The sequence below is a fragment of the Pseudomonas brassicacearum genome, from assembly GCF_003732175.1.
In the GTDB taxonomy this organism is placed as follows: Bacteria; Pseudomonadota; Gammaproteobacteria; order Pseudomonadales; family Pseudomonadaceae; genus Aquipseudomonas; species Aquipseudomonas brassicacearum_G.
On record NZ_MOBI01000016.1, the window covers coordinates 56093 to 171435 of the forward strand.

94 protein-coding genes, 5 tRNA genes and 3 pseudogenes (2 of these 102 running past the window's edge) are annotated in these 115343 nt (G+C 59.4%); 45 read left to right on the forward strand and 57 right to left on the reverse strand.

Annotated features, from left to right (window positions below):
- The 11 genes from BK658_RS14735 to BK658_RS14785 form a co-directional block, all read right to left on the reverse strand.
- On the reverse strand, positions 1 to 593 hold the 5' portion of the coding sequence (locus BK658_RS14735; protein ID WP_123582912.1) for a SurA N-terminal domain-containing protein. 1267 nt of this gene lie to the left of the window's left edge; 593 of the gene's 1860 nt are visible here — the first part of the coding sequence; it begins with the start codon at positions 591 to 593; its stop codon lies off the left edge, out of view.
- 101 nt (positions 594 to 694) lie between these two features.
- A tRNA-Asp gene (locus tag BK658_RS14740) sits at positions 695 to 771 on the reverse strand.
- 53 nt (positions 772 to 824) lie between these two features.
- Positions 825 to 1097: an HU family DNA-binding protein gene (locus BK658_RS14745; RefSeq protein WP_002552737.1), complete on the reverse strand. Its 273-nt coding sequence runs from the start codon at positions 1095 to 1097 to the stop codon at positions 825 to 827.
- A 147-nt stretch (positions 1098 to 1244) separates the two neighbouring features.
- The gene (gene lon, locus BK658_RS14750; RefSeq protein WP_019692756.1) at positions 1245 to 3641 is read right to left on the reverse strand and encodes an endopeptidase La; all 2397 of its coding nucleotides are present in this window, start codon (positions 3639 to 3641) and stop codon (positions 1245 to 1247) included.
- A gap of 198 nt (positions 3642 to 3839) precedes the next feature.
- Positions 3840 to 5123 carry an ATP-dependent Clp protease ATP-binding subunit ClpX gene (gene clpX, locus BK658_RS14755; RefSeq protein WP_054596541.1) on the reverse strand — a complete coding sequence of 428 codons (1284 nt, stop codon included), beginning with the start codon at positions 5121 to 5123 and terminating at the stop codon, positions 3840 to 3842.
- Positions 5124 to 5229: 106 nt separating this feature from the next.
- Positions 5230 to 5871: an ATP-dependent Clp endopeptidase proteolytic subunit ClpP gene (clpP, locus tag BK658_RS14760; protein WP_019692758.1), complete on the reverse strand. Its 642-nt coding sequence runs from the start codon at positions 5869 to 5871 to the stop codon at positions 5230 to 5232.
- A 92-nt stretch (positions 5872 to 5963) separates the two neighbouring features.
- Positions 5964 to 7274: a trigger factor gene (gene tig, locus BK658_RS14765; protein ID WP_103316154.1), complete on the reverse strand. Its 1311-nt coding sequence runs from the start codon at positions 7272 to 7274 to the stop codon at positions 5964 to 5966.
- Positions 7275 to 7674: 400 nt separating this feature from the next.
- Positions 7675 to 7750, reverse strand: a tRNA-His gene (locus BK658_RS14770).
- A 77-nt stretch (positions 7751 to 7827) separates the two neighbouring features.
- Positions 7828 to 7912: transfer RNA gene (locus BK658_RS14775), tRNA-Leu, on the reverse strand.
- A gap of 58 nt (positions 7913 to 7970) precedes the next feature.
- Positions 7971 to 8046, reverse strand: a tRNA-His gene (locus BK658_RS14780).
- 32 nt (positions 8047 to 8078) lie between these two features.
- A tRNA-Arg gene (locus BK658_RS14785) sits at positions 8079 to 8155 on the reverse strand.
- Between the two features lie 275 nt (positions 8156 to 8430).
- On the opposite strand from BK658_RS14785, the gene folD reads away from it, so the two are divergent.
- Entirely contained in the window at positions 8431 to 9285 is an 855-nt protein-coding gene (gene folD, locus BK658_RS14790) for a bifunctional methylenetetrahydrofolate dehydrogenase/methenyltetrahydrofolate cyclohydrolase FolD (protein ID WP_123582913.1), read from the forward strand.
- A gap of 296 nt (positions 9286 to 9581) precedes the next feature.
- Complete coding sequence (gene pbpG / locus BK658_RS14795) at positions 9582 to 10523, forward strand: D-alanyl-D-alanine endopeptidase (protein WP_123582914.1); 942 nt, start codon at positions 9582 to 9584, stop codon at positions 10521 to 10523.
- 81 nt (positions 10524 to 10604) lie between these two features.
- Here the strand turns inward: pbpG and BK658_RS14800 are convergent, their stop codons facing one another.
- Positions 10605 to 11279, reverse strand: coding sequence for a peptidase C39 family protein (locus tag BK658_RS14800; RefSeq protein ID WP_259740085.1), 675 nt, complete (start codon positions 11277 to 11279; stop codon positions 10605 to 10607).
- 213 nt (positions 11280 to 11492) lie between these two features.
- On the opposite strand from BK658_RS14800, the gene BK658_RS29980 reads away from it, so the two are divergent.
- On the forward strand, positions 11493 to 11663 hold the full coding sequence (locus BK658_RS29980; protein WP_185019833.1) for a hypothetical protein: 171 nt from the start codon (positions 11493 to 11495) through the stop codon (positions 11661 to 11663).
- Between the two features lie 86 nt (positions 11664 to 11749).
- On the opposite strand, the gene BK658_RS14805 is transcribed toward BK658_RS29980, so the two are convergent.
- Together BK658_RS14805 and BK658_RS14810 are read right to left on the reverse strand one after the other, a co-directional pair.
- Positions 11750 to 12499 (reverse strand): TerC family protein, encoded by a 750-nt coding sequence (locus BK658_RS14805; RefSeq protein WP_123582916.1) that lies wholly within the window; start codon positions 12497 to 12499, stop codon positions 11750 to 11752.
- A 29-nt stretch (positions 12500 to 12528) separates the two neighbouring features.
- Positions 12529 to 12780, reverse strand: coding sequence for a hypothetical protein (locus tag BK658_RS14810; protein WP_123582917.1), 252 nt, complete (start codon positions 12778 to 12780; stop codon positions 12529 to 12531).
- Between the two features lie 135 nt (positions 12781 to 12915).
- On the opposite strand from BK658_RS14810, the gene nhaR reads away from it, so the two are divergent.
- Positions 12916 to 13815, forward strand: coding sequence for a transcriptional activator NhaR (nhaR, locus tag BK658_RS14815; RefSeq protein ID WP_123582918.1), 900 nt, complete (start codon positions 12916 to 12918; stop codon positions 13813 to 13815).
- A 4-nt stretch (positions 13816 to 13819) separates the two neighbouring features.
- Here nhaR and BK658_RS14820 read toward each other — a convergent pair whose 3' ends face one another.
- On the reverse strand, positions 13820 to 14974 hold the full coding sequence (locus BK658_RS14820; protein WP_123582919.1) for an MFS transporter: 1155 nt from the start codon (positions 14972 to 14974) through the stop codon (positions 13820 to 13822).
- A 325-nt stretch (positions 14975 to 15299) separates the two neighbouring features.
- On the opposite strand from BK658_RS14820, the gene sstT reads away from it, so the two are divergent.
- Positions 15300 to 16532 (forward strand): serine/threonine transporter SstT, encoded by a 1233-nt coding sequence (sstT, locus tag BK658_RS14825; RefSeq protein WP_123582920.1) that lies wholly within the window; start codon positions 15300 to 15302, stop codon positions 16530 to 16532.
- Between the two features lie 66 nt (positions 16533 to 16598).
- On the opposite strand, the gene BK658_RS14830 is transcribed toward sstT, so the two are convergent.
- The 3 genes from BK658_RS14830 to BK658_RS14840 all read right to left on the reverse strand — a co-directional run bounded on the left by BK658_RS14830 (position 16599) and on the right by BK658_RS14840 (position 19230).
- Complete coding sequence (locus tag BK658_RS14830) at positions 16599 to 17108, reverse strand: DUF1993 domain-containing protein (RefSeq protein WP_123582921.1); 510 nt, start codon at positions 17106 to 17108, stop codon at positions 16599 to 16601.
- 134 nt (positions 17109 to 17242) lie between these two features.
- Positions 17243 to 18574: a sensor histidine kinase gene (locus BK658_RS14835; RefSeq protein WP_123582922.1), complete on the reverse strand. Its 1332-nt coding sequence runs from the start codon at positions 18572 to 18574 to the stop codon at positions 17243 to 17245.
- Entirely contained in the window at positions 18571 to 19230 is a 660-nt protein-coding gene (locus BK658_RS14840) for a response regulator transcription factor (protein ID WP_123582923.1), read from the reverse strand. Before BK658_RS14840 ends, BK658_RS14835 begins: the two co-directional genes overlap by 4 nt.
- Before the next feature lie 133 nt (positions 19231 to 19363).
- On the opposite strand from BK658_RS14840, the gene BK658_RS14845 reads away from it, so the two are divergent.
- The 8 genes from BK658_RS14845 (at position 19364) to BK658_RS14880 (ending at position 27321) form a co-directional block, all read left to right on the forward strand.
- Positions 19364 to 19834 (forward strand): DUF2271 domain-containing protein, encoded by a 471-nt coding sequence (locus tag BK658_RS14845; RefSeq protein ID WP_123582924.1) that lies wholly within the window; start codon positions 19364 to 19366, stop codon positions 19832 to 19834.
- 25 nt (positions 19835 to 19859) lie between these two features.
- Positions 19860 to 22082, forward strand: coding sequence for a PepSY domain-containing protein (locus tag BK658_RS14850; protein ID WP_123582925.1), 2223 nt, complete (start codon positions 19860 to 19862; stop codon positions 22080 to 22082).
- Positions 22072 to 23037: an FAD:protein FMN transferase gene (locus BK658_RS14855; RefSeq protein WP_123582926.1), complete on the forward strand. Its 966-nt coding sequence runs from the start codon at positions 22072 to 22074 to the stop codon at positions 23035 to 23037. Before BK658_RS14850 ends, BK658_RS14855 begins: the two co-directional genes overlap by 11 nt.
- Before the next feature lie 78 nt (positions 23038 to 23115).
- Positions 23116 to 23820 carry a VIT1/CCC1 transporter family protein gene (locus BK658_RS14860; RefSeq protein WP_123582927.1) on the forward strand — a complete coding sequence of 235 codons (705 nt, stop codon included), beginning with the start codon at positions 23116 to 23118 and terminating at the stop codon, positions 23818 to 23820.
- A gap of 161 nt (positions 23821 to 23981) precedes the next feature.
- Positions 23982 to 25475, forward strand: coding sequence for an arginine-ornithine antiporter (arcD, locus tag BK658_RS14865; RefSeq protein WP_123582928.1), 1494 nt, complete (start codon positions 23982 to 23984; stop codon positions 25473 to 25475).
- A gap of 95 nt (positions 25476 to 25570) precedes the next feature.
- Positions 25571 to 26116: an Hsp20/alpha crystallin family protein gene (locus BK658_RS14870; protein ID WP_123582929.1), complete on the forward strand. Its 546-nt coding sequence runs from the start codon at positions 25571 to 25573 to the stop codon at positions 26114 to 26116.
- A gap of 205 nt (positions 26117 to 26321) precedes the next feature.
- Positions 26322 to 26903, forward strand: a complete 582-nt coding sequence (locus BK658_RS14875; RefSeq protein ID WP_123582930.1) for a Spy/CpxP family protein refolding chaperone — start codon at positions 26322 to 26324, stop codon at positions 26901 to 26903.
- Between the two features lie 31 nt (positions 26904 to 26934).
- A complete protein-coding gene (locus tag BK658_RS14880; protein WP_123582931.1) occupies positions 26935 to 27321 on the forward strand; it encodes a hypothetical protein in 387 nt (128 codons plus the stop codon).
- Positions 27322 to 27630: 309 nt separating this feature from the next.
- Here BK658_RS14880 and BK658_RS14885 read toward each other — a convergent pair whose 3' ends face one another.
- Both BK658_RS14885 and BK658_RS14890 read right to left on the reverse strand, forming a co-directional pair.
- Positions 27631 to 28287 (reverse strand): c-type cytochrome, encoded by a 657-nt coding sequence (locus tag BK658_RS14885; protein WP_185019834.1) that lies wholly within the window; start codon positions 28285 to 28287, stop codon positions 27631 to 27633.
- A 25-nt stretch (positions 28288 to 28312) separates the two neighbouring features.
- Positions 28313 to 29731, reverse strand: coding sequence for a cytochrome C (locus tag BK658_RS14890; protein WP_123582933.1), 1419 nt, complete (start codon positions 29729 to 29731; stop codon positions 28313 to 28315).
- Positions 29732 to 30032: 301 nt separating this feature from the next.
- On the opposite strand from BK658_RS14890, the gene BK658_RS14895 reads away from it, so the two are divergent.
- Entirely contained in the window at positions 30033 to 31400 is a 1368-nt protein-coding gene (locus tag BK658_RS14895) for an erythromycin esterase family protein (RefSeq protein ID WP_123582934.1), read from the forward strand.
- 6 nt (positions 31401 to 31406) lie between these two features.
- Here the strand turns inward: BK658_RS14895 and BK658_RS14900 are convergent, their stop codons facing one another.
- Both BK658_RS14900 and BK658_RS14905 read right to left on the reverse strand, forming a co-directional pair.
- Positions 31407 to 32084 carry a dienelactone hydrolase family protein gene (locus BK658_RS14900; RefSeq protein WP_123582935.1) on the reverse strand — a complete coding sequence of 226 codons (678 nt, stop codon included), beginning with the start codon at positions 32082 to 32084 and terminating at the stop codon, positions 31407 to 31409.
- Positions 32077 to 32784 carry a phosphoribosyltransferase gene (locus BK658_RS14905; protein ID WP_123582936.1) on the reverse strand — a complete coding sequence of 236 codons (708 nt, stop codon included), beginning with the start codon at positions 32782 to 32784 and terminating at the stop codon, positions 32077 to 32079. Before BK658_RS14905 ends, BK658_RS14900 begins: the two co-directional genes overlap by 8 nt.
- A 370-nt stretch (positions 32785 to 33154) precedes the next feature.
- Here BK658_RS14905 and BK658_RS14910 point away from each other — a divergent pair, with 370 nt between their 5' ends.
- Positions 33155 to 34120, forward strand: coding sequence for a ribose-phosphate diphosphokinase (locus BK658_RS14910; protein ID WP_123582937.1), 966 nt, complete (start codon positions 33155 to 33157; stop codon positions 34118 to 34120).
- Positions 34121 to 34138: 18 nt separating this feature from the next.
- On the opposite strand, the gene BK658_RS30780 is transcribed toward BK658_RS14910, so the two are convergent.
- Positions 34139 to 34354, reverse strand: coding sequence for a nitroreductase family protein (locus tag BK658_RS30780; RefSeq protein WP_404943182.1), 216 nt, complete (start codon positions 34352 to 34354; stop codon positions 34139 to 34141).
- A gap of 75 nt (positions 34355 to 34429) precedes the next feature.
- On the opposite strand from BK658_RS30780, the gene BK658_RS14920 reads away from it, so the two are divergent.
- From BK658_RS14920 to BK658_RS14930, 3 genes are read left to right on the forward strand one after another with little or no spacing between them, the layout of a single operon-like run.
- A complete protein-coding gene (locus BK658_RS14920; RefSeq protein ID WP_123582938.1) occupies positions 34430 to 35248 on the forward strand; it encodes a polysaccharide deacetylase family protein in 819 nt (272 codons plus the stop codon).
- Entirely contained in the window at positions 35245 to 36516 is a 1272-nt protein-coding gene (locus BK658_RS14925) for a putative glycoside hydrolase (protein ID WP_123582939.1), read from the forward strand. The genes BK658_RS14920 and BK658_RS14925 overlap by 4 nt, the downstream gene beginning before the upstream one ends.
- Complete coding sequence (locus tag BK658_RS14930; protein WP_259740087.1) at positions 36468 to 38855, forward strand: serine hydrolase; 2388 nt, start codon at positions 36468 to 36470, stop codon at positions 38853 to 38855. Before BK658_RS14925 ends, BK658_RS14930 begins: the two co-directional genes overlap by 49 nt.
- 24 nt (positions 38856 to 38879) lie before the next feature.
- Here BK658_RS14930 and BK658_RS14935 read toward each other — a convergent pair whose 3' ends face one another.
- The 3 genes from BK658_RS14935 to BK658_RS14945 all read right to left on the reverse strand — a co-directional run bounded on the left by BK658_RS14935 (position 38880) and on the right by BK658_RS14945 (position 42676).
- On the reverse strand, positions 38880 to 39770 hold the full coding sequence (locus tag BK658_RS14935; RefSeq protein ID WP_123582940.1) for a universal stress protein: 891 nt from the start codon (positions 39768 to 39770) through the stop codon (positions 38880 to 38882).
- 173 nt (positions 39771 to 39943) lie between these two features.
- A complete protein-coding gene (groL, locus tag BK658_RS14940) occupies positions 39944 to 41560 on the reverse strand; it encodes a chaperonin GroEL (protein WP_123583099.1) in 1617 nt (538 codons plus the stop codon).
- 204 nt (positions 41561 to 41764) lie between these two features.
- Positions 41765 to 42676 carry a universal stress protein gene (locus tag BK658_RS14945; RefSeq protein ID WP_123582941.1) on the reverse strand — a complete coding sequence of 304 codons (912 nt, stop codon included), beginning with the start codon at positions 42674 to 42676 and terminating at the stop codon, positions 41765 to 41767.
- Positions 42677 to 42998: 322 nt separating this feature from the next.
- Between BK658_RS14945 and ftsH the strand changes: the two genes are divergently transcribed.
- The 4 genes and pseudogenes from ftsH to BK658_RS14965 form a co-directional block, all read left to right on the forward strand.
- Complete coding sequence (ftsH, locus tag BK658_RS14950) at positions 42999 to 44822, forward strand: ATP-dependent zinc metalloprotease FtsH (RefSeq protein WP_123582942.1); 1824 nt, start codon at positions 42999 to 43001, stop codon at positions 44820 to 44822.
- Positions 44819 to 45244, forward strand: coding sequence for a potassium channel family protein (locus tag BK658_RS14955; RefSeq protein ID WP_123582943.1), 426 nt, complete (start codon positions 44819 to 44821; stop codon positions 45242 to 45244). The genes ftsH and BK658_RS14955 overlap by 4 nt, the downstream gene beginning before the upstream one ends.
- A gap of 138 nt (positions 45245 to 45382) precedes the next feature.
- Positions 45383 to 46135 carry a fumarate/nitrate reduction transcriptional regulator Fnr gene (gene fnr, locus BK658_RS14960; RefSeq protein WP_123582944.1) on the forward strand — a complete coding sequence of 251 codons (753 nt, stop codon included), beginning with the start codon at positions 45383 to 45385 and terminating at the stop codon, positions 46133 to 46135.
- Between the two features lie 11 nt (positions 46136 to 46146).
- Positions 46147 to 46443, forward strand: a pseudogene (locus BK658_RS14965) (alcohol dehydrogenase); the annotation flags it as partial.
- On the opposite strand, the gene BK658_RS14970 reads toward BK658_RS14965, so the two are convergent.
- Entirely contained in the window at positions 46433 to 47353 is a 921-nt protein-coding gene (locus BK658_RS14970; RefSeq protein ID WP_123582945.1) for a universal stress protein, read from the reverse strand. The pseudogene BK658_RS14965 and the gene BK658_RS14970 overlap by 11 nt on opposite strands.
- 224 nt (positions 47354 to 47577) lie before the next feature.
- Between BK658_RS14970 and BK658_RS14975 the strand changes: the two genes are divergently transcribed.
- Complete coding sequence (locus BK658_RS14975) at positions 47578 to 48141, forward strand: GNAT family N-acetyltransferase (protein ID WP_123582946.1); 564 nt, start codon at positions 47578 to 47580, stop codon at positions 48139 to 48141.
- 53 nt (positions 48142 to 48194) lie between these two features.
- On the opposite strand, the gene BK658_RS14980 is transcribed toward BK658_RS14975, so the two are convergent.
- Positions 48195 to 49118, reverse strand: coding sequence for a universal stress protein (locus tag BK658_RS14980; RefSeq protein ID WP_123582947.1), 924 nt, complete (start codon positions 49116 to 49118; stop codon positions 48195 to 48197).
- A 138-nt stretch (positions 49119 to 49256) separates the two neighbouring features.
- Positions 49257 to 49523 (reverse strand): annotated as a pseudogene (locus tag BK658_RS14985) (hypothetical protein); the annotation flags it as partial.
- Positions 49524 to 50298: 775 nt separating this feature from the next.
- Between BK658_RS14985 and BK658_RS14995 the strand changes: the two are divergent.
- The gene (locus BK658_RS14995; RefSeq protein ID WP_123582949.1) at positions 50299 to 51225 is read left to right on the forward strand and encodes a universal stress protein; all 927 of its coding nucleotides are present in this window, start codon (positions 50299 to 50301) and stop codon (positions 51223 to 51225) included.
- 226 nt (positions 51226 to 51451) lie between these two features.
- Positions 51452 to 52099: a YceH family protein gene (locus BK658_RS15000; protein WP_123583100.1), complete on the forward strand. Its 648-nt coding sequence runs from the start codon at positions 51452 to 51454 to the stop codon at positions 52097 to 52099.
- Positions 52100 to 52127: 28 nt separating this feature from the next.
- Here BK658_RS15000 and BK658_RS15005 read toward each other — a convergent pair whose 3' ends face one another.
- Positions 52128 to 52946: a shikimate 5-dehydrogenase gene (locus tag BK658_RS15005; protein WP_123582950.1), complete on the reverse strand. Its 819-nt coding sequence runs from the start codon at positions 52944 to 52946 to the stop codon at positions 52128 to 52130.
- A gap of 247 nt (positions 52947 to 53193) precedes the next feature.
- Between BK658_RS15005 and BK658_RS15010 the strand changes: the two genes are divergently transcribed.
- The 3 genes from BK658_RS15010 to BK658_RS15020 all read left to right on the forward strand — a co-directional run bounded on the left by BK658_RS15010 (position 53194) and on the right by BK658_RS15020 (position 54251).
- Complete coding sequence (locus tag BK658_RS15010) at positions 53194 to 53508, forward strand: hypothetical protein (protein WP_123582951.1); 315 nt, start codon at positions 53194 to 53196, stop codon at positions 53506 to 53508.
- Between the two features lie 259 nt (positions 53509 to 53767).
- Complete coding sequence (locus BK658_RS15015; RefSeq protein ID WP_054596479.1) at positions 53768 to 53962, forward strand: hypothetical protein; 195 nt, start codon at positions 53768 to 53770, stop codon at positions 53960 to 53962.
- A gap of 106 nt (positions 53963 to 54068) precedes the next feature.
- Positions 54069 to 54251 (forward strand): hypothetical protein, encoded by a 183-nt coding sequence (locus BK658_RS15020; RefSeq protein WP_019692817.1) that lies wholly within the window; start codon positions 54069 to 54071, stop codon positions 54249 to 54251.
- On the opposite strand, the gene BK658_RS15025 is transcribed toward BK658_RS15020, so the two are convergent.
- Positions 54248 to 55309, reverse strand: coding sequence for an AI-2E family transporter (locus BK658_RS15025; RefSeq protein ID WP_123582952.1), 1062 nt, complete (start codon positions 55307 to 55309; stop codon positions 54248 to 54250). The two genes, BK658_RS15020 and BK658_RS15025, sit on opposite strands and share 4 nt — an antisense overlap.
- Before the next feature lie 156 nt (positions 55310 to 55465).
- On the opposite strand from BK658_RS15025, the gene trhP reads away from it, so the two are divergent.
- The gene (trhP, locus tag BK658_RS15030; protein ID WP_123582953.1) at positions 55466 to 56803 is read left to right on the forward strand and encodes a prephenate-dependent tRNA uridine(34) hydroxylase TrhP; all 1338 of its coding nucleotides are present in this window, start codon (positions 55466 to 55468) and stop codon (positions 56801 to 56803) included.
- Between the two features lie 135 nt (positions 56804 to 56938).
- On the opposite strand, the gene BK658_RS30785 is transcribed toward trhP, so the two are convergent.
- From BK658_RS30785 to BK658_RS15055, 6 genes and pseudogenes are all read right to left on the reverse strand, one after another.
- On the reverse strand, positions 56939 to 57760 hold the full coding sequence (locus BK658_RS30785) for a methyl-accepting chemotaxis protein (RefSeq protein ID WP_371917673.1): 822 nt from the start codon (positions 57758 to 57760) through the stop codon (positions 56939 to 56941).
- A 36-nt stretch (positions 57761 to 57796) separates the two neighbouring features.
- Positions 57797 to 58621 (reverse strand): annotated as a pseudogene (locus tag BK658_RS30790) (cache domain-containing protein); the annotation flags it as partial.
- A gap of 73 nt (positions 58622 to 58694) precedes the next feature.
- A complete protein-coding gene (locus BK658_RS15040; protein ID WP_185019837.1) occupies positions 58695 to 60011 on the reverse strand; it encodes a Na+/H+ antiporter family protein in 1317 nt (438 codons plus the stop codon).
- 248 nt (positions 60012 to 60259) lie between these two features.
- Positions 60260 to 61576: an ATP-binding protein gene (locus tag BK658_RS15045; RefSeq protein ID WP_123582956.1), complete on the reverse strand. Its 1317-nt coding sequence runs from the start codon at positions 61574 to 61576 to the stop codon at positions 60260 to 60262.
- On the reverse strand, positions 61573 to 62241 hold the full coding sequence (locus tag BK658_RS15050; protein WP_123582957.1) for a response regulator transcription factor: 669 nt from the start codon (positions 62239 to 62241) through the stop codon (positions 61573 to 61575). Before BK658_RS15050 ends, BK658_RS15045 begins: the two co-directional genes overlap by 4 nt.
- Positions 62241 to 62555 carry a PepSY domain-containing protein gene (locus BK658_RS15055; RefSeq protein ID WP_123582958.1) on the reverse strand — a complete coding sequence of 105 codons (315 nt, stop codon included), beginning with the start codon at positions 62553 to 62555 and terminating at the stop codon, positions 62241 to 62243. Before BK658_RS15055 ends, BK658_RS15050 begins: the two co-directional genes overlap by 1 nt.
- A 272-nt stretch (positions 62556 to 62827) precedes the next feature.
- On the opposite strand from BK658_RS15055, the gene BK658_RS15060 reads away from it, so the two are divergent.
- The 3 genes from BK658_RS15060 (at position 62828) to codA (ending at position 65694) form a co-directional block, all read left to right on the forward strand.
- Entirely contained in the window at positions 62828 to 63907 is a 1080-nt protein-coding gene (locus BK658_RS15060; protein WP_123582959.1) for a patatin-like phospholipase family protein, read from the forward strand.
- A gap of 94 nt (positions 63908 to 64001) precedes the next feature.
- The gene (gene queD / locus BK658_RS15065) at positions 64002 to 64358 is read left to right on the forward strand and encodes a 6-carboxytetrahydropterin synthase QueD (RefSeq protein WP_019692825.1); all 357 of its coding nucleotides are present in this window, start codon (positions 64002 to 64004) and stop codon (positions 64356 to 64358) included.
- A gap of 97 nt (positions 64359 to 64455) precedes the next feature.
- On the forward strand, positions 64456 to 65694 hold the full coding sequence (gene codA, locus BK658_RS15070; RefSeq protein ID WP_123582960.1) for a cytosine deaminase: 1239 nt from the start codon (positions 64456 to 64458) through the stop codon (positions 65692 to 65694).
- A 130-nt stretch (positions 65695 to 65824) separates the two neighbouring features.
- On the opposite strand, the gene BK658_RS15075 is transcribed toward codA, so the two are convergent.
- Positions 65825 to 66817, reverse strand: coding sequence for a diaminopimelate epimerase (locus tag BK658_RS15075; RefSeq protein ID WP_123582961.1), 993 nt, complete (start codon positions 66815 to 66817; stop codon positions 65825 to 65827).
- 151 nt (positions 66818 to 66968) lie between these two features.
- On the opposite strand from BK658_RS15075, the gene BK658_RS15080 reads away from it, so the two are divergent.
- Positions 66969 to 68120: an MFS transporter gene (locus tag BK658_RS15080; protein WP_123582962.1), complete on the forward strand. Its 1152-nt coding sequence runs from the start codon at positions 66969 to 66971 to the stop codon at positions 68118 to 68120.
- A gap of 102 nt (positions 68121 to 68222) precedes the next feature.
- Here the strand turns inward: BK658_RS15080 and BK658_RS15085 are convergent, their stop codons facing one another.
- The 5 genes from BK658_RS15085 to BK658_RS15100 form a co-directional block, all read right to left on the reverse strand.
- A complete protein-coding gene (locus BK658_RS15085; protein WP_123582963.1) occupies positions 68223 to 68930 on the reverse strand; it encodes a transporter in 708 nt (235 codons plus the stop codon).
- A 55-nt stretch (positions 68931 to 68985) separates the two neighbouring features.
- Positions 68986 to 69189 (reverse strand): hypothetical protein, encoded by a 204-nt coding sequence (locus BK658_RS29820; protein WP_148049722.1) that lies wholly within the window; start codon positions 69187 to 69189, stop codon positions 68986 to 68988.
- A 520-nt stretch (positions 69190 to 69709) separates the two neighbouring features.
- Complete coding sequence (locus BK658_RS15090) at positions 69710 to 74488, reverse strand: hemagglutinin repeat-containing protein (RefSeq protein ID WP_123582964.1); 4779 nt, start codon at positions 74486 to 74488, stop codon at positions 69710 to 69712.
- Positions 74489 to 74595: 107 nt separating this feature from the next.
- Complete coding sequence (locus tag BK658_RS15095; RefSeq protein WP_123582965.1) at positions 74596 to 76323, reverse strand: ShlB/FhaC/HecB family hemolysin secretion/activation protein; 1728 nt, start codon at positions 76321 to 76323, stop codon at positions 74596 to 74598.
- Between the two features lie 109 nt (positions 76324 to 76432).
- On the reverse strand, positions 76433 to 77590 hold the full coding sequence (locus BK658_RS15100; protein WP_123582966.1) for an MFS transporter: 1158 nt from the start codon (positions 77588 to 77590) through the stop codon (positions 76433 to 76435).
- A gap of 100 nt (positions 77591 to 77690) precedes the next feature.
- On the opposite strand from BK658_RS15100, the gene BK658_RS15105 reads away from it, so the two are divergent.
- From BK658_RS15105 to BK658_RS15115, 3 genes are all read left to right on the forward strand, one after another.
- A complete protein-coding gene (locus BK658_RS15105) occupies positions 77691 to 78455 on the forward strand; it encodes an AraC family transcriptional regulator (RefSeq protein ID WP_123583101.1) in 765 nt (254 codons plus the stop codon).
- 102 nt (positions 78456 to 78557) lie between these two features.
- Positions 78558 to 79685, forward strand: coding sequence for an HlyD family secretion protein (locus tag BK658_RS15110; RefSeq protein ID WP_123582967.1), 1128 nt, complete (start codon positions 78558 to 78560; stop codon positions 79683 to 79685).
- Positions 79682 to 81274, forward strand: a complete 1593-nt coding sequence (locus tag BK658_RS15115) for a DHA2 family efflux MFS transporter permease subunit (RefSeq protein ID WP_123582968.1) — start codon at positions 79682 to 79684, stop codon at positions 81272 to 81274. The genes BK658_RS15110 and BK658_RS15115 overlap by 4 nt, the downstream gene beginning before the upstream one ends.
- 7 nt (positions 81275 to 81281) lie before the next feature.
- Here BK658_RS15115 and BK658_RS15120 read toward each other — a convergent pair whose 3' ends face one another.
- Positions 81282 to 81722, reverse strand: a complete 441-nt coding sequence (locus BK658_RS15120; protein ID WP_123582969.1) for a carboxymuconolactone decarboxylase family protein — start codon at positions 81720 to 81722, stop codon at positions 81282 to 81284.
- Between the two features lie 449 nt (positions 81723 to 82171).
- On the opposite strand from BK658_RS15120, the gene BK658_RS15125 reads away from it, so the two are divergent.
- A complete protein-coding gene (locus tag BK658_RS15125; protein ID WP_123582970.1) occupies positions 82172 to 82546 on the forward strand; it encodes a DUF6124 family protein in 375 nt (124 codons plus the stop codon).
- A gap of 277 nt (positions 82547 to 82823) precedes the next feature.
- Here BK658_RS15125 and BK658_RS15130 read toward each other — a convergent pair whose 3' ends face one another.
- Positions 82824 to 84260, reverse strand: a complete 1437-nt coding sequence (locus BK658_RS15130) for a mechanosensitive ion channel family protein (RefSeq protein WP_123582971.1) — start codon at positions 84258 to 84260, stop codon at positions 82824 to 82826.
- A 438-nt stretch (positions 84261 to 84698) separates the two neighbouring features.
- Here BK658_RS15130 and dkgB point away from each other — a divergent pair, with 438 nt between their 5' ends.
- Positions 84699 to 85502, forward strand: a complete 804-nt coding sequence (dkgB, locus tag BK658_RS15135) for a 2,5-didehydrogluconate reductase DkgB (protein WP_123582972.1) — start codon at positions 84699 to 84701, stop codon at positions 85500 to 85502.
- Between the two features lie 10 nt (positions 85503 to 85512).
- Here the strand turns inward: dkgB and BK658_RS15140 are convergent, their stop codons facing one another.
- The 7 genes from BK658_RS15140 to BK658_RS15170 form a co-directional block, all read right to left on the reverse strand.
- Complete coding sequence (locus BK658_RS15140) at positions 85513 to 88758, reverse strand: transporter substrate-binding domain-containing protein (RefSeq protein WP_123582973.1); 3246 nt, start codon at positions 88756 to 88758, stop codon at positions 85513 to 85515.
- Positions 88759 to 89406 carry a response regulator transcription factor gene (locus BK658_RS15145; RefSeq protein WP_123582974.1) on the reverse strand — a complete coding sequence of 216 codons (648 nt, stop codon included), beginning with the start codon at positions 89404 to 89406 and terminating at the stop codon, positions 88759 to 88761.
- 149 nt (positions 89407 to 89555) lie between these two features.
- Positions 89556 to 89990 carry an ANTAR domain-containing protein gene (locus BK658_RS15150; protein ID WP_123582975.1) on the reverse strand — a complete coding sequence of 145 codons (435 nt, stop codon included), beginning with the start codon at positions 89988 to 89990 and terminating at the stop codon, positions 89556 to 89558.
- Between the two features lie 305 nt (positions 89991 to 90295).
- The gene (gene ligA / locus BK658_RS15155) at positions 90296 to 92653 is read right to left on the reverse strand and encodes an NAD-dependent DNA ligase LigA (protein ID WP_123582976.1); all 2358 of its coding nucleotides are present in this window, start codon (positions 92651 to 92653) and stop codon (positions 90296 to 90298) included.
- A 145-nt stretch (positions 92654 to 92798) separates the two neighbouring features.
- Complete coding sequence (gene zipA / locus BK658_RS15160; protein WP_054593228.1) at positions 92799 to 93647, reverse strand: cell division protein ZipA; 849 nt, start codon at positions 93645 to 93647, stop codon at positions 92799 to 92801.
- Between the two features lie 256 nt (positions 93648 to 93903).
- Positions 93904 to 97392: a chromosome segregation protein SMC gene (gene smc, locus BK658_RS15165; RefSeq protein WP_123582977.1), complete on the reverse strand. Its 3489-nt coding sequence runs from the start codon at positions 97390 to 97392 to the stop codon at positions 93904 to 93906.
- Between the two features lie 2 nt (positions 97393 to 97394).
- Entirely contained in the window at positions 97395 to 98054 is a 660-nt protein-coding gene (locus BK658_RS15170) for a GntR family transcriptional regulator (RefSeq protein WP_123582978.1), read from the reverse strand.
- A gap of 265 nt (positions 98055 to 98319) precedes the next feature.
- Here BK658_RS15170 and xdhA point away from each other — a divergent pair, with 265 nt between their 5' ends.
- The 4 genes from xdhA (at position 98320) to guaD (ending at position 104460) form a co-directional block, all read left to right on the forward strand.
- On the forward strand, positions 98320 to 99774 hold the full coding sequence (xdhA, locus tag BK658_RS15175; protein ID WP_123582979.1) for a xanthine dehydrogenase small subunit: 1455 nt from the start codon (positions 98320 to 98322) through the stop codon (positions 99772 to 99774).
- Positions 99767 to 102160, forward strand: coding sequence for a xanthine dehydrogenase molybdopterin binding subunit (gene xdhB, locus BK658_RS15180; RefSeq protein WP_123582980.1), 2394 nt, complete (start codon positions 99767 to 99769; stop codon positions 102158 to 102160). The genes xdhA and xdhB overlap by 8 nt, the downstream gene beginning before the upstream one ends.
- 128 nt (positions 102161 to 102288) lie before the next feature.
- Positions 102289 to 103131, forward strand: a complete 843-nt coding sequence (gene xdhC / locus BK658_RS15185; RefSeq protein ID WP_123582981.1) for a xanthine dehydrogenase accessory protein XdhC — start codon at positions 102289 to 102291, stop codon at positions 103129 to 103131.
- 24 nt (positions 103132 to 103155) lie between these two features.
- Positions 103156 to 104460 (forward strand): guanine deaminase, encoded by a 1305-nt coding sequence (gene guaD, locus BK658_RS15190; RefSeq protein WP_123582982.1) that lies wholly within the window; start codon positions 103156 to 103158, stop codon positions 104458 to 104460.
- An 82-nt stretch (positions 104461 to 104542) separates the two neighbouring features.
- Here guaD and BK658_RS15195 read toward each other — a convergent pair whose 3' ends face one another.
- Positions 104543 to 105307, reverse strand: coding sequence for a GntR family transcriptional regulator (locus BK658_RS15195; RefSeq protein ID WP_103315365.1), 765 nt, complete (start codon positions 105305 to 105307; stop codon positions 104543 to 104545).
- Between the two features lie 348 nt (positions 105308 to 105655).
- Between BK658_RS15195 and BK658_RS15200 the strand changes: the two genes are divergently transcribed.
- Positions 105656 to 106846 carry a benzoate/H(+) symporter BenE family transporter gene (locus tag BK658_RS15200; RefSeq protein WP_123582983.1) on the forward strand — a complete coding sequence of 397 codons (1191 nt, stop codon included), beginning with the start codon at positions 105656 to 105658 and terminating at the stop codon, positions 106844 to 106846.
- A gap of 86 nt (positions 106847 to 106932) precedes the next feature.
- Here the strand turns inward: BK658_RS15200 and BK658_RS15205 are convergent, their stop codons facing one another.
- Entirely contained in the window at positions 106933 to 107277 is a 345-nt protein-coding gene (locus tag BK658_RS15205; RefSeq protein WP_054593237.1) for a YggL family protein, read from the reverse strand.
- Between the two features lie 231 nt (positions 107278 to 107508).
- Between BK658_RS15205 and dacB the strand changes: the two genes are divergently transcribed.
- Positions 107509 to 108969, forward strand: a complete 1461-nt coding sequence (dacB, locus tag BK658_RS15210; RefSeq protein WP_123582984.1) for a D-alanyl-D-alanine carboxypeptidase/D-alanyl-D-alanine endopeptidase — start codon at positions 107509 to 107511, stop codon at positions 108967 to 108969.
- Positions 108970 to 109118: 149 nt separating this feature from the next.
- Here the strand turns inward: dacB and BK658_RS15215 are convergent, their stop codons facing one another.
- Both BK658_RS15215 and rlmKL read right to left on the reverse strand, forming a co-directional pair.
- Positions 109119 to 111518: a sensor domain-containing diguanylate cyclase gene (locus tag BK658_RS15215; RefSeq protein WP_123582985.1), complete on the reverse strand. Its 2400-nt coding sequence runs from the start codon at positions 111516 to 111518 to the stop codon at positions 109119 to 109121.
- 138 nt (positions 111519 to 111656) lie between these two features.
- Positions 111657 to 113927 carry a bifunctional 23S rRNA (guanine(2069)-N(7))-methyltransferase RlmK/23S rRNA (guanine(2445)-N(2))-methyltransferase RlmL gene (gene rlmKL, locus BK658_RS15220; RefSeq protein WP_123582986.1) on the reverse strand — a complete coding sequence of 757 codons (2271 nt, stop codon included), beginning with the start codon at positions 113925 to 113927 and terminating at the stop codon, positions 111657 to 111659.
- Between the two features lie 545 nt (positions 113928 to 114472).
- Here rlmKL and rmf point away from each other — a divergent pair.
- Positions 114473 to 114688 (forward strand): ribosome modulation factor, encoded by a 216-nt coding sequence (gene rmf / locus BK658_RS15225; RefSeq protein ID WP_003223300.1) that lies wholly within the window; start codon positions 114473 to 114475, stop codon positions 114686 to 114688.
- A 310-nt stretch (positions 114689 to 114998) separates the two neighbouring features.
- Here the strand turns inward: rmf and BK658_RS15230 are convergent, their stop codons facing one another.
- On the reverse strand, positions 114999 to 115343 hold the end of the coding sequence (locus BK658_RS15230) for a quinone-dependent dihydroorotate dehydrogenase (protein WP_123582987.1). The gene runs 675 nt beyond the window's last position; only the last 345 of its 1020 coding nucleotides appear in the window; the start codon falls outside the window, past its right edge; its stop codon occupies positions 114999 to 115001.

Below are 115343 nucleotides of genomic sequence, written 5' to 3' on the forward strand. Positions count from 1 at the left end.
GCCTTGACGTTCAGGGTCGCGAAATCGCGGGTCTGTTTTTCCAGACGAGCGAAAGCCTGCACCTGTGCATCGGTGACGAAACCGCTACCTGCCAGACCGGCGCGCAACTGGCCGATCAGCATTTCCTGAGCCAGCATCTGGCGGAACTGCATACGGCTGTAGCCCAGCTGACGGATCACCTGGTCGAAACGCTCAGAACTGAACTTGCCGTCGACCTGGAATTCAGGCGTTTGCAGGATCACTTGGTCCAGTGCAGCTTCGGAGAAAGCGAATTTCGATTTTTCTGCGCCTTGCAGCAACAGTTTGCGGTCGATCAGCCCTTTCAAAGCAGCTTCGCGCAGCATTTTTTCATCAAGCAAGGATGCATCGAAATCCTTGCCCAGCTGTTGCATGAGTTGACGGCGTTGCATATCAACCGCCTGACTCAGCTCGTTCTGGCTGATTTCTTCACCATTCACCTTGGCCGCATCATTACGGTGGGTAGTGGCCTTGAAGATGGCGTCGAAACCGGTCAAAGCCATCAGTGCAACGATGACCCCGATAATGGTCTTGGCAATCCAGCCTTGTGAATTGTCCCTGATATTCTGCAGCATGCGTCCCCCAGAAACGGTTGAACTTCAAATTAGGCAACCGTGGAGCGTGGGTAGAATCCGGATAGAAGAAAGGCGCATCCGAGGATGCGCCTTCTCGTAACTGGCGGAGCGGACGGGACTCGAACCCGCGACCCCCGGCGTGACAGGCCGGTATTCTAACCGACTGAACTACCGCTCCGCTGCCAAGTCAGGAATGACCCCGACCCGGATAGGCAAAAAACCGAGTGAGGCTTAGTTAACAGCTTCTTTCAGTGCTTTACCGGCTTTGAAACCTGGTTTTTTGGCTGCTGCGATTTCCAGCGTCTTACCGGTCTGTGGGTTACGACCAATGCGAGCTGGACGATCAGTAACGGAGAAAGTACCGAAACCAACCAGAACAACAGAGTCGCCAGCCTTGAGAGCGCCAGTGACGGATTCGATTACAGCGTCCAGCGCGCGGCCAGCAGCAGCTTTCGGGATATCAGCGGATGCAGCGATAGCATCAATCAGTTCCGACTTGTTCACTCTAAGTCCCCTTATATCTATTTGAGATGATTCTAAGTTTTTTGGTGAAAGCAAAAACGAGTGCTGAATGGCCTACAGACACTTAAGAGCCGCTTTATAACAAGGGCTCTAAAAAGCTGTCAAGAAAGCCCCCCAGGCTAATACGTACTAGTGCGTGCTAATTCTTTCCTTAGAGTCAGACTCGCGTTTCTCATCCTTTGCAACTATCTCGGGAGCCACATCCGGCAAGGGCTCCGGCGCGTATTGCAGCGCAATTTGCAGGACCTCGTCAATCCATTTAACCGGTTTGATCTGAAGATCTTGCTTGATATTGTCAGGAATTTCCTTCAAATCGCGAACATTCTCTTCAGGAATGATCACTGTCTTGATCCCGCCACGGTGTGCCGCCAGCAGTTTTTCCTTAAGTCCACCGATCGCCAGAACCTGGCCGCGCAAGGTAATTTCGCCGGTCATGGCAACATCAGCGCGTACAGGAATCCCGGTCAATGCCGACACCAGTGCCGTACACATGCCTACACCCGCACTAGGACCGTCTTTGGGCGTCGCCCCTTCCGGCATGTGGATATGGGTGTCGCGCTTCTCGTGGAAGTCCAGCGGGATCCCCAGGCTTTTCGCGCGGCTGCGAACTACCGTCAATGCAGCAGTGATCGATTCGACCATCACATCGCCCAGCGAACCGGTCTTGATCAGTTGCCCTTTACCCGGCACCACCGCAGCTTCGATGGTCAGCAATTCGCCGCCCACCTGAGTCCAGGCCAGGCCAGTCACCTGCCCCACCTGATCCTGCTGCTCCGCCAGGCCGTAGCGGAATTTGCGCACGCCAAGGAAGTGCTCCAGCATCTCGGCCGTGACTTTCACCGAGAAGCGTTTTTCCATCGCATGCTCTTTGACCGTCTTGCGGCAAACCTTGGCAATCTGGCGCTCAAGCCCACGCACACCGGCTTCCCGGGTGTAGTAACGAATGATGTCGCGGATCGCCTCGGCGTCGAATTCCAGCTCGCCTTTTTTCAGGCCATTAGCCTGAATCTGCTTGGGCGAAAGGTATTTGACAGCGATGTTGATCTTCTCGTCTTCGGTGTAGCCCGGCAAACGAATCACTTCCATCCGATCGAGCAGCGCCGGTGGAATGTTCATCGAGTTCGAGGTGCAAAGGAACATCACATCGGACAGGTCGTAGTCGACTTCCAGATAGTGATCGTTGAAATTGTGGTTTTGCTCAGGATCGAGCACTTCCAGCAAAGCCGATGCCGGATCGCCACGCATGTCGCTGCCCATCTTGTCGATTTCATCGAGCAGGAACAGCGGGTTGCGCACGCCCACCTTTGTCATCTTTTGTATCAATCTTCCTGGCATCGAACCGATATAAGTCCGGCGATGACCACGAATTTCCGCCTCATCGCGCACGCCGCCGAGGGCCATGCGTACAAATTTGCGGTTTGTCGCGTGAGCAATCGATTCCGCCAGAGAGGTTTTACCCACACCAGGAGGACCGACCAGGCACAACACCGGACCGCGGATTTTCTTCACGCGTTTTTGTACGGCGAGGTATTCGAGAATCCGCTCTTTGACTTCTTCCAGACCATAATGGTCGGCATCAAGAATGTCTTCTGCGCGCGCAAGATCCAGACGAACCTTGCTTTGCGCCTTCCACGGCACCTGAACCAGCCAGTCGAGGTAGGAGCGCACCACGGTCGCTTCAGCAGACATCGGTGACATTTGCTTGAGCTTGTTCAGCTCAGCCTGGGCCTTGATCAGCGCGTCCTTTGGCAAGCCTGCGGCATCGATGCGCTTTTTCAGCTCTTCGACTTCGTTATGGCCTTCTTCGCTATCGCCCAGTTCTTTCTGAATGGCCTTCATCTGCTCATTCAGGTAGTACTCGCGCTGGCTGCGCTCCATTTGCTTTTTGACGCGGCCACGAATGCGTTTTTCGACTTGCAGCAGATCGATCTCGGCGTCCAGCAATGCCAGAACGTGCTCGACCCGGGCCGACAAATCGATGATTTCGAGGATTTCCTGCTTCTGCTCGATCTTCAGCGCCATGTGCGCGGCCATGGTATCGACCAGGCGGCTTGGCTCATCGATGCTATTGAGCGACGACAGGACCTCAGCCGGGACCTTCTTGCCCAGCTGAACGTATTGTTCAAATTGAGACAGCAAGCTGCGAACAAACACTTCCGATTCGCGCTCGGGAGCGTCGACTTCGTCAATCAACGAAACCTCGGCACGGCAATGGCCGTCGACTTCGCTGAAACGCTCGACCGCGCCACGCTGCTCGCCCTCAACCAGCACTTTGACCGTGCCGTCAGGCAGCTTGAGCAGTTGCAGAACCGTTGCGATCGTACCGACACGATAAAGTGCGTCTTCACCGGGATCGTCGTCGGCAGGGTTTCTCTGGGCCAGCAGAAGGATCTGCTTGTCGCCCGTCATCGCCGCCTCGAGGGCTTCGATAGATTTCTCGCGCCCCACGAACAGCGGGATAACCATGTGCGGATAAACCACAACATCACGCAATGGCAGGAGAGGCAATTCGATGGTTGTCTTCATGATTTCGCCTCTACGGCGGCCATAAGGCCGGAAACAGATGGAAGTAAGCTTGAAACCAAGATGGGGGCTGCTTTCGAAAAAAACAAGCTGATTAAAAGACCGCGGTAAAGATCGTCCAAACGCGGCCCAAACCTTCGGCAGCTCCTGCAAAAGCAAAGGGGCCCGAAGGCCCCTTCTTTTAATCCGGCAGTGCGACGCTTACGCGTCTGGCGCTGCCTTGGCAGCCGGCTCACTGTTTTCATAGATATACAGTGGCTTGGACTTGCCTTCTATAACGCTTTCATCGATCACTACTTTACTCACCTCGGACTGCGAGGGGATTTCATACATAGTGTCGAGCAGCACACCTTCGAGAATCGAACGCAATCCACGAGCACCGGTTTTGCGTTCCAGTGCGCGCTTGGCGACCGATTTCAGTGCATCGGCCCGGAACTCCAGGTCTACGCCTTCCATCTCGAACAGCTTGGCATACTGTTTGGTCAGAGCATTTTTCGGCTCGGTGAGGATCTGCATCAGCGCAGCCTCGTCGAGCTCGTCCAGCGTTGCAAGAACCGGCAGACGACCGACGAATTCCGGGATCAGACCGAACTTGACCAGATCGTCAGGTTCGACTTCACGCAGGGACTCACCCACCTTCTTGCCTTCTTCCTTGCTGCGAACTTCTGCGTTGAAACCAATGCCGCCACGGGTGGAACGGTTTTGAATAACCTTTTCCAGACCGGAGAACGCACCGCCGCAGATGAACAGGATGTTACGGGTGTCGACCTGAAGGAATTCCTGCTGCGGGTGCTTGCGACCACCTTGAGGCGGAACGGAAGCGACCGTACCTTCGATCAGCTTGAGCAGGGCCTGCTGCACGCCTTCACCGGAAACGTCCCGGGTGATGGACGGATTGTCAGACTTGCGCGAAATCTTGTCGATTTCATCGATGTAGACAATGCCCATTTGAGCTTTTTCTACGTCGTAATCGCACTTCTGCAACAGTTTCTGAATGATGTTTTCAACGTCTTCACCCACGTAACCCGCCTCGGTGAGGGTGGTTGCGTCAGCGATAGTGAAAGGCACATTCAGCAAACGGGCCAGTGTTTCAGCAAGCAGGGTTTTACCCGAGCCTGTAGGGCCGATCAGCAAGATGTTGCTTTTGCCGAGTTCGACATCGTCATTCTTTTTGTCACGCTGGTTGAGGCGCTTGTAGTGGTTGTACACCGCTACGGCCAAAACCTTTTTCGCACGCTCCTGACCAATCACGTACTGATCAAGGATGCCGCTGATTTCTTTAGGCGAAGGCAATTTATGCGCGCTGCTTTCGGCCTGTGCTTCCTGCACCTCCTCGCGGATGATGTCGTTGCACAGGTCGACGCACTCGTCGCAGATAAAGACCGAGGGGCCGGCAATCAATTTGCGCACTTCATGCTGGCTTTTGCCACAGAAGGAGCAATAGAGCAGCTTGCCGTTGTCCTCGCCGTTGCGGGTGTCAGTCATTCGATCGATCCAAATCCGATAGGCTTGCAACACAAGATGAAGGCAATTGCGGGCTTTTTCAAGCCCGCTGGTGGCCAGTTAAACCAACCACCTGCATTTGAGCTGCTTAGGCGGGCATTTTACGCTTGTCGATCACCGAGTCGATCAGGCCGTATTCAGCCGCACGCTCTGCGCTCATGAAATTGTCACGCTCGGTGTCGCGCTCAATGGTTTCGAGGCTTTGACCGGTGTGATGAGCCAACAACGAGTTCAGGCGCGAACGAATATGGAGGATTTCCTTGGCATGGATGTCGATGTCCGACGCCTGACCCTGGAAACCGCCCAATGGCTGGTGAATCATCATGCGCGAATTCGGCAGGCAGTAACGCTTGCCCGCAGCACCACCGGCAAGCAGGAAAGCACCCATGCTGCAGGCCTGACCGATACAGGTGGTGGAAACGTCAGGTTTGATGAACTGCATGGTGTCGTAGATCGACATGCCCGCAGTCACCGAACCGCCTGGTGAGTTGATGTAAAGATGGATGTCCTTGTCCGGATTTTCCGCTTCAAGGAACAGCAGTTGCGCGGCGACCAGGTTGGCCATGTAGTCTTCTACCGGGCCGACAAGGAAGATCACTCGTTCCTTGAGGAGGCGCGAGTAGATGTCATAGGCACGTTCGCCACGGGCGGACTGCTCGATAACCATCGGGACCAGACCACCTGCGGCCTGGATGTCAGAGCTCTGCTGATAATAAGAATTGCGGGACATGTCTCGCAGTCACTCCCAAATAGTTATGTCTTGAATACGCATAAGCCAGCTCGAAAGCTGGCTTATGGTGTGTGCTTCTAACGCAAAAACAATCAGTCGGCTTGTGGAGCTTCTACCGGCTTGACCGCTTCTTCGTAAGAGACCGATTTATCGGTCACGCTAGCTTTCTGAAGAACAGTATCCACAACTTGCTCTTCCAGCACAACCGAACGGACTTCGTTCAGTTGCTGGTCGTTCTTGTAGTACCAGGACACGACTTGCTCAGGCTCCTGATAAGCCGAAGCCATTTCCTGAATCAGCTCGCGAACGCGGGTTTCGTCAGGCTTGAGGTCGTATTGCTTGACCACTTCAGCCACCACCAGACCCAACACTACGCGACGCTTGGCTTGCTCTTCGAACAGCTCCGCCGGCAGTTGGTCAGGCTTGATGTTGCCACCGAACTGCTGAACAGCCTGAACGCGCAGACGATCAACTTCGTTGGACAGCAGGGCCTTTGGCACTTCGATCGGGTTGGCGGCCAGCAGACCGTCCATTACCTGATTCTTGACCTTGGATTTGATCGCCTGACGCAGCTCGCGCTCCATGTTCTTACGAACTTCGGTGCGGAAACCGTCGATACCAGACTCTTTGATACCGAACTGAGCGAAGAATTCTTCGGTCAACTCAGGCAGTTTCGGCTCGGAAACAGTGTTCACGGTTACGGTGAACTCGGCTGCCTTGTTAGCCAGGTCGAGGTTCTGATAGTTCTCAGGGAAGGTCAGGTTCAGAACGCGCTCTTCGCCCGCTTTAGCACCAACCAGGCCTTCTTCGAAGCCAGGGATCATGCGGCCGGAACCCAGAACCAGCTGAGTACCCTTGGCGGAACCACCGGCGAACACTTCACCGTCAACCTTGCCAACGAAATCGATGTTCAGTTGGTCTTCGTTCTGAGCGGCACGATCGGCAATTTCAAAACGAACGTTCTGCTTGCGCAGGATTTCCAGCATTTTGTCCAGATCGGCGTCCGCCACGTCAGCGCTCAGGCGCTCGACAGCGATGGATTCGAAACCGGCAACGGTGAACTCGGGGAACACTTCGAACGTTGCAACGAATTCCAGATCCTTGCCCTTCTCCAGGACTTTAGGCTCTACCGAAGGAGCGCCAGCCGGGTTCAGCTTTTGCTCGACAATTGCTTCGTAGAAAGAAGCCTGGATCACATCGCCTACAGCTTCCTGACGCGCATCAGCTTCATAACGCTGACGGATCACGCTCATTGGCACTTTGCCAGGACGGAAGCCTGCAATCTTGGCCTTTTGGGCAGTCTGTTGCAGACGCTTGTTGACTTGAGTCTCAATGCGCTCAGCTGGCACGGTGATGCTCATGCGGCGCTCTAGAGCAGAAGTATTTTCAACAGAAACTTGCATGGATATTCCTCGTTGCACAGACGTTAGCCGGCCGTTTCCGACCACAGAATCAAGGGCATGCATTCTAGTGGGTCAAACTCAAGAAGTCACCCTACTGAAAACGGGTAAAAACGCAGCAGGCAATTTATAGGTGCGAATGCACGAATGCACCTCGCCCCGGAGGCAAATACAGCCAATCACGCCAGGGCTCTGCGCCAACCCTTCTATATATAGAAGGAGCGCCAATTATCTCCCCGGCAGCCGGCCTTGCGAGCAAGCCCGGCGGGCAATGCGGCATCATCAAGCAACATGAATACGACGAAACGCCCTGCCCTGGCGACCCGGAACCTGCAGTCGCTGAACATACAAACGCTGAAACAAAAAAGGCGCCAGACTGTTAAATCTGGCGCCTTTCGAAATATGGGGTGGACGATGGGGATCGAACCCACGACAACGGGAGTCACAATCCCGTGCTCTACCAACTGAGCTACGCCCACCATATTGCGTAACAAAGAAGCCAAACAACTTCTTTGCTGAACTCCAACTCGGCCAATGACCTGACTGAAGCTTTAATTGGTGCGGATGAAGAGACTCGAACTCTTACGCCTCGCGGCGCTGGAACCTAAATCCAGTGTGTCTACCAATTCCACCACATCCGCGGTTCAATACTGTTAAAGCAAAGGCGCCAGACGGTTAAATCTGGCGCCTTTCGAAATATGGGGTGGACGATGGGGATCGAACCCACGACAACGGGAGTCACAATCCCGTGCTCTACCAACTGAGCTACGCCCACCATATCGCGTTACTTGTGCCAAAGCTGCCTAATGGCGCACCCGGCAGGACTCGAACCTGCGACCATCCGCTTAGAAGGCGGATGCTCTATCCAGCTGAGCTACGGGCGCCTTATTAGCTGTACCCTTGAAGGACTACAAACTAAGTGCTTTTCAGCCTTGCAGAACCGTAATTCCACTTGACCTTCTTAACCAGTGCTAGGCTGTGCCCGACAAGTGCGACGAATAGTATAGGCCCCCCTGGAAACCGTCAAATCCTTTTTGAAAAAAATTCATTTAATTAAAGGGCTTAGGGGAATTTGCAGACCAAGCGCCTTTGCCCTCACGTTCTGACATGCGAGAATGCGTTCTCTTTTCTTCCCCCTCTCGATGGTTAATCACGCGCAATGACTGCACAACTAATCGACGGCAAATCGATCGCCGCCAGCCTGCGCCAGCAGATCGCCAAACGTGTTGCCGAGCGTCGCCAGCAAGGTCTGCGCACGCCCGGCCTCGCGGTGATCCTGGTCGGCAGCGATCCCGCCTCTCAGGTTTATGTCTCGCACAAGCGTAAAGACTGTGAAGAGGTCGGCTTCCTCTCCCAAGCCTATGACCTGCCCTCCGACACCACCCAGCAGGCCCTGACCGAACTGATCGACCGTCTTAATGACGACCCGAACATCGACGGCGTGTTGCTGCAACTGCCTCTGCCTGAGCACCTGGACGCGTCCAAACTGCTGGAGCGCATTCGTCCGGACAAAGACGTGGATGGTTTCCATCCTTATAACGTCGGCCGCCTGGCACAACGCATCCCTCTGCTGCGCCCCTGCACACCTAAAGGCATCATGACCTTGCTGGAAAGCACAGGCGCAGATCTTTACGGGATGAATGCAGTGGTTGTCGGCGCTTCCAATATCGTCGGTCGTCCGATGGCGATGGAATTGCTGCTGGCCGGTTGCACCGTAACCGTGACCCACCGTTTCACCAAGGATCTGGCCGGCCACGTCGGTCGCGCCGACCTGGTTGTAGTCGCCGCAGGCAAACCTGGCCTGGTCAAAGGTGAGTGGATCAAGGAAGGCGCCATCGTCATCGACGTCGGCATCAACCGCCAGGAAGACGGCAAGCTGGTAGGCGATGTGGTTTATGAAACCGCCCTGCCCCGCGCTGGCTGGATCACACCAGTACCCGGCGGTGTCGGCCCGATGACTCGCGCCTGCCTGCTGGAGAACACGCTGTACGCAGCGGAAACCCTGCACGGCTGATTCAAGCTACACCCGCAAGCACAAACCAGAACCCCGCCAATTGGCGGGGTTCTTTGTTTGATGCCAACAAGCCGTTTCGTCATACGCCAAAGCAACCCCATTACTTACCTCCCGAGCATCGGCGAAGCCACTGAATCAGACCGTTACAGAACCGATACACCCTAAAATATTTTTCATCTGAAGCACCTCTACAGCAGGCGTATAGCGCTTTCCTAGCACATACTCATAAAATGTTACGTTTCTCCCAGAAAGCCCGTTGCAGAACGGCATATTCATACCTTACCGAGTCCGCCCGCGTGAAAATCCGTCTATCCATCCTGAGCCTATTTTTTGTACTTACAGGCCCTCTTGTCACCTCAAACGTCTACGCACGTGACACCACCGCGGCACCTCGAGACACCTCACAACTGCGCATCGCCTCCGGCAGTGCGATGGTGATCGATCTGCAAACCGACAAAGTCATCTATGCCAGCAATCCGGACGTGATCGTGCCGATCGCCTCGGTGACCAAATTGATGACCGGGCTGATCGTGCTGGACGCCAAGCAGAACATGGACGAATACATTTCCGTTACGATCAGCGAAACCCCGGAAATGAAAGGTGTGTTCTCCAGGGTCAAACTCAATAGCGAACTGTCGCGCAGGGAAATGCTGCAGATTGCACTCATGTCCTCGGAAAATCGCGCTGCCGCGAGCCTGGCCCACCACTACCCAGGCGGTTACGCAGCTTTTATCGCCGCAATGAACGCCAAAGCCAGGGCGCTGGGCATGACCAGCACCCATTACGTCGAACCGACCGGCCTGTCAGTCCACAACGTTTCCACGGCCCGCGACCTGAGCAAACTGCTCCAGGCTGCACGCAAATACCCGATGCTGAGTGAACTGAGCACGACCAAGGAAAAAACCGTGACGTTCCGCAGACCCAGCTACTCCTTGGGCTTTCACAACACCGACCACCTGATCAACAAGGCCGACTGGGACATCAGGCTGACCAAGACCGGCTTTACCAACCAGGCTGGCCACTGCCTGGTATTGGTGACGAGCATGGGTAATCGCCCGGTTTCGCTGGTGATTCTCGATGCCTTCGGCAAGTACACCCACTTCGCCGACGCTGCACGGATTCGTCAATGGGTTGAAACCGGCAGGAGCACCTCTGTGCCGAGTGTTGCCCTGCAATACAAAGCCGAGAAAAATCTGCAACATCGCCAAGGTAGCGGCATGGCGCAGACCGGCAAATAAGCGCACGAAAAAAGGCCCGCGACGTGAATCGGGGCCTTTATCGATGACGGCGCCTCAAGGCGCCGTTTTTTTTCGGTTCGATTAATGGGCCGCCAGTGCTTTGGTTGCCTTGGTTGCTGCCTGCTCCTGTCCCGCCCGAGCCAGATCGTCAGCAGCCTTGAGCCAGCGCTGCGAGTCAACCTTGGCCGGAATCTGGGTCGGCCCCTGAATCAACACCGCCCACCCGCCAGCATTTTCGAACGCGGACTCGAACGACGTGAAGCTCATCAGCAACCGGCGGTCCATTCCGGAACGCAGCAGCACCGTCTGCTTGTGACGGTTGTAGCCGGCGAGAATCGCGTACCTCGGCTCTTTCCAGAATGCCGAGCCCTCACTGAAGCGCAGCAGCACCGGGTAACCCGCCGCGACCTGGGTCAACAGCGCCGGCAGATTGCTGTCCAGCGGATACACGACCATCCCGTATTCACGCGCCAGGTTCTGCATGTTTTGCTGCAACTGCGCCTCGGCGCCCGGCAAATGCAGCGGCTTGTCGAGCAGCCCTGGGGTAATCACGATGCCTTGCTGGGAAAGCATGCTGGCCAGCGATTGCGGCCCGCTTTGGTAGGCTTCGCCACGGTAAAACGGCATTCCACTGAGCTCGACGCGCTCAGGCAGACGCTGGATTTCAGGTTGTACGCTCCCGGCACAACCGGCCAGGCTCAAGACGCAGGCCGCGGCCAGCACGGCGCAGCGGAATCGGGAAAGTACCGGCAACATCATCACTCACTTGTTCAGGCGCCGGGCAATCGGTCTCCCGGCTTCGCCCATGATCATAGCAGCGGTATAGCCTTTAACGGCAGTCGCGTGCAGCTGATAGAGCGAACTGGTTGGAGACTCACCACTATCGGTCAATTGCCTGCAACACATCAGCGACTAGACTGACCCTTGCACAGAGTGTGTGCCCGAAGCAGGGCAAAGAGGAGGCACTGAATGAGCCTGACAATGATAATACTGATGCTGATCGGTGGCTGGCTGGCCGTTGCCGCCGCGATGCTGTGGGGTGTGTTGCGCATTACCCGCAGACACCAGCATGCCTATATTCCACCTGCGGCACCCGGCAAAGTCGAGAAACCTGCCCGGCACCACGCTACAGCGCACTGATCGATTCGGTTTAAATCCCCCACAAATCAAAACGGCCGCCTGCACGCTTTTACGCGCAGACGACCGTTGCATTTTTACCTTACCGCTTACGCTTGCGCAGCGATCCGCTTCTCCCGGGCCCGGCGTGACAGCATGTTCAGACCTTCAATCGTTGCCGAGAATGCCATGGCCGCATAGATGTAGCCTTTCGGTACGTGGGCGCCAAAGCCTTCGGCGATCAGGGTCATGCCGATCATGATCAGGAAGCCCAGGGCCAGCATCACCACCGTCGGGTTGTCATTGATGAATTTGGCCAGAGGCTCGGCCGCCAGCAACATCACCATCACCGACACCAGCACCGCGATGATCATGATCGGTAAATGCTCGGTCATGCCGACAGCGGTAATGATGCTGTCGATGGAGAACACCAGGTCAAGCATCAGAATCTGACCGATTGCCGCGGCAAAACCCAGTGTCACGCCAGACGTTTTCGACGTTGGATCCTCGGCTGGCGGATCCATGCTGTGATGGATTTCAGTGGTCGCCTTCCACAACAGGAACAGACCACCGGCGATCAGGATCATGTCTTTCCACGAGAACGCGTGGTTGAACAGTTCAATCACCGGCTCGGTCAACTGCACGATGAACGCAATGGTGCTCAGCAAGCCCAGACGCAGGACCAAGGCCATGCTGATACCGATGCGGCGTGCCTTGGCACGGTGCTGCACGGGCAGCTTGTTGGTCAGGATCGAGATGAAGATCAGGTTGTCGATGCCGAGCACGATTTCCATCACGATCAACGTAGCCAGGGCGACCCAGGCTGTAGGGCTTGCTGCAAGTTGTAAAAGATAGTCCATGGGTCAGTCCTGACTCGGTGTTAGACGGATTAGATTTCCTGCGACGAACCGGGTGTTTTCTCGCTGTCGTCAGCAGGTTTTTCCTTGTGGCCAACAATGTTCCCGGTGGCATCACTCAGCGCTTGTTCTGCCGCCTTATGCGTATCGTCGATCGCCTGCCTGGCGGTTTCGGCCGCTTTGCCCATCAATTGCTGGGCGCTTTTTTCGGCCTGGTCACAGCCCGTCAGCAACAGTGCAGAGAGGGCCAGCAACGAAGCGGCGGCCAGGGAGTTGAGTTTCATCATGCTTTCCTCGATAGAGCGGACTCGGCCAAGGGAGTGGCCCGTCGATAGCGAGGCATTCTAAGGAGGCAAACACTTCAGGAAAATTCGTATTTTTAGCAGCTATACTTCGGTTTTTACGAATCGGCAAAGCGCATGCTCAATTATCGGCAATTGCATTACTTCTGGGTCGTGGCCAAAACCGGCAGCATCGTGCGTGCGTGCGAGCAATTGAACCTGACTCCGCAGACCATCAGCGGGCAGATCAGTCTGCTCGAACAAACCTATGGGATAGAGCTGTTTCAACGGGTTGGCCGGCAACTTGAACTGACCGAGGCCGGACGGCAGACACTGCCTTACGCCGAGCAGATGTTTCAGCTGGGTGGCGAACTGGAGGCCATGCTCCGGGCGCAGCCCAACGAGCAACAGATTCTGTTTCGGGTGGGTGTCGCCGACGTGGTGCCCAAATCCATCGTCTATCGCCTGATTGCACCGACCATGGAGCTGACTGAGCCGCTACGCATCACCTGTCGCGAGGACAAACTGGAACGCTTGCTGGCCGATCTGGCCATTCAGCGGCTGGACCTGGTGATCTCCGACAGCCCGATGCCGTCGCACCTGGACATCAAGGGCTACAGCCAGAAGCTCGGCGAATGCGGCATCAGTTTTTTTGCCACCAAGGCGCTTGCACAACGCTATGGCAAAGACTTCCCGCGTTGCCTGCACGGCGCGCCCCTGCTGATTCCAGGACAGGAAACCGTGGTGCGCAGCCGCTTGCAGCGCTGGTTCGCCGAACAGCAGATTCAGCCACGCATTGTCGGTGAGTTTGATGACAGTGCCTTGATGCAGGCGTTCGGCCAATCCGGCAGCGGGATTTTCATCGGCCCGAGCGTGATTGCCGACGAGGTGAGACGCCAGTACGGCGTCGAGTTGATCGGGCAGACAGATGCGGTGACCGAGTCGTTTTACGCGATCTCGGTAGAGCGCAAGGTCAAGCACCCCGGCATTGTCGCGATTACCGAAGGTGCCCGACGCGAGCTGTTTACCGCGCTTTGAAGCCTCAGGCGCAGACGGCCGGGGCTTTGACCTTCATCAACAACAATGCCAATACAATCGACACCAGGATAAAACCGGCCGCCGCAAATCCCAGGCTACCCAGGCCCAAGGTGTCGATCACGTGCCCGCCGACCATCGCCCCCAAGCCAATCCCCAGATTGGCCCCGGCGATGTTCAGCGACGCGGCAAAGGCTGGCGCCTGCGGGGCGGCTTTCATCAAGCGCACGTGACTGACCAGGAATAACGCGGCCTGAGTCACGCCCCAGATACCCATCGCCGCGGCCAGTCCCAGCGTCGAATGGATACTCGGCACCAGAGCCACCATGCCGCCGATCATGAAGCCACAGAACACCATCGACGCGATCAACGGATGGCGATCGACCATGCGCCCGCCCAGCGAGTTACCGATCAGCCCGACCGCACCAAAGCCCATCAGGCACCAGCCGACCACGGTGCCGTTGAAACCGGCGAGCCGCTCAAGGATGTCGGCCAGGTAGGTGTAGGCCGTAAACATCCCGCTGAAAACCAGAATCGACAACAGCACATGCCCTTGCATCAGCGGGCGACGCAGAATCTTGAACTGTGAACGCAAGCTCACCTGCTGGTTGTGCAGGTTGGTTTTCGGCAAATAGATAAACAGCAGCAGCGCCTTGGCAAAGGCAATGACCGCGAGAATGCCGAACGCCGTGCGCCAGCCGAACGCATCGGAAATCAATGTACCGACGGGAATCCCGAACACGGTCGCGCAGACAATCCCGAAACCGATCTTGGCAATCGCCCGCCCGGCATAGTCCGGCCCGACGATGTCCACTGCCGTTTCACTGGCCAGCGCCCAGAACACCGGCAAACCCAGCGCCGGTATCAGCCGCGCGACAGCCATCACACCGATATTCGGCGCCATCGCCGCCAGGGTATTCGCCAGTCCGAACATGATCAGCACGCTGATAAACAGACGCCGACGTTCAAAACGCGCGAAATACGCGGTCAAGAAGGGGCCGAAGGCGGCAACGGTAAACGCAAACAAGGTCACCAGCAGTCCCGCCTGGGAAACGCTGACGTCGAGGTCGCGAGCAATCGACGGTAACAGACCGACAATGATGAACTCTGTGGTCAGCACGGTGAAACCGGCGGCTGACAACAACAGGATGGGCAACAGCATGGGGTAACTCCAGAAAACGACAACGCCAGCGACAGCCCAAGGGCTCACTGAGGGGAGATGAAAAAGTGGATGGCGAAGCTTAACAGAGTGTGTCCGACAGCGCTGGCACGAACCTGACATATCCGCTTAAACACTCGGGTGGCAGATCGTCACAGGTCCGAAGGATCACGCCTACGCTGTGATAAAGTCCGCGCCCGCAAAAAATTCAACCTTGCTCATCCGCCACCGCAGGTGACGCAATGTGCGCTTGCCCGGTCAGCCTGCCCGTTTGTTGCTCACCGGGTTTCTCGATTCACGGCACCTTAAAAAAAACAGAGATACCGCTATGACTGCTGCTCCGCCTACTCTTTTGCAAAGACTCAAACACATCAGCCTTGTCACGCAAATCGTCATTGGCCTGATCGCTGGTATTGCCTTGGCACTGTTTGCGCCTGAGGTGGCGAAATCCACCGCGTTTATCGGCAAAGTGTTTGTCTCGGCACTGAAAGCCGTCGCACCGGTTCTGGTATTCGTGCTGGTGATGGCCTCGATCGCCAACCACAAACACGGTCAGGAAACCCACATCAAGCCGATTCTGTTCCTGTATCTGCTGGGCACCTTTGCCGCAGCCGTGGTCGCAGTGGTGGCCAGCAGCCTGTTCCCATCAAGCCTGGTGCTGTCCACCCACGACGTGGCGATCAGCGCGCCCGGTGGAATCTCCGAGGTCTTGCAAAGCCTGCTGCTGAGCGTGGTCGACAACCCGATCAGCGCGCTGATGAATGCCAATTTCATCGGCATTCTGGCGTGGGCAATCGGCATGGGCATTGCCATCCGTCATGCCGGCGAAACCACCCGCACCGTACTCGGCGACCTGTCCAACGGCGTCACGGTGATCGTGCGCCTGGTGATTCGTTTTGCTCCGCTGGGGATCTTCGGCCTGGTCGCCTCCACGCTGGCCACCTCGGGCTTCGGCGCGCTGATCGGCTACATGCATCTGCTGGCCGTATTGCTGGGTTGCATGCTGTTCGTGGCGCTGGTGATGAACCCGGCCATCGTGTTCTGGAAACTGCGCCGCAACCCTTACCCGCTGGTGCTGACCTGCCTGCGGGAAAGCGGAATCACCGCGTTCTTCACCCGCAGTTCGGCGGCGAACATTCCGGTCAACCTGGAACTGAGCAAGCGCTTGGGCCTGCATGAAGACACCTACTCGGTATCGATTCCGCTGGGTGCGACCATCAACATGGCCGGTGCGGCGATCACCATCACAGTGCTGACACTCGCGGCCGTGCACACGCTGGGGATTGCCGTGGACATCCCGACAGCCGTGTTGCTCAGCGTCGTCGCGGCGATCTGTGCCTGCGGCGCTTCGGGTGTGGCCGGTGGTTCGCTGCTGTTGATTCCGCTGGCGTGCAGCCTGTTTGGCATTCCGAGCGAGATCGCCATGCAAGTGGTGGCGGTCGGCTTCATCATCGGCGTGCTGCAGGACTCGGCGGAAACCGCACTGAACTCCTCCACTGACGTGCTGTTTACTGCTGCGGCGTGTTTGGCTCAGGAAGAGAAAACCGTACAAGCCGCCTAACAAACCGCCCTTACAAAAAAACCCGCCAAGGTTCACACCTTGGCGGGTTTTTTGTTGCTGGCAGGTTTAGAACGCGCCCATGTAATCGCGCTTGCCGACTTCAACACCGTTGTGACGCAGGATCGCGTAGGCGGTGGTGACGTGGAAGAAGAACTGCGGCAGGCCGTAGGTCAGCAGGTAAGCCTGGCCACTGAAGCGTTTTTCTTTCGGGGTGCCTGGGCGGGTAACGATCTCGATACCTTCCTTGCCGTTGATTTGTTCAGGCTTGATGCCATCGATGAAGGCCAGCACCTTGGTGATCAGGGCTTGCAGCTCGGCGAAGGTCACTTCGGTATCGTCGTACTTCGGCAGTTCGACTTCGGCCAGGCGGGCAGAAACGCCTTTGGCGAAATCAACGGCGATCTGCACCTGACGCACCAGCGGGAACATGTCCGGGTACAGGCGCGCTTGCAGGAAGGCATTCGGGTCGATGTTTTTTGCCGTGGCGTGAGCTTCGGCCTTGTTCAGAACATCGCTCAACGCATTGAGCATTTGCTTGAAGACCGGAACGGAAGCAGCGTACAGAGAAATAGTCATGGCAGTCTCGTAGGGTGGAGGGTGTTGTGAAAGGAGTAAAACGTGGGCGCGATTATAGCCCTGCTTGCAGCGACGTGCGGCGTGTCTTTGATCTCGCAGCAGCGCTAACCGGTCGGCAAGTGCATCCATTCACCCTAGCGCCCTCGAACAAACTGCACGATGACTTCAAAGCCATCTTGTTTACCCATCGCGGGCGACACGAGCGTCATCGTCGCGTTGACGCCTTGGGCAATCGTCAGCGCAATGGCCAGGCCAAGCCCCGAACCCTCAGCGCCGCTTTCACCTCGCACAAAACGCTCGGTCAGGCGTTTCAATATCGGCTCAGGCACCACCGGACCGGCATTGACCACCCTCAAAAGTGCCTGACTGGAAAGGCTCACCTCAATGGGTTGATCCGGCGCGCCGTGCTTCATCGCGTTCTCGATCAGGTTGCGTACAAGAATGGCAAAAGCGTCAGGATCAATTGCCGACAGCACGCTTTGCACGGCGGGCAGAACCAGATGAACCTGCTGACCGGCCGCGTGATTGCACTCATCCACCACATGCGCCAGTACGGGAATGAGGTCTTGCGGCACTTCGGACAGAAGCCCGCCGCCTTCGGCCTTGGCCAGTTGCATCAGCTTTTCCGAGAGTCGCGTCAGCGCCTGGAGAGAGGCCTCGATCTTCGCGGCGCGCACTTGAAGCGGGCCCTCAGGCGCCTCGCGACGTAACCGCTGAATGTGTGCCAGCGTCGCCGCCAACGGGGTACGCAGCTCATGGGCACTGTTGGCCGTAAAGCTGCGTTCCGTCTCCAGTGCCTTGCGCAGTCGCTCCATCAGATGGTTGACCGCCTCGGCCAACGGGTCGATCTCCGCAGGCAATCGATCCACCTTGATAGGAGACAAGTCACCGCCCCCGCGCGTCTCGATGGCTCGGCGGTACGCCCGAACGCTGCGCAGGCTGACGTGCACGAACAACCAGGTGCCCAGCAAGCTGATCGGAATCAGTGCCAGCAACGGCAGGAGCAACGCGAACAGGGCCTCCTGAGCGGCTTCGCGTCGATGGGCCAAGGGCTCGGCCATCTCGATAAAAACGCCTTCGCGCGGTGCGCTGGTCCCGTACAAGCGGTACCTGGAAGTGGTCGTGAAGCCCTCCACCGGCAGCGGATTGAATATGTCAGGGTCGGCATCATGAGATTGCATCAGTATCTCGCCCCTGGCATCGCGGACCAGGTACGTCAGGTATTCCTTGCGCACTTTGAGCGGTGCAATATGTCGAGCCTGGCGAGGCTCATCACGGCTGCCGATTTCGAGCACGGCCAATGGCAGGATTCGCTGTGCCGTCTCCTCCAGTGCACTGTCGAAGGCCTCGTTCAATTCGTGTTGCACCACGACCCAGGCGCCGACGGTCGCCCCCAGCCAAAGCAGGGTCATGCCCAGCGTCAGCCCCAGCCCCAGGCGCTTTTGCAGACTCGACGCCGGCTTCATTCCGGCATCAACCGGTAGCCCATCCCACGGACCGTCTCAATCATCTCGCGGCCCAGTTTCTTGCGCAGACGGCTGATATAGACCTCGATGGTGTTGCTTTCAATTTCGGCGCCGAATGCATACAGGCGATCTTCCAGCTGGGATTTCGATAACAACGCGCCAGGGCGCTGGATAAAGGCTTCGAACAATGCCCACTCGCGAGCGGTGAGGTCCACCGTCATGCCGGCGCGCAGAACCGTGCGAGCGGCCATGTCGATCTGCAGCCCGCCCACTTTGATTTGCGGATTGGGATTACCACTGTATCGCCGCGCCACCGCCGCGACTCGGGCGGACAACTCGAAGAGATCGAAGGGTTTGACCAGATAGTCGTCAGCCCCCGCATTCAGGCCCTCGATGCGGTCGGATATCTGGTCTCGAGCCGTGAGAATAATCACCGGTGTGACGTCCCCTGCCCCGCGTTGCTGGCGCAAAAAATCCAGCCCTCGCCCGTCCGGCAGCATCAGGTCAAGCAAGATCAGGTCATAACGCGTCGTTCGCACGCTGCTCTGAGCGTGATCGAGGCGCTGCACCCAGTCCACCGCGTGGCCGTCATCCGCGAGTTGCTCACGCACCGCCTCGCCGAGCCCCACAGCGTCCTCAACCAATAAAACCCGCATTGCCACCCTCCCGTGATGGTTCGCCGTACAACACCTTGGCTGACGAACCTGACAAAGGCCTGAATTCCCCTTCAGGTTGCTGTCAGCTTACAGGCGCAGGATTGAGCCACAACGCTTGAACGGGAAATCCACCATGAAAAAGCTGACTGCTGCGATTTGTCTCGCCACCGCCATTGCGCTGCCGGGTCTGGCCCAGGCGCGGGAAGTCACCCTGACCACCCGGCTGAAAAATTACGACGGCAATGACGCGTACCTGGCGTTTTACGTGACCGACGCCAACGGTAAATACCAAAAAACCCTATGGGTGGCCGGCAAAAAGGCCAAGTACTACAGGCATTTGTCCGACTGGGCACGTGGCAACGGCTTGAACCCCAGCGAGTTTGACGGGGTCAGCGGCGCCAGCGTCGGTAGCGGGCGCACCCTGAAAGTGAGTGTTGAGTTGGCAGACACGCTGATTGATGCCGGCTATCAGATCCGCGTCGACAGTGCTGTCGAAAACCAGCGTGAGGCCCGCTCCGATATTGCCGTGCCATTGACCACCCAAGGAGCGGGAAAACCTTCGGCCGGCAGCGGTTACATCGAGTCCTTTACCTACGACATGTGACACCGGCACCCCTTGGAGGCTGACCATGCTACGCCCGTTTCACTCACTGCCAGGCCTTGTCGCGGCCCTGCTGGTCATGCTGCTGGCGATCAGCGGTGCGATCCTGTCGATCAATCCGGCCCTGGAAAGACTGAACGCGACCGTACCGGCATCCGGTCAGGTAAACGTTGCCGAGTTGGCCGGTCGAGTGGCGAACCACTACTCTGAAGTCGAAAAAATCCGCCGTACCCCCTCGGGCTCAGTCATCGTGTATTTCACCCAGGACGGTCAGAGCGCTGCCGAGCGCGTCGACCCGCTGACCGGAGCAGGTGTTGCGAGCTATACGCCCTCCGCGTTCACCCGCGGGGTAAAAGACCTGCACCGGTCATTGCTGTCAGGCACGCCGGGACATGCGGCAGCCGGCATCGGCGCACTGTTCATCTTGATACTGTCGATTTCCGGGGCTGCGCTGCTGGCACAGCGCCTGGGCGGCTGGCGGCGCGTGATGCGGCCACTGCACGGCAGTTTCAATCAGCGTTGGCACGCTGAAGTCGGGCGCTTGGCGATTCTGGGCTTACTGTTGTCCGCGTTGACCGGGCTGTACATGTCGGCCACCACCTTCAACCTGATCTCGGACGGGATGCAACGCGAGCCGGTGTTTCCGACCACGATCAGCAGTGGCCCGGCAGCACCGGTCGCGACCTTGCCAGCGCTCCTGGCGACTGACCTGAACGACCTGCGCGAGCTGGCCTATCCCAGCGTCGGCCATCCCGAGGATTTCTTTTCGTTGAGTACCGCGCAGGGCGACGGCTATGTCGATCCCGTCAGTGGGGCGCTGTTGTCTTACGTGCCCCACGACCGCATGCGTAATGCCTACGAATTCATCTACCAACTGCATACCGGCGAAAGCCTTTGGTGGCTGGGCCTGTTCCTCGGCGTTTGCGCGCTCAGCGTGCCGTTGATGAGCGTCACCGGTGCGCTGCTGTGGTGGCGTCGTCAGTCGCTGCCGAAAATCCGTCACAACAGTGGCGCGCAAAATGCCGACACGGTGATTCTGGTCGGGAGCGAAAGCAACACCACCTGGGGTTTTGCCAACACCTTGCATGAGGCTTTGCACCAGACCGGCCACCGGGTCCATACCGCGCCCATGAACCGGCTCGCGGTGGAGTATCGCAACGCCCGACGACTGTTCATCCTGACCGCCACAACCGGCGACGGTGACGCACCCGCCTCGGCTTCGCAGTTCTTGAATCGACTGGCGAATGCCCGCGTAAAGCCTGGCCTGGGTTTTGCCGTACTGGGATTTGGCGATCGGCAGTTCCCGAAGTTTTGTCAATTTGCCAAGGACACTCAGGCGGCTCTGCTTGCTTCAGGCGGATCGCAGCTGCTGGAACTTGAAACCATCAATCGCCAATCCGCCCAGGCGTTCACCCGCTGGGGCAGCGCCGTTGGCCGATTGCTGGGCCATGAACTGACGCTGGTACACACCCCGCGACTGCCGGATACCACGACCTTGGCGTTGATCGATCGCACACAATACGGCGAACACGTGAACGCGCCCACCCAGATCCTACGTTTCAACGCAGTCGCAACACCCCACTCGACGGGCGAGTTCAAACACAAACTCAAAGGCAACGGCCTGCCCCGGTTCCAGGCCGGAGATCTGGTTGGCGTGCTGCCGCCCGGTTCAAGGGTGCCGCGCTACTACTCGCTGGCCAGCGGATCGGATGACGGCGTTCTGGAAATCTGTGTGCGTAAACACACTGACGGCGTGTGTTCCGGATTGCTGCATGACTTGCCACTGGGAGGACAGATTGAAGCCTTCATACAGCCCAATCCCGAGTTTCGCCCCGGCCCTGGAAAACAGCAGGTGATTCTCATCGGTGCCGGTACGGGGATCGGCCCTTTAGCCGGTTTTATCCGCAACAATACAGCCAGGCAGCCCATGCACCTGTACTGGGGCGGACGTCACCCGGCGTCCGACTTTCTCTATGAACCCGAGCTCAACCGCTATCTGGCGGATCAGCGCCTCACCCGGTTGCGCGCCGCCTTCTCCCAAACCCATGAGCGCAGCTATGTGCAGGACCGCCTGATCGCCGACGCCCTGGCACTGCGCCGCTTGATTGAAAAAGGCGCCCACGTATTGGTGTGCGGGAGTCGCGAGATGGCCAAAGGGGTGATGAACGCCCTGGATGAAGTGCTGGCCCCGCTAGACTTGAATGTGCTGACGCTCAAATCACAAGGACGCTACCGTGAAGATGTCTACTGACCCCCGGCGCCATAGCCTGAGCGGGGAGACCATGGGCACCCGTTACAGTGCGGTGTTTTACGCCGAGCCATCGGTGGATGAGACCGCCATCAACAAGAGTCTGTTTGCGGCGGTCGACAAAGTGGATCAACAGATGTCGACGTGGAAGGCCGATTCCGCGCTCAACCGTCTCAACGCAGCACCCGAACAGCAATGGCTGCCCATATCCGAGGAACTGGCCACCGTCCTGGCCACGGCGCTGCGGGTGAGTCGTCAATCCAGCGGGGCGTTTGATATCGCCGTGGGCGATCTGGTCAATGCCTGGGGCTTTGGGCCTGGCGAACAACGACCCAGCTCAGCGCATATCAGTGCCTCGGATCGTCAGGCGCGCGTGCCAGCCACTCAAGCGCTGGAGATTGATCCGCTGCGCAACCTGGCCCGTAAACGCTCAGCGACTACCCTTGATCTATCAGGCATCGCCAAGGGCTTTGCGGTGGATGAAATGGCACGTTGCCTCGATGGTTGGGGGATAACGAACTACCTGGTGGGGATCGACGGTGAAATGCGTGCGCATGGGGTCAAGCCGGGTGGAGAGTCCTGGGTTGTTGCGATTGAAAGACCCCGCCGCGGCATTCGTGAAGTCATGGGGGTGATGGAAATCAGCGATGCGGCGATTGCCACGTCCGGGGACTATCGTCACTGGATCGAGGTCGCGGGGCGGCATTACTCGCATACGATGGATCCGGCTCTCGGAGCCCCCCTGTCCAACTCACTCGCGGCAGTGACCGTGGTCGCCGCCACCTGCATGCTCGCCGATGCATGGGCCACCGCGCTGATGGTCCTGGGAGAGAAAGCCGGTCCCGAGCTGGCGCAGGAGCGCGGCATGGATGCATTGTTCGTGGTACATGATGGCGAGCACTTCAGGGAAATATCGGTTGTTGCCGGACGGCTCCAGGCGCAGATTGAAACTCGCTGAAACGACCAGGCCAGCGGTTGATTTTTTCAGGCATTTTTTGATCGGCATCGATTCAACGACAGTGAGTAGATTTCAACGATGAAGTTCTTTCGCAGACACGCTGAATCCCATAAACATGAGCGGATCGGCTGGCTTCGGGCCTCGGTGTTGGGTGCCAACGATGGCATCGTATCGACCGCCAGTCTGTTGATCGGCGTCGCCGCCGCCAATGCCACCCACAGCACCTTGCTCGTCACGGGGGTGGCCGGGCTGGTGGCGGGTGCGATGTCGATGGCGGCGGGCGAATACGTCTCCGTGCATTCCCAGGCCGATACCGAACGGGCTGATCTGTTGCGCGAACAAACGGAGCTTGAGACGGCGCCGCTTGCCGAGCACCGGGAGTTGGCGGCCATCTACGTGGATCGCGGCGTTGAACCCGAGCTGGCCAGTCAAGTCGCCACGCAGCTCATGGCACACGATGCACTGGGCTCGCATGCTCGTGACGAGCTGGGCATTTCCGATGCGCTCAGCGCAAAACCGCTGCAGGCGGCAATGTCCTCGGCGGCCAGCTTTATTGTGGGCGCTGCATTGCCGCTGGGCGTAACCATCCTCGCGCCGGCTCACAGTGTGATTGCCTGGATATCCGGCATGTCACTGATATTCCTGGGCGCTTTAGGGGGCATTGCCGCCAAGGCAGGCGGCGCCAATCTTCTGATCGGCGCATGGCGGGTGACGCTGTGGGGCGCACTGGCGATGGCCATTACCGCAGCAGTCGGTATTTCATTTGGTGCCGCTGCAGGTTGAAAAAGCACAATCTCGCATTCACAGCCGTGTCCATTCGACTGGTTGCCCTCCTTCTGATCTAAATCAAATCCCGATAGGTCATTCACGTAGAAATTGAGAGCCAGTGTTCACACCACTGAATTCGCGGTGAGCGCGAAATCTCTCGTCTCGTGGAGGCTTCCATGGCAACACATGTGCAAGGCACCCAACCGACTATTCCAGGCATTTCGCCCCGCCCTGAAGCGGGAAGCTTGCGCCAACTGGAGCCCAGAAGACTGTCCTTGAGCCTGTTGATCGCTCTGGTGGTCGGCTCGATGATCGGCAGCGGAATTTTCAGTCTGCCGCAGAACATGGCCGCCAGCGCCGGTGCCGGTGCGATCCTGATCGGCTGGTTGATCACCGGCGTCGGCATGCTGTCACTGGCGCTGGTTTATCAAACCTTGTCCAACCGCCAGCCCGAACTGGATAACGGCGTGTTTGCCTATGCCCGCGCATTGGGCGGCGAATTCCTCGGTTTCAACTCGGCCTGGGGTTACTGGATCAGTGCCTGGATCGGTAACGTCAGTTACCTGGTGATTCTGTTCGCGGCGCTGAGTTACTTCTTTCCGCTATTCGGTGAAGGCAATAACAAAGCGGCCATTGCTGCGGCGTCCCTGGTGCTGTGGTCCTTGCACTGGATGATTCTGCGGGGCATGCGCACCGCAGCGCGGGCCAATGCGCTCACGACCCTGGCCAAGATCGTTCCGTTACTTCTGTTTATCGGCCTGGTGATCGCGGCGTTCCAGCGCGAAACCTTTATGGTCGATTTCTGGGGCGCGCCGGCACTGGGCAGCACCCTGGATCAGGTCAAAAGCACGATGCTGGTGACCGTCTGGGTATTTATCGGCATCGAGGGCGCCAACGTGTTCTCAGCCCGCGCGGCGGAGCGGGTCAATGTGGGACGCGCCACCGTCATCGGCTTTGCCCTCACCTTGTTGCTGCTGATTGCGGTGTCGCTGTTGTCACTGGGCATTCTCAGGCAACCGGAACTGGCCGCCCTGAAAAACCCGTCGATGAGCGGCGTGCTTGAGGCGGTGGCCGGCCCTTGGGGAGCGATGCTGATCAGTATCGGCCTGATCATCTCGGTCGGCGGCGCCTTGCTCGCCTGGACGCTGCTGGCGGCAGAGTCGGTGTTCACACCGGCCAAGGAAAAGGTCATGCCGGGGCCGCTGGCCCTGGAAAACACCCATGGTGCGCCTGCCAATGCCTTGTGGATTACCAACGGCTGCATTCAGCTGTTCCTGCTACTGACGCTGTATTCGAGTGCCAGTTACCTGGCCCTGATCTCCCTGGCGACTTCGATGATTCTGTTGCCGTACCTGTTCAGCGGCCTGTATGCGTTGAAGCTGACGTGGCAGGGCGCGACGTATGCCGGACACAAAGCCCTGCAATTGCGCGACATGGCGATTGCCTCGGTCGCAACCCTGTATTGCTTCTGGCTGCTATACGCCGCAGGGCCGAAATACATGCTGCTCAGCGCCCTGCTCTATGCCCCCGGCTCACTGATTTACCTGGCCACCAAACGGGCTCGCCAGGATCAAGCGCTGAACGGCTTTGAGTGGGGATTGTTGATCGTTATCTGGGCCGCGGCAGTCTTCGCCGGCTGGATGTTGTGGGCAGGGAAACTGGCCTTGTAAGGCCACATGAAAGGATCTGTTTTTTCTCGAGGCAGGCGCGGGCGTCCAAAAAGCTTGCAGCCCACCCCGACATCACCCAAGAGGAGAAGTGAAAAATGTCCAACTCCGTGAAGAAAGTACCCGTACATACTGAAGACAAATCCAGTCAGCCCCCAGTGACGACTGACCTGTGGCGTCCTCTGCAAAAACTGCGGCAACAGGTCGACCACCTGTTCGAAGACTTCAATCGCGGTTCTTCAGGATTATCGCCGTTCGGCCGTGGGCTGTTCGATGTCGATCCGCTCTGGCGTCGGGAACTGATCGGCCACAGCATTCCTGCGGTGGATATTACCGAGAAAGATAAAAGCTTCGAAATCACTGCCGAACTGCCCGGCATGGATCAGAAGAACGTTGAGATCAAACTGTCCAACGGCAGCTTGATCATCAAAGGCGAAAAACAGGAAGACAAGGAAGAAAAAAGAAAGGGCTATCACTTGTCCGAGCGTCACTACGGTTCCTTCGAGCGGGTGTTCAACCTGCCAAAAGGCGTTGATGCCGAGAAGATCGAAGCGAGTTTCAGCAAAGGTGTGCTGCACATATCGCTACCGAAGAAGCCCGAGGCCATGAAACCGGAAAAAATCGTGCCGATCAAAGCCGACTAGCCGGTGGCCGCCCTGCCCCCTTGCCGGGAAACCGGCAAGGTTTTTTTTTGCATCGAACATCATGACGGGTCACACACCGCCCCCTATTAGCAGCCCGTCTATCCGTTTGCCCGTTCGTATGCCGGTTTTCTGATGTGGATCAGATTCTCCCTATGACCGACTCCTATTCTCGAGTTGACCCCCACGGTATCGAGAGGAGCTGGAGATGAAGAAATCAGGTTTGATCGGCCAATACATATTGATGGCGGCAAGTGCCTTACTGTTGCCATCAGCCAGCGTTTTTGCCTACCCGCCCATGTCATCACCCGGCGGCATGTCCAGTTACCACTCGGATTTCGACTGGGTCAAACACACGCAGCAGACCCTGGATGATCTCAAGGGCAAGCTCAATCTCAAGCCGGAGCAAATGCCAGCGTGGGATACATGGGCCGCGGGAGTGATAGCAGATGCCAATCAGCAACTGGAAAAGGACAAGCCCGGAGGCGATGAAACGACGAGCACGCCGAAAGCCCTGATTGATCAAACGACACCGCAAAGAATGGCCAGGGGGATAGAGCGTCTGCGCGCACATACCAACTGGATGCAGGCGCAGTTGGCGCGTCTGGATGCGGCTCAGGTGCGCACCAAAACCTTCTACGACGTCCTGGACCCGCAACAAAAGACCATTTTCGACCTGTTCTGGACGGTGATGCATCACCGATTCTCCGGCCATGACGGTGGGCAGATGCCAATGCACATGTTCAAACACCGGATGGATAGCGACCAGGACGAAACAGGCAAACAGTAAACGTTACTCACTGCACTATTGGGTAGACATCATGAATATCAACTCGGTAAAACGTTGCACGCTGATAGGGGCAATCCTGATCGCCACGTGCCTTGCATTACCGGCCAACGCCGACCGACACGGAGGCGGTCATATCGGCGCTCCGTTCTGGTGGGGCATCGGTCTTGGCTTGGGACTGGGCTGGGAAGGCGCGTACCTTCGTGGTCCGTATTACTACCCCTCCTACCCGGTTTACTACTACCCGCCCCCTGTTTATTACTACCCGGCCAACCCGCCCGTGGTGGCAGCGCCCCCCAACACCCAGCCTGCGCCCAGCTGGTATTACTGCCCTTCAGCCAAAGGCTACTACCCTTATGTGCACCAGTGCCCTGAAGCGTGGCGCCTGGTTCCGGGGACACCCTCCGGCCCCATACACTGAGTAGGCGCAGCTGATTTCGCAAAGGTCATCCGGCACGTTACTGACGAAAAGGAATGGAGTGTCTCAATCCCTCATCAACAGCCGCTCATCCCCGGGCGGAACAGGAGCTCAGGAACGCCTTGAGCTCCTTCAGGGAACGGGTGTTGAGCACATCGGGCTTTTCCAGCCAGGCACGGCGTGCCTGAGCGACCCCATACTGCAAATAGGCGAAGTCAACGGTGCGATGCGCATCCGAGTTGAGCGTTCACGCCGCATTGCGGTAGGCCCGGATACGAAAAGGATTGGCGTCCCGTGCCGCAAAGGCCCTCATTATTTTGCCCCAAGTGCCGCAATGTAATGAGCGACAGATTCGGCATCGGCATCAGACAATGAATGAGTGACCTGTTTCATCATGGCGCCACGCGGGCGCTGGTCGGTCTGTTGAAAAACCTTGAGCTGGCGAATCATGTAATAGGCATGTTGACCCGCCAGGCGCGGAAACTGACCATTGCCCTGGCCGTCGGCACCATGGCAGGAACTGCACTGAGCGACGCCCGACTCAGGCAAGCCTTTGCGAAAGATCAACTCACCGCGCGCATCAGGCTTATCGGCGTCAGCCTTCATGGGGCTCTGACTGGAAAAATAGTCGGCCAGTTCGCTGATCTGGGTCTCTGTCAAATGGGTAAACCCCCACATGTATTGAGTCCCGGTTACATCGCTGCGTGCATGGCCCTTGAAGTCCGCCAGCTGCAACTTCAGGTACTCTTTTTGCTGGCCGGCCAACTTGGGAAACATCGGCGAGATGGACTCCCCCGTCAGCCCATGGCACATGGAACAAACCTTGTCGACCATGGCGATACCGGGCATGGGCGAGGTTTTTTCCGATGCCTGCTCGGTCGTACCGGTGCAGCCCGTGAGCGCAACCACGCAGAGGGCAAGAAATAAATGCGATCGATTGAAAGAACTCTTCATGCCCATTGCGTTCATGGTCTACGCCCCTGCGTTCAACTGATCAAAACGCGTACCACATATAAAGATACGTAGTGTCGTTCTCACTGGCATCACGGCCATTGCCGTCATAGTTGTTCGTTGCGCCTAAATAGCGGGTGAAATAGTTGTACTGGAGCCCGACCCTCAGGTTCTGCATCGGTAACCAGAACACCTCTGGCGTCCACATTCGTGTATCGGGTGAAAAGTTGGCGCTGTCCGGGTACGCCGTGGCGTCCGAGCTGCCATTGACATTGGTATACGCCAGACTCGCACCATATTTGGAACGGTACACATAACTGCCCTTCAGTTTGAAGGATCGCAGGGTTGCAGGTCCGTCGAAGAGTGTCTGGGTGTCATCCCTGATTTCTTCCTTGACATAGCGTATCTGTGCCGTGAATGCATGGGGCTCAAGGAGGTACTGATACTGGCCATCGAAGCCGACGTCCCGGTACTCGGTGCTGCCCTGGCCGTGGATCGGATTGTTGGAATCATCCATGGGCAGAATTTTGGCATTCATCGCAAAGGCGCCCACCATCACGTTTTGGGCCCCCCACTCGTAGGTATAGGCCAGCCTTGCATAAGGGCTTGAGCCATCCATGTACGTCAGCGGATGGTAGGTGTCACCCTTCTTGTTGCCCAGGCTCAGAAACTGCCATGTGTCTTTGGCGGTCTGGTAGGAGGTCAGCTCCAGATACAACGACTTGTTCAAATAAACATAGGCACCGATACCCGCCACCTGTTGAGCCAATCCCCCCTCAATCAGGGTAGAGGTCGGGACCCCGCCGAAGGCGCCCAAGGTTGAACTGACATAGGGATAGCCCCAGGCCGGCGTGCTGTTCCAGACATCCTGAACCGTGGGGTTGTTATTCAATGTAACCCCCCAGATGACATCACTCGAGGTATCCACCCGGCGGTCTGCATAACGCAGGTCGAAGTTGTCCGAGCCCAGGTGACTGACCCAATTACCCGAAGCATCCTGGTGGTCATACGAGCTGTAGGTGAACTGGGCGAAGCCGCCGATGACGTCAGTGATTTTTCCACCGAGGAACACGCTGCCGAAATCAATGATGAATTGCTTGTCTTTGGGTGAAATCGAGCTGCCCGCGCCGTCGCTGTTGTTACGCGTTGAGGTAAAGTCGCCGACGATCATGGCCGCCAAGGGGTTGGTTCGTACGCCATTGGTATACCCCGTCAGCTTGAACAGGCGCCCATAAGGTGTCAGTTCAGGAAACTGCCCACCGGCATGACAGGCAACGCAACTTTGCCCTGTCTGACGTGCAAAGGAAGGCAAGGCCTGCGCTGACTGACAAAACAGCAGCACTAATAGCGCCCCCAACAGGGTGCCCGGTCGCCGGAGCAACTTGATTAAAAAAGCTGACCCGGAAAAAAACCACCGCTCCACCGCCGTCTTCCCGCCTGCCTCGCCGTTCTTCACATACATTTCAGTTCCCTCTGAAGAGACTGTCGAACGATTCAACTTTGAATGGAGCCTAGCCAGACGCTGGCCATTTACAAATTCAGCAAAGCGCTGCGCCGCTCAAGTCTGCAACGCGCATCATGCCCATGGCGTCAGGTCATATTCAGTGGCCTGCGGGCGTGTGATGCGGACACTGTCTCTTGGGGCATTGCATCCTTTGTTGACGAAACTCAATGAATCCTCTGGATCAAGGTGTAGGAATGATCAAAGAGGCAGCCCAGAGTGCTGCACGTCGGGTAACCCCTCTCTTATAGGGACGACACTCATGACCTCAACTTCCCAACGCTTGCTGGAAAAACTGTACGGCCCGCGCAACAACGTTTCGAGGGTGTCTATTGCCCCTCTGTTACGTCAATACGCGGAACCGCTGCCGGATTTGAATTCAGACGCCTTCGGCAAAATGTTCGACCGTTACGCCGATGCGCGCGTGGTGATGATCGGTGAAGCCAGCCATGGCACCAGCGACTTCTACCGAACCCGGGCGGCGATAACCCAAAGATTGATTGAGCAGCACGGGTTCACGATTGTGGCGGTTGAAGCTGACTGGCCAGACGCCGGTCATGTTGACCGTTACGTCCGCGGGCTGGCCCATTCGGCCTGGAAACGGCACATCTTCAGCCGATTCCCGACCTGGATGTGGCGCAATACCGATGTGAAAGCATTCGCCCACTGGCTTCATCAATACAACCACAAGCAAGCCCCCGAGCATCGAGTCGAGTTTCGCGGGTTGGACGTTTACAGTTTGCGCAACTCCATTCACGAGGTCCTGAGTTATCTGGACCGGGTCGACCCGCAGTTGGCACACGAAGCACGGCGGCGCTATGGCTGTTTGACCCCCTGGCAGGATGAGCCAGCGTTGTACGGCCACTTTGTTGAACAGGGCGGCTTGATGCCCTGTGAGCAAGCGGTGGTCGAGCAGCTCAATGCCATGCTCGCCGAACAACTGGCGGGGCTTATCCGCGATGACGATGCCTTCTTCGACGCCACGCAAAACGCCCGGGTCGTTCGGGCGGCGGAACACTACTATCGAGCGATTTATCGAGGCTCGACCACCTCCTGGAACCTGCGCGACCAGCACATGTTCGACACGCTGCGGACGTTGCTTGAGCACCGAGGCCCTCACGCCAAGGCCGTGGTCTGGGCACACAACTCCCATATCGGCAATGCCGCTGCCACGGAAATGGGCTGGAAGGGCCAGTTCAATATCGGTCAACTGTGCCGCAGCGCCTATGGGCGCGATGTCGTTCTGATCGGCATGAGCACCGACCGTGGCCAGGTGGCGGCAGCCGATGACTGGGACGCCGATATGCTCATCAAGGACATCCGGCCGTCTCGTGCAGACAGTTGGGAGCATCAGTTCCTTAAAGCCGGTGTCCCCGCGTCTTTGACCGACTGGCGAGATCCCCAGCGCAAAGACCTGCGCAAGGCGCTGTCCGAGCCCCTGCTGGAACGGGCCATCGGGGTGATTTACCGTCCCGAAAGCGAGCGCAGCAGCCACTACTTCGAGTCGGTGCTGGCCGAGCAATTTGACGCCATGGTGTGGATTGAACAGACGCAACCGGTGACGGCACTGCCTCTGCCGAAAAGTCAGGCGCTGGAACCGGAAGACGAAACCTTTCCGTTTGGCGTCTGATACCGGTCAAAGGCTGCCAGTAGTCTTTGGACGAGTGCTGCGCAGATGCCTCTCGAACCAGTCGCCAGCAAGTCTGGCGACTTCTTCGAGGGTGCCTGCTTCTTCAAAAAGATGGGTAGCACCCTCCACGATTTCCAGACGCTGTTCACACCGCAGAACATGACCGCTTTGGACGTTCAGACGCAATACCACCGGGTCCTCTGCTCCGACGATTTGCAAGGTCGGCGCCCTTACCCGGGACAACGCCGCGCCTGCCAGGTCGGTCCGCCCTCCTCGGCTGACCACCGCATGGACCACGTCCGGACGCTCGGCCGCCGCCAACAGCGCCGCAGCGGCCCCGGTGCTTGCGCCAAACAGACCGATCCGCAGCGATTGCAGTTCAGCGTCCCGGCCAATCCAGTCGATCACCTGCACCAGTCGCCGGGAAAGCATCGCGATATCGAAACGCAGTTCCCGTGTCACGTTATCCAGGCGCTGCTCCGGCTCCGTGAGCAGATCGAACAACAACGTGCCCAGCCGCCGTCTTCCCAGAGACTCTGCAACCTGCTGGTTACGTGGGCTTGAACGACTGCTGCCGCTGCCATGGACAAAGACCACCAGACCGATAGCGTTCATCGGCAGACGCAGGTCGGCTGACAGTTCCACGTCCTCCAGGCCTAGCTTTCTATAGTGAGACTCAAGCATCGGAATTCTCCTGAGGGGCAATGCCCGTACTGGACTCTCGTTGCCAGGCTCGCTGCAAAAGATCGATAACTTCTTCGTCCGAGGTTTGGGTGAAGTTCATGTACCAATAGCCGATCGACATCAGCCACTCGGGAATGAGCGGACACACCAGCTCATCTATTTCGCTGCGCAGCGCCTCGACCGTCTCAAGCGGCGCCACGGGCACAGCGACGACAATGCGCGACGGCGCTTGCAGGCGCACAGCATGGATCGCGGCCATCATCGAGGCCCCTGTCGCCAGGCCATCGTCGACCAGAATCACCACCTGGTCCTTGAGTACCACTGGCGCACGCGTTGCCCGGTACAAATGCTCGCGACGCAACAGTTCCCGGGTTTCCCGTGCGACCACGGCATCGAACGTGTCCTGATCAATCGGGTGAAGCCGTAGCGCCTCTTCATTGACAATTTGTATGCCGCCGCTGGCAATGGCGCCCATGGCGAACTCCTGATGGGACGGAACGCCCAACTTGCGGACCAGCATCAGGTCCAGGCGAACCTCCAGGGCAGTGGCCACTTCATAGGCCACCGGGACACCGCCACGGGGCAAGGCAAGCACGATGACATCGGGCCGATGAGCGTATTTGAGCAGCGGTTCCACCAAGGTTCGACCGGCAGCAGTCCGGTCGCGCAAGATGGTATTCAGTGAGGAACTCTGTGTCATTTGGAAACCTCCTAAGGCAATCGAGCCACATCCGCACCGGCTTCAAGGCACCTGTTACAGGGCATGTTCAGGCGTACTGCCGAGAAACTTTTCCAGGCCATGAGCGCGTGGGAGGCGTTCAGCCGTGTGTCAACACCCGTTTTTATTCAGGTTCCTCCCCTGAAGTCTCCCCGGTCTTGATTTATATCAAGTCCCCGTCACCGCCATCGGCAACACAGTCCCTGCGCTATGATTAATCCATCGGCTCTCGACGGGAGACTGCTATCTGCGCGTATATGGCGCAACTCGGTGCTCGTCTGGTCTACACAGCAGTAGACCGTAAGCCGTCCAGGCGAGGCGTGTTCGATGAGTGCCTCGAAGGAGCCAATACATGCTCACTGAACGCCCGCTTCTGTTTGCCCTGCAAGGCAGTGAGCACTACGCGAGCCGCGTCGCGCAGCGGCTTGGCTGTCAACTGGCGCGCCATGAGGAGCGCGACTATGAAGATGGCGAGCATAAATGCCGACCGCTGGAGTCGGTCAACGGTCGTGAGGTCGTGGTGTTCCATTCCTTGTATGGGGATGACCGGCAGAGTGCAAACGACAAGCTGTGTCGGCTGCTGTTTTTTTGCGGTGCACTCAAGGATGCCGGCGCTCGCCAGGTGCAGGCCGTGACGCCCTACCTCTGCTATGGACGCAAGGATCGTCGCACCCAACCTCAGGACCCCACGATCACCCGCTACGTGGCGGCGATGATTGAAGCCTGCGGTGTGGATCGTCTGGTGGCCCTGGAGGTGCACAACCCTGCAGCGTTTGACAATGCGTTCCGCATTCCCACGTGGAACGTGCAGTGCGCGGAATTGTTCGCCCGGCATTTCGCCGGGCTCGTCGGCGACGCCGAGGTGGTGTCGGTTTCCCCGGATGCCGGCGGCACCAAGCGGGCCGAGCAATTTCGCCAGGCCCTGGAGCAGCAACTGGGACGCGCGGTGGGCGCTGCGCTAATGGAAAAGCACCGTGGTCAAACGACGTTCACCGGCACCCTGCTGGTCGGCGAAGTGCTGGGCAAGACCGCGATTATTTTCGACGACCTGATCAGCACCGGTGAAACGCTGATGCATGCGGGCCTCGCCTGCCAGCAGGCCGGTGCCACCCGGTTGTTCGCAGCCGCCACCCATGGTTTGTTCACCGGTGGCACCGATCTGCTCGACAAGCCACTGTTTGAACACCTTGCGATCGCTGACAGCGTGCCGCCGTTTCGTCTGCCAGCCGACTGTGTGACGCGCCGTTTGCACGTACTCGACAGCACCGCCCTGATTGCCACCTTACTGGCTGAAAACGGAGCGTTTGGTACCGTCTGAGCACGGGAAGCCTCCTGCTCAGCCAATCCAGCGAATTTCAGGGTCCTTGTGCTGGACGGGCGCGGGCGCGGACTTAGGATGGCCAACGATGATGGGCGCCACTGGCCTCGATCCGGCAGGGAGGCCCAGTACATGCTTGCCCTCCGGCGTATTGAGAAACCCCTGGGCAAAACCGATCCAGCAGGTGCCGAGTCCTTCAGCGTACGCGGCAAGCCTCAAATACTGTCGTTTCATACAGTGGCCCGCCAACGAAGATCTACTATTGATTTAGATCAAATCAAGGCAAAACCTGCCAAACGGGGGGCTTATATGACCAGCGCGATCCGGCTTCTGGTGTGCGCTGTGCTGGTGTGCATCTGGGGTCAAGCCTTGGGCGCGGACAACACCGGGCAAAACGCCGAACCGCGCGTCACGATCCTCGTTTACCACCGTTTTTCGCAGACACTGGACGACTCGATGACCGTGCGCATGAGCACCTTCGAAACCCAGTTACGCGTCCTGCACGAGCATGGCTACCACATCGTGCCGCTGCGTGAGGTGGTCGACTGGTTGCGCGATCCCAATGCGACGTTACCGCAGAAGCCGGTAGCGATCACCGTCGACGACGGGCATCGCTCGGTATTCGAAAAGCTGCTGCCTATCGTGCAGCGCGAGCGTTTTCCGGTCACGCTGTTCATCTATCCATCGGCGATCTCGAACGCGTCCTATGCAATGACCTGGGAACAATTGCGCAGCCTGAAACAGACCGGGCTCTTTGACATCCAGGGGCATACGTACTGGCATCCCAATTTCAAGGTCGAGCGTAGACACCGTACACCGGAAGATTTCCAGCAATTCGTGCGCATGCAACTCGACAAATCCCGTCAACGCCTAGAGGCGCAAACCGGTACGCATATCGACATGCTCGCGTGGCCTTTCGGCATCTACGACGACGAGTTGATCGCACTCGCCTCCAACGACGGTTATGTCGTCGCCTTCACACTGGACGCGCACAAGGCGGACCGGCACGCCCGGCTGCTCGCGCTGCCGCGCTTTCTGATGACCGATGCCTACGGCGCCAGCGCATTCGCGCACCTGCTTGGCGAACCGAACACCCCGGCGACGCCCGCAATGGAGAGCGCGCAATGACCTTCACACGCGCAATGAGGCGCTATGCAATTGCGACGCTACTCGCCGTCACGGCCCTGCTGACCGAACGAGGAGCCCTGGCCGTCACCGGTGTCGTGCTCGACTCAAGCACGCAGAATCCACTCGCCGACGCGATCATCACGACATCGGCGGGTGTGATGCGGACCGACGAACACGGCCAGTTTGAAATCGCTCAGGCGGTCGAGAGCGTTGCGGCCCGCGCTCCAGGGTATCTGCGCACCGAGGCCAAGGTGTCCGGCGATACGCCCGTGACGCTCGAGTTGACCCCGTTTCGCCCGAAAGCGCTGTATTTGTCGGTGTTCGGCGTGACCAGCAAGGCGCTGCGCAATAATGCCCTCAGCCTTGCCGAAAGCACCGAGATCAATGCGCTGGTGATTGACGTCAAGGGCGACCGCGGCCTGACGCCGTATCGCAGCACGGCGCGCGAGGCCATCGGCGCGGCTGCCCGCGTGACGGTGCGCGCACCACAGGACCAGGACTTTGCGGCGCTGCTTGCCCGGCTGCATGCGCAACACCTGTATCTGATCGCGCGCATCGTGGTGTTCAAGGACGACCCGCTCGCCAGCGCGCATCCGGAGTGGAGCGTGCACACCACAGAAGGCCAGCCGTGGCGCGATGGCGAGAGCCTGCAATGGATGGATCCGTTTTCGCAGGACGTATGGCAGCACAATCTCGATGTCGCCGAGGAAGCGGCGCAGATGGGCTTCGACGAGGTTCAGTTCGACTATGTGCGCTTTCCCGACAAGAGCGGGCTGCACTTTGCCCTCTCCAATACCCGGCGCAACCGGACCGAGGCGATCGTCGGTTTCCTGCAGGCCGCACGCACACGGCTGGCGCCCTACAATGTATTCGTCTCTGCGGACATCTTCGGCTACGTTTGCTGGAACCTGGACGATACCGCGATCGGCCAGCAAATCGAATTGCTCGGCGAGCCGCTCGACTATATTTCGCCGATGCTCTACCCGTCCGGTTTTACCTGGGGGCTGCCGGGTTTGACCAACCCGGTCAGCGATCCCGCTCAGATCGTCAGACGCTCCCTGACAGAGGCGATGAAGCGCACCCATCTGTCGGGTGTGCGTTTTCGTCCGTGGCTACAGGCCTTTCGCGACTATGCGTTCGATCGTCGCCTGTTTGATGCGGCGGCGATCAGTGCCCAGATCAACGCCGCCAATGCAGCCGGCACCGATGGATGGATGTTATGGAATCCACACAATCACTACAACGCCGCCGATTTGCCGCACCCTTGATCGGTGTGCTGAAACGCTGGGCGATGCTGCTTGCAATGGTGGCGGCGCAGTTCGCGGGTGCCGCCGATTTCGATGCGGCGGCGCGCCTGCAAGCCGCACAGATCGTCGAAGGGCAGATCACCGCCGGACGCGTTCCGGGAGCTGTCGTCCTGATCGGAGACGCCACGCACGTGTTCTATCGCCAAGCCTTTGGGCTACGCGCGACAACGCCCGACCCCGAACCGATGACGCTGAGCACCGAGTTCGATCTCGCGTCGCTGACCAAGGTCATCGCGACCACCACGGCGATCATGCAACTGGCCGAAGCGCGCCGCATCGACCTGGACGCACGCGTTGCTCAGTACTGGCCGGCCTTTGCGGCCTTCGGCAAGGACGCGGTGACCGTTCGTCATCTGCTGGCGCACACCTCAGGGCTGCTGCCAGACCTGCCTGTGCGACCGCTGCATTCGGACCGCGAAGGTGTGTTGAGCGCCATAGCGGCGCAAAGACTGCGTAGCGTGCCAGGTGAGCGCGTCATCTACAGTGACCTGAATTTCGTGGTGCTGGGCGAACTGGTCGAGCGCATCACGCACCGCACGCTCGACGCGTATTGCCAGGCCTACATCTTCGGGCCGCTCGGTATGCGTGACACAGTCTTTGTACCGGACGCCGGGCGAGCAGCCCGCAGTGCGCCGACACTCGCGAACAAGGCCGGTATCCGTCGCGGCCGCGTGCACGATCCGACGGCCGAATGGATGGGCGGCGTCTCCGGCAACGCCGGGTTGTTTTCCACGGCGGATGACCTTGCCCGCTTCGCGCAAATGATGCTCAACGAAGGGCGCGCGGGCGGCCTGCAGATTCTGCGGCCAGCGAGCATCGCCGCGCTCATGAGTGCCGCCTCGCCGCTCGCGACTCCACCGTGGCGCGGACTCGGCTGGGATCTGTCTGCACCGTTCGCGTCGAACCATGACCGTCTGCCGCCGATTGGCCTGATCGGCCACACCGGATATACCGGCACGGGCCTGTGGATCGATCCGCTGACGCGCCAATTCATCGTTATCCTGACCAACCGCGTGTACCCGGACGACCGCGGTGACGCCCGCCCGCTTCGTGCGCAGTTGCTCGCGCTGCTGGCAAGCCGGGCCGCGCCTGCGAGCGTCGCGCAAATCGGCCAATGGCTGCCATCGACGTTACCGGCGCTGAGTGCCGCCGATCGCCTGCCGATCTCGACGGGCCTGGTGCAGACCGGCATCGACGTGCTCGAGGCGCAGCGGTTTGCGCCGCTCGCCGGCAAGCGCGTGGGCTTGATCACCAATCGCAGCGGCTTCGACGCCGAGGGCCGGCGCACCGTCGACGTACTCGCGCACGCGCCAGGCGTCAAGCTGGCGGCGCTGTTCTCGCCGGAACATGGGCTGAATATCGATATGGACGAGCGGGTCGGCGACACCCTCGACACCGCGACGGGCCTCACGGTACACAGTCTCTACGGCGCGGCACGGCGCTTTCCGGCCGGTTCGCTCGCTGGACTGGACGCGCTGGTCTTCGACATTCAGGATGCCGGCGTGCGCTTTTTCACCTACGAGACGACGCTCGGCTACGCACTCGAGGCCGCTGCGGCGCGGCGCATTCCGCTGTTCGTGCTGGACCGGCCCGATCCGCTCGGTGCGCAGCAATTCGGCGGGCCGGTGCTGGACAGCGGCCACGAATCGTTCACCGGTTATTTCCCGGCGCCGCTGCAGCCGGGTATGACGGTCGGTGAATTGGCGAGTCTGTTCAACCGCAACAAGCACATTGGCGCGGATCTGCGCGTTGTGCCGATGCTGGGCTACCGGCGCGCGATGACCTTCGCCGACACCGGGCTCGGTTGGGTGCCGCTCTCGCCAAACCTGCGCACACTGTCCCAGCTGGACCTCTACCCGGATGTCGGTTTGCTCGAGGGCGCGAATCTGAGTGTAGGACGCGGCACACCGCATCCGTTCGAGTGGATCGGCGCGCCGTGGATCAACGCGACTCAGCTCGCACATGTGCTGAATGCGCTCGATATCGGCGCGCATTTCGAGCCGATCGACTTCGTGCCCACCGAATCGACCTGGCACGGTCAGCTCTGTCATGGCGTGAGCATCACTCGCGACCAGATGGCTGAAGGACGTCCCGTCGCGCGCCTGGGATTGGCACTGCTCGCCACACTGCATGCGCTCTATCCGGGCACGTTCGATCTTGCGGCGACCCGCGGCTCAATCGGCTCGCAAACCGTCTGGCAAGCCATTCGCGATGGCGTAGCGCCTGACGCCGCGCAAGCGCTCGATGCTGCAGCGCTTGAACGCTTCGCGCGACTGCGGCAGGAGAACTTGCGCTATTGACCTCGACACAATGTGCCACAGCCCCTAGACCGCGAGAACGCTGCAAGGCACCTGATACAGGATATGTTCGGTCGTACTGCCGAGAAGCTTTTCCAGTCCGTGGGACTGGACTCTGCCCATCACGATCACATCCACCTGTTGCTCGTCGGCAAACTCACTCAACACCGAGACGGGGCTCCCCAGCAGGAAATGTCGACGGTCAGAGGGCACACCGAATCGGCCGGCCACCCGAAGAAATGATTTTTCCAGCTCTCTGCGCAGTTCCCGGGTAAGGTCCGCCAGCGTCAGCCCACCGCCGCCCATATCCCCGAGATAGGCCGCCGAAATGTCACAGGCATACAGCAGATGCAACTCGGCATTGCACTGCAGCGCAAGGCTGTTGGCCTGCTGGATGATCCGGTCATTCAGTTCGCTGTTCGAAGACTCGGTATCTGAAGCGTCAACCGCTGCCACCACTATGCGCGGCAACGCATGACCACTCGCGCCCACCAGATACATCGGTATTGGACAGTGGCGCAGCAAGTACCAGTCCAGGGGCGTGAAGAATGCGCGCTTGAGCGCTGACTCATGCTGCACTTGCTTGATCAACAGATTGGGCTGCATTTCGCTGACGTGATCAAGGATCGCCTGCTGCATGTCATCGGCCCATGCCACCTCGGTTGTCACCTCGACCCCCCTGCCGCGCATTTTTTCCGCCTGGTCCTTGAGCCAATCGCTATGGTCCTGGAGGTAACTCTCCCGGGCCTTTTCCCGGACGCCTTCTTCAAGCAGTGCAAGAATGTCCAGCGACTGTACTAACGCGGCAATATGCAAGCTCGCCCCGCTGGCCTTGGCCAAGGCGGCGGCATGGTGTATCGCAGGGGAATGGCGCAGCACCGGGTTGATGATCAGTAATAACCGTTGATACTGGCTCATGGTCTGAACTCCAGACAGGTTGGACTTCGACGCCTGCCGCTGCCCCTTGCCGGTGGTCAGCCATTGCGTCCTCGCTGGATCAAATCACCAGCGTTGACTCAGCGTCCTCCCCTGACGCCTGCTTGACGTTGATTTATATCAAGTCACCGCGCACCGCCGCAGCGCGGTGCGCGTCATTCAGGAAACGGTGGCTGGGCAGGTGATTCCTTTTCCGGGATATCAGTCATGGTCGCCTCGGTCAGCAGCAGGATACTGGCGACTGAAACGGCATTTTCCAGCGCAATACGCACCACCTTGGTCGGATCGATGATGCCGGCTTCATACATGTCCACATAGACATTGGCTGACGCGTCGAAGCCAATATTCCCTAGCTCCGCAAGCATACGAGCAACGACCACGCCGGCATCCACCGCCGAGTTTTCCGCGATCACCCGGGCCGGCGCTTCGAGCGCTCGGCGAAGTATCTGCAAACCGGTTTTGGCATCGCCCTCATAGCCGGCCTCCTCGGCCGCGATAATCGGTACAGCCTTGAGCAATGCCAGCCCGCCCCCCGGAACGATGCCCTCGGCAATCGCCGCCCGAGTCGCTGAAATGGCATCATCCAGCGCATCCTTGCGTGCCTTCATCTCGGCCTCCGACGGCGCCCCGACCCGGATCACCGCAACGCCGCCAGATAGCCTGGCCAGTCGTTCCTGGAGCTTTTCACGGTCGTAATCGCTGGTTGTAGCGTCCATTTGCACGCGGATCTGTTGCAGGCGCGCCTCAATTGCCTCGCGCTTACCGGCGCCGCCGATCAGCGCTGTGCTGTCTTTTTGCACCACCACGCGATGCGCTCGCCCCAACTGGCTCAAGTCCACCTGTTCGAGGCTGATGCCCAGCTCATTGGAGATCACCGTTGCCCCGGTCAGGACGGCAATGTCCTGGAGCATTTCCTTGCGTCGATCACCGAAGCCGGGGGCCTTGATCGCCACCGAGCGCAAAACGCCACGGATCTGGTTAACGACCAGCGTGGTCAGCGCCTCGCCCTCTATGTCGTCGGCGATCAGCACCAGTGGCTGGCCACTTTTAGCAATCAACTCAAGCAGTGGCAGCAAGTCTTTGAGCGCGCCGATCTTATGGTCACAGAGCAGCAGGTAGGCATCATCAAGCTCAACCTGCATTTTCTCGGTATCCGTCACGAAATACGGCGAGACATAACCACGGTCAAAACGCATTCCCTCCATCACCTCGACCACCGTTTCCGTGGTCTTGGACTCCTCGACACTGACCACGCCTTCAACGCCGACCTTTTCCAGAGCGTCTGCCACCAGCTGGCCGATAACCGCATCGTTATGCGCCGACAGCGTGGCCACCTGGGCCTTTTCCTTGGGGGTACTGACCGGACGCGATTGGGCTGCCAGCGATTGCACCACCAGCAACAGCCCTCGGTCCAGGCCGCGCTTCAAATCGATCGCACTGGCACCGGCGACGACGTTGCGTATGCCGTCGGCCAGGATCGCATGGGCCAGCACCGTTGCCGTGCTGGTCCCGTCCCCGACCGCATCGCCGGTCCGCTCCGCCGCCTGACGCAGCATCTGGGCACCCAGAGCCTCCTCGGGGTCTTGCAGATCGATCCGCTTGGCAATCGTCACGCCGTCGTTGCAGACCGTCGGGTTACCCCATTTGTTCTGAATCAACACCGATTTCGATTTGGGCCCAAGGGTCACCCGAACCGCGTCCGCCAGCTGTGTGGCACCGCAGAGGATTTTCTCGCGAGCGGCAGCACGAAACAGAATTTTACTGTGAGCCATCAGGTTGCTCTCCCGAGTCATTCTGCAACAGGCAGGTACTTGCAGCTTCCATGATATGGCTCGCGCGACGTTGACTTTTATCAACAAAGTCACGACGTCGCGGGGCCTTCAGCGGTGCCTGCATGTGGTGCGCTTTTTTCGACGGGTCTAAAGCGTGCCGGTCGGCTCAACACTATCGCGGTACTGCGCCACCGCTATACGCCATCAAGACGGCGGCTTGACGATCATCAAACTGCAGGGCGCCCGGTTCAGGGTGTTCTCGGCGGTACTGCCGATGAACACGTTCACGCCCCGATAGTGCACGGTTCCCATCACAATCATGTCGAAGTCATTATTCGCCGCAAAACGCTCGATCATCTTATGCGGGACCCCGGCCAACAGATGCCGTTTCGCCTCTGGAATCTCATAGCGTTCAGCGAGCGTATCAAAGGCTTCAATCTGGGCGTCGCTGACCGCGTCTCTCAAGCTTTCTCGCATGGTCAGGTTTTGCAGGTTCACGCCAGAATCGCCCGACACAATCCAGCCGCTGACATTGAGCAGGTGCAGCTTCGCACCACAGGACACGGCCAGCTTCGACGCAATGTCGAGGATCTGGTCATTAAGCCCCTGCGTCAGCTCTTCAAGATGGGAAAGGTCGACAGCCGCCAGTATTTTCAAGGGCAACGGGTTTCTGGCATCGGTGACCAGGTGCAAGGGGGCCGGACAGTCGCGCAGTAACAGCCAGTCCAGGGGTTTGTAGAAAACCCGTTTGAATGCCGATACGCGCTGTACATCCTTGATCACGATGTCTGCCCCGAAGTCGTTCACGTACTCAAGCATCTCCTCGATACTCGGTTTGGCCCAGACCACTTCGGTGGTCACGTGCAGGCCTTTGCATTGCCCGAACCGGGCCTGCTGCTCAAGCCAGTGACGGTGCACCTGCAAATATCCCTCGCGCGCCTGCGCCATGGCCTGATGGTCAAACAGGCCAGCGACCGCCAGCGCTTCGACATAATCGAATGCCACGATATGCAGTATCGCGCCTGTCGCTCTTGCCAGGGACTCCGCCCGATCAAACGCGGGGGTACGGGACATTTCGCTCGGAGCGATCAGCAGTAAACGGAGAATTTCAAACATTACACACCTCGTCTACAGATGCTTGGTCGGTTGAACCTGATGAGCAGCACTCCTGTGTCGGCTTTCCATCAGCAAACGAATCGACGAACACCCTCTCTGGTTAATGTCGATAGTGAGCGGGCAGGTGCTGGCCGGGGTTGATAAAAATCACAAAAAACTGTCGTCATGCGCTCAAGACAAGAAGTCCCGAGACTGTCAGCTCAGAGGAAAGCGTAAAACCCGGCGTTCGAGCGGGTGGCGTCTAAAATCCTATTCAAATGCCCATGGGGGTTAAGGATTGAACCGCCACGCATCGTGCCCCCTTATCCTTTGAGCCAAGGCCATGAAAAAGAATCACCAGTGGAATCTTTCCTACTTCGCGATCACCTTTCTGGTCCTTGCACTCGCCCAGCTGTTCTTTGTTGACCGCCATTCGGTGCAGAGCATCCCCTACAGTCAGTTCCTGCAACTGTTGGGCGAGCACAAGGTCAGCGAGTTACGGGTCGAGAAGGAGCAGATCAGCGGCAAGCTGCAAGAGCCCATCGACGGCCACGACCTGTTCACCACCGTGCGGGTCGACCCCACGCTGGCGACCGAGTTGGCCCAGTCAGGCGTCGGCTTTTCCGGCATCAGCGAAAACACACTGCTTAACGCGCTGCTGGGCTGGTTGCTGCCCTTTGCCATGATCATGGTGCTCTGGCATTTCCTGTTTCGCGGCATGGCCGAAAAACAGGGCCTTGGCGGACTGATGAACGTCGGCAAGTCGCGGGCCAAAGTGTTTGTCGAGCGTGATACCGGGGTGACCTTCGCCGATGTCGCGGGCATCGATGAAGCCAAGGCCGAGCTGGTGGAAATCGTCTCGTTCCTGAAGGACAAGGCCAAATACGCACGCCTGGGCGCGCATATTCCCAAGGGCACCCTGCTGGTCGGCCCACCGGGCACCGGCAAGACCCTGGTGGCCAAGGCGATCGCCGGTGAAGCCGGCGTGCCGTTTTTCTCGATTTCCGGTTCCGAATTCGTCGAAATGTTCGTCGGTGTCGGCGCCGCTCGAGTGCGCGACTTGTTCGAGCAGGCACGGCAGGCGGCACCGTGCATTATCTTCATCGACGAACTCGACGCCCTGGGCAAAATGCGCGGTGTCGGCGCATTTGGCGGCAATGACGAAAAAGAGCAGACCCTTAACCAGCTGCTGGCCGAACTGGACGGTTTCGACCCGCGCGAAGGTGTGGTCCTGCTGGCGGCGACCAACCGGCCGGAGGTCCTCGATCCGGCGCTGCTGCGGGCCGGTCGCTTCGACCGCCAATTGGTGATCGACCGCCCCGATCGGAAAGGCCGACAGGCCATCCTCAAGGTCCATCTGAAAAAAATCACCGTAGCGCCCGACATCGACTCCGAACGTATCGCCGGAATCACCACGGGCTTCACCGGTGCGGACCTGGCGAACCTGATCAACGAAGCCGCCATCGTGGCCACCCGCCGGGGAGGCGAGACCGTCAACCTCGACGATTTCACGGCGGCGGTGGAGCGCATCGTCGCGGGTGTCGAACGCAAGAGCAGCCTGTTACGGCCTGACGAGCGCCTGGTGGTGGCCTATCACGAAATGGGCCATGCCCTGGCCGCTGGCACCTTGCCCGGGATGGACCCGGTACACAAAGTCTCGATCATCCCCCGCTCCATTGGCTCGCTGGGTTACACCTTGCAGCGACCGACCGAGGATCACTTCCTGATCAGTTGTCAGACGCTCAAGGACCGAATCGCCGTACTGATGGCCGGTCGGGCTGCCGAGTACATCGTCTATGGCCAGATTTCCACAGGTGCAGCCGACGACCTGACCCGGGCGACCGACATCGCCCGGCAGTTGATCACCCGTTTCGGCATGAGTGCCGAACTCGGTCAATCGGTACTGGAACGGCAAACTCCTGCTTATTTGGGCGAACACATGGCCGGACTTGGCCAGAAAGACTATTCGGAACAAACCGCGCGGGAAATCGACCTGGGCATCCGCGCCTTGCTCGAAGAAGCCTATAACCGGGCCAAGGCGCTGCTCGACAGTCGTCGGGCCGACCTCGATGCCGGCGCTCATTTACTGCTGGAAAAGGAAACGCTGACGCCAGAGGAGTTTGCGCCGCTGCTACCGCTCAAGGCCGCCCCCGATGGATCGCCATGATTGAGGTGACGCTGATCAATACGCTGGTGGTAATCGTTGCCGTGGTGATCCACTACGAATGCCTGTCACGCCTGAACGACTGGCTACCCAGGCTCAGGGCCTGGAGTCGATTCAGAATTGTCGTCGGGGTATTTGGCGCGATGCTGGCCCATGCGCTGGAAGTCTGGTGCTTTGCGCTGGTCTATTACCTGATGACACGCTCCAGCGAATGGGGAAGCCTGAGCGGCAATTTTGACGGCTCGCTCATGGACTGTGTGTACTTTTCCTTCACCACCTTTACCACCATCGGTTTCGGCGACATATCGCCCTTGGGCAAGCTCAAGTACCTGACCGGGCTGCAGGGACTGACCGGCCTGGTACTGATCTCCTGGACAGCATCGTTTCTGTTTCTCGAAATGCAGAAATACTGGAAGAGCAAATAGTGATCTCGAGCAGATGACTGCTGCCACAGGACCTGAGGCCACCTCCCCGTTCGTCGTACACCCGCCTCCGGTTTCTGCATTAAGGGCCTGCCCAGGCTTTCAACGCCTATGCTTGATACATTTACAGAGGGGCGCGTCATGTCACCGTTTGAAGTCCAACCCCGTCAGGCCCATTACTTAAAGGCTGCCTGTTCCAACTGCAGCGTGCTGGAGTTGTGCCTGCCGATTGGCCTGACCGGTCGGGAAGTCGAGCAACTGGACACCCTGATCGTCCAACGCGTGAAGGTTAAAAAAGGCGCCGCGCTGTACCGCACAGGTGATCCCTTGCGCTCGCTTTACGCGGTACGCATAGGCTCTTTCAAGACCAATGTGCTGACTATTGACGGTCGCGAGCAGGTGACCGGCTTTCAAATACCCGGCGAGATGCTTGGCCTCGATGCCATCAGCGCAGACCAGCACGCGTGCAATGCTTTCGCCCTTGAAGACAGCGAAGTGTGTCCCATCCATTTCGCCCAGCTGGAGAAGCTCGCCCATGAGCTGCCGTCACTGCAGCACAACCTGAATAAACTCCTGAGCCGTGAAATCGTCCGGGATCAGGGCATGCTGATGTTGATGGGCAATATGAACTCGGACGAACGCCTGGCGGCCTTTCTGCTGAACCTGTCGCAGCGGTTTAACATGCGCGGCTACTCGTCCAGGGAGTTTGTATTGAAGATGCGGCGCGAAGAGATCGGCTCCTACCTGGGGCTGCGTCTGGAAACCATCTGCCGAGGCATTGCTCACCTGCGGGATCAGGCACTGGTCGAGATTTCGGGGCGTAACGTCACAATCCTCGACATGGACAGGCTCAAGCAACTGGTCACCGGCTGCCATCGGGACGCGCCAGTTTGACAGCCTGAATGCCTTTGATTCTACTGGTGCCGTTGGCGCTGGAGGCCACTGTCAAGGGTGGCTGTGTGATATGCGCCGGCATCCACATGAGCGACATCCCTGCGTTTCCCTATCGACTGCTCTGGGGTGAGCGCAGCGTGCGTTCGGTGGCCAACCTGACACGCGAAGACGGCACGGCGTTTTTCCAGGAGATCCGGCACACGCCCGTGCACAGCGATGTCACCTGCTTTGCACTGGACGATGCCAATCAAGCGCTCGCACACCTGAGGAGCGGTCAGGTCAAAGGCGCCATCGTGCTCACCCCCTGACCGTCAAACCGGGTGACCGGACCGCCAGAATGCTGCCAGGCACCGAGTAAAGCGCCCGTTCAGTGGTGCTGCCAATCAACCGATCCAGCCCGACCCGGTGCACGGTACCCATCACCACCACGTCGGCCAGGTACTCTTCGACAAACTCAATCAATGCCCGAACCGGCTGGCCCATGATGAAGTGCCGTCGTTCGGGCGGTACGCCATAGCGGTCGGCCAGGGTCACAAATGCCAGGTGCAGGGATTCACGCAGCTCCTCCATGTAATCCATGCTCCAGCCGCCGCTGACCAACGGTGCATCGCCATTGAACGCTGGCGACAGGTCATAGGCGTACAGCAAATGCAGCGGTGCATCGCACTGCAGGGCCAGTGCGTTCGCGCTTTGAATAATGGTGTCATTGAGGTCACTGATCTGGGTTTGCGGGTCGAAGGGGTCCACCGCCGCCACGATCCGATGAGGTAAACCATAACGGGCCTGGTTGACCAGGTGCACAGGCGCCGGACATTCGCGCAGCAGGTGACAATCGAGTGGCGTGATGAATACCCGCTTGAGCACCGGCTCCAGCGTGGCGTCCTTGATCAGCAGGTCAGGCTTGAACTCCTCGACATGCTTCAGGATATCCAGCAGCGGATGGGTGGTGAAGACCACCTCCACCGAGACTTTCAGTCCCTCACCGCTCAGCCGCTGGATTTCCTCCGACATCCAGCGGCGATAGCGACGCAGGTAGCTGTGAAAAGCCGCCTCATCGACATTTTCATCCCACAAATGAACGATCGGCACCGGCTCGACAAAGGCACACACGTGCAAGACCGCCCCACTCGCCTTGGCCAGGGCGACCGCGCGCAGCAAGGCTGGAGATTGATGCAGGGTTCGGTCGGCGATCAGCAGTAAACGTTGATATTGACCCATCACACACCTCGGCTCGGCGCCGGTCTATCCCGCCGGCATGTTCCAAGACTGCGCTCATTGCCCCCAACGCGGTTGATTTACATCAAATCCGGGCCTTTGAGGACGCCTGTGCCGAGTGTCTGATCCAGATCAGATTCGAGTGCCGCCGTTGGCGTAAAAAGGTATGAACCGCGGGACCTTCTGCTACACGCGGACCTTTTTTCCATCAGATGGAGGATTGCACCATGCTCACTGTCAAGGACCACAACGAACGGGCTGCCGCCGCCTATGCCGCGGTCTCCGGGCAATACTGGATCGAAGCACTCAGGGACGGTCGGCATGTACTGATCCGGCCATTGACGGATAAAGACCGCGAGCGCGAATACGCATTCATCAAACGCCTGTCCCCGGAATCCCGTCATATGCGCTTTCTGGCGCAAATCAACGAACCCGGTAAAGCCATGCTCGACCAGTTGATGGACATCGACTGCAAGCAACGCATGGCTTACATCGCGCTGGTCCACGAAGACGGTAAATTGATCGAAATCGGCGTCAGTCGCTATGCCGCCACCGCCGAACATGAATGCGAATGCGCGATCACCGTCGCCGATGAATGGCAGCACCTGGGGCTGGGTACGCTGTTGATGGAGCACTTGATCAAGACCGCCCGCAAGAACGGCTTTCATCAGATGTATTCCATTGATGCCTCAAGCAATGCGCCCATGCGTGATTTGGCAAAAGCCCTGGGATTTGAAGTCCATAACGATCCTGACGATGCCCGCCAGGTCATTCACCGCCTTATGCTGTAAAAAAACGCCCCTTGGAGCACCAGACACTGGCGCGCCAAGGGGCGATTCAACACTTATGACTGCAACGACTCACCCGGTTTGATCGCCAGCACACTGCACGGAGCCCGGTGCAAGAGATGTTCGGCGGTACTGCCCAAGAGTTTGTTCAAGCCCCGATGCTGCACCGTCCCCATGACGATGACATCGATCTGATGATCAGTCGCAAACTCGCAGATGCTCTGCAGCGGCGCGCCTTCAATGAAGTGGCGACGATCAGCCGGCACGCCATGGCGCTCGGCCAGGGCCGCAAATGCCTCATGTTGCGCTTCTCCCAATGCTTCGTAGATGCCGGTGGCGAGGGGCAATGCACCAACGCCCATGTCCGTGGCGTACACCGCTACCCAGTCATACACATGCACCAAATCAAGCTGGGCATTGCACTGTTCGGCCAGCTTCACTGCCGCGTCGACAATCTGATCGTTGAACACCAGGTCCTGGTCTTCACTGCGCAACACATCGATAATCGCCAGAACCTTGTGCGGCCGTGGGTGGCTGGCGTTGGTGACCAGATGCACCGGTGCCGGGCAATTGCGTAGCAACTGCCAGTCCAGCGGAGTAAAGAAGATCCGCTTCAACGCGGACTCCTCCTGAGCGTCCTTGATGATCAGGGCCAGGGACATCTCGTTGACGAAGTGAAGGATCTCTTCATAGGGGTGCTGGACCCAGACCACCTCACTGGTGACCTCGACCCCGTGCTTCTTAGCCATCCCGGCTTGCTGCTCAAGCCATTGTCGGTGGTTTTCCAGGTAGCCATCACGGGCTTGCCGGATTTGCTCCGGGGCGAACAGACCGGCCATCGCCAAGGCTTCGATGTAATCGAACGCCACGATATGCAAGGGCAATTGCGCCGCCAGAGCCAGGGCCGTAGCGCGTTCGAACGCCGGAGTACGGGTCATCGCGGGCGGGGCAATCAGCAATAAACGTTGAGTCTGCGACATAAGACACCTCGGCGCTCGGCCATTTCAATGCAATCGGTAGGACTTTAGATTGAACGTTCCAGCTGCAGGCGACTTGATCTTTATCAGCTCTATGCACTGTTTGCAGGAGCTCGATTGATACGAGCCGCATCAAACGCTTCAGTGCAGCAAGGTGCCCGCCCACATCGCCGCCGTCATCAATACCTGACCCGGGATGACATAAGTGGCGAACGGCCGACCGCCGCTGACCCACGCCACCACACATTTGCTCAGCGAGTTGCCGGTCCCCGTCGATCTGGGAAGCATCAAGCAAACGCCATACAACCCCGTGACGAAGAGTCCGGATAGCAACGGCCCCCACATGCTGCGCAACAGGCCAGGGTCGACCGTTCCCAGGATCAAGCCCACCTGAATCACGGTCGCCAGGCACGGCTGTCGCCCCCGCCCTTGTGGCGCTCGCGCTCAAGACCGACCAGCATGCCGATGCCCAGCGCAGCGGCTGCATTGGTCAGGTCGAAGGTTTCACTCATTGGATACGCACCCGGTCATCCCCCCTGACCTCGGCGCTTATCTCGCGAGGTCGGTCAGCATCCTTTGCTCGACAGCCGGGTCGGATCGAGCGCCGGCGGGCGGTCGGGTCAACGGCTTCGTGACAGTGTTTGCCGGCCAGGCATGCGGCGCATTGATGCGCGCCTTGAGTTGCCTGACGAACGCCTCTGCTTCATCCCGACTGTCGAAACCCACCTCCCACACATCCATCTGTACGAGCCAACGGTGTCTTGCCAGTAGTTCTGTTATCTCAATAATCATAGCCGGCCTCGGATCAAGCCTCGCAATCGGGTCTGCGGGTAATGCGTCCTGGCGTCCAAACACTCCATCACGGTGTAACACGACCTTGCTTTGGCCGCTGAGAATGACGGCAGATGATCTCTCCTGCCCTGTACGCGAGCGTGAAAAGCGTACGAATTTCAGACTGCGCCGTGTTCGCGGACGAGAGATTGATCATGGTCAATAATCAAGAGATTGGAGGCGCAGCAAGCGACCGTATGTCGGACGACAAGACCGGCCTCTCGCCCGTTTGATACAGATCAAGCTCGGGCACCTGGCCAGCGGCACGATCAGGCCATGGTTTCAGGAGCTGACAACTCATCGTGCCTACCGTACAGCCGCAGGCTTTGTGTCTACTCAGGAGAGGTTTGTCATGTCTGGTCAATCACGTTTCATGCTGATCGTCTCGCCGCTGATGCAGCACAGCCCGGCCTTTGACAGGGCCGCCGCACTGGCCAAGGCCGAAGGTGCGGCGCTGCACATCGTGGCTTTCGACTATCTGGAAGGCCTGGCGACCGCCAGCCTGGTCAACGACCAGGCCCGCGAAGAGATGCGCCAGGGTTATGTCGAACGTCACCGCCTGTGGCTGGAGGAGCAGGCCAGGCCCCTGCGCAAGACTGGCCTGGCGGTCACCACCGAAGTGGTCTGGGTCGAACGCCCGCTGCAGGAAATTCTGATCCACCTCAAAGAACAGCCGATCGAGTTGCTGATCAAAGCGCTGCAGCATGAATCGCTGCTCTCGCGACTGATGTTCACGCCGCTCGACGTGCATTTGCTGCGCGAATGTCCAGTACCGCTGCATTTCGTCAGTAACGCCATCCATGCCTTGCCTCGCAAGGTTGTTGCAGCGGTCGACCCCTTCCATCGCGATAAACAGTACCAAGGCTTGAACGACCGGATACTCCACGAAGCGGTCAAACTGGCGAGTGCCTGCAATGCCGAGGTCGACGTCGTCTATGCCTATGACCTTTCCTCCATCAGTGCCGACGAATTCGACTTCAACAACGTTTCGACCTTCTTCTCTTCAGGCCAAGCCAAGACCCTGTTCGACGCTCAGGGGGAGGCGTTCAACGAACTTGCCGAGCGCAACGGCATCCCGCCGCAACAGCGTCACATGATCATGGGCAACCCGGGCAAGGTCCTGGTCAACTATGCCAACGTCAATCAGGTCGATGTTATTGTCATGGGCCGGATCAGCCATCGAGGGCTGGACCGGCTGGTCGGCAGCACGGCAGAAAGCCTTTTGTACAAAATGCCATGCAGTGTCTGGATCGTGTCGCCCGAAGAACTTGCTGAGTGAGGCAAATGGCACGCTCTACGATAGCGATGCCGACTGCGAGAAGAACCGTGTCTGCGCCAGAAGATTGAGCAACAGTGCGCTAAGATTGCCGCACTCGCCTCCTCCGACGAGGTTCTGCGTCAAACAGAACGACGTGAAAGGAGAGCGATCTGACCCACAAACAAGGGTCTGTTGCTAAATCAGGGAGTCAACAATGGAAGAAACGGTTAGCAAGGGCCCGGAAAGCATGAGCGCAGAGCCAGAGACGTCCACCGATGCACTGCAACTGAGCAGCACGGAGCTGCGCATTCTCGGCTCTTTGATCGAGAAACAGGCGACCAGCCCGGAGACCTATCCACTGACCCTTAATGCGCTGGTCATCGCCTGTAACCAGAAAACCAGCCGGGAACCGGTGATGAACCTCAGCCAGGGCCAGGTCGGGCAAAGTTTGCGCGCCCTGGAAGGTCGAGGCTTCACCAAGCTGGTCATGGGCAGCCGCGCCGATCGCTGGGAGCATCGGCTCGACAAGGCGCTGGAACTTGTCCCGGCCCAGGTTATTCTGACCGGATTGCTATTTCTGCGCGGTCCACAGACGGTCAACGAACTGCTGACACGCAGCGGCCGCATGCACGACTTCGAAGATGCCGAACAGGTTGTCCATCAGCTGGAACGCTTGATTGCCCGCGGGCTCGCGATGTTGCTGCCGCGCCAGTCGGGCCAGCGCGAAGACCGCTATATGCACGCACTGGGCGACCCGGCAGATATCGAAGCGATCCTCGCCGCCCGCCAGAACCCGGCGGAGCGTGGCGCCAGCAGCGGCGTGTCGGTGGAGCGCATCGAAGAACTCGAAGCGCGGATTGCGGCGCTCGAAGAGCGCCTGGCGCGCCTCGAGTAACCTAGCCAACCTGCCCCGCAGCGCCTGATCAGCTGCGGGCGAACGCCACGGCCTTGTGGAACTGCTCATCGCTGGGACGCACGCCGGTGTACAGCACAAACTGCTCAAGCGCCTGAATGGCAATGACTTCAAGCCCGGTGATGACCCGTTTTCCTGCGGCACGAGCGCGCACGATCAGCGGCGTTTCCGAGGGGATCGCCACCACATCGAAGACAGTCTCGGCAGCATCAATGGCGTCAGCGTCAAAGGACAGTTGATCGGCCTCCGCGCCACCGCTCATGCCAATCGGCGTGACATTGACCAACATCCGCGGACGCTCACTGCCGAGCGCTGCTTGCCAGCGATAACCCAGCGAGTCGGCCAAGGCGCGCCCAGCACTTTCGTTACGCGCCACGATCAGGCCGTTTTGATAGCCACCGTCGCGCAAGGCACTGGCCACCGCTTTGGCCATCCCGCCGCTGCCGCGCAAGGCGAACGTCGAGTCCTGCGGCACCGCATGGGTTTTCAGCAATTGCTCGATGGCGATGTAATCGGTGTTGTAAGCCTTGAGGTGACCGTTGGTGTTAACGATGGTGTTGATCGAGGCAATGGCTTGCGCCGACGTGTCCAGCTCATCGACCAGTGCGATGCAGGCTTCCTTGAAGGGCATCGATACGCCGCAGCCGCGAATACCCAGGGCACGAATCCCGCCAATCGCCCCCGGCAGATCCTGACTGCTGAACGCCTTGTAATAGAAATTCAGGCCCAGTTGCTCATACAGATGGTTGTGGAAACGCAGGCCGAAATTCCCGGGGCGCCCAGACAGTGACATGCACAGCTGGGTGTCTTTATTCGGGTTCATCAGCATGTGGTTCTCCTTCAAATTACACTTTCAGATGGACGGGATTGGCCATGGCATCGGGTTTATCCGATCATAGCGAGGCCTCTGGCCCGGCGGGTATGTAAAGGTAAAGATGCCGGTACAGACCTTACACAATATTTACTCTGACGCGTCGCAGATTCGCCAAAAAACGCTGTCATAGAGTTATCCCCGCAACTATCCTTGAACCTATTGAAGGCTCAAGCGCGTTGGGGCGAAAACACGAGGAATTATCATGATCCGCAAACTCCCTGTAATAGCCTTGCTGATCGGTGCATTTGCTGTCGCAGGACAGGCGCAAGCCCATGGCTACTATTATGGTCATGGCCGTGGCGGCGGCTGGGGCTGGGGTGCACCGCTCGCCGTCGGCGCTGTGGTAGGCGCGGTGGTCGCGGGATCAGTCATGGCCAACGAGCGTCCGGTTTACGTACAACAACAACCGGTCTACGTTCAACCGCAGCCAGTCTACGTTCAACCGCAGCCGGTGTACGTCCAGCCCGCACCGGTTTACGTCCAGCCACAGGGGTATTACGTTCAGCCCCGTTACTGAAACCCAGGCTGGTAATCACTGCCAGTTACACAACACAGGCTCCGTCTCGACGGGGCCTGTTTTCGTTCTGCGCTCAGAACAATGTCTGAATAAATCTCGCCAAGGTCGCTACCGGGACAGTGACTGCAGTTAAATTTGGCATGATTGATCCGACGAATGCCCTGGCTTGTGCGCTATAACCGTCATATTTATGTCATGACAGTTCAGCAAGCTTTGAATTGTCCGTAATAAACGGTTCATAACAACAAGGACGACCCTTATGCCCACGCAAAACCCGCACCGCATTGTTGGACTCTGTACCTCAAGCAAGGTCTATAACGCATTGACTGAGCTCAAACACCTGGAAGGCCATCGCAGCGCCAAGTTTCTCTCGCTGCTCGCCGAAAACCTGGTGCGCAAAGGCCTGCTCAATGATCACGAAGTGATGAACATGCTCGACCAGGTCGTCGACTGACAGCGGCCATTCGCCACGTTGTCGTCAATGTCCACTATCGAGCGCGTTGATTTTCCGTTGAACCACCGGGTCAGTAAGGTAGCTCCATAGATTGATGGAGGTACTTATGCCCAAGGTTCAGATCATGTCCGTTATTGGTAGCGCCGTTCCCGCACCGCTCAGAGAGCTGGGATTGCTCGCCTGTTGGTATCTGGTTCAGGACGGCGTCGCGATCAGCGGCCCGCTCACTTCACTGCCCGCCGCCCAGGCCCTGTCGCAACGTATCGGCACCTACGCGCTGGGCGCTTAAGGCAACTGCACGCGTGGCCTGGTTTCGATGTACAAGTCCCAACTCGACATGAACAGCGCGGCGATCAACGGCCCAATGACAAAACCATTGAGCCCGAAGATCGCCAGACCGCCCAAGGTCGAGATCAGGACCAGGTAATCCGGCATCCTGGTGTCTTTACCCACCAGGATCGGCCGCAGCAGATTGTCCACCAGACTGATCACGAACACCCCGAACAAGCCCAGCACCACACCCTGCCAGATCGCGCCGCTGAGCAGGAACCAGGCAGTCACCGGCACCCAGACAATCGCCGCCCCCACCGCTGGCAACAGTGACAGAAACGCCATTATCACCGCCCAGAGCAATGCACTGGGAATGTCCAGAAACCAGAAAATCAACCCACCCAGCGCGCCTTGTGTGATCGCCATCAGCAGGTTGCCTTTGACCGTGGCTCGTACCACGCGATTGAACTTGAGCTGCAGGCGGCGCTTTTGATGTTCCGCCAACGGCACGGCCGCGCGGACATTGCGCGCTAGTTCGGCACCGTCGCGCAGAAAGAAGAACAACAGGTAGAGCATGATAAAAAAGCTCACCACAACGTCGACAGTGCCCTGACCGAAGCTGAACGCCTTACTGGCGAAAAACTCGCTGCCCTGCATCGCGGTCTTGACGATTTTTTCGCGCAAAGCGTTCAGCTCTCCCATGCCGAAGCGATCCAGCAGATGCTGAAAATACGGCGGCAGGCTGTGTTTGAACTGCGCCAGATAGCTGGCGATGTCTAACTGGCCGCTCTCGATATTCTTGTAGATGCTCGCACCCTCCTGCACCAGCAAGATGCTGGTAATGACCACCGGCAAAATGGCAATGACCAGACAGATGCTCAAGGTGCAGAGGGCCGTCAGGTTACGGTGCCAGCCGAACTTCGCTTGCAGCCGACGCTGCAAGGGCGCGAAAACAATGCCGAGAATCACTGCCCAGAACACCGCGCCGTAGAACGGCAGCAGAATCCAGATGAAAGCGGCGGTCACCAACACCAGCAGCACCAGCAGTGATTTGTCTCGCCCAACGGTTTCATTCATGTCCGATCCCTGCCAGTAACACGCAGACACTGACTGACTCTTCAAAGTCAGTCGACTCGCCCGAGTGCCCTCTTTTGTTCACTCAGCATAGATCCAGATCAATAAACGCCCCGCGCAACTGCTCTACCCTCGCGAGCTTTTGTGATCGAGCCCCTCATGCCCCTCGCCACGCCTGAACTGCTTGCCCCTGCCGGCACCCTGAAAAACATGCGTTACGCCTTCGCCTATGGCGCCGATGCGGTCTACGCCGGCCAGCCGCGCTACAGCTTGCGTGTGCGCAATAACGAGTTCGATCATGCCAACCTGGCCCTCGGTATCCGCGAAGCCCAGGCCCAGGGCAAGCGATTCTATGTGGTGGTGAACATCGCCCCACACAATGCCAAGCTGAAAACCTTCCTCAAGGATCTTCAGCCGGTCATCGCCATGGCCCCGGATGCGCTGATCATGTCCGACCCCGGGCTGATCATGCTGGTGCGCCGGCATTTCCCGCAGATGCCGATTCACCTCTCGGTGCAAGCCAACACGGTGAACTGGGCCAGCGTCGAGTTCTGGCAGCAGCAAGGCTTGAGCCGGATCATCCTGTCGCGGGAGCTGTCGCTGGAAGAAATCGCCGAGATTCGCCAGCAAGTGCCCGCCATGGAGCTGGAAGTGTTCGTTCACGGCGCATTGTGCATGGCCTATTCCGGGCGCTGCCTGCTGTCGGGTTACATGAACAAGCGCGATGCCAACCAGGGCACCTGCACCAACGCCTGTCGCTGGAAATACTCCGCACAGCCGGCCACGGAAAACGTCGTGGGCGAGATCGTTCAGGTGTTCATCCCGGAGCCAACGCTGGGCATCGGCACGCCCACTGATCAAGTGTTTTTGCTACAGGAGGCCAACCGCCCCGATGAACTGATGCCGGCCTTCGAGGACGAGCACGGCACCTACATCATGAACGCCAAGGACCTGCGCGCCGTGCAGCATGTCGCTCGCTTGACGCAGATGGGCGTCCACTCGTTGAAGATCGAGGGCCGGACCAAATCGCACTTCTACTGCGCCCGGACCACTCAGGTCTACCGCCGCGCCATTGACGATGCCGTGGCCGGTCGCGAGTTCGATCGCAGCCTGATGACCGACCTCGAATCCCTGGCCCAGCGTGGCTATACCGAAGGATTCCTGCGCCGCCATGTGCACGACGAATACCAGAACTACCAGAACGGCAGCTCGGTGTCGGAGCGTCAGCAGTTTGTCGGTGAGCTGACCGGTGAGCTGACCGGTGAGCGCCGTGATCGGCTGGCCGAGGTCAAGGTGAAAAACCGCTTTGGTTTGGGCGATCACATGGAATTGATGACGCCCAAAGGCAATTTCCACTTCGACTTGCATCAGTTGCAAAGCGCTAAAGGCGAAGCAATTGAAGTGGCCCCGGGGGACGGGCACACCGTGTATCTACCGATTCCGGATGCGGTGGATTTGAAGTTCGGGTTGTTGATGCGCGATGTGCGTGAAGGTTGAAACCCACTCTAATTGATCGTTCCCACGCTCCGCGTGGGAATGCATCTCGTGACGCTCCGCGTCACTTTCAAAGCGGACGCGGAGCGTCCATGGCGGCGTTCCCACGCAGAGCGTGGGAACGATCGGGAAATATTTTCAGATCCTGAACTGCCCTACCAGCTTGCCCAACCGCTGGCCCAAATCCGCCAGGCTGCGGGAGGTTTGTGCGCCGAGCTGGGTTTCGTCGGCGACGCTGTCCACGGCGACAGCAATCTGATGCACGCTGCGGTTGATCTCTTCGGCCACCGCGGTTTGCTCTTCGGCAGCGCTGGCGATCTGCGCGTTCATCGAATTGATGGTTCCGATCAACTGCGCCATGGTGTCCAGCGAAGCGCCCGCCTGATTAGCCTGCGCCGAGGTGCCGTCACCGGCCTCGCTGGAGCGGCGCATGGCATCGACCGCCGACTGGGTGCCGGCCTGCAAGCGGTCGATCATGCCCTGAATTTCCTGAGTGCTTTGCTGCGTGCGACTGGCCAGCGCGCGCACCTCATCGGCGACCACCGCAAAGCCACGCCCGGCCTCACCGGCGCGAGCGGCTTCGATGGCAGCGTTCAGCGCCAGCAAGTTAGTCTGATCGGCAATCGAACGGATCACCCCCAGCACGCTGACAATCGACGACACGTCCTGCTGCAAACTGTCGAGAGAAACCCCGCTGCTGCGAATATCCTTCACCAGCGCATGGATCTGCGAAATGCTCCCGGCCACCACGCGCTTGGCCGCCTGACCTTCTTCGTCGGTTTGCTGGGCCGCAACCGCAGCGCCTTGGGCGCTTTTCGCCACTTCCTGCGCTGCCGCCGACATCTCGTTGATTGCCGTGGCCACCTGATCCGTCTCGTGACGTTGGCGCTCCATGGCCTGATCCGAACGCTGGGCCTGATCGGAGACCTGATTGACCAGCCCGGTCAGCTGCGACGTCATCTCGGTAATCTGCCGCACCAGGCTGTGAATTTTGTCGACAAAACGGTTGAACGAACCGGCCAGCTCGCCCAGTTCATCTTGAGAGGTAATCGCCAGCCGCCGCGTCAAATCGCCCTCGCCTGCCGCGATGTCATCCAGATTGGCCTTCATCAGGTGCAGCGGACGCAAAATGGTATTGGCCACAAACAGGCCGACCGCCGCGATCACCAGCAGCACCACCGCCGCGACGCCGACGATGCTCAGCAGCACGCCTTCCATGCGCTCGCGAACCTCGGTCTGGACCACGGCGACCTGGGCTTCGACACCATCGAGATTCACCGAGGTACCGATAGCCATGTCCCACTTGGACAGGTATTCGGTGTAACCCAGCTTGGGCACCAGGACTTTGCTATCGCCAGGCAACGGCGAGCTGTATTGCAGGTAGTGCGTACCGTCCTTGGCGACTTTCACCAGGTCACGGTTGACGTACACGCCGTTCGGATCGCGATTGTCCTTGAAGCTCTGGCCAACACCTTCCGGGCTGTTGGCCTTGAACAGGCGCACGGTGTTGGAGTCGTAGCCGAAGAAGTAACCGTCCTTGCCGTAGCTGATGCTCGACAGCAATTTGACCACTTGCGCGCGAGCCGCATCATCGCCAGGCGCTGCGGCGTCATACAGCGGTTTGATCGCCGTCATCGCCACCGCAACGTAACTCTGCAGGGTGGCCTTGGCATCGTTCATCAACCGCTGACGGGTTTCTTCGACTTCTTTACGGGCCTGCTCTTGCAAGATGAAGGCAGTGGTCAGACTGATCACCAGCGCAAAGAGCAACACCGGAAGGACGGAGAGGGACAAGACTTTGGCTTTAAGGCTCAGGCGCATGTGTTGTTCACTCTGGATATTATTGGCGTGGTTAAAGCATTAACGGCAGAGCAACGTAAAACTGTAGGCGTTGTCAGAGGATCATCGCTGCTACCCAGCCAAACGCCAGCAGCGGCAGGTTGTAGTGCAAAAACGTCGGGACCACGGTGTCCCAGATATGGTGATGCTGGCCGTCGATATTCAGACCGGAGGTCGGGCCCAGGGTCGAATCGGACGCTGGCGAACCGGCATCGCCCAAGGCGCCGGCAGTCCCGACGATGCAGACGATTGCCAACGGGCTGAAACCCAGTTGCACGCACAACGGCACGAAGATCGCCGCGAGAATCGGCACCGTAGAAAACGATGAACCGATGCCCATGGTCACCAGCAGGCCGACCAGCAACATCAGCAATGCACCGACGCCTTTACTGTGACCGATCCACGAAGCTGAGGCCTCAACCAGGGTTTTCACGTCGCCCGTGGCCTTCATGACCTCGGCGAAACCCGAGGCGGCGATCATGATGAAACCAATCATCGCCATCATCTTCATGCCTTCGGTGAACAGGTCGTCAGTCTCGCGCCAGCGTACGACGCCCGATACCGAGAAGATCAGAAACCCGGCCAGCGCGCCGATAATCATCGAGTCCAGCAGCAACTGAATGATGAACGCCGCGGCAATCGCCAGCCCCGCGACCATCAAGGTCAGCGGGTTGTATTGCACCGCGACCTGCTCGACCCGCTCGATTTTCTCCAGGTCATACACACGCTTCTTGCGGTAGCTGACGAACGCCATCAACAATCCGAACACCATGCCCAACGCAGGAATCCCCATGGCATGAGTGACGTTGACACCACTGATGTCCACCCCGCTTCGACTGACGTTGGCCAGCAAAATCTCATTCAGGAAGATGTTGCCAAAGCCCACCGGCAAGAACATGTACGGCGTGATCAGGCCAAAGGTCATGACGCAGGCAATCAGTCGGCGATCCAGTTGCAGCTTGGTCAGTACATAAAGAAGTGGCGGCACCAGCAGCGGAATGAAAGCGATGTGAATCGGCAGGACGTTCTGCGAAGCGATGGCCACGACCCAGAGCAACGCGATCAGCAGCCATTTGACCTGCCCACCACCCTCGGCGTCCTGCCGGTCGACCAGCAGCAAGGCTTTGTCCGCCAAGGCGTGGGCCAGGCCGGATTTGGCAATCGCCACCGCGAAAGCGCCGAGCAACGCGTAGGACAAGGCCACGGTCGCACCGCCGCCCAGGCCACTGTTGAAGGCCTTGAGCGTGGCATCGATACCCAGGCCGCCGGTCAAACCGCCCACCAGCGCGCCGACGATCAGCGCGATCACCACATGCACGCGGGACAGGCTGAGCACCAGCATGACGCCGACCGCGGCAATTACTGCATTAATCATCGTTACCTCAAAACATGGCGACGGGTAAATCCGGCGCAAACAGGATGAGTCCGTCCAGCCAGCTGCGTGAGCCGACGGCGGATTGAAGAGAGGGTTTTATTAGAGGGCGCGCACTGTGCCGCAGAGGGCCTGGCTTGTCAAAACCAACACCGATCCCGTAGGAGCTGCCGCAGGTTCGGGCCGCGTTCGGACGATCTTTTGACTTCACGGTGCTGGAAGATCAAAGGATCGCAGGCTGCGATCTTTCAGCGCTTAGGCAATAAAACCACCACCTTCAACCCGCCCCACTCGCTCTCCTGCAACACCAACTCCCCGCCCCACGCCTCGACGATATCGCGCACGATGCCCAATCCCAAACCATGCCCGTCAGTCTGCTCATCCAGGCGCGTGCCGCGACTGAACACCTGATCACGCTGCGCTTCGGGAATTCCCGGGCCATCGTCTTCTACCGCCAGCACAAACCCTTCAGCCGTCTCGACGATGCTCAAGCGCACCTCGGCATCCGCCCATTTGCAGGCGTTATCCAGCAGATTGCCGAGCAGCTCCAGCATATCCTCTCGATCCCAAGGCAAGTGCAAACCGGCCGGTGCGGTGGTATAGCCGAGGTGCAGGTGGTCGCCGTGGATCATGTTCAGGGTCGCCAGCAATCCCGGCAGCTCGGCAGCGCAATCGAACTGCGCACCCGGCAAGGCATCGCCGGCCAGGCGCGCGCGATTCAATTCGCGATTGAGTCGCTGCTGAACCTGTTCGAGTTGCTCGCGAAGCATCTTGCGCAGTTCGGGATGGGCCTCGAGTTTTTCGCACGCCGCCAGGCTCAACAGCACCGCCAGTGGTGTCTTCAGCGCATGACCGAGGTTACCCAGGGCATTGCGCGAGCGCTTGAGGCTGTCTTCGGTGTGCGCGAGCAAATGGTTGATCTGCGCCACCAAAGGCACCAATTCCAGCGGCACTTGATCGTCCAGTTGCGAGCGTTGCCCTTGTTGCAGCTGAGCGATCTGCTCGCGGGCGTTTTCCAGCGGTCGCAAAGCGCGCCGCACGGTGACACGCTGCAACACCAGAATCAGCAGCAACCCCGTCAGGCCCAACCCGAGCCCGACCTGGCGCATGCGCTGGAAGCTCTCGCGCACCGGGGTGTAGTCCTGCGCCACGCTGATGGAAATTGACTGCCCCAACCGCCGGTAGTCCGAGCGTAAAACCAGCAATTGCTGGCCTTCCGGGCCCAGTTGCAGGTTGCTGTGCAGCCCGGGATGATCGAGCAGCGGTAATTCCTGATCCCACAACGAACGTGAGCGCCAGTGATTGTCGGCAAAGTCGATATGGAAATAATGCCCGGAGAACGGTCGCTGGTAAGCTGGTGACAGACGTCGTTCATCCAGTTGCAAACCCTGCGGCCCCCGCACCAATGCCATCAGCAGGTTTTCGCTGTCATTGCGCAACCCGGCTTCCAGATAACGCTGCAAGCCCACTTCGAACAGCCACAAACTGGTTTGCGCCAGCACCAGACCGACCACCACCATGACGCTGATCAGTCCCAGGCTCAAACGCCGCTGAATCGACCTCACCGGGTTTGCCCACCGAACAGGTAACCCTGACCGCGACGGGTGTCGATCACGCTGCGGCCGAGTTTGCGGCGCAGGTGATTGACGTGAACTTCCAGCACGTTCGAGTCGCGTTCGGTTTCACCGTCGTAGAGGTGTTCGGCCAGGTGGCTTTTGGAAAGGATCTGCTCCGGGTGCAGCATGAAGTAGCGCAACAGGCGGAACTCGGCAGCGGTCAGCTGAATGTCGGCGCCGTCGCGAATCACGCATTGACGGCCCTCGTCCAACTGCAACCCGGCCGCCTTGAGCGTCGGTTGATTGGCGTGGCCATGGGAGCGTCGCAGCAACGCTTGAATCCGCAGATGCAGTTCTTCCGGGTGAAACGGTTTGCTCAGGTAGTCGTCGGCGCCAGCCTTGAGCCCTTCGATGCGTTCGGCCCAGGAGTCGCGCGCGGTCAGCACCAACACTGGCGTAGCCAGGCCCGCCGCCCGCCATTGGCCGAGCACCTCAAGCCCCGGCAACCCCGGCAGGCCCAGATCGAGAATGATCAGGTCGTAGGGTTCAGAGCGACCTTGATACACCGCATCGCGGCCATCGGCCAACCAGTCGACGGCGTAACCCTGGCGATCAAGCCCGGCCATCAATTCGTCGGCCAGCGGTACGTGGTCTTCCACCAGCAGCAGGCGCATCAGTCATCGTCCTTGTCTTTGATCAAGCGCCCAGTGGCGGCTTCGAGGTTCAGCTCCCGCACCACGCCGTCGGCGGTCAGCAACTCGACTTCGTAAATGTAGACCTCATGCTTTTCTTCAAGCCCGGCCTCGAGCAATTTAGCGCCGGGGTGGCGGTCCATGGCCTGCTGCAACAGCTGTTCAAGCGGTAGAATCACGCCTTTCTGACGCAGGCGCAGCGCTTCGTCCTGATCCAGGTCACGGGCCACCACCACCGAGCAAAATGCCAGGAGCGTCAGGGTCGCCAGACCATACGCGCGCAGATTAACCTTCATTACATATCCTGAGCATGGAGTGCCTGCGTATTCTTCATAAATTACCCGGGGCGTCACCCTAGCGGCATCAACTTAACTGAAACTGAATTGCCATCATTGCAGCGTTCACACTCCATTTCTGCCTATACAAACTCGTAGGAGCTGCCGCAGGCTGCGATCTTTTGATCTTTCACCCAATACTCAAGTGACATCGACAGTAAAGATCGCAGCCTACGGCAGCTCCTACGCCGAGTACGCCTTATAATCACCCGCTCGCCCGCACAGAGACCGGTATGACCGCCATCCACATCAAGTTCCCTGCCCTGACCCTCAAGGCCGGCCCTCGGGCTTTTACGCGGATTCGCGAAAACGGCTTGAGCGCCCAGGATGTCGGCACGCTACCCGGTGCCGCCGGTGGACCGAAAGCCCTGGGGATTCAAGGTCTGGACCTGGCGCTGTTCGGGCAGTGGCTGCCGGCCGCCCCGCGTGAGCGCTCGTTGATCGGTGCCTCGGTGGGCTCCTGGCGCTTCGCCAGCGCCTGCTTGCCAGACGCTGCCGAAGGCATCAGACGTCTCGGTGAGCTGTACAATGCGCAGAGTTTTGCCAAGGGCGTGAGCATGGCGCAGATCAGCCAGAGCTCGCGGCGCATGTTGCATGACTTGCTCGACGGGCGCGATGCGCTGCTGCTGGACAACCCGCTCTATCGGCTGAACATCATGCTTGTGAAAAGCCACGGCCTTCTCGCCGACGACCATCGCGGACGGCTCGGGCTGGGCTTGTCATCGGTGATCGCCGACAACCTGCGCGGACGCTCACGGTTGTCGCGGCACTTCGAACGGCTGATCGTGCATGACCCACGCCTGGCGCCACCGCTCAACGCGCTGAATGACTTCCCGTCGCGTTTCGTCCCGCTGAACGCCGGTAACTTGCGTCAGGCCTTGCTCGCGTCGGGTTCGATCCCGATGGTCATGGAAGGCGTACGTGATTTGCCCGGTGCGGGCGCGGGAACTTATCGCGATGGCGGCTTGCTGGATTACCACCTCGACTTGCCGTACAGCGGTGACGACATCGTGCTTTACCCGCACTTCACCGATCGGGTGATTCCCGGCTGGTTCGACAAAACCCTGCCATGGCGACGCGGCAATTCCGGGCGTTTGCAGGATGTGCTGCTGGTGGCACCCTCGAAGTCCTACCTGTCGCGCCTGCCCTACGGAAAATTACCCGACCGGAACGACTTCAAGCGTTTCATGGGGGACCCGGCCAGCCGCCAGAAATACTGGAAAACCGCCATGGACGAGAGCCAGCGGCTCGGCGACGAGTTCCTCGAACTGACTGTCAGCGGGCGTTTGGGTGAGCAGCTGCTGACCCTTTAGTCAGTGTTTTCCCGCAACCCGGAACCCAAGCTGTTAAACTCGCGACCTGCCCCATCGCCGCGGGCGATAGCCACCTGACAGAGCTCAAACCACTGTGGAAATCTTCAAAGAGTTTACCTTCGAATCCGCCCACCGCCTACCTCACGTCCCGGAAGGCCACAAGTGCGGCCGCCTGCACGGTCACTCGTTCAAAGTGGCGATTCACCTGAGCGGCGACCTCGATCCGCACACTGGCTGGATCCGCGATTTCTCGGAAATCAAAGCGATCTTCAAGCCGCTCTACGAGCGTCTGGACCACAACTACCTGAACGATATTCCCGGCCTGGAAAACCCGACCAGCGAAGTCCTGGCCAAGTGGATCTGGAATGAGTTGAAGCCATTGCTGCCGGAACTCAGCGCGATTCGCATCCACGAAACCTGCACCAGCGGTTGCATCTACCACGGCGAATAAGCCTGGGGATCAAAAAAACCACCGAGACCGGTGGTTTTTTTATGCCTATGATTCAGGCACTCACTGACGCTATCGATCGAGAAAAGGACCCGCCCCCATGCACATCATCAACGCCCGCCTGCGCAATCATGAAGGCCTGCATGAACTGCACCTGGAAAACGGCCTGATCACCAACATCGCCCGTCAGACCGAAGCGCCGACCCTCGGCCCCGAAGACCTCGATGCGGGCGGCAATCTGGTGGTGCCGCCCTTCGTCGAGCCGCACATTCACCTCGACGCGACGCTGACCGCCGGTGAACCGCGCTGGAACATGAGCGGCACGTTGTTCGAAGGCATCGAATGCTGGGGTGAGCGCAAGGCGACCATCACCGCTGAAGACACCAAGACCCGCGCCAAAAAGACCATCAGCGCCCTCGCCGCCCACGGCATCCAGCATGTGCGCACCCACGTCGACGTGACCGATCCTGCACTGACCGCGCTCAAGGCGATGCTTGAAGTGCGTGAAGAGAGTCGACACCTGATCGACCTGCAAATCGTCGCCTTCCCTCAGGAAGGCATTGAATCCTATCGCAATGGCCGCGATTTGATGGAGGAAGCCATTCTCCTCGGTGCCGACGTGATCGGCGGGATTCCGCATTTCGAGTACACCCGCGATCAAGGTGTCAGTTCGGTGAAATTCCTGATGGACCTGGCCGAGCGCACCGGCTGCCTGGTGGATGTGCATTGCGACGAAACCGACGACCCGCACTCACGCTTTCTAGAAGTGCTGGCCGAAGAAGCGCGCAGCCGCGACATGGGTTCACGGGTGACCGCCAGCCATACCACGGCCATGGGCTCCTACGACAACGCTTACTGCGCCAAGCTCTTTCGCCTGCTCGGGCATTCGGGGATCAGTTTTGTTTCCTGTCCGACCGAAAGCATTCACCTGCAAGGGCGCTTCGACAATTTCCCGAAACGCCGAGGTGTCACCCGGGTCAACGAGTTGCTCGAAGCCGGAATGAACGTGTGTTTCGGTCAGGATTCGATCGTTGATCCGTGGTATCCGCTGGGCAACGGCAACATCCTGCGGGTGCTCGAAGCCGGCCTGCACATCTGCCACATGCTCGGTTACCGCAACCTGCAAACCGCGCTGGACCTGGTGACCGATAACAGCGCCAAGGCCATGGCCCTGGGCGATCGTTACGGACTGGAGCCGGGGCGTCCGGCGAACTTGCTGATCCTGTCGGCGGACAGCGATTACGAGGTCATCCGCAGCCAGGGCTTGCCGCTGTATTCGATTCGTGGCGGGAAAGTGTTGATGAAACGGCAGATGCCGGTGGTCGAGTTTTTCGGCTGACCGGGCTGACGCCATCGCGAGCAGGCTCGCTCCCACAAGGGAACTGCGGCGATCACAAACACTGTGAACGACATAGAACCAGTGTGGGAGCGAGCCTGCTCGCGATAGCGATCTGACCGGCACCGCAGAATCAGGGCATCAACCGCGCCGTACCAAACAAACTGACCCGGCTGAGTTCTCCACCCTGCTCTTCGAGCAACACCGGCGCCGTACCGCCGGGCATAACCACCGCCACAGTCCCCGCCGTCACCCAACCGACACTCCACGCCGCGCAGGCCACCGCACTGGCGCTGGTGCCGGAAGATTCGGTCGGCCCTTCCCCACGTTCGAAGACTCGAGCGGCAATGCGATTCTCGGATTCCAGCCTCGCCCATTGCAGATTGACGCCCGCCGGACAAGGCTCGCCAGTCCCACTCGGTGGCGCGAAGGCGATGCGCGTGAGGTCGGTCAACAACCCAGGCTCGCGCATCTGCTCATTGCTCGGCAACGCCTCGGCATCCGCCACCAGCGTCACACAATGGGGATTACCGATCCGCACGAACTGGCTGTGAGCCCAAAGTGGATTCAGCCGCGCGAGCGGCGGCACATGGCTCAACTCACGTTGATTCAGTGTCCGCGTCTCGACCGCCAGAGCCCCCACAGCATTCGGCCCGAAGGCCGGTTTGCCGAGGTCCAGCCAGAAACCCTGTACGCCGTCGACCTGCGCCGGCTCGACCGAGGTTTCGACAGGAGACACGGTATCGCCTTGGTCATGGTGAACCTTGAGCAGACAACGCCCCTGCGCCGGCATCAAGCCCTGCTCGGTCAGCGCCTGGGCAAAAATCGTCAGGCCGTTGCCACTGCGCTCGGCCAACGTCCCGTCGGTGTTGACGATCAACAGGTCAAACGGTGGCGCCGCCTGAAACGGGCCGACCAGCAAACCATCTGAACGATGCTCCTTGGCACCGGCCGGTTGGGTGCCGGGGGCCCAACTGCAAAACGCTTCCACCGCAGACAGCGCCCAGTCGGCACGGTTTTGCGCCGACTGGCTGGCATCCTCCGGCAGATTGATCCCGCGCTGGCGCAAATCGTGTGGGCTGACAACGGCGTAGATATTCCCGCGGGCATCGAAAAGCGAGGTCATGGACAGGTCCTGAGTGAGGTCTGGAACACGACGCTACTGTAAGCGCTGGCGACTCGAATCACACCCGCAGAACCTCAAGGTCGTCTGACGGTCACTGATGTGCAAGGATGTGACCCTGATCACAGCCTCCCCCGAAGTACCAAGGATTTTCATGACCGCCATCATCCCTCCCGTCTCCGTCCGTCCCGGACGCCTCGAACAGAGGTCGACGCGCATCGCCTTCTTTATTGCCGGGTTCGGCATCGCCGCGTGGGCGCCGCTGGTGCCATACGCCAAAGCCCGGGCCGGGCTCGATGACGGCACGCTCGGCTTGTTGTTGCTGTGCCTGGGAGTCGGTTCGATTCTGGCGATGCCGATGGCCGGTATGCTGGCCTCGCGCTTCGGCTGTCGACGGGTGCTCAGTGGCGGCACGCTGTTGATCTGCCTGGCACTGCCGCTGCTGGCGACGGTGTCGTCGATCCCGCTGCTGATCGCTGCGCTGTTCCTGTTCGGTGCCGGGTTGGGCACGGTGGATTCGACGGTGAACCTGCAAGCGGTGATCGTCGAGCGAGCCAGCGGCAAGACCATGATGTCGGGCTTTCACGGCTTGTTCAGCCTCGGCGGGATCGTTGGCGCGGCCGGTGTCAGCGCCCTGCTCGGCCTGGGTATTTCGCCGTTGGGCGCGACCTTGGTGGTGATCGTGTTTCTGCTGGTGTCGTTGCTCAAGGCTGCGCCCCATCTACTGCCCTACGGCAGCGAAAGCACGGGGCCGGCGTTCGCCATTCCCCACGGCGTGGTGCTGTTTATCGGCAGCCTGTGTTTTATCGTGTTCCTGGCCGAAGGCGCGGTGCTGGACTGGAGCGCGGTGTTCCTGACCTCAGAGCGTCATCTCGACACCGCGTATGCCGGACTGGGCTATGCCGCGTTTGCCTTGACCATGACGGTCGGACGGCTGACGGGCGATGCCATCGTGCACAAGCTGGGGGCCACGCGCGTGATTGTGTTTGGCGGTTTGACCGCGGCTGCCGGTTTGCTGCTGGCAACGTTGGCACCGGCCTGGGAAGCCGCGCTGATTGGTTACGCGCTGGTCGGCGTCGGCTGCTCGAACATCGTGCCGGTGCTGTACACCGCTGTCGGCAAACAGAACGTCATGCCGGAAAACATCGCAGTGCCCGCCATCACGACGTTGGGGTATGCGGGCATTCTGGCAGGGCCTGCAGTGATCGGCTTTATCGCCCATGGCAGCAGCTTGAGTTTTGCTTTCGGATTGATAGCGGTGTTGCTGCTGGCGGTGGCGGTCGGTGGCAAGGCGTTGAAGGTTTGAATCAATAAAGCAAAAGATCGCAGCCTGCGGCAGCTCCTACAGTGGTGTACACCATCCCATCGTAGGTGCTGCCGCAGGCTGCGATCTTGAACAGCGGGCTGTTTAGAAACGCAGCGTGGCACCGGTGGCAAGCCACTGTTCGCGGTCATTGTTCAGGTGGCGTCCGACCACCAGATCGATATCAACCTTTTTGCCCAGATGCAGACGAGGTCCGGCCTGCCAGCCCTGGTCTCCACCCTGCTGGCCGAAGCGTTCGGCAATCAGCGTCAGGGATTCGGCCAGCGCGTACTCAACGCCTGTGCCCCAGGTCCAACTGCGTTTCTGTCTGCCGTCGTCGTATTCATGGGTCCAGCCGGTACTGACGTTCAGGCGCAACGACTCGACAGGTTGATACGTCATGGGCAGGGTCAGGTCGGCGCCATCGAAGGAGTGCCGGCGGTTGAGGGCAAAATGCGCGCCTGCGGCAAGGGCCACCTCCAGCCCCAGATCGTCATCGCTGAAGACCTGCGCCTTGATCTTCGGGCTGACTTGGGTCTCCCTGTCGCCATCGTCGTGACCGTGGGACACCGCGGCGCCGAACTGCACCGAGGGCAGTGCCTTGAACGTGCAGTCATGGGACAGCTCCGTTTCATGGTTCGATTGTTGGTGGCGCTGGCTTTTGTACCAGACGTCGACGTTGCATTCGCCGGGGGCGTTGATCGAACCGTCGTCGACCACATAGGGGCCACCGGCGGCATGGGCTTTGGACGACAGTATCAACAGGAGGGAGACGCCAACGGCCACACCGACAAACACCAGGTTTTGCCGCATGACCCCGCGTTTGTGGGGAGACAGATCTTGAAGAAAAGCAGTGAATGAAACGGCCTCAACGGCCTGCGCAGTGATTTTCGAGTGGGCGGTCCGGACGGTGCGGCAAGGTGTGGAGTTTGGCATGATCGACCTTGAATACTTGTTCACGAAAACGCTCCTCATGGATATAGCGAGGAGGGTTTGCGACGGCTAAGGTTAATGTTTTCAACAATAAGGCAGTGTTCAGGCATTGAGAGTTACAACTAGGTTCTTCGGTCATCTTCGACGCTCCTGATCTTTCATTAATGGCCATAACAAGGCACGACTACCCAACTTGGCCGAACAGAATTTATTTCAATTTGTGACAACTTCACTTCATCCGAAAATGTCTACCACCGGCAACCAATCCCGCCTTTAAACCCAAGCAGGCCGTCACCAACAGCGCTTACCATCAAAAAACCAGTTACACACACTGATACACATCACGAAACATCAGCACACTTATTTCTGATAGGCGCACGCACAAACAAACACTACCCAAGTGCTTGATCAGCGATATCTTCTCAACTAAAGATTCGTTCTTCGGATGCGCCGGAGTATATCCACCGAGTTACTGACTTGTCCGCACTCAACAGAGCATGCGCACTGTTTTCTGAATAATGTTCAGGTAGCCGACAGAAAAACAAACCCGGCAACTTATTAGTGGCCGCCGTCAAAAACAAAGCCCCCCTCCTGTTGCCAGGAGAGGGGCTTTGTCGTTAGCGCAAGGCCAGTGACACCGGTCACCGGCATGAGCCGGCTTAGAGAGTTTTCTCGTCGATACCGGCTTGCAGCACCTGGGTCTCGTAATGGCCACCGGCGCTCAGCGGGCCGAGGTTGAACTTGCGATCCTTGGCCGTGGCGGCGTCAGGCGTTTGGGTGAGTTCGTCCTTGGCGCCGGTCGCCAGGTTGACCGCAGACTTGGACAGGTTGAGGCCAACATCGGCCCGGTAGTCGCTGCCGCTGAGGCTAGAACTGGTGACCCTGGAACCGCCCAGATCCACCGAACCTTCTTTGGCAGAAATCCGCGCGCCGGTCAGTTGTGTTTCCCCGCCTACCTGAAGGTCGACGCCTTGGCTGCCGCTGATGCCGGACGCCTGGGTAACGCTGTTCTTGCTGGTGTGGCTGACGTCCAGGTACAGCGTCGGGGTGTACGACGTTTCACCGCTCTTGTCACCAAACAACGCGCTTTGCGTCGCGTCGGCGACTTTGCTGCCGGTGGAGTCTTTCTCGTTGAGCGAGTAACTGCCACTGCGGGTCAGTGAGTCCTTGGCCGAGGCCAGACCCTCAACGCTTTTGTCGACGGCGGTTTCCAGCTTGCCGCGATGGCTGTCGAATGCCTCCTGGGCCTTGCCCTCAACCTTGTCCTTGAGCGGGCCGGTGGTCTTGGCCAGTTTTCCGACAGCGCCCGGCTGGTTCTTTTCCGCGTTCAAACGCAGATCGATACCGACCTTGACGCCGCTCTCATGGTCTTGACGGCTTTCGACAGTGAGATCACCGCCGATCTGGCCGCCGACCTGTTTGGCATCGATGCGGGCACCGGCCAACCGGGTGTCGCCAGCGCTGTTCAGCAGCACGCTGTCAGCCTGGATGTGGCTGTTTTTCTGGGTGGTGCCGGTGCGGTTGTCGACGTCGATTTTCGCCCGCGCGTCGAAGCCGTGGCCGCTCTTGGCAACGTCCTGATCGTTGGTCGCCGACGGCGCGGACTTGCTCGCATTACCGCCAGCGCCGAGGGTCAGTCCCCAGTTGTTGATGGCCTGAGTCGATTGCGCCGACTCCTGATAGATCCCGCCTCGTTGTGCATCAAGGGTCACGCTTGGCGCATTGACCTGAGTGCCTTGCAGGTGGATCGCGTCAGCAGCGCTGGAGCCGCTGCTCAGCAGGACCGGGCCCTGACTGTTCAGGCTGCCGCCCTTCAGGCTTTGGCTGTTTTCGCCCACCCGACCGATATTGAAATTGGCACTCAGGTTGCCGTTCAGGCCACTGCTTTGTTCGGTGCTGCTTTTACCGCCACCGAGATTGAGGCCACCGCCCAGATTGCTGCCAGTGGCGCTATGGGTATCCGTCGCGGCTTGCAGATCGAGCTTGCCGCCGGCGTTCAACGAGATATCAGCCGCCTTGTTCACCACCGTGCCGATGGTGGTGCCTTGCAGCACTTGATCACCGCCACTGCTCAACTGCACCGGACCTTTGCCCTGAATGCTCGCGACGCGGGCCTGACTGTCGTCGGTCTGGCTGGCCTTGTGATCGAGTTGGAAACCGGCGCCCAGGTTGACGTTGGTGCCTTCGGCGCCGGGATTGGTGCCGACCGTCAGCGAGCCATCGCCGCGCAGGCTGGAGGTGTTGCCGCTCTGATGGTCATTGGCCTGATTCAGCGCCAGATTGCCGCCGGTCTTGATCGCCACACCGCCCTGCCCGCCGTTGAACTGACTGCCTTCGTACTGGCCGTCACCGCGCAGATCGATCTTCACGCCCTGATTACCGGCGTAACTACCAACCACAGCTTTGGATCTGGTCTCGGAAGTCTGGCGGCTACCGCCCGCCCCGCTGCCGCGCACGTTCACGTCTTCGCCGGTGGTGGTGTAGACACGAACGCCGACCTTGGCATCCACCGCTTGCTCGCTGCTGCTGTGAGTGTTGGCGGCCGCCGTCGCGACCTGACTGTCAGCCTTGATCGTCAACGCGCCGTCGGTTGCACGGTATTGGCTGCCCTGATCCTTCAATTCACCGGCCACCTGGACATCAACCGCCCCGCCCTTGAACTGGCTGACGACAGCGTTGCTGTTTTGTTCGCTACGGCTGTTGTTCGAATGACCGACCTCGACATCGATGCCGACATTCGGCTGCGTGAGGTTATCCAGCAAACCCGGTTGCTGAACCTTGCTCTGGGCCACGCCTTCAATGGCTTTGGCGACAGGACGGGCGATGCCTTTGTACTCGACGTTCGCACCGACATCGGCCGACCAGTTGTTCTCTTTGTGGGAACTGCTGTCGGTGTTATTGGCAGCCTGATTGTCGACCCGCCCAGCCGTGACCTGAAGCGTCGAACCGGCGGCAATCTGCGCGCCCTGGGTGGTCAGCGTACCGTTGCCGGCATTGATCTGCAGCTTGCCGGTACTCTCGACACCGGTGGTGCGAGCCGTGGTTTTGGCGGTGCTGTCCTGACTGCTGCTGTGGGCGAAATCCACCCCGCTGCCAGCGCGATCCAGACCACCGGTGTAATAGAAACCGCCGCCATTACTAGTGGTTTCCGTGGAACTGGACTTACTGTCGTGCTCAGCCAACAGCGCAACGTTCTGCCCACTGAGGCTGACATCGCCGGCACTGGCCTTGACGTTGGCACCTTTGAGGGTCAGGTCGCCGCCCGCCGTCAGTTCGACGTTGGCGCCGGTCAGGCTTGAGCCCTGCTGACGGGTTTCATTGGCAGTGCTGGTTTGTTGTTTGTCTTCGTAGTGAATGCCGGCACGGTACTGACCGGCGCCTGGCGCGTTCTCCTTGGCGTAAGCGTTGAAACCACGATTCTCGCTCGAGGCGCTGCTGTCGGAAGTGTTCTGGGCCGAGCTGACCGTCAGCTTGCCCGCCGCGTGCGCACTCAGCGAACCACCGGCCGCGACCGTGGCGCCGACTACATCAATGTCCTTGGCGCTCTTGAGCGCAAGGTTACTGTCGGAGCTCAGTTGACTGTTGACGGTGGTGCTGCCCTTGAGGTTCTGGCGACTTTCATCCTTGGTGATGCCAAAGAATTTGCTGTCCTTGTCATGGCTGTTGCTGTGCGAGGTGTTCTGCACGCCGTCGATGGTCAACGAGCCTTTGTCACTGATGACACTGGCCTCGGTCCGACCGCGGACCTGGCTGCCGCTGATGCGCACATCGTCAGCCTTGACGATCAATTTGCCGTCGGCGTTGATCTTGCTGCCCTGATTCAGGGTCTTGCCCTGATCGGCATCGCCGGTCTTGCCGAAGAACCCGCCACCGACCAGATCGCCCGAGTAAGCGTTCTTGCTGCTGCGTTGCGTACGGCTGGCGCTGCCGATCTCGACCTGTTTGCCAGCAAGGTGAATGTCGCCCTTGCTGCTCAGCTCCGCGCCTTGGGAAGACAGCAACTCGCCGCTGCTGATCGCAATGTTTTTACCCGCCTTTAACTGGCTGGTGACGCTGCGTTGTTCTTCGCTGCTGTTGTTCCAATCGGCCTTCCACAAGTGCTTGCGGTGCTTACCCTGATCGGTGTGGGTACGGGTTTCGGTGGCTGCCGTCAGGCGCAGATCAGCACCGCTGTCGACCTTCAGGGTTTCACCGGCCTCGACCTTGGCGGCCTTGAGTTCGGTCCGGGCGCCGGACGACAGCTGCGCATTGTGACTGGCCACGACCTGGCTGCCGTGCTGGCGCGAGTCGCTGTCGGTCTGGGTCCGCTCGTAGGTTTCCCAGGTGATGCCGATGGTGTTGTTGTTCCAGTTCTCGCGTTTCTCCTGAAGCTTGCGCGCTTCAACGCTGCTCAGCGTGAGGTTGCGCCCGGCGTCGAGCTTGACGTTGCGGCCACTGACATCCGCCGCCGCCAACGTCAGGTCCTTGTCACCGCGCAACACGACATCACCCTGGCTGCTGCGTACCGCGCTGCGGGTGACGTCAAGGCTGTTGGGCAGTGCCTGGCCGCTGATCTGCAAGTCACCGGCGGATTGAATTTTCACGCCATCACGGCCTTCAACCTGGACCGGGCCGACCCGCACACCGGCGCCTTCGGCGGTGCTGACAATGTTGATGCGTCCGGCTTGCATGGCACCGAACAGGCTGGCATCGATGCGCGAATCCTGAGTGTTGCCGGCCGGGTCGACGCTGCGCACCTGACCACTGGCGTAATCCAGCTGATTGCGGCCGGCAGTCAGGTTCAGTTGGTCGCGCGCATCGATGCGGCCCTGGCTGTCGATACGCGGGGCAATCAGGTTGATGCTGCCTTCGCGGTTCGTCAGGCCCTGGCCCTGGATCTGCAGATTGCCGGTGGCGTCACGGGTGTTGAGCCCCTGCAATTTACCGTCGTTCAATTCGGGACGACCGACCACCAGGTTGGCATTCGGGGTGTTGATGAAGCTGCCGCCATTGACCGAGATACCGTTCGGGTTGGCCAGCACGTAGTCGGCCGAGCGCCCGAAAATCTCCTGCGCGCCGTTGAGCGCCGAGGCGTTACGGCTGATCACTTCGTTGAGGATCACGCTCGCCGCCTGCCCCTGGAACTGCGGGTTAGCAGCCAATTGCCCGGCGAGTTGTGACTGCCCGGCTTGCAGGGCGTTGTTCAACACGACCCCCTGACGGTCGACGTTGTAATCGAGAAACTGGTTATGCGACAGACCGGCGCCATTGGGCGCAACGATATTGACGATCGGCACACCGGCCTGATTTTGCAGTTGCGGGGTGCCGCCCGGACCGGGGGCGACCGTCAAGCCACCGGCAAACGCCTGAGGCAATTGGGCAACGAGAAACAGGCTGGCAATCGCCCAACGCAATTTGCCCCGAGGGGAAAGGTGAAACGCGAACTTTTCTATCGGCATGAGAACCTCTCAATAAATGGGCTGAATCCGGTTGCGCGTTGGGGAGTACGCCGCTGCTGTCGCGCTCAGATATCGCGGCTGTTTCAGGCTGTCGGGGATGGCGGTTTTCATATCTGCAGGCCCAGGCGCATCAGCCAGGTTTCGGGTTCATGGACAAATCCTTTGGGCGTGTTGAGGCTGCGCTGGTAGTCGATGTCGACTTGCAGGTTTTTCCAGCTCAGGTTGAGCCCGGCACTGGCACCGCTCAGCCGTTGGCCTGGAGCGCCGTGATCGGCCTTGAGCCAACCGTTGTCCAGGCCCAGGCGCGGGGTGATTTGCACCGGCAGGCCGCTGTTGAGTGGCAAGCGCAAGGTGTTGCGCCAGATCGCGCCGGTGGCGCCGGATGCGCTGTTCTCTCGGTAGCCACGAACAGCGGAGTCGTCGGTGCCCAGCAGTTGCTCGATGGCGGGCAGCGGATCGGGGCTGTATTGCAGCGAGAGCTGGCTCTGCCACTGCCAGGCTTGCCCGGCGAACTGGCCATTGCGCCACTGACTGAGGTTCGCGCGGTATTTGTGAAACTGCGCTTTGGGCAGGTTGCTGTTCTGGCGCTGGGCATCGTCGTCGGCGCCCCACCCACTTAGCCCCTGGGCATAGTTGATGTCGAGATTCCACACCGCGCTGTTGAGCCAGAACAGGTTCAACCCGGCTTCGGCCACGGTTAGCGTCGGGCTTTGAATGTCCAGCCGAGTGTTGACGAAATAGCTGTCGACGTCCTTGTGCGCCAGTTGCAGGTTGGCGCTGAGCTGGTGGCCTTGATCACGCCACAGCACACGGTCGGCGCGCAGGCTGAGCTGGTCAGTCAGCCCGCTGCCGTAGAAGGTGCCTTGGGGCAGTTTGAACGGTGCACGGTATTCGGCATGGCTGGCGAACAGGCTGTACGTCCAGTAACCGTACGGGATGGCGTAATACAGGCTGGCGTTGCGGCTATATCGCGGGCCGTGGTTGAGGGTACCGCTGAGATTGATGCTGAGCAGATCGTTGAGCTGCAACGGGCTGTCCAGACTCAGGCTCAAGGTCTCTCGATCGCGTCCGGTGCTGGCGCTGCCGAGGTTGTCCAGGCCCAGCCCCAAGGCCCAGCGCGAGGCGGCGTTGCTGCGAGAGCGCAAAATGATCCGCGAGGCACCGGGCTGGCTACCGGGGGCGATGTCGGCCGTCAGATCCAGTGAGCGCAAGCGGTTCAACTGATCCAGGCCCTGCTCCAGATCACGCAGGTTCAGCGGCTTGCCGAGCATGCCGGGAAAGGCCCCGCCCAGTGCGACCGGCAAACTCTGATCCTGCAGTTCGATGGACTCGACGTAACCTTCATCGACGCGGATATCCAGCGACTGACCGGCCGCCGGGGCGCTGACCAGGTACGGTCGACTGGCGATGTAACCAGCGTCCACGTACAAACGGGTAATGGTCGCCAGCAGATGATTGATCTCGCCGACACCCATGCACGAAGCGATCTGCGGCTTGAGTTGCTCATTCAGTTCACGGCGGTTCAACAAGGTGACGCCGCCGATGCGCGTCCCGCTCAAGGGCCAGCAACGTTCATCGGCAGTGACCTGCACGGGCAACGCCGGAGTATTTGGCGCCGGTCCAAAGCTGCCGCGTTCCAGTTGGCGGCGACGTTGTTCCAGTTGCAGTTGTTGCAGATCGCGTTGTTGCTGCTGTTGCTGACGCAGCCCTTCCTGGCCAAGTGCCGAGGGTTCTGCAGCCTGGAGCGGAGCTATACCCAGGCTCAGCGACGCGGCCAACAAGCGTGGAAAGAATGGGCTGAAAAAACGCGGAACAACAGAAAGCGAAAACGGCACTCAACATCCTTGCATTCGATTAACCGGCCTAATGCCACGCTATCAATTGGCGTGATAGTCAAACCCTGACCACACAAATGCAAGGCGCTGCCTACGTCGTATTTAATAATTAAACATCACTACAGTTTTTGCCGATCAGGTCGTGCGCGCTCATCCACCCGCTCAAGAATACTGCCAGAACCCCACACATCAACAGCGTCCCACCCAAAGTTTGGCTCCAGGCCGCAAGTATCAGACCGCTGCCGATTAGCAGGTAATACATCAAGCCAAACAGCGCACCGGCAGTACCCAACCGATCGCCATAACCGGTCAACGCTGAGCCGAGGATATTCGGTATCGCCATCCCGAATGCCAGGACCACCAACAGCATCGGCGCGATAAACCAGACGCTGGCGCGCAATCCCACTACACCCAGCGCGCCGAGCAATGCCGCCACGGCCGCAATGACGATCAGTTGCGTACCCTTCACGCCGCGGTTGAGCAAATGTTTGTTCAACGCCGCCCCCAACCCCGATCCCAGCGCCAGGACCACACCGCTATAGCCGAACAATTCAGGACCCAATCCCAAACGCTGAAACTCAAAAGGGCCCAGGCTGTAATAGCTGAACAGAGCGATGTTGAACACTGCCACCAATAACGCAGCACGCCAGATCGCCACGTCTTGCAGCATCTGCCGCAAGGTAGCGAACAATGGTGGTATCGAAACGTTGTCCGGTCGGGTTTCCGGCAAGGTCCAGGCGCTCCAGCCGAACAGGATCAATGCCAGTATCAGCAGGCAAACCAATACGCCTCGATAGCCAAACCCGCTGACCAGGCTGGTGCCGATAAACAGACCCAACGCCGGACTGATCGCCAGCGCCATGCCCACCATCGAAAAAACTCGGGCCAGCGCCGGGCCACTGAAGCAGTCGCGCAACAAGGTTTGCGTCACTACCGAACCGACCGCTGCACCGAAGGCCGCCAACGCTTGCGCCGCCAGCAGACCACTGAAAGTACTGACACCCAGCGCCATGACCGAGGCCAAGGCATACAACGCCAGACCGGCGAGCATCGCCGGTCGTCGACCGATGCGATCACAAAGCCGCCCCCACACCACTACACCTGCAGCGAACGCCAGGAAATACACCGACAGGACCTGCGCAGCGGCTGCGGGCGTCACGTCAAATGCCTGGCCAATATCGGCCAGCGCGGGGCTGTAGAGGGTTTGCGCGATCTGCCCGAACATCAACAAGGCAACGGCCAGGCGCAACAGGTTGTTTGAATTCATGACGGCTTACTCACCAAGCAGGACTGGCGGTGATTTTAAGGAGCCGTCACTGACGTATTATCCAGACCCGGACAACAAACCACTGAAATCGGACAAACTCATGGCCTGGCTTGAAGCACAAACCCCCTTCGACCCGGACACACATGAGGCCGATGTCATCGGTATTGCCGCAAGCCTGGGCGACCACGACTCGGGCCTGCACCAGCATCAGCGCGGGCAATTGCTGTTCACCCGCCGGGGCTGCACCCGGATTACCCTGGCCGACCAACTCTGCCTGTTACCGCCGTCGCGCGCGGCATGGATTCCACCACGGGTACGCCATCGTGCGGTGATGCAACAGAGCGTCGATTACCGATCCATTTACCTGACGCCGCCACTCTCGACTCAATTACCCCATCAGGTCTGCGTGATCGAGGTCAGCCCATTGCTGCGTGCGGTATTGGAGCCGATTGCCATGGCCCCGTTCGACACAGACTGGCGTCAGGGCAAATTCGTGCATTTGCTCGGGCTGTGCCTGAGTGAAATCCGCGAAGCGATCCACCAACCGATGCTGCTGCCCTTGCCTCGGGATAAACGCCTGGCGTCTTTGCTGAGCGTCCCCGAACAACTGCCGCCGCAATTGCAGGTATTGGCGACAAGGGTCGGCGCCAGCAGCAAAACCATCGGGCGAATTTTCCAGCGGGAAACCGGCATGGGTTATCAGCAGTGGCGACAGCAGTGGCGACTGATGCGCGCCATCGAACTGCTCGCTACCGGTCGCAACATCAGTTACAGCGCTTTTGAACTGGGCTTTGCCAGCGACAGCGTGTTCATCGCCTTTTTCAAGGCCATGACCGGCAAGACGCCAGGCACTTATTTCAAATGATCATCGGCAATCGACGAGTGGCCGGAAAAATCATTTGTCAGGAAATATTACCTGCGTCATATTACACCCGTAATAACGACTGATACCCCATAGGGGATTGCCATGACCAGCCTGAACGCCGTTGATCCTTCCCTTGCCGTGCAACCTGCGCGCCCTCCTTTGCTCAAGCGCTTACTGCTCGCCGTTGCGGGCCTCATTGCTCTGGCGTTGATCGCCCTCTACGGTTCGCACTGGTGGACCAGCGGCCGCTTCATCGAAGAAACCGACGACGCCTACATCGGTGGCGACGTGACAGTCATCGGGCCGAAAGTCGCCGGTTATGTCGAAGAAGTGCTGGTGACCGACAACCAGCGCGTCAAAGCTGGCGACCTGCTGATCCGCCTTGATTCACGCGACTATCGCGCCAGCCTGGCCAAGGCCGAAGGCGCCGTTGCCGCGCAAGAAGCGCTGCTGGCCAACCTCGATGCGACGGAGCAATTGCAACACGCGGTGATCGGTCAGGCGCGTGCCGGGATCGATGCCGCCGGTGCGGAAACCGCCCGTTCGCGGGATGACAATGCCCGCTACAAAAAACTGGTCGGCAGTAATGCGGTGTCGGTGGAAAGTGCGCAACGCGCCGATGCCACCTTCAAGACGGCTCAAGCGCTGAGTGCCCGGGCACAAGCTGAGTTGCTCGCAACGCAACGACAACTGGACGTGATCGCTACCCGTAAGCAACAAGCCAAAGCTGCGTTGATGCAAGCGCGTGCCGAACGTGACCTGGCCCAGTTGAACCTCGGCTACACCGAACTGCGCGCACCGGTCGACGGGGTGATCGGCAACCGCCGGGCGCGGGTTGGCGCCTATGCCCAAGCCGGTTCGCAACTGCTCTCGGTGGTGCCGGCCAGCGGACTGTGGGTCGATGCCAACTTCAAGGAAGATCAGCTGGCGCACATGGTGCCGGGGCAGCGCGTGAGCATTCATGCCGACGTGCTTTCGGGCCGCGAATTCCATGGCCATCTGGACAGCCTGGCGCCCGCCACTGGCGCGCAGTTCAGTGTGTTGCCACCAGAAAACGCCACCGGTAACTTCACCAAAATCGTCCAGCGAGTGCCGGTGCGCATCCTCCTTGATCCGGCCGACGGCGTACTCGGCCAGTTGCGTCCGGGTCTATCGGTGACCGCATCGGTTGATACCAAAACCGCACCCAAGGAATCAACCGTTGCCATAACCCAGGCCAGCGCACCATGAGCAGCGCCCTCACCGCCCAGGCTCAACCGTTCAATGCCGCGAACATGGCGACGGCGACCAAGGTGTTTGCCTTCGCCACGATGTGCATCGGCATGTTCATCGCGCTGCTGGATATCCAGATTGTTTCAGCCTCGCTGCGTGACATCGGCGGCGGACTTTCGGCCGGCACCGACGAAACCGCCTGGGTGCAAACCAGCTACCTGATCGCTGAAATCATCGTGATTCCGCTGTCAGGGTGGTTGTCGCGGGTGTTTTCCACGCGCTGGCTGTTCTGCGCTTCGGCGGTCGGTTTCACCCTGGCCAGCCTGCTCTGCGGCGCGGCCTGGAACATCCAGAGCATGATCGCCTTCCGGGCCCTGCAAGGTTTTCTTGGCGGCTCGATGATCCCGCTGGTGTTCACCACGGCGTTCTTTTTCTTCACCGGCAAACAACGGGTGATCGCCGCCGCGACCATCGGCGCGGTGGCCTCATTGGCGCCGACTCTCGGGCCAGTAATTGGCGGCTGGATCACCGACGTGTCGTCCTGGCACTGGCTGTTCTACATCAACCTGGTGCCGGGGATTTTCGTCGCCGTCGCGGTGCCGATGCTGGTGAAAATCGACCAGCCGGAATTGTCCCTGCTCAAGGGCGCGGATTACCTGAGCATGGTGTTCATGGCGCTGTTTCTCGGTTGCCTGGAATACACCTTGGAGGAAGGTCCGCGCTGGAACTGGTTCAGCGACCAGACGATTCTGACCACCGCGTGGATTTCCGGGCTGGCGGGCCTGGCGTTCATCGGCCGGAGCTTGCACGTGGCCAACCCGATCGTTGATCTGCGGGCGCTGAAAGACCGCAACTTTGCCCTCGGCTGCTTCTTTTCGTTCGTCACCGGGATCGGCCTGTTCGCGACCATTTACCTGACACCGTTGTTCCTCGGCCGGGTACGCGGTTATGGCGCACTGGACATTGGTCTGGCGGTGTTTTCCACCGGGGTGTTCCAGATCATGGCGATTCCGCTGTATGCCTTTCTGGCCAACCGCGTCGACCTGCGCTGGATCATGATGACCGGCCTTGGGCTGTTCGCGTTGTCGATGTGGGACTTCAGCCCGATCACCCATGACTGGGGCGCCAGGGAGTTGATACTGCCGCAAGCGTTGCGCGGAATTGCCCAGCAATTGGCGGTGCCACCGGCGGTGACGCTGACCCTGGGCGGGCTGGCCCCGGCGCGGTTGAAGCACGCATCGGGGTTGTTCAACCTGATGCGTAACCTGGGAGGTGCGATTGGTATTGCCGCCTGCGCGACGATCCTCAATGACCGCACCAACCTGCACTTCACGCGACTGGCCGAGCACCTGAACAGCAGCAATGAAGCGATGAACCAGTGGCTGTCACAGGTCGGCAGCAACTTCGCCGCCCTGGGTCAGAGCGGCGACGCGGGCGTGACAGCCAGCCTGCACCAACTGTGGCTGCTGACCTACCGCGAAGCCCAGACGCAAACCTATGGCGATGCGTTCCTGATGATCATGGTCTGCTTCATTTTCGCCACGCTGATGGTGCCCTTGATGCGCAAGGTGCAAGCACCGGCCGCGCCGTCAGCGGATGCTCATTGATCCCGACTCAGGCCTGGGGCATTTTGCGAAAGCCCACCGCCAGGCGGTTCCAGGCGTTGATAGTGGTAATCGCCACGCTGAGGTCGACCATTTCCCTGGCGTCGAACTCGTCGCTCAACAGGGCGTAATCCTCGTCCGGGGCGTGAGTTTCACTGATGCGAGTCAGGGCTTCGGTCCAGGCCAGCGCGGCGCGTTCACGCGGGGTGAAGAACGGTGTTTCACGCCAGACCGACACCGCATACAGACGGCGTTCAGTCTCGCCACCTTTGCGCGCATCGGCAGTGTGCATGTCGACGCAAAAAGCACAGCCATTGATTTGCGAAGCGCGCAGCTTGACCAGTTCGATCAGCGACTTTTCCAGCGGCAGTTTTGTCACCGCGCTTTCCAGCGCGATCATGGCTTTGAGGGCATCCGGCGAGGCGGTGTAGAAATCGACGCGAGATTGCATGGTCAGCTCCGTAGCAAGTGGGGATGCGCCATACGGTAGCGCTGCCGGCGATTGGCACAAATAGCCAATTGTTCAGAAGTCGAGGTAGCCAATCCGTGGGAAGCGGCTTGCCTACGAAGGCGTTACAACAGGCTACAACGCCTTGCGTCACGGCCTACACCTACGCCAGAATCCGCCGGCTTGTGCGCTTTGGGCTTGCCCCCTATTGTTTCCGTGTCGCTGCTCATTCAGCGACCGGGTTTCGCAGCCCGGGTAATCTCTAGACGCACAACATCCCAGTTCATGAGCAGGTGTCCCGTATGCCTGTCAGTTCATGTTATGGCGGTTGTGCGTGGGAGACCTTCGGGTCTGCCGGTTCTAGAGTCCCGGTCTGCGAACCCGCGTACAGCTGCCACCTCCCTTTGCTTCGCAGCGAATCGTGGCAGCTCCATGACTCTAGGAGCATCAGCATGTTCAAAGCCACGCCCAATCCCCCCGAAACTGACCCCGTTTCCCCCTACGCCTCCCTCGATTCAAAAGAGCTCCACGCCGCCGCGCACCGTGCGCTCGATCATTACCTGGTATTGCCCGAGACCAAGGCCTTGTTAGCCGACCGACGTCCCGGCTGCATTTTCGTCATCGCCCCCGATGTCGACAGCGAAACCCTACTGGCCCATGCCTGCGAAACCCTCGCCTCGGCCAACGTCATGGCCAGCGACCTGGCGTTCGACCTCGAAGGCCCCAAGCGCAATACCGCGCTGGCGATTCAGCAGATGATTTCCCTGGCCGAGTTGGCGGTGAATCGCGCACTGGACCACCTCGATCCACCGGATTCACCGCAGTAGCAAGCAACACCGTGGAGCTCCTGTGGCGAGGGGGCTTGCCCCCGTTGGGACGCGAAGCGACCCTAAAACCGGTGTCCGCGGTGTATCTGGAAGTTCCCGTTGCCCGAGGGAGCGGCTGCTTCGCAACCGAACGGGGCGGTGCGGCGTTCCGACAAGCCCCCTCGCCACAGGTTCTCGGCCGTGTCAGCGAACAACCCAAAACCCGCCACCTTTTCACAAGGCTGGCGGGTTTTTGATTGCTCCCACGCGTGAGAACAATGTGAAGGCGCCGAAAGGCCTACGCACGGCTGCGCAACCACTGCAAAAAGCCCTTCTTCTCCACCACTTTCGGCACTTCCTGAGTCAGGGTTTGTGCGGTGTGCAAGCGGAAATCCAGCAACGCCTGCATCGCCTGGCTGATGTCGTGGCGGGCGTCGAGACAGGGTTTGAGGTATTCCTTTTCGATCCGGTACAAGGTGCAGAAGGTCTTGGCGGTAAAGTCCGCCGGCACCGATTCATCCGAGAGAATCCCGGCCTCGCCGATCACCTCGCCCGGGCCCATGCGCCCGGCTTCGAACTTGTTGCCACCACGGCTCAAGGCTACCGAGACCACGCCGGATTCAATGATGAACAGATGATCGCTGACCTCACCGGCCGGCAGGATCATTTCCCCGGGACGGAAGGTGATGAGCGTCATGTTCTGGCTAAAGGTGTCTTTCTCTTCCTGGCGCAACGTCGAGAAAATACCCGAACTTTCGAGCAACGCCCGTGGCCGCGAAAGGCCCGGCGGTGTTGTGGTTTCTGCGGTCGACAACAGGCTCACGCCCGACGCACGCAAATGCCGGAAGGCCAGATCGAACAGCAGATTGCGCACTTCGCGCTTTTGCCCCATGGACGATACAAATCCGATGATCTCGTATTCCACGCCGCTGGCGCTGGAGCTTTTCAAGGAGACGCTCGGTGCCGGCTTGCTGAGCAGTGGCCGGCAGCCCTGCATCGCCCGCTCCAGTGCTTCGATCACCGTGTGCGGGCGCGCATGAGGGCTCAGTTGCAGGCTGATGGTAATGCCGAAAATATCTCTGGGCCGGCTGAAGTTGATGATCTTGGCCTTGGCCGCCAACGAGTTGGGGATCACCGCCATGCTGCCCTGTGAGGTTTGCAGCCGCGTGGCCCGCCAGTCGATGTCGGTGACCCGGCCTTCGGTGCCATCGATGGAGATCCAGTCATCCAGTTGATAGGGTTTGGTGGTGTTGAGCACGATGCCGGAAAACACATCGCTGAGGGTGCTCTGCAATGCCAGGCCGACGATGATCGCCAGGGCACCGGAAGTCGCCAGTACGCCTTTGACCGGCAGGTCGAGCACATACGCCAGGGCGGCAATGATCGCGATCAGGAAAATTACCGCACCGAGCAAATCCTGCAACAGCCGGCCGGTATGCCCAACCCGTTGCATCATTACCGTGCCGAGCAACACCGTCAGGGTTCGCGCACCAAACAGCCACCAACCGATCTGCAATCCGGTCGCGGCCAGGTGCAACGGCACGTTCTCCGGCCAGGGCGCCACGTCCATCGGGTTCATGCCTTCGTTGAACAGCACGGCGCTGAACAACGCAAAAATCACCACCCGCACGACCAACTGCCAGTGACTGACACTGACCAACCGCCACAGCAGGATGTCGAGCAAAATCAGCGCCAGGGCGCAAAACAGCGGGTGATCGGTGAGCAGTGACAACATCAAGCAACTCCAGCAAGACCAATGGCGTGAAGATCGCACAGATTGGCACAGTGTAGGAGGGTTTGATTGCGAGGTGAACGCTACCCGCACAACACCACAAATCCAATGTGGGAGCGAGCTTGCTCGCGATAGTGGTCTGACAGTCACTGTATAGGTGTCTGTTCCACCGTTATCGCGAGCAGGCTCGCTCCCACAGTTGGTTGGTGGCGTATATATAGAATCCGTGTACGCCACTAACCAGTGTTACTTGCTGTTGGTCAGGGTGTTGTAGTGGGTCATCTGGTTGCGGTAATCCGACCGAACCATTGCCTGGAAGCTTGCAACCGCTTCTATGATTCGTGATTTTCAGTAAAAAGTGCTTTGCCGATTCAGCGGTTTTTCTCAAGGATGCAGACCGGGATACTCGCGCCATTCCCGTCACACTTCCTGGAGTTACACATGCCTGTTCCCGCCTTCGGCCTCGGTACGTTTCGCTTGCAAGGCCAGGTGGTCATCGATTCGGTGAGCACTGGCCTTGAACTCGGTTACCGGGTGATCGATACCGCGCAGATCTACGACAACGAAGCCGATGTCGGTCAGGCCATCGCCGCCAGTGGCATTGCCCGCGAAGAACTGTTCATCACCAGCAAGATCTGGATCGCCAATTTCGCCAAGGACCAACTGATCGCCAGCTTGAAAGACAGCCTGCGCAAACTGCAAACCGATTATCTGGACCTGACGCTGATCCACTGGCCGTCCCCGGAAAACCAGGTGCCGGTGCATGAATTCATGGGCGCCCTGCTGGAAGCCAAAGCGCTGGGCCTGACCCGGCAGATCGGTGTGTCGAACTTCACTGTCGACCTCATGCAGCAAGCCATCGACGCGGTCGGCGCAGACAACATCGCGACCAATCAGATCGAGCTGCACCCTTACCTGCAAAACCGCACAGTGGTCGAGTTTGCCCAGAGCCGGGGTATTCAGATCACCTCCTACATGACTCTGGCCTTTGGCGAAGTCCTCAAGGACCCGGTCATCCAACAGATCGCCAAACGGCATCGGGCAACCCCGGCACAAGTCACGCTGGCCTGGGCCATGCAGCAGGGTTACGCGGTGATTCCGTCGTCGACCCAGCGGGCCAACCTCGACAGCAACCTGGCGGCCCGCGAGCTGACATTGAGCGAAGCCGATATGGCGCTGATCGCAGGGCTTGAGCGCGGCCAGCGCCTGACCAGCCCGAAAGGTATCGCTCCCGACTGGGATTGAGCAGAACCGCTCAGCGTTGCTCCAGGTGCAGAGCCAAACGCTCCATGGCGTCTTGCAAGGCCTGCACCGCCTGGCTCAATACGTTGTTGTCACGCTCAGCACAGGCGACTTCCAGTTGCTCGCAACAGCGGACCAGGCGCCGGGCCTTGACCATTTGCGCGCCACCCTTGATCCGATGGGCCAGCTCCCGCAAGCCCATGCGGTCACGTTGGCGGTAAAAGCCCTGCAATTGCGCCAGGTCCTCGGCATTACTGCTGGCCAGCTCAGCCAGCAGTTTATTGATCAGGCTGCGGTCAGGTCCGGCCAGTTGTTCCAGGCTGCTGAGGTCGATCTCGGCAGCGCTGGCAGGTAGCGTTTCGAGCGGTTGTCGCGTATTCGTGTCCGGTGTCACGCCGGCCAGTCGAGCACTCAGGTTCTTCAGGCCAATGGGCTTGAACAGGCAATCGTCCATCCCGGCTTCCATGCAGCGGACCTTCTCTTCGGGCTGGGCATTGGCGGTGAAACCGAGAATCAGGCACGGCAGGTGCCTATTGGCCCGCTCCTCGTCACGAATCGCCATGGCCAACTCGTAACCGCTGCGGTTCGGCATGTAGCAATCGGTGATCACCACATCGAACGTAGCTTTACGCCAGCATTCGAGCCCCTGCTCACCGTCCTGGGCATCACACACACGGTGCCCAAGACGGCTCAGTTGTTGTACCAGCAACAGCCGATTGGCCAGGTAATCGTCAACCACCAGAATGTTTAACGAGTGCCCCCGCTCCGGCGCCGCAGTCTCGACCGGCGGCGGCGCGGCCAGCGGCTGTAATGCCAGTACATTGAGGCTGACGTCGATTTGCGTACCCGCGCCCAGCTTGCTGCTCAATTGCAATCGGCCACCCATCATCTCGCACAGCGAACGGCTAATGAGCAAGCCCAGCCCGGAGCCACTGCGGCCATCCTGCGGGCTATTGCTGGCCTGTACAAACGGACTGAACAATCGCTGCTGGTCGAATTCGCTGATGCCTATCCCGCTGTCCTTGATCCGCAGGCTGATCGCCAGGTACCCGTGAACGGCGGCGGGCTCTACTCGCAGCGTCAGGCTGATCTGTCCGGTGCGGGTGAACTTGATCGCGTTACTCAGCAGGTTGGAGACGATTTGCTTGAAACGCATCGGATCGATCAATACATCGCGGTCACTACGGGCGTCCAGTTCGACCTGCCAAAGCAGGTTCTTTTGCCGCGCCAGACCTTCAAACACTTTGCTCACCGAGCCGACCAGCACCAACAGATTCGCGCGTTCCGGGGTCAGGGACAAATGCCCCGACTCGATCCGCGCGATGTCCAGAATATCGCCGATCAGCTCCAGCATCTGCTGCGCTGCATTCCACGCCACCTCTATTGCAAGATGGTCCGTGACGCCCTCTTCAGCTCGCAACATCGCCAGTTCGAGCATGCCGATCACAGCGTTCATTGGCGTGCGAATTTCATGGCTCATGGTTGCCAGGAAGGTGGTTTTGGCACGGTTGGCATCGTCCGCCGCGTCCCTGGCTTGCTGCACCTGTTGCAGCAATTGCTGGCGCTTGCGGATCAGGTTGCGCTGGTAGGCAATCCAGCCCAGCGCCAACAGCAGCAACAGTCCTGCGGCCAAAAAACCCTGAAGGATAGACGTGCGGTGACGCGACCAGTAGCTGTCATCCACCGGCAGTTCATTGCGCCAGCGGTTGGCCAATTCGTCCATTTCTTCCGGGGGAATGCTTAACAGGGCTTTATTGAGGATTGAGTAGAGTTCAAGAGCTCCACGGTTCGTCGCGAAGCCGATGTGTGCCGATTCGGTGCCCACGGTGCTGGTCACTTGAAGCGTGTTGCGGTAGTACCGGCCAATCATGTAGCGCCCACTGATCAACGAGTTCAAGGCAGCATCAGCCGCCCCGCTGGCCACCATTGCCATCGCCTGGGCGGGACTTTGTGCCTCGATGAAGAGCACACCCGGTGCGTTGGCCCGAATGAATTCATGTAGAGCGTTACCACGGACAATTGCCAGGCGTTTACCCGGTAAATCGTCCAGGGTCTTGGGGGCTTTGGCGCCCACGGCACTGACAAGCACAAAGGGGCTGACCAGATACGGTCGAGTGATACGCAGCTCTGCCTGACGTTCGATGCTCGGCGTCATCACCGCCAACAAGTCGACTGTTCCGCGTTTGAGTTGATCGAGTTGCTCACTCAACGACTCGCTGCGCAGCGGTTCGAATTTCAACCCGGTGAGCAGGCTGATTCTGTCCAGGACCTCTGCGCTAAGGCCACTGAACCGGCCTTCTTTTTCATAAAACGAAAGTGGTTCAAAGTCGCTGATAACCCCGACACTGGCACGTGGATGCTGGTCGAGCCAGCGTTGTTCGCTGGCGCTCAACTGTATGCGCTGCGGGTTGCTGAAACTGCCGCCGGAGCTCCAGCGACGCAGGATGGTCATGCGTTCCTGCTCTGGGATCACCGCCAGAGCCGCATCGATGATGCGGCGCAAACGGGTGTTCTCGGCACTCACGGCGAACCCGAATGTGTTGACTTCCATTCGGGCAAATTGCGTCAACCGCACATTATTCAGGTAATTGTTGTTGATCAGGTAGCGAGCGCTGATGGAGTCGCCGAGGTAGACATCCGCGTGCCCGAAGGCCACGGCGCCAATGGCACCCAATGTCGAGGGATAGAGTCTTAACCGGGCTTCTGGGTAACTCTCCTTGACAGCTTCGGGTCGCAGATAATGATCGAGCATGGCCACCCGCAACCCTGAAAGATCCTCTGTCAGCCTGGCGCTGTCCCCCTCCTTCGCGACCAGAACGGGAGCATCTTCTGCATAGGCACGCGACATCAGAAGCTGCGGATCGGCCGCTTCAAAGTTGTTGGCGGTCCCCAGCAGATCAATCTCTCCCTGCTTTAATGCGCTAATGACAGCCCCGCGAGACTCGTAACGCGTCACCTCAACCTTGATGCGCAGCAATTGGGCGAGCAGGTCCGCAAAATCAGCTGTGATGCCCTCAAAATCGTAGTCGTTGATCGTGCTCTCGAACGGCGGGTAATCCGGCGCCGAAGCGCCCAATCGCAAGCGGCCCTTATCCCTTAACCAGCGCCAGTCGGCCGGTGCCAGTTCGACGCGATAACCCTCAACGGTCGAGCGTCCCAGTAGATGCAGGGGCTCAGGTTCGTGCGCAAAGGTGTTCGCCGTGTACCACGGACTGAGCAACGTCAATGCAACCAGCCATACACGCAGGCGCATATGCATTCAGATCAGCTGATTGCGTTTGGCGAATTCTCTCAAGTGAACCAGGGATTTCACATTGAGCTTTGCGATCAAACGGGTTTTGTAGGTACTGATGGTCTTGTGGCTGAGGTTCATGGCTTTAGCGATTTCCTTGTTGCTAAAGCCGAGCGCCAGATATCGAAAGATGCTCAGTTCACGGTCGGAGAGTTTCCCGATCATCTGCCGTTCGTTGAGTTGCAGCGGATCCAGACTCACTGAACTGGTGTCCAGTTGAGGGAAATACATATAGCCAGACTTCACCGCCTGAACGGCTTTACGCAGCTCTTGCAGGTCATTGGTTTTCGAAACGAAACCCAAGGCCCCTGCTCTCATGCAGCGATCGACATAAAACCTCGGCTCATAGGAAGTGAAGACCACAACCCGAGAAGGTGATTGATCGCGCTGTAGACGACTCAGCAATTCCAGCCCGCCAAGCCTGGGAATATTCAGGTCCAGCACCACCAGATCAGGTGACTGGGTAAGGATCGTTTGCAGGGCCTCAACACCATTGAATGACTCCAGAATGGTCTGGAACATCTCTCTGCCATTGGAATCCTTGAGTGCCGCAAGCAGCATTTTGACGGCGGCCACAACAACCGGATGATCATCTGCGATCAGCACTGACGGCATGGCAACTCCTGTAGAAACGCCCAAAAACCCCGGCGTGCCGCCCATGGCATTTGCCAAGGCTGACACAACGGCTGCGCAACGACTGTTGCACGAGGAACGGAGCGAAACTACCTGTCAAAGTTGACAGTTCAGACCAACGGTCGTGTGCCTCAGGCGCGCAAACCACCCTGCTGCCGGGTGTGTCCACGCCGGGAACCGTGAGCCGGTACATCGACGCGACTCATTAGCCCTTCGAGGGTTTCCTGGTCCGGTACGCGAGCCTGGCTGATCCGCACGTTGTGCTGCTGGACGGCGAACAACGCAGGCAGGCCGGCTTTCTGGGCATCGTAGATCAATGTATGACAGATCTGCTGGTTGTCTTGGCAGAACGCCACCAGGTCCAGGCCGGTCCCGGTACACAAGGTTGCATTGATGATCACCAGGTCAAACGGCTCACAGCCGTATTCGACAACGCTGAGCAGCTCTACAAGGGAGTGCACGGGGGCAATTCGGTAGTAACCGAGCTGATTCAGCTTGCGCTCGATTTTCATGCGATGAAAATGCTGCTCATCGGCGATCAGGATACGTAACGCTTTATTCGGCATGGTTGATTGACCCTACAATGACGGTGCGGCTGTTTACGCCCACCCTTATCAAGAGCGCCTCAGACTAAGGGCAATGCCGCGGGGTTTCTGTAGGACCTTTCTGAAAGCAACAGTTCCATCCGAGTTTAATTTTTTTGCTGTGACACCGATGAAAGCTGCAGCCAGCGCAGCAAATCAGTGCCACTTTTCGGTCGTATTCCTGAGTTTTTCATTTCCGCTTGAACAGATCGCAGCCTACGGCAGCTCCTACGTTGGAATGGTGTACATACCCGTAGGAACTGCCGCAGGCTGCGATCTTGCCGACTTCAGGCAGTAATGCCGTGCCCGGCCAAAAACGCGACGAACGCTTCTTCGTCCAGCACCTTCAACCCCAGCTCATTGGCCTTGACCAATTTGGAGCCGGCACCAGGCCCCGCCACTACACAGTAGGTCTTGGCCGACACCGAACCCGCCACCTTGGCGCCGAGGCTTTCGAGCTTGTCCTTGGCGACGTCACGACTCATCAGCTCCAGAGAGCCAGTGAGCACCCAGGTCTGGCCCGCCAGCGGCAAGCCTTCGACGACTTTTTTCTCGCTTTGCCAGTGCATGCCGAAATCGCGCAACTGCTGTTCGGCATCCAGCGCCAACTGACGGTTCTGCTCGATGGCGAAGAATTCCCGAACAGCGTTGGCCTGCTTCTCCGGCAGCGCTTGACGCATGTCCAGCCAGTCGGCGCTGATGATCGCTTCCAGCGAACCAAACTTGTCGGCCAGCTTCTGCGCCCCGCCCGGCCCGACCGAGGGAATGTTGAGCTTGTCGATCATTCCGCCCAGCGTGGTACTGGCGGCAAACTCGGCGCCCAATTCGCCCTGATCCTGAATCTCCAGGCCATGCTTGAGCAGTTCTTCGATCACCTTCCGGTTGTGCGCGTCTTCGAAGAAGCTGTGAATCTCGTAGGCGACTTCCAGCCCGACATCCGGCAAGTACGTCAGCACTTGCGGCAATGCCTGCTGAACCCGCGCAAGCGACGCCAGCGAGCGCGCCAGGACCTTGGCCGTCTCTTCGCCGACATCCGGAATACCGAGGGCGTAGATGAAACGCGCCAACCCCGGTTTCTTGCTGTCGGCAATCGCGCTCAGCAAGTTCTTGCTCGACAGCTCGGCGAACCCTTCCAGGTCGACGATCTGCTCGAAGCTCAAGGCATACAAATCCGCCGGCGAACTGACCAGGCCTTCGTCCACCAACTGCTCGACGCTCTTCTCGCCCAGGCCCTCAATGTCCATGGCCCGGCGCGAAACGAAATGGATGATCGCCTGCTTGAGCTGGGCCCCACAGGCCAGACGCCCGACGCAGCGATATACCGCCCCTTCACTGACCGTTTCGCGACCCTTGCTGCGCTTGACCAACTGCGTGCGCTCGACATGCGAACCACAGACCGGGCAGCACTCGGGAATCTGCACGGGACGGGCGTTTTCCGGGCGACGCTCGGTAACCACTTGCACCACTTGCGGGATCACGTCACCGGCGCGGCGAATGATCACCGTATCGCCGATCATCAAGCCCAGGCGCGCGACTTCATCCATGTTGTGCAATGTCGCGTTGGACACGGTCACACCCGCCACTTTCACCGGTTTCAACCGTGCAACCGGAGTCACCGCACCGGTTCGGCCGACCTGGAATTCCACGTCGAGCAACTCGGTGAGTTCTTCCATCGCCGGAAACTTGTGGGCAATCGCCCAGCGCGGCTCGCGAGCACGGAAGCCCAGCTCACGCTGCGAGGCGAGGCTGTTGACCTTGAACACCACACCATCGATTTCATAAGGCAGCGCATTACGGCGCTCGCCGATATCGCGGTAGTAATCCAGGCATTCACCAATACCCTTGGCCAGTTTCAACTCGTGACTGACCGGCATGCCCCACTGCTTGAGTTGTTGCAGATTGCCGATGTGCGTGTCAGCGATCTCGGCGGAGACCTGGCCGAGACCGTAGCAGCAAAACTCCAGTGGGCGACTGGCGGTAATCTTCGAATCCAGCTGACGCAAGCTGCCCGCTGCGGCGTTGCGCGGGTTGGCGAAGGTTTTGCCGCCGGCTTCCAGTTGCGCGGCGTTAAGGCGATCGAAACCGGCCTTGGACATATACACTTCGCCCCGCACTTCCAGGGTCGACGGCCAGCCGCTGCCCTGCAGCTTGAGCGGAATGTTGCGCACCGTGCGCACGTTGACGCTGATGTCTTCACCGGTGGTGCCGTCGCCGCGAGTAGCGCCGCGCACCAGCATGCCGTCCTGATACAGCAAGCTGACTGCCAGGCCATCGAGCTTCGGCTCGCAGCTGTACTCCACCTCGGCGCCACCACCAAACAAATCGCCGGCCGGCAAATCCAGACCTTCGGTGACCCGACGATCGAACTCGCGCATGTCGTTTTCTTCGAAGGCGTTGCCGAGACTGAGCATCGGCACTTCGTGCCGCACTTGAGTGAACGCTGCAAGCGCCGCACCGCCAACCCGCTGGGTCGGCGAGTCGACAGTGACCAGCTCAGGGTTTGCCGTTTCCAACGCCTTGAGCTCATGGAACAGCCGATCGTATTCGGCGTCCGGAATGCTCGGCTCGTCGAGGACGTAGTAACGGTAGTTGTGCTGATCCAGCTCTGCGCGCAGCTCTAGAATGCGTTTTTCAACGGCGATCATGGGTGCTCTCTCATAAAGCAAAAGAGCAGCCGAGGCTGCTCAATCTTCAAAATACGATAGCGTAAAGACGCAAATTCTGTGGCGAGGGAGCAAGCTCCCTCGCCACAAGAAGCTCTCTAGTCATAGAGAGCTTGACCATTCAATATCAGCGCTTCTGGGTCAGGGCGCGGCGCTCGAATTCGACGATTCGCTGACGGTAGTGCTCGATGGTCTGAGCCGTCAGTACGCTGCGCTGATCGTCTTTCAGTTCGCCATTGAGTTCCTGAGACAGTTTGCGGGCAGCCGCAACCATCACGTCGAAGGCCTGTTTCGGGTGGCGCGGGCCCGGCAAGCCGAGGAAGAAGCTGACAGCCGGGGTGCTGAACAGATCAATGTCGTCCAGATCGAACACGCCAGGCTTGACCGCGTTGGCCATGGAGAACAGCACCTCGCCGTTGCCGGCCATGCTTTCGTGACGATGGAAGATATCCATCTCGCCAAAGCGCAAACCGCTTTCCAGGATGTTCTGCAACAGGGCCGGTCCTTTGAAACCGCCAGGGTCACGGCAGATCACGCTGATGACCAGGACTTCTTCTGCCTGCGGCTGTTCTTTATTGACTGCAGCGCTCGACGATTTGGTTTCGTCCGGGAAATCATCACGGCTGCTGAAGCTCGGGCCGCCATCCAGGTCCAGATTCAAATTCAAGTCGCCCTGGGATGGCTCGCCGCCCCGCTTGCCGCGCTTGGAACCCGATTCACGCGGCTCACGGGCAGGCATGCTCACCGACGGCAAGTCATGCTCGTCGAGTTGCGGTTCTTTATGGGTATCCAGTACGCGTGGCGGGCCCAGCAGCTCGGCACCACTGTCCTCGTCCGGCAGGTTGGACAGGCTTCGGTCCAGGCGAAACTTCAGCTTGCCCTTGCCGCCGCGCATGCGCCGCCAGCCATCAAAAAGAATACCGGCAATGACAATAATGCCGATGACGATCAGCCACTCGCGCAGACCGATTTCCATGTAATCCCGTGCCTCTATAAAAAATGCTGAAAAATAAGGGGTTTACAAGCTGTAAACCGCTTTAAAACGTGGCGCCAACTCTATGTTCTGAATGGCGTTTTGCCCACGCATACGAAAAATTGACATTAAACTAGCACGACCAAAGATAACTTTACACCGTCAGTCACAATGGCTTCAGCCATTATGTCGATTGGCCAGCATTCTATGCGGGTAAATATCCCTGCTTCCCGCAAATATTTGGCCTACGCGCCATGACTCAGGCGTCCACCATCGCCATCGCCTCCTCGACATCCACGGCTACCAGACGCGAACAACCGGGCTCGTGCATCGTGACCCCCATCAATTGGTCGGCCATTTCCATGGCGATCTTGTTGTGGGTGATATAGATGAACTGCACCGTTTGTGACATCTCTTTCACCAATCGGGCATAGCGTCCAACGTTAGCGTCATCCAGAGGTGCGTCAACTTCGTCGAGCATGCAAAACGGCGCCGGGTTCAGCTTGAAGATCGCAAAAACCAGTGCCAATGCCGTCAGGGCTTTTTCACCGCCGGACAGCAAATGGATGGTGCTGTTCTTCTTCCCGGGCGGACGCGCCATGATCGTCACCCCTGTATCGAGTAGATCTTCGCCCGTCAGTTCCAAATAAGCGCTGCCACCACCGAAAACTTTTGGAAAAAGCGCCTGCAATCCACCGTTAATCTGATCAAAGGTATCTTTGAAGCGATTGCGGGTTTCCTTGTCGATCTTGCGAATGACGTTTTCCAGGGTGTCGAGCGCTTCCACCAGGTCAGCGTCCTGAGCATCCAGATAACGCTTGCGTTCGGACTGCTGCTGGTACTCGTCGATGGCCGCGAGGTTGATCGCGCCCAGTCGCTGAATTCGCGCAGAAATGCGCTCGAGCTCTTCTTCGGCTTCTTTTTCGTTCGCTTCAGCCACCAGAGTGGCGAGCACCCCGTGCAGGTCATAGCCATCTTCGAGCAATTGATCCTGCAAGGTTTTACGGCGCACGGTCAGGGCCTGCCATTCCATGCGCTGCTGTTCAAGTTGACCACGGATCAGCTGCGATTGCTGCTCGGCCTGGCTGCGGCGCTTCTCGGCATCTCGCAATTCACGGTCGGCATCTTCCAGGGCGATCTGCGCAGTTCTGAGTTCTTCGTCGACGCTCATGCGCTTGTCGAGCAACTCTTCAAGCTTGAGCCGCAACTCTTCCAGCGGCGCTTCGCCCTCCTCCAGATTAAGGCTGAGCTGCTCGCGCTTTTCAGTCAGGCGCTCGGACTGCAATTCCAATCGTTCCAGTGCCTGACGGGTTGAATCGTGCTGCGCCTTGAGCGAGCCCAGGCGCACCGCCAATTGGTGCGCGTGGTCTTTATGCTGACGGGCCTCCTGCCGCACCCGATCCAGGCGCTCGCGCAAGCTGTCGCGCTGAGCCAGCAGCAATTCGCGCTGCTCGGTGTCGATCGCCATGCTGTCGAGGGCTTCCTGCAATTGCAGGCGAGACTCGCCGATCTGTTCATGTTCCAGCGCACGCTGCTCCGCCAATTCACCGAGCTCTTCGTCGAGCCGTGTGCGGCGCAACATCAGTTGCTCGGCTTTCGCCTTGCCGGCAGAAAGCTGAGCTTTCAACTCACCTTGCTGGCGCGCTTCGTCCTGCAGCAAACGGCGCAGGTGTTCGCGACCATTCTCTTGCTGGCGCTGCTGGGCGCGCAGGTTTTGCAAGGTGGTTTCCAGCGTCTCGACGGTGGCTTCGCGCTCTTCGCGCTCAAGCCCCAGACGCTGGATTTCCTGCCCGCGCGCCAACATGCCGCTCTCGGCCTCACTGGCGCGGCGCACCCGCAAAAAGTGCCGCCCAACCCAGTAGCCATCACGGCTGATCAGGCTTTCGCCGACCGACAACTGGCCACGCAGCGACAGCGCTTGTTCAAGACTGTCCACTGGCTTGACCTGTCCCAGCCACGGCGACAGATCGATCTGCGCCTCAACCTTGTCGAGCAGACTGCCGGGGATCCGCACACCATCGCTGGCCGGGCTGAGCAAGCGCAGATCGCCCTGGGCAAAACCGGACAGATCGAAGCCCGCGAAGTCATCGACCAGCACTGCTTGCAGGTCGGCACCGAGCACGGTTTCCACCGCCAGCTCCCAACCCGCCTCAACCTTCAAGCCTTCGGCCAGGCGCGGACGTTCGGCCAGGTGCTGTTCACGCAACCACTCGGCGGCGCCGGTGCCCGGATCGAGCGCCGCTTGCTGCAACGCCTCCAGCGAGGCCAGACGCCCGTTGAGCCGTTGCAAGTCGCCCTGCGCCTGCTGCTGGTTTTGCAGGGCCAGTTGCAGTTCCTGACGCAACTGCTCAAGCCGCTCGACTTGCGCTTCTTCGCTGGCCTGCAAATCTTCGAGGGTCGCTTCACTGGCGGCGAGCTGTTCGCTGAGATCAAGAATCGCCGCGTCTTCCGGGGCTGCCGACAGCAGGTCGCGTTCTTCGGCCAAGCGACGCTGGCGCTCGGCCAGGCGTTCCATGCTGGTTTCCAGCTGCTGGATTCGCGACTGCTGGACTTCGGCCTGACGCCGTGGCTCGGCCGAGCGCAGGTTGAAACTGTCCCACTGCTCCTGCCAGCCGTGCATGGTGGTTTCAGATTCTTCCAGCGCGGCAGCGGCCTCTTCAGCGGCAGCGCTGGTGACTTCCTGCTCGGGCGTGAGCATGTCCAGCTCTTCGCCGAGGGTCGCCAACAAGGTGCGGTCGTGGCCCAGGTGCGACTCGGTTTCCAGGCGTGAACGCTCGGCTTCCTTGAGGTCGTCCTGCAACTGACGCAAACGCTGCTGGCCGTGCTGGATGCTTTGCTCGACCCGGGCGATGTCGCCGCCGACCGAATAGAAACGTCCCTGCACCAGATTGAAGCGCTCAGACAGGTCGTGATGACCATCGCGCAGCCGTTCGATGCTCGCATCGGCATTGCGCTGTTCAGCGACCAGGGCTTCGAAACTGATTTCCTGGTTGCCAATGATTGCTTCGCGCTGGCCAACCTGTTCGTTCAATTCCTGCCAGCGTAGCGCCGACAGTTGAGCCTTGAGCTGACGCTCTTCGGCTTTGTATTCCTGATACTTCTCGGCCGCCTGGGCCTGACGATGCAAGCGTTCGAGCTGACGTTCCAACTCATCACGCAGGTCGGTCAGGCGTGCGAGGTTTTCGTGGGTGCGACGGATGCGGTTTTCGGTCTCGCGCCGGCGCTCCTTGTACTTGGAGATCCCCGCCGCTTCTTCGATGAAGTTGCGCAGGTCTTCGGGCTTGGACTCGATCAGCTTGGAGATCATCCCCTGTTCGATGATCGAGTAGCTGCGCGGACCCAGGCCGGTACCGAGAAAAATGTCGGTGATATCGCGGCGACGGCATTTGGTGCCGTTGAGGTAATAAGTAGTCTGGCTGTCGCGGGTGACTTTGCGGCGAATGGAAATCTCCGCGTAAGCCGCGTATTCGCCGATCAACGTGCCGTCGGAGTTGTCGAAAACCAGTTCGATACTTGCCTGGCTCACCGGTTTGCGACTGGTAGAGCCGTTGAAGATGACATCGGTCATCGACTCGCCGCGCAAGTTCTTGGCCGAGCTCTCGCCCATCACCCAGCGTACGGCGTCGATGATGTTCGACTTGCCGCAACCATTGGGCCCGACCACCGCCGCCATGTTACTGGGGAAGTTCACCGTGGTCGGGTCGACGAAGGATTTGAACCCCGCCAGTTTGATGCACTTGAGCCGCACGCTCAGGCAACCGGCAAGGCAGACAACACCAGATCGCAACTGCGCCGGGCATAAGCCGAGAGCACGACGCGAATCTCTGGCAGATCACGAGCCAACACGGCCGCGAGCAAGCGCTCGAACAGTTCGAGGAACTCGCTCATTTCGGCCTTGCGCTGTTCCAGGGCGAGAAAATACGCACGACTCATGGCCGGTTGCAGGTTCTCGACGGTTTCCTGCAAGTACGGGTTATTGGCGAATGGGTACGCCGCACGCATCACGCTGAAGCTGTCTTCGACAAAGGCGCGGATGTCCTGACGCTCGTAACTGGCGGTCAGGCGCTGCTGGATTTGCAGGAACGGCGCCATGTCGGCCTGGACCTGCCAGCCACTGGCCACCGAATTACCGAGCAGGACGTACAGCTCGCTCATCAGCGTGCACAGGCTCTGCACCTTGTGTGCGGTGAGTTCGGTCACATGAGCACCACGACGCGGCAGGATGGCGATCAGGTGCCGGCGCTCGAGAATCAGCAAGGCTTCGCGAACCGAGCCACGGCTGACATTGAGGGCCAGCGTGACCTTCTGTTCCTGGATGCGCTCTCCCGGCTTGAGGTCGCCGCGAATGATCCGTTCGGCGAGGTGGTGAGCGATTTGCTCGGCGAGGCTGTCCGGCGCCTTGAACGTCATGGTTTTCCTTCAAACTCTTCGATCTGTACAAGCGGCGCAGTGTAGCGCACTTGCGGGGTGATGGCGCAGGGCCCATCCAGCGGAATGTGGCACGATTTAAGCAAAAAGCGAGGTATCCCGAGAGGGTCAATAATGAAATAAGCCACTGTTGATCGGCAAAAGCGAATTTCCTGACCTTTAAGTCAGAAATTCATTGACCGAAAAGTCAGACCTGATAAATTCAGGTTCGTCGGTTAACAACAATAATGAGTCTGCGAGGCCTTCCGTGATCCAGTTTTTACTTAACCAGGAACTCCGTAGCGAGCACGCCCTGGACCCGAACCTGACCGTGCTCAACTATCTGCGCGAACATTTGGGTAAACCCGGTACCAAAGAAGGTTGCGCCAGCGGTGACTGTGGCGCGTGTACGGTGGTGGTCGGTGAATTGCAAACCGATGACAACGGCCGCGATCACATCCGCTATCGCAGCCTCAACTCATGCCTGACGTTTGTTTCGTCGCTGCACGGCAAACAGCTGATCAGCGTCGAAGACCTCAAGCATCAGGACCAATTGCACAGCGTGCAAAAAGCCATGGTCGAGTGCCACGGCTCACAGTGCGGCTTCTGCACACCGGGCTTCGTCATGTCGCTGTTCGCCCTGCAGAAAAACAGCGATCACGCCGATTCCCATAAAGCCCACGAAGCCCTAGCCGGCAACCTCTGTCGCTGCACCGGCTACCGGCCGATCCTCGCCGCCGCCGAACAAGTGTGCTGCGCCAAACAGCCCGACCAGTTCGATGCCCGCGAAGCCGAAACCATCGCTCGCCTGAAAGCCATTGCGCCGACCGACACCGGCGAACTGAACAGCGGTGACAAACGCTGCCTGGTGCCACTGACCATCGCCGATCTCGCCGACCTCTACGATGCCTATCCGCAAGCCAAACTGTTGGCCGGCGGCACCGATCTGGCACTGGAAGTGACCCAGTTCCACCGTACGCTGCCGGTGATGATCTACGTCGGCAACGTCGCAGAAATGAAGCGCATCGAGCGCTTTGACGATCGCCTGGAAATCGGTGCCGCCACCGCCCTCTCCGACTGCTACGACGCCCTCGAGGCCGAGTACCCGGACTTCGGCGAATTGCTGCAACGTTTCGCCTCCTTTCAAATCCGCAATCAGGGCACCCTCGGCGGCAACATCGGTAACGCCTCGCCGATTGGTGACTCGCCTCCGCTGCTGATCGCTCTGGGCGCACAGATCGTGTTGTGCAAAGGCGAAACCCGTCGCACCTTGGCGCTGGAAGACTATTTCATCGATTACCGGGTCACCGCGCGCCAGGAAAGCGAGTTCATCGAGAAGATCATCGTGCCGCGTGCCAGCGCTGAACAGCTGTTCCGTGCCTACAAGGTTTCCAAGCGTCTGGACGATGACATTTCCGCGGTCTGCGCGGCGTTCAACCTACGCATCGAAAACGGCGTGGTTGCCGACGCCCGCGTTGCGTTCGGCGGCATGGCCGCGACACCGAAACGCGCGAAAAGCTGCGAAGCCGCGCTGCTCGGCGCGCCATGGAACAACACAACGGTGGAACATGCCTGCGCCGCCCTTGCGCAAGACTTCACGCCGCTCTCGGACTTCCGTGCGAGCAAGGAATACCGCCTGCTCAGCGCGCAGAACCTGCTGCGTAAATACTTCATCGAACTGCAAACACCGCACATCGAGACTCGGGTGACCGCTTATGTCTAACCATCACAAAGTCGAGAAGACCCAAGCCGAACTGGCCGAACTGTTTGCCAAGGACCTGACCACTGGTGTCGGTCGCAGCGTCAAGCACGACAGCGCCGACAAACACGTGTCCGGTGAAGCGCAGTACATCGACGATCGACTGGAATTCCCGAATCAACTGCACGTTTACGCACGGCTCTCGGACCGCGCCCACGCGAAAATCATCAGCATCGACACCCAGCCCTGCTACGCTTTCGAAGGCGTGCGCATCGCCATTACCCACGAAGACGTGCCGGGCCTGAAAGACATCGGCCCCTTGTTGCCAGGTGACCCGCTGCTGGCCATCAACGACGTGCAATTCGTCGGTCAACCGGTGCTCGCGGTGGCCGCAAAAGACCTGGAAACCGCACGCAAAGCGGCCATGGCCGCGATCATCGAATACGAAGATCTGGAGCCGGTACTCGACGTGGTCGAAGCCTTGCGCAAACGCCACTTCGTGCTGGATAGCCACACCCACAAGCGCGGCGATTCGGCCACTGCGCTGGCGACCGCCGAACATCGGATTCAAGGCACGCTGCACATCGGCGGCCAGGAACACTTCTATCTGGAGACCCAGATCTCTTCGGTCATGCCGACCGAAGACGGCGGCATGATCGTCTACTGCTCGACCCAGAACCCCACCGAAGTGCAAAAACTGGTGGCGGAAGTGCTCGACGTTTCGATGAACAAAATCGTCGTCGACATGCGCCGCATGGGTGGCGGCTTCGGCGGCAAGGAAACCCAGGCCGCCAGCCCCGCGTGCCTCTGCGCAGTGATCGCCCACCTGACCGGGCAGCCGACCAAAATGCGTCTGCCACGGGTCGAAGACATGCTGATGACTGGCAAACGTCACCCGTTCTACATTGAATACGATGTGGGCTTCGACGACACCGGACGCCTGCACGGCATCCAGCTGGAACTGGCCGGCAACTGCGGTTGTTCACCGGACCTGTCGGCCTCGATCGTCGACCGGGCAATGTTCCACTCGGACAACTCGTACTACCTGGGCGATGCGACCATCAACGGTCACCGCTGCAAGACCAACACCGCGTCGAACACCGCTTATCGTGGCTTTGGCGGCCCGCAAGGGATGGTCGCCATCGAAGAAGTGATGGACGCCATCGCCCGTCATCTAGGCCAGGATCCGCTGGCGGTGCGCAAGGCCAACTACTACGGCAAGACCGAGCGTAACGTCACCCATTACTACCAGACCGTCGAGCACAACATGCTCGAGGAAATAACCGCCGAGCTGGAAGAAAGCAGCCAGTACTTTGAGCGCCGCGAAGCGATCCGGCGCTACAACGCCAACAGCCCGATCCTGAAAAAAGGCCTGGCGCTGACCCCGGTGAAATTCGGTATTTCCTTCACCGCCAGCTTCCTCAATCAGGCAGGTGCCTTGATTCACGTCTACACCGACGGCAGCATTCACCTGAACCACGGCGGCACCGAAATGGGCCAGGGCTTGAACGTCAAAGTCGCGCAAGTCGTGGCCGAGGTTTTCCAGGTTGAAATTGACCGCGTACAAATCACCGCAACCAATACCGACAAAGTGCCGAACACCTCGCCGACCGCCGCGTCCAGTGGTGCCGACCTTAACGGTAAGGCTGCGCAAAACGCCGCCGAAATCATCAAGCAACGCCTGGTGGAATTTGCCGCGCGCAAGTATGCGGTCAGTGAAGAAGACGTGGCGTTTCACAATGGCCACGTGCGGGTTCGCGATCAGATCCTGACCTTCGAAGAGCTGATCCAGCAGGCGTATTTCGCCCAGGTGTCGCTGTCCAGCACCGGTTTCTACAAGACCCCGAAAATCTACTACGACCGTAGCCAGGCGCGCGGACGACCGTTCTATTACTACGCGTTTGGCGCAGCCTGCGCCGAGGTGATCGTCGACACCCTGACCGGCGAATACAAAATGCTTCGCACCGACATCCTGCATGACGTCGGCGCCTCGCTGAATCCGGCCATCGACATGGGTCAGGTCGAGGGTGGTTTCATCCAGGGCATGGGCTGGCTGACCATGGAAGAGCTGGTCTGGAATAACAAGGGCAAACTGATGACCAACGGCCCGGCCAGCTACAAGATCCCGGCGGTCGCCGACATGCCGCTGGATTTGCGGGTGAAGCTGGTGGAAAACCGCAAGAACCCGGAAGACACGGTGTTCCATTCCAAGGCCGTGGGCGAACCGCCGTTCATGCTCGGTATCGCGGCCTGGTGTGCGATCAAGGATGCAGTGGCGAGCCTGGGCGATTACCGACATCAACCGAAAATCGACGCACCGGCCACACCGGAGCGGGTGTTGTGGGGCTGTGAGCAGATGCGCCAGTTGAAGGCGGTGAAAGCTGTCGATTCCATGGTCGAGGTCGTTTGATGATCGTTCCCACGCTCTGCGTGGGAATGCAGCCCGCGACGCTCTGCGTCGCATTGTGAAGAGCGGACGCGGAGCGTCCATTGATGCATTCCCACGCAGAGCGTGGGAACGATCTGAAGAGGTGGGACATGTACAACTGGATCGACGCCCTCGCCGACCTGCAAACCCAGGGTGAACCCTGTGTGTTGGTGACCATCATCGAAGAGCTCGGCTCAACGCCGCGCAATGCCGGTTCGAAGATGGTCGTCAGCGCCATGCAGGCGTTCGACACCATCGGTGGCGGGCATCTGGAATACAAGGCGATGCAGGTCGCACGGGAAATGCTTGCCAGCGGCAAACAAGACACCCATCTGGAGCGTTTCACCCTCGGCGCCAGCCTCGGCCAGTGCTGCGGTGGCGTCACCGTGTTGCTGTTCGAACCCATGGGCCAGGTACAGGCACAGATCGCTGTATTCGGTGCCGGCCACGTTGGTCGGGCGCTGGTGCCGTTGCTGGCCAGCCTGCCCTGCCGCGTGCGCTGGATCGATTCGCGGGAAGCCGAGTTCCCCGAACAGATCCCCCACGGCGTGCGTAAAATCGTCGCCGAAGAACCGGTGGACGAAATCGATGACCTGCCTGCGGGCAGTTACTGCATCGTCATGACCCACAATCACCAGCTCGATCTGGAGCTCACCGCGGCGATCCTCAAGCGCAACGACTTTGCCTACTTCGGCCTGATCGGTTCGAAGACCAAACGGGTGAAATTCGAACATCGCCTGCGCGACCGCGGTTTCGACAACGCCGTGCTGCAACGCATGCGATGCCCGATGGGCCTGGGCGAGGTCAAAGGCAAATTGCCTGTAGAAATCGCCATCTCCATCGCCGGCGAAATCATCGCCACCTACAACGCGAATTTCGGCCAGCACAGCGCGAAAGCCGAGCCTATTGCCAAACTGCTGCCCGCCTCACGCCGCAGCCACGCTTCGAATTAAAAAAGCCACGAACCGAGAACGACAATGCCTTTGACTCGCAAAGCCTACCGCGCCGCTATTCTGCACAGCATCGCCGACCCTGCCGTGGTGGGTATCGAAGCCTCCTACGAGTATTTCGAAGACGGCTTGCTGGTGACCGAAAACGGCCAGATCAGCGCCATTGGCCCTGCCTGCGAACTGCTCGCCAGCCTGCCATCCGACATTCAAGTCACCCATTACCAGGATGCGCTGATCACTCCAGGCTTCATCGATACGCACATTCACCTGCCGCAAACCGGCATGGTCGGCGCGTACGGCGAACAACTGCTGGACTGGCTCAACACCTACACCTTCCCGTGCGAAAGCCAATTCGCCGACAAGGCCCACGCCGAAGAAGTCGCCGGTATCTTCATCAAGGAACTGCTGCGCAACGGCACCACCACCGCACTGGTGTTCGGCAGCGTGCACCCGCAATCGGTGGACTCGTTCTTCGAAGCCGCACGGACGCTCGACCTGCGGATGATCGCCGGCAAGGTGATGATGGACCGCAACGCACCCGACTACCTGACCGACACCGCCGAATCCAGCTACGTCGATAGCAAGGCGCTGATCGAGCGCTGGCACGGCAAGGGTCGCCTGCACTACGCGGTGACGCCACGTTTTGCACCGACCAGCACCCCGGAACAACTGACCCTGGCCGGCCAGTTGCTCAGCGAATACCCCGACCTGTACATGCAGACCCACATCAGTGAAAACCTGCAGGAAATCGAATGGGTCAAGGAACTGTTCCCGGAGCGCAAGGGCTACCTGGATGTCTACGACCACTACAAATTGCTCGGCGAACGCTCGGTATTCGCGCACGGTGTGCACCTGTGCGATGACGAATGCGCGCGCCTGGCCGAAACCGGTTCGGCGATCGCTTTCTGCCCGACCTCGAACTTCTTCCTTGGCAGTGGCCTGTTCAACCTGCCGATGGCCGAGAAGCACAACCTGAACGTAGGCCTGGGTACGGACATCGGTGGCGGCACCAGCTTCTCGCTGCTGCAAACCCTGAACGAAGCCTACAAAGTCATGCAACTGCAAGGCGCACGCCTGAGCCCGTTCAAATCGCTGTACCTGGCGACCCTCGGCGGTGCCCGCGCACTGCGCCTGGAAGACAAGATCGGTACCCTGCAACCGGGCACCGACGCCGACTTCCTGGTGCTGGACTACAACGCCACGCCGCTACTCAGCTATCGCCTGAAACAGGCCAAGAGCATCGCCGAGACGCTGTTTGTGCTGATGACGTTGGGGGACGACCGGACGGTGTTACAGACTTACGCGGCGGGCAACCTCGTTCACCAGCGTTAAGTTTTGCAGACATAAAAAATCCCCCGCAGCCATTAGGTTGCAGGGGATTTTTTTACATCTGTCAGGCCGCCATCGCGGTCTATCAAAGTTTGGCGGTTGGCCGCCCTGGCTTTTTGGTCTGCAACAGGTGCGAGAACACCGCATGCAAATCGTCCGAGGCGCTTTCTTCGTCGAGGTTGAGCTTGCTGTCGATGTGATCCATGTGATGCATCATCAGGTTCACCGCCAGGTCGGCGTCGCGGGCCTCGATGGCATCGATCAGCTGAGTGTGTTCATCGTAGGAACAGTGCGAGCGGTTACCGCTTTCATACTGGGCGATGATCAACGAAGTCTGCGACACCAGGCTACGCTGGAAGCTGATCAGCGGGGCGTTCTTCGCCGCCTCGGCCAGCTTCAGGTGGAACTCGCCAGACAGACGGATACCGGCACCGCGGTCGCCACGGGAGAAGCTGTCGCGCTCGTCGTTGACCATCTGCCGCAACTCGGCAATCTGTTCAGCCGTCGCGTGTACGACTGCAAGCTCGGTGATCGCCTTCTCGACCAGGCGCCGCGCCATGAATACCTGACGGGCTTCTTCGACACTCGGGCTGGCAACCACGGCGCCACGGTTAGGACGCAACAGCACCACGCCTTCGTGGGCCAGACGCGACAGCGCGCGGCGAATGATGGTGCGACTGACCCCGAAAATTTCTCCCAGCGCCTCTTCGCTCAACTTTGTACCGGGCGCCAGGCGCTGCTCGAGGATGGCCTCGAAGATATGCGCATAGACGATATCGTCCTGGGTTCCGCTACGGCCGGCTTTGCCTGCTCGCGGTTGTTTCTTGAGGGGCTGCAACTGTTCGTTCATGGGCACTCGAGTCGGGAGAACTGCGGCGAATTGACTGTGACTGTAATACGGCACAGAGGGTCGCTGGCAAGTATTGCGTAAAAAACACAGCACATTGTACACAACCGCTGGTGGCAACACGACTGTACGGCCATATACGCCCCCGGCTGTATTGCAACGAGCTGCCACGTTTAAGTTTAGGCTTGAACACATGGCACGTGACTCATACCCCCCGCGTAGGAGCTGCCGAAGGCTGCGATCTTTTGATTCTGGCTTTTGCGGTGTTGCCGAGAAAAAGATCGCAGCCTTCGGCAGCTCCTACGCGGGCAGTGCCATCGAGATTTTCAACAGAACAAGGAACACCGCGCCATGACCGACGCCACTCACGCGCAACTTCGCCCATTGGCCGACACTTCACCTTCGGCCATCGTCGCCGGTTTTATTGCCATGATGACCGGCTACACCAGCTCACTGGTGCTGATGTTCCAGGCCGGCCAGGCGGCGGGCCTGTCCAGCGGGCAAATTTCGTCGTGGATCTGGGCGATTTCGATTGGCATGGCCGTGTGCTCGATCGGTTTGTCCTTGCGCTATCGCACACCGATCACCATTGCCTGGTCGACGCCCGGTGCGGCGCTGTTGATCACCAGCCTGTCGGGCGTGACCTACGGCGAGGCGATTGGCGCCTACGTCACTTGCGCCGTGCTCGTCACCCTTTGCGGCATGACCGGCAGCTTCGAACGTCTGGTCAAACGCATTCCTGCATCACTGGCGGCGGCGTTGCTGGCGGGGATTCTGTTCAAGATCGGCAGTGAAATCTTCGTCGCCGCCCAGCACCGCACCGGACTGGTACTGGGGATGTTTTTCACCTATCTGGTGGTCAAGCGCCTGTCGCCGCGTTATGCGGTGCTGGCGGCGCTGCTGATCGGCACTGCATTGTCCGGCGTCATGGGCCTGCTGGATTTCAGCGGTTTTCATCTTGAAGTGGCAAGCCCGGTCTGGACCACCCCGCACTTTTCCTTCGCGGCGACCATCAGCATCGGTATTCCATTGTTCGTGGTGGCCATGACCTCGCAGAACATGCCCGGCATCGCCGTGTTGCGCGCCGATGGCTACAACGTGCCGGCCTCGCCGCTGATCACCACCACCGGCATCGCCTCGCTGTTGCTGGCGCCATTTGGCTCCCACGGGATCAACCTGGCAGCGATCAGCGCCGCAATCTGCACCGGGCCACACGCCCATGAAGATCGCAACAAGCGTTACACCGCGGCCGTCTGGTGCGGGATTTTCTACGGGATCGCCGGGGTCTTTGGCGCAACGCTCGCAGCGCTGTTCGCCGCCTTGCCCAAAGAGCTGGTGCTGTCGATTGCCGCGTTGGCGCTATTCGGTTCGATCATCAACGGCCTGAGCATCGCCATGAGCGAAGTGAAGGAACGGGAAGCGGCGCTGGTTACCTTTATGGTGACGGCATCGGGGCTGACGCTGTTTTCCATCGGTTCGGCATTTTGGGGAATTGTGGCGGGCGTGGTGACGCTGATGATTCTGAACTGGCGCAATGCCTGAAATGCAAAAGATCGGGCCGCGTTCGGACGATCTTTTGATCTTTGCAAAAAAAAACGGCGACCCTCAGGTCGCCGTTTTTTTGAACATCAGGCTACCGGATTGATCGGCTTTTCCGGGTACCAAACGTCCAGCAATGGGCTGACTTCTACGCTGGTCAGCTCGGTGCGGGCTTTCAGCCAGGCTTCAACGGCGGCGCGTTGTTCAGCGCTGACCGAGCCACGTTTTTGCAGGCAAACCAGACCGTAGTCGTCGCCGCCAACGTAGCCAAGGCCGTTAGCTTCCATGGCTTCTTTCAGAAACGCGTCGAGGAAAGCGTCAACAGCCTCATCAGCCAGATCTTCTTTGAAATCCAGGTTCAGTTCGAAACCCAGCTCTTGAAATTCATCGACGCAGAGTTTTTTGCGCAGACGCTGGGAACGGTTAGTCGCCATTGGAACAATCCTCAAAAGTAATAACGGGCGGCACTTTAGCAGTTTAAGCCGTTGTTTGCCCGACTCTCTGGGACCTTGTGCCTACCGCCGGTAAAAAAATAGCGGATTCGGCCCTCTATGTACGGCACAAGGCGCTATTCCTTGGGCATAATGCCGACACTTTTGTGACCACTGGGGGAATTTATCTTCATGCCCTCATTTTTTCCCCTCGGCTGTAGGGTTTTATTTCAGATGATCAAGTCTTTGCGTCCATTGCTTCTCGCCAGCCTGCTTGTGCCGCTGGCCTTTCCTGTTTCTGCTGCCCCGACCAACACCACTCTGCCACCGAGCGTTGAAAAAGCGCTCAGAGCCAGCAAGTTGCAGGACAGCGCCCTGTCGCTGGTGATGATTCCACTCAACGGCCCGGGCACACCGACGGTCTTCAACGCTGACGTTTCAGTCAATCCGGCCTCGACCATGAAACTGGTCACCACCTACGCCGCACTGGAAATGCTTGGCCCGAACCACCAGTGGAAAACCGAGTTCTACACCGACGGCACCCTCAATGGCGGCATCCTGCACGGCAACCTGTACCTGAAGGGTGGCGGCGACCCAAAGTTGAACATGGAAAAACTCTGGTTGCTGATGCGTGACCTGCGGGCTAATGGCGTGCAGCAAGTCACCGGTGACCTGGTGCTGGATCGCAGCTTCTTCGTCCAGCCGCAATTGCCGGAGTTCAATGACGACGGCAAAGACGAAAACAAGCCATTCCTGGTCAAACCCGACGCGTTGATGGTCAACCTCAAGGCCCTGCGCTTCGTAGCTCGCAACGACTCGGGCAAGGTACTGGTGTCGGTCGAGCCACCGATCGCCAGCATTCGCATCGATAATCAGGTCAAAGCGCTTAGCGGCAAACAGTGTTCCGGGGGCGTACGCTACAACCCGGTAACCCAGGCCGACGGCAGCGTGTCCGTGACGGTTGCGGGCCAGTTGGCCGACGGTTGCAGCTCGCAGACGTACCTTTCGCTGCTTGATCATGCGACCTACACCGCCGGCGCCGTACGGGCGATCTGGCAGGAACTGGGTGGCAGCATCCAGGGCAAGGATCGTCTGGCCGCCGTACCAAAGGATGCCAAGGTACTGGCCCGGGCGTTCTCGCCGGACCTGGCGGAAATCATCCGCGACATCAACAAATACAGTAACAACACCATGGCTCAGCAGCTGTTCCTCAGCCTGGGCGCGAAATACCGCACCGATGCCGATGCTGACGATGCCAAAGCCGCACAACGCGTAGTGCGTCAATGGCTGGCGAAGAAAGGCATCACCGCGCCGCACCTGGTAATGGAGAACGGCTCGGGCCTGTCGCGTGCCGAACGGGTCAGCGCCCGTGAAATGGCGACCATGTTGCAAGCGGCCTGGAGAAGCCCGTACTCGGCCGAGTTCGTCAGTTCGCTGCCGATCAGCGGCATGGACGGCACCATGCGCAAACGCCTCAAGACCACCGCGATGCGGGGTGAAGCACACGTCAAGACCGGCACCCTGAACACTGTGCGCGCTATCGCCGGTTTCAGCCGCGACAATAACGGCAACACCTGGGCAGTGGTCGCGATCCTCAACGATCCGGCGCCGTTTGGTGCGCATACTGTGCTCGATCAGGTGCTGCTGGATCTGTACCGCCAGCCGAAACTGGCGACAGCCGAGTCGGCGCTTTAAGCCGATCTATCAAACGTAATAGTTCCAGTGTGGGAAGAGCCGGGCGACGTTCGTCTGCTCGCGATGCGGGCAATGCGGTGTATCAGGATGACCGTGTCATCGTTCATCGCGAGCAGGCTCGCTCCCACAAAAGCTTGTGTACAACGAACTTACACCAGTTCCATCTCAACCCGATCCCGCCCGGCCTGCTTCGCCGCATAAACCCCCGAGTCAGCGCGCAGCAGCAAGGCATCAGCCCCCTCCCCGGAACGCCAACTGGCGATACCAAAGCTGGCAGTCACCGTGCCCAGGCCGTCGATCGGCGTATTGCGCAAGCTCTGCCATAACTCGACGGCCAACGTATGGGCATGCTGCGCGTTGGTGTCCGGACACAGCACCATGAACTCCTCGCCTCCCAGGCGACAGAACACATCGGTGCGCCGCAAGCGTTGGCGAATGCGCTGACAGATTGCCTGCAACACCCGATCGCCTGCCGCGTGGCCGTACACATCATTGATACGTTTGAAGTGATCGATATCCAGCATGATCACCGCCAATTCCCCGATACCTCGCTCGACCCGGGCCATTTCCATGGTCAGCCGTTCCTGGAAATAGCGTCGATTGTGAATGCCGGTCAGCGAGTCGGTGACCGACAAGGCGCGCAGCTCTTCCTCGACCCGCTTGAGGTCGGAAATATCCGAAATGTAGCCATGCCACAACACCCCGCCGCCGGGTAGTTCTTCCGGCGTTGCTTCACCGCGTACCCAACGCAGACCACGGACAGGCAACTGCACGCGGTATTCTTCGCGCCATGGACTGAGCTTTAGCGAAGAGACCCGGATCGAGGCACGCACCCGAGCGACATCCTGCGGATGGATCCGCTCGAAAATGGCCTCAGGGTTCTGTTGCAGCACGTCCGGCTCGATCTCGTAAATATCGCGAATGCCATCACTGGCATAGATCACACTGAAGCGCCCGTCTACCGCCATCTTGAACTGATAAATGCCGCCCGGCACATGAGCGCTGAGTTTCTTGAGCAGCAAATCGCGCGCCGCCAACGCTTCATGCACCCGCTTGCGCTCGGTAATGTCGATGCAGATCACCAGATTCCCGACCCAAAGCCCCTGCTCATCAAGCATCGCGGTGGCGAGCATGTTCACCGTCAGATGGCTGCCGTCCTGACGCACCAAGGTCCATTCACGCGCTTCATGCCCACCCGCTTCACCACCTTCCACCAGCATCGCCTGGCAGCTCGGCACCGGTTTGCAGTAACGCTGACTGAGCTCCACGGCCCGCGCTTCCAGCTCAGCGGGCAGATGCAGGCTTTCCAGGGTCGCATGCCCCAACACATCGTCACTGCGATAGCCAAGCATGTGCTCGGCACCGGCATTGAAGGTGGTGATCACACCGCGCAGGTTGGTGGCGATCACCGCCACTTGGGTCGCCGCGTCCAGCACCCCGCGTAACTGCCCATGAGCGCCGCTCAACTCCTGTTCTCGCAGGCGCAACTCACGGGTGCGCTGCTCGACCAGCGCCAGCGCTCGTTGCCGCTGACTGACCAGAATGTAGAGCAAGGCACTGAGCAGCACGCTCAACAGTGTCCCCATCACGATCAGGCTGGCAACCGCCGAATGAGTGGCATGTTCAAACACGGTACTGGTACGAATATCGAGATCGTAGACATGATCGCCCAGTCGCAACATCGAGCTGTAATGCAACGGCTGGTTCGCCACCGGGTTGGTAGATTCGTAGAGCGCTTGCGCCTGACCGTCCTGCGCCCGACCGCGAATCTGCACCACAAGGTTGTCCTGCCCGGGCAACGGAAAACCATCGACTACCAACTGACGCATGCTGATCACTGCCAGCACGTAACCAAGGGGCGCGGCATCATGAGCGGACGCTGCGGTATCGCGAAAAACCGGCTCGACCAGCAGCACGCCACGGGCATATTCAGGATCGACGCCAATCAGCAGCGTGGGCTCGGACACCGCCATCGCGTTGAGGGTGCGGGCCCTTTCCAGGGTTACCCGACGTGTCGGTTCCGAGAGCAAATCAAAACCCAGCGGCGCGGCTTTTGAACCTAGCGCCTGGCTGTACAACACCGGCGCGTATTCATCGCGCTCGGCGGCAGATTGCAGCGTTGCAGAAGGTGTCAGATCGCGGATGGAAAACCCTGCTTTACCTTGCTCACGCACCCGTTGCTCGAACACGGAACGTTCACTGCGGGCAACCAGCGGCGCCCAGGCGTAGGCCTGAGTTCTGTGCAACAGGGCTTTGGTAAAGCCGTCGAACTCTTCACGGGAGACCGACTCGGAGTTGACGAAGAATCGCCGCAGGCTATCAAGGCGCTGTTCCTGATCGTCGAAACGCTCGGTAATCCGGCTCTTGCGCTCGTTGACCAGCATTTGGAAACGCTGCGCCATCTGCTGATGCTGCGCATTGAAGCTGGCCCAGGCGAGCAGCCCCGTCAGTACGCCGCCGGCCAGTAACACCAGCAGCGCAATGAGCCAGGCCGAAACATCTTCACTGATCAAGCCCAGGATCTTGGGTCGTACGGCGTGCAACGGCATAAGCAAAACTCAAAACGCCGGCGTGCTTAGGCGTCACCTTGGCTTTGAGTGAAGTTATAGCTATTAGCCATTAGATTAGCCAGCGCAAAAAGACCACAGAACCTCGAAAAATCAAGGCTCTGTGGATCCAATCAGGCCTCAGCGCGCCATGATTTTCCAGGCGCGATGGATCTTGCCGTTACGGGCAAAGTCCGGGTCGATGGTTTGTGCGGTGATCTCCTCGACGGCATAGCGCGCCGTGAGGTTTTCTTCGAGCTGGAACTTGCGGAAGTTATTGGAGAAATACAACACGCCACCCGGTGCCAGACGGGCCATGGCCAGGTCCAGCAGCTGCACGTGGTCGCGCTGCACGTCGAAGATCCCTTCCATGCGCTTGGAGTTGGAGAAGGTCGGCGGATCGATAAAGATCATGTCGAACTCGTCACGGTTGGCTTCCAGCCAGGCCATCACGTCGCCCTGCTCCAGACGGTTCTTGTCGGAGAAACCGTTCAGCGACAGGTTGCGTCGCGCCCAATCCAGGTAGGTTTTCGACAGGTCGACGCTGGTGGTGCTGCGCGCGCCGCCCTTGGCTGCATGAACACTGGCCGTCGCGGTGTAGCAATACAGGTTGAGGAAGCGCTTGCCGGCGGCCTCTTTCTGAATCCGCAGACGCATTGGACGGTGATCCAGAAACAGGCCGGTGTCGAGGTAGTCGGTCAGGTTGACCAGCAACTTCACGCCGCCTTCGTTCACCTCGGTGAACTTACCCTGCGCGCTCTGGCGCTCGTACTGCTTGGTACCGCTCTGACGCTCGCGACGTTTGACGACCACGCGGTTTTTGTCGATGTTCAAGGCCTGCGGAATGGCTGCCAGCGCATCAAACATCCGTGCCGAGGCTTTTTCCGGATCGATCGACTTCGGCGCCGCATATTCCTGAACGTGGACCCAGTCGTGATACAGGTCGATGGCCATGGAGTATTCCGGCATGTCGGCATCGTAAACGCGGTAGCAGTCGATACCTTCACGCTTGACCCACTTGCCCAGCGCCTTGAGGTTTTTTTGCAGGCGGTTGGCAAACATCTGCCCGCCTTCGCTCAGACGTGGCTGCTCAACAACCGGAGCCGGCGCCGGTGCAGGTTTGATCGGGTTGCCGTTCTTGTTGTACTGACGCTCTTGCGGCTCGGCCGGCGACTGATCGTAGGCCGCCTGCTCACGTTCGGCCTGACGCTGCTCCGGGGTACGACGCTCCCCTGTGACGAACTGGTCCGGCAGTACTTTGATCAGCAGCAATTTGCACGGCAAGGCGCCGTTCCAGAACGAATACTGTTTGTGGCTGCGAATCCCCATGCGCTTGCCCAGATCCGGTGCGCCGGTGAACACCGCCGCTTCCCAGTTCAGGCAGGCCTGACGCAGACGCTCGCCGAGGTTCTGGTAGAGATAGAGCAAGCTTGCCTCATCGCCCAGACGCTCGCCGTACGGAGGGTTGCAGATCACCAGGCCTTTCTGGTTCTGGTCCGGACGCGGCTCGAAGGTTGCGACTTCGCCCTGGTAGATCTTGATCCACTCACTCAGGCCTGCGCGCTCGACGTTATTGCGGCCCGGTTGAATCAGCCGTGGGTCGGCTTCGTAACCGCGAATCCACAGCGGTGGCTTGGCCAGACCTGCAGCGGCGCGGGCGACGGCTTCTTCGTGAAGTTTTTTCCACAGCGCTGGCACATGACCGAGCCAGGCGGTGAAGCCCCACTGCTCGCGACGCAGGTTCGGCGCCATGTCGGCAGCGATCATCGCGGCTTCGACGAGGAATGTACCGACACCGCACATCGGGTCAGCCAGAGCGCCACCTTCAGCCGCAATGCGCGGCCAGCCGGAGCGGATCAGAATCGCCGCCGCGAGGTTTTCCTTCAGCGGCGCCGCCCCTTGCTGCAGGCGGTAACCACGCTGGTGCAGGCTGTGGCCAGAGAGATCGAGGGACAGAATCGCTTCGCCATGGTCCAGGCGCAGGTGAATGCGCAGGTCCGGATTGAGTTTGTCGATGGACGGACGCTCGCCCGACGGGGTGCGCAGCTTGTCGACGATGGCGTCCTTCACTTTCAGGGCGCCGAAGTGGGTGTTGTCGATGCCCGAGCCGTGACCGCTGAATTCGACGGCCAGGGTGCCGTCATTGAGCATGTGGTCTTGCCACTCGATATCCAGTACGCCGTGGTACAGGTCTTCGGCATCCTTCATCGGGAAACGCTTGAGTACCAGCAGCACCCGGTTAGCCAGACGCGACCACAGGCACAAGCGATAAGCCGTTTCCATGTCGGCCATGCCGCGCACAGCCGACGTGTGCTCGCGCGCTTCCTCAAGGCCAAGCCCGACGGCTTCCTCGATCAGCAGGCCTTCGAGGCCCTTGGGGCAAGTGAGGAAGAGTTCGTAACGATCCGACATGGGAGTTCCAGGGCCTTTAGCAATAAGTGAACGGGCAACGCATTGACCGCTCGGTTTTCAATCAAGCGCTTTTCTTGAAGAGCGCTCGCGTGGCACGAAAGTGTGCCGCCCCACCCTGGCCACTCAGCCAACCAACCGGTTGAATGAGCTTAGATGCCCGGGCAGATAAAAAATTCTGTGCAACAAAATGTCATAACTCGACCCTTCGTCGAATAGTACCCGAGTGCAACGGGCGGACATTTTTACTAAAGCATTAGCCTCATCATCAAGTGAAAGGCTGATCATAGCGAGCTTTGGTCAATGAACACCGGAATTACATCGTGTTACTTATGGCCTTAGCATCATTATCGTTACGTCCTTATGACAAAACGATCATTCCCTCGATGTGACGCATTGGTTAGAACTCAATACAGGTTGACGTCGCAACGGCGTCAACACCTTGGCTCGTGACGCCGGCAGCGAGCCACCAACGGCAGAATTTTTTCTGCCTGACCTCGATCGAGGTCGACGCGACAAATACAGTCAACAAGTGAGGGAAACACCCTATGAGAAGACTTAAGCGTGATCCGTTGGAAAGAGCATTTTTGCGCGGATATCAATATGGCGTTGGTGGAAAATCCCGTGAGCTTTGCCCCTTTACTCTACCGTCGGTACGCCAAGCCTGGATCAACGGCTGGCGAGAAGGACGCGGCGACAACTGGGACGGTATGACCGGCACTGCGGGAATCCATAGACTCAACGAACTTCACGCCGTCGGCTAAAACAGGGCACACACTCCGACACGAAAATCTGAATATGTAACGACTTAACCATGCACGTCCTCTCCGGACGGCGGGCTTCGGCCCAGGGGCTCCTTCGAGGAGCCCTTTTTTATTCCTGCAATCAACTCGAACCAAACCTGCGAACACTTTTGTGGCGAGGGGGCTTGCCCCCGTTGGGTCGCGAAGCGCCCCCCCTATCCAGACACCGCGTTATTCCTGACACTCCGCATTTGCTGGCTTTAGGGCCGCTTCGCTGCCCAGCGGGAGCAAGCTCCCTCGCCACAAAGGCCTCTCACCACGTGGGTTGGGGTTATCTCAAGGCTGCGATCGCGTCTACAGATTCGCGAATCAGCGCCGGGCCTTTGTAAATGAAGCCCGAATACAGCTGCACCAGACTGGCGCCCGCAGCGATTTTCTCAGCCGCATGCTTGCCTTCGGTAATACCGCCCACCGCGATGATCGGCAAACGCCCGGCCAGCTCGGCCGCCAGGACCTTGACCGTGTGAGTGCTCTTGTCGCGCACCGGTGCGCCGGACAACCCACCCGCCTCGTCACCGTATTCCATGCCTTCGACGCCTACGCGGCTCAGGGTGGTGTTGGTCGCAATGACCGCGTCCATCCCGGTGTCGATCAGCGCTTGTGCCACCTGAACGGT

What these genes read in the sequence shown, in the direction of transcription:
- lon (WP_019692756.1), bottom strand. Translation starts at nt 3,641, where the DNA reads ATGAAGACAACCATCGAATTGCCTCTCCTGCCATTGCGTGATGTTGTG.
- clpX (WP_054596541.1), bottom strand. Translation starts at nt 5,123, where the DNA reads ATGACTGACACCCGCAACGGCGAGGACAACGGCAAGCTGCTCTATTGC.
- clpP (WP_019692758.1), bottom strand. Translation starts at nt 5,871, where the DNA reads ATGTCCCGCAATTCTTATTATCAGCAGAGCTCTGACATCCAGGCCGCA.
- tig (WP_103316154.1), bottom strand. Translation starts at nt 7,274, where the DNA reads ATGCAAGTTTCTGTTGAAAATACTTCTGCTCTAGAGCGCCGCATGAGC.
- folD (WP_123582913.1), top strand. Translation starts at nt 8,431, where the DNA reads ATGACTGCACAACTAATCGACGGCAAATCGATCGCCGCCAGCCTGCGC.
- BK658_RS14800 (WP_259740085.1), bottom strand. Translation starts at nt 11,279, where the DNA reads ATGTTGCCGGTACTTTCCCGATTCCGCTGCGCCGTGCTGGCCGCGGCC.
- BK658_RS29980 (WP_185019833.1), top strand. Translation starts at nt 11,493, where the DNA reads ATGAGCCTGACAATGATAATACTGATGCTGATCGGTGGCTGGCTGGCC.
- BK658_RS14805 (WP_123582916.1), bottom strand. Translation starts at nt 12,499, where the DNA reads ATGGACTATCTTTTACAACTTGCAGCAAGCCCTACAGCCTGGGTCGCC.
- BK658_RS14810 (WP_123582917.1), bottom strand. Translation starts at nt 12,780, where the DNA reads ATGAAACTCAACTCCCTGGCCGCCGCTTCGTTGCTGGCCCTCTCTGCA.
- nhaR (WP_123582918.1), top strand. Translation starts at nt 12,916, where the DNA reads ATGCTCAATTATCGGCAATTGCATTACTTCTGGGTCGTGGCCAAAACC.
- BK658_RS14820 (WP_123582919.1), bottom strand. Translation starts at nt 14,974, where the DNA reads ATGCTGTTGCCCATCCTGTTGTTGTCAGCCGCCGGTTTCACCGTGCTG.
- sstT (WP_123582920.1), top strand. Translation starts at nt 15,300, where the DNA reads ATGACTGCTGCTCCGCCTACTCTTTTGCAAAGACTCAAACACATCAGC.
- BK658_RS14830 (WP_123582921.1), bottom strand. Translation starts at nt 17,108, where the DNA reads ATGACTATTTCTCTGTACGCTGCTTCCGTTCCGGTCTTCAAGCAAATG.
- BK658_RS14835 (WP_123582922.1), bottom strand. Translation starts at nt 18,574, where the DNA reads ATGAAGCCGGCGTCGAGTCTGCAAAAGCGCCTGGGGCTGGGGCTGACG.
- BK658_RS14840 (WP_123582923.1), bottom strand. Translation starts at nt 19,230, where the DNA reads ATGCGGGTTTTATTGGTTGAGGACGCTGTGGGGCTCGGCGAGGCGGTG.
- BK658_RS14845 (WP_123582924.1), top strand. Translation starts at nt 19,364, where the DNA reads ATGAAAAAGCTGACTGCTGCGATTTGTCTCGCCACCGCCATTGCGCTG.
- BK658_RS14850 (WP_123582925.1), top strand. Translation starts at nt 19,860, where the DNA reads ATGCTACGCCCGTTTCACTCACTGCCAGGCCTTGTCGCGGCCCTGCTG.
- BK658_RS14855 (WP_123582926.1), top strand. Translation starts at nt 22,072, where the DNA reads ATGTCTACTGACCCCCGGCGCCATAGCCTGAGCGGGGAGACCATGGGC.
- BK658_RS14860 (WP_123582927.1), top strand. Translation starts at nt 23,116, where the DNA reads ATGAAGTTCTTTCGCAGACACGCTGAATCCCATAAACATGAGCGGATC.
- arcD (WP_123582928.1), top strand. Translation starts at nt 23,982, where the DNA reads ATGGCAACACATGTGCAAGGCACCCAACCGACTATTCCAGGCATTTCG.
- BK658_RS14870 (WP_123582929.1), top strand. Translation starts at nt 25,571, where the DNA reads ATGTCCAACTCCGTGAAGAAAGTACCCGTACATACTGAAGACAAATCC.
- BK658_RS14875 (WP_123582930.1), top strand. Translation starts at nt 26,322, where the DNA reads ATGAAGAAATCAGGTTTGATCGGCCAATACATATTGATGGCGGCAAGT.
- BK658_RS14880 (WP_123582931.1), top strand. Translation starts at nt 26,935, where the DNA reads ATGAATATCAACTCGGTAAAACGTTGCACGCTGATAGGGGCAATCCTG.
- BK658_RS14885 (WP_185019834.1), bottom strand. Translation starts at nt 28,287, where the DNA reads ATGAACGCAATGGGCATGAAGAGTTCTTTCAATCGATCGCATTTATTT.
- BK658_RS14890 (WP_123582933.1), bottom strand. Translation starts at nt 29,731, where the DNA reads ATGTATGTGAAGAACGGCGAGGCAGGCGGGAAGACGGCGGTGGAGCGG.
- BK658_RS14895 (WP_123582934.1), top strand. Translation starts at nt 30,033, where the DNA reads ATGACCTCAACTTCCCAACGCTTGCTGGAAAAACTGTACGGCCCGCGC.
- BK658_RS14900 (WP_123582935.1), bottom strand. Translation starts at nt 32,084, where the DNA reads ATGCTTGAGTCTCACTATAGAAAGCTAGGCCTGGAGGACGTGGAACTG.
- BK658_RS14905 (WP_123582936.1), bottom strand. Translation starts at nt 32,784, where the DNA reads ATGACACAGAGTTCCTCACTGAATACCATCTTGCGCGACCGGACTGCT.
- BK658_RS14910 (WP_123582937.1), top strand. Translation starts at nt 33,155, where the DNA reads ATGCTCACTGAACGCCCGCTTCTGTTTGCCCTGCAAGGCAGTGAGCAC.
- BK658_RS30780 (WP_404943182.1), bottom strand. Translation starts at nt 34,354, where the DNA reads ATGAAACGACAGTATTTGAGGCTTGCCGCGTACGCTGAAGGACTCGGC.
- BK658_RS14920 (WP_123582938.1), top strand. Translation starts at nt 34,430, where the DNA reads ATGACCAGCGCGATCCGGCTTCTGGTGTGCGCTGTGCTGGTGTGCATC.
- BK658_RS14925 (WP_123582939.1), top strand. Translation starts at nt 35,245, where the DNA reads ATGACCTTCACACGCGCAATGAGGCGCTATGCAATTGCGACGCTACTC.
- BK658_RS14930 (WP_259740087.1), top strand. Translation starts at nt 36,468, where the DNA reads ATGGAATCCACACAATCACTACAACGCCGCCGATTTGCCGCACCCTTG.
- BK658_RS14935 (WP_123582940.1), bottom strand. Translation starts at nt 39,770, where the DNA reads ATGAGCCAGTATCAACGGTTATTACTGATCATCAACCCGGTGCTGCGC.
- groL (WP_123583099.1), bottom strand. Translation starts at nt 41,560, where the DNA reads ATGGCTCACAGTAAAATTCTGTTTCGTGCTGCCGCTCGCGAGAAAATC.
- BK658_RS14945 (WP_123582941.1), bottom strand. Translation starts at nt 42,676, where the DNA reads ATGTTTGAAATTCTCCGTTTACTGCTGATCGCTCCGAGCGAAATGTCC.
- ftsH (WP_123582942.1), top strand. Translation starts at nt 42,999, where the DNA reads ATGAAAAAGAATCACCAGTGGAATCTTTCCTACTTCGCGATCACCTTT.
- BK658_RS14955 (WP_123582943.1), top strand. Translation starts at nt 44,819, where the DNA reads ATGATTGAGGTGACGCTGATCAATACGCTGGTGGTAATCGTTGCCGTG.
- fnr (WP_123582944.1), top strand. Translation starts at nt 45,383, where the DNA reads ATGTCACCGTTTGAAGTCCAACCCCGTCAGGCCCATTACTTAAAGGCT.
- BK658_RS14970 (WP_123582945.1), bottom strand. Translation starts at nt 47,353, where the DNA reads ATGGGTCAATATCAACGTTTACTGCTGATCGCCGACCGAACCCTGCAT.
- BK658_RS14975 (WP_123582946.1), top strand. Translation starts at nt 47,578, where the DNA reads ATGCTCACTGTCAAGGACCACAACGAACGGGCTGCCGCCGCCTATGCC.
- BK658_RS14980 (WP_123582947.1), bottom strand. Translation starts at nt 49,118, where the DNA reads ATGTCGCAGACTCAACGTTTATTGCTGATTGCCCCGCCCGCGATGACC.
- BK658_RS14995 (WP_123582949.1), top strand. Translation starts at nt 50,299, where the DNA reads ATGTCTGGTCAATCACGTTTCATGCTGATCGTCTCGCCGCTGATGCAG.
- BK658_RS15000 (WP_123583100.1), top strand. Translation starts at nt 51,452, where the DNA reads ATGAGCGCAGAGCCAGAGACGTCCACCGATGCACTGCAACTGAGCAGC.
- BK658_RS15005 (WP_123582950.1), bottom strand. Translation starts at nt 52,946, where the DNA reads ATGCTGATGAACCCGAATAAAGACACCCAGCTGTGCATGTCACTGTCT.
- BK658_RS15010 (WP_123582951.1), top strand. Translation starts at nt 53,194, where the DNA reads ATGATCCGCAAACTCCCTGTAATAGCCTTGCTGATCGGTGCATTTGCT.
- BK658_RS15015 (WP_054596479.1), top strand. Translation starts at nt 53,768, where the DNA reads ATGCCCACGCAAAACCCGCACCGCATTGTTGGACTCTGTACCTCAAGC.
- BK658_RS15020 (WP_019692817.1), top strand. Translation starts at nt 54,069, where the DNA reads ATGCCCAAGGTTCAGATCATGTCCGTTATTGGTAGCGCCGTTCCCGCA.
- BK658_RS15025 (WP_123582952.1), bottom strand. Translation starts at nt 55,309, where the DNA reads ATGAATGAAACCGTTGGGCGAGACAAATCACTGCTGGTGCTGCTGGTG.
- trhP (WP_123582953.1), top strand. Translation starts at nt 55,466, where the DNA reads ATGCCCCTCGCCACGCCTGAACTGCTTGCCCCTGCCGGCACCCTGAAA.
- BK658_RS30785 (WP_371917673.1), bottom strand. Translation starts at nt 57,760, where the DNA reads ATGACGTCGCAGCTGACCGGGCTGGTCAATCAGGTCTCCGATCAGGCC.
- BK658_RS15050 (WP_123582957.1), bottom strand. Translation starts at nt 62,241, where the DNA reads ATGCGCCTGCTGCTGGTGGAAGACCACGTACCGCTGGCCGACGAATTG.
- BK658_RS15055 (WP_123582958.1), bottom strand. Translation starts at nt 62,555, where the DNA reads ATGAAGGTTAATCTGCGCGCGTATGGTCTGGCGACCCTGACGCTCCTG.
- BK658_RS15060 (WP_123582959.1), top strand. Translation starts at nt 62,828, where the DNA reads ATGACCGCCATCCACATCAAGTTCCCTGCCCTGACCCTCAAGGCCGGC.
- codA (WP_123582960.1), top strand. Translation starts at nt 64,456, where the DNA reads ATGCACATCATCAACGCCCGCCTGCGCAATCATGAAGGCCTGCATGAA.
- BK658_RS15075 (WP_123582961.1), bottom strand. Translation starts at nt 66,817, where the DNA reads ATGACCTCGCTTTTCGATGCCCGCGGGAATATCTACGCCGTTGTCAGC.
- BK658_RS15080 (WP_123582962.1), top strand. Translation starts at nt 66,969, where the DNA reads ATGACCGCCATCATCCCTCCCGTCTCCGTCCGTCCCGGACGCCTCGAA.
- BK658_RS15085 (WP_123582963.1), bottom strand. Translation starts at nt 68,930, where the DNA reads ATGCGGCAAAACCTGGTGTTTGTCGGTGTGGCCGTTGGCGTCTCCCTC.
- BK658_RS29820 (WP_148049722.1), bottom strand. Translation starts at nt 69,189, where the DNA reads ATGACCGAAGAACCTAGTTGTAACTCTCAATGCCTGAACACTGCCTTA.
- BK658_RS15090 (WP_123582964.1), bottom strand. Translation starts at nt 74,488, where the DNA reads ATGCCGATAGAAAAGTTCGCGTTTCACCTTTCCCCTCGGGGCAAATTG.
- BK658_RS15100 (WP_123582966.1), bottom strand. Translation starts at nt 77,590, where the DNA reads ATGAATTCAAACAACCTGTTGCGCCTGGCCGTTGCCTTGTTGATGTTC.
- BK658_RS15105 (WP_123583101.1), top strand. Translation starts at nt 77,691, where the DNA reads ATGGCCTGGCTTGAAGCACAAACCCCCTTCGACCCGGACACACATGAG.
- BK658_RS15110 (WP_123582967.1), top strand. Translation starts at nt 78,558, where the DNA reads ATGACCAGCCTGAACGCCGTTGATCCTTCCCTTGCCGTGCAACCTGCG.
- BK658_RS15115 (WP_123582968.1), top strand. Translation starts at nt 79,682, where the DNA reads ATGAGCAGCGCCCTCACCGCCCAGGCTCAACCGTTCAATGCCGCGAAC.
- BK658_RS15120 (WP_123582969.1), bottom strand. Translation starts at nt 81,722, where the DNA reads ATGCAATCTCGCGTCGATTTCTACACCGCCTCGCCGGATGCCCTCAAA.
- BK658_RS15125 (WP_123582970.1), top strand. Translation starts at nt 82,172, where the DNA reads ATGTTCAAAGCCACGCCCAATCCCCCCGAAACTGACCCCGTTTCCCCC.
- BK658_RS15130 (WP_123582971.1), bottom strand. Translation starts at nt 84,260, where the DNA reads ATGTTGTCACTGCTCACCGATCACCCGCTGTTTTGCGCCCTGGCGCTG.
- dkgB (WP_123582972.1), top strand. Translation starts at nt 84,699, where the DNA reads ATGCCTGTTCCCGCCTTCGGCCTCGGTACGTTTCGCTTGCAAGGCCAG.
- BK658_RS15140 (WP_123582973.1), bottom strand. Translation starts at nt 88,758, where the DNA reads ATGCATATGCGCCTGCGTGTATGGCTGGTTGCATTGACGTTGCTCAGT.
- BK658_RS15145 (WP_123582974.1), bottom strand. Translation starts at nt 89,406, where the DNA reads ATGCCGTCAGTGCTGATCGCAGATGATCATCCGGTTGTTGTGGCCGCC.
- BK658_RS15150 (WP_123582975.1), bottom strand. Translation starts at nt 89,990, where the DNA reads ATGCCGAATAAAGCGTTACGTATCCTGATCGCCGATGAGCAGCATTTT.
- ligA (WP_123582976.1), bottom strand. Translation starts at nt 92,653, where the DNA reads ATGATCGCCGTTGAAAAACGCATTCTAGAGCTGCGCGCAGAGCTGGAT.
- zipA (WP_054593228.1), bottom strand. Translation starts at nt 93,647, where the DNA reads ATGGAAATCGGTCTGCGCGAGTGGCTGATCGTCATCGGCATTATTGTC.
- BK658_RS15170 (WP_123582978.1), bottom strand. Translation starts at nt 98,054, where the DNA reads ATGACGTTCAAGGCGCCGGACAGCCTCGCCGAGCAAATCGCTCACCAC.
- xdhB (WP_123582980.1), top strand. Translation starts at nt 99,767, where the DNA reads ATGTCTAACCATCACAAAGTCGAGAAGACCCAAGCCGAACTGGCCGAA.
- xdhC (WP_123582981.1), top strand. Translation starts at nt 102,289, where the DNA reads ATGTACAACTGGATCGACGCCCTCGCCGACCTGCAAACCCAGGGTGAA.
- guaD (WP_123582982.1), top strand. Translation starts at nt 103,156, where the DNA reads ATGCCTTTGACTCGCAAAGCCTACCGCGCCGCTATTCTGCACAGCATC.
- BK658_RS15195 (WP_103315365.1), bottom strand. Translation starts at nt 105,307, where the DNA reads ATGAACGAACAGTTGCAGCCCCTCAAGAAACAACCGCGAGCAGGCAAA.
- BK658_RS15200 (WP_123582983.1), top strand. Translation starts at nt 105,656, where the DNA reads ATGACCGACGCCACTCACGCGCAACTTCGCCCATTGGCCGACACTTCA.
- BK658_RS15205 (WP_054593237.1), bottom strand. Translation starts at nt 107,277, where the DNA reads ATGGCGACTAACCGTTCCCAGCGTCTGCGCAAAAAACTCTGCGTCGAT.
- dacB (WP_123582984.1), top strand. Translation starts at nt 107,509, where the DNA reads ATGATCAAGTCTTTGCGTCCATTGCTTCTCGCCAGCCTGCTTGTGCCG.
- BK658_RS15215 (WP_123582985.1), bottom strand. Translation starts at nt 111,518, where the DNA reads ATGCCGTTGCACGCCGTACGACCCAAGATCCTGGGCTTGATCAGTGAA.
- rlmKL (WP_123582986.1), bottom strand. Translation starts at nt 113,927, where the DNA reads ATGTCGGATCGTTACGAACTCTTCCTCACTTGCCCCAAGGGCCTCGAA.
- rmf (WP_003223300.1), top strand. Translation starts at nt 114,473, where the DNA reads ATGAGAAGACTTAAGCGTGATCCGTTGGAAAGAGCATTTTTGCGCGGA.